This window comes from Cystobacter fuscus DSM 2262, from assembly GCF_000335475.2.
GTDB classification, from domain to species: domain Bacteria; phylum Myxococcota; class Myxococcia; order Myxococcales; family Myxococcaceae; genus Cystobacter; species Cystobacter fuscus.
Genome location: NZ_ANAH02000004.1, coordinates 570111 through 683305, shown reverse-complemented (window position 1 = coordinate 683305; position 113195 = coordinate 570111). Strand labels below are relative to the sequence as shown.

Sequence of the window (113195 nt, the reverse complement as noted above, 5' to 3'; positions counted from 1 at the left end):
TCGCGCCGCGCTGGCTGGACGTGCTCGGGCGCGTGGGCTTCGGCGCCGTCACGGCGCTCTACTGGTGGGTGCTCAACGTGCGCACCGGCGGGCTCACCGGCGCCGTGCTCTACCCGCTCCTGCTCACCGGCGTGGCCCTGGAGGCGAGCCCCCGCTGGCGCAAGCGCGAGGTGCTGCGCAGCATCGTCGCCCTCATCGCGCTCGCCTTCGGCGTCATCATGCTGGTGGCCCACCAGCGCTTCCCCTCCGTCTTCTACGCCGCGCTCTCGCCCCTGCTCGTGCCCATGGGGCTCGTCTTCCTGGCGTGTGGCGTGGGCCTGCTCGCGCCCCCCATCACCCGGCGCTACCCCCGCCTGCCCCGGCTGCTCTTCGCCCTGCTCGCGGTGGACTTCTGTCTGCTCGCCTGGGGCTTTGGCCGCATCGGTTCGGGGCCCGCCGCCAGCATCTACGTCATCCTCACCCTGGCCTGCATCGCCGCCTCCACCGGCTTCCGCCCCCGCGCGCCCCGCACCGTGGGCTTCAAGCTCTTGCGCGGCCTGGCCTTCGCCGGCGTGGTGCCGCTGCTCGCCCTGGGCGGCTTCGCGGCCTGGCTCGCCCAGAACGCCATCGAGCGCCAGGTGCGCGACGACACCCTGCGCGCCGCCGCGGGCGAGGCGGACTTCCTCGTGCGCTACCTCGACGACTCGCGCGAGTCGCTCCAGCTCATGCTGGAAGCGCCCGGCTTCCGCTCCGCCTTCGCCTCGCGCGACCGGCAGCTGCTCGAGCTGTACCTGCGCAACCTCCCCGCCCAGGCGCGCGCCTTCGACGCCGCCATCGCCGTGGACAAGGACGGGCTGGGCATGGCCGCCTCCTACGGCAAGGAGGACCTGGGCACCTTCGCCCACCGCGACTTCTACGCCGGGGTGCTCAGCACCAACGCCCCCTACGTGTCACGCCCCTACGTCAGCCAGCTCGGCCTGCCCCACGTCGCCGTGGCGCTGCCCTTCAAGCAGGACGGCAAGGTGGAGGGCCTGCTCGTGGGTCTGCTCTCCCTGGAGCGCCTGAGCGCCGCGGTCACCCCCGCCGCCCAGCGCTTCCGCGTGCAGGTGCTCGACCGGCGCGGCCTGCTGCTGCTGCGCGACACCCAGGCGGGGGCCCCGCTCTTGAGCGTGGCGCAGCTGCCCGAGGCCCTGCGCCTGCACCTGTCCAACAGCGACGAGGGCGTGGTGGAGACGTTCGGCCAGGACAACCAGCGCATCCTCCTGGCCGCGGACGCGCCCGTGCCCGGCACCGAGTGGAGCGTCGTGGTGGCCCAGGACATGGGCGTGGCCTACCGCGCCATCACCCGCACGAGCGTGGCCTTCATCCTCATGCTCGCGCTCGGCGTGCTGCTCATGCTCGGCCTGTCCCAGTTCGTCGCGCGCGACATCATCCGCCGCCTGGACACCCTGCACTCGGCCACCGCCGCCATCGCCCGCGGGGAGCTCAGCCAGCGCGTGCCCGTGGGCGAGGACGACGAGCTGGGCGAGCTGTGCCGGGGCTTCAACGAGATGGCGCTGCGCACCGAGCTCGCCCAGGGCGAGCTGCGCGAGGCGGTGCGCCTGCGCGAGGAGTTCCTCTCCGTGGCCAGCCACGAGCTGCGCACCCCCCTCACCCCCCTCAAGGGCTTCGCCGCGCTCACGCTCAGCCGCGTGGAGAAGGGCGGCGACTTCCCCGAGCGCGAGCGCACCCTCAAGGCCCTGCGCTCCATGGCCCGGCAGACCGATCGGCTCACCCGCCTGGTGGATGACCTGCTCGACACGTCCCGCATCCAGGCGGGCCGCTTCGAGCTGGAGTGCGCCCCGGTGGACCTGGTGCCGCTGGTGCGCGAGGTCATCGAGCGCTTCGAGCTGCGCGGCACCGAGGGCCTGCGCTTCTTCTTCGACTCACCCGAGGAGCCCGTGGAGGGCGTGTGGGATGGCCCCCGCCTGGAGCAGGTGGTGACCAACCTCTTGTCCAACGCCGTGCGCTACTCCCCCCACGGCGGCACCGTGCGCGCCAGCTTCCACTTCACCCCCGAGTGGGTGGAGCTGCGCGTGCGCGACGAGGGCATCGGCATCCCCCCCGAGAGCCTCGCCCAGCTCTTCCAGCCCTTCGCCCGCGCCTCCAACGCCACCGCGCGCCACTACGGCGGCCTCGGGCTCGGCCTCTTCATCTGCCGTGAAATCGTCCAGCGTCACGGTGGCACCATCTGGGCCGAGAGCCCTGGCGCCCAGCAGGGCAGCTGCTTCCACGTGCGCCTGCCCCGCCAGGTTCCCGCCGCCCTCCCCCTTCCTTCCGCCGCAGCCAGCTAGGAAGTGGCACACGGGAAAAACCCGTTTAGTGTGAGTGGGATGTACAAGTCTGGTGGGCAGGCTATCGTAATTCTTTAGCGAAGCGGTTCACGGCTGATCCTGACCGTGGATACGGCGCCTCTTTCCCATGTCCTTGAAGCCCCAGCCGACCCTCTCCATCTCCGCGCCCCTCGCGGCGCGCCCCCGGCTGACGCTCGAACGGCCGGGGGAAGTGGTGTTCCAGCTCGACACCCAGGGGCGGCTCACGCACCTCACCCCGGTGTGGACGGAGCTCACGGGCTTCTCGCTGGACGAATGCCTCGGGCAGCCCAGCCGGCAGTACGTGCACCCGGCTGATCGCTCGCTCTACGACGATCAGGGCTGTCCGCGGCTGGGCGAGCTGCACGAGGTGCGCAAGCGCGAGCTGCGCTACCTCACCCGCGAGGGCGGCTTCCGCTGGGGCGAGGTGCTCGTACGGCCCGTGCTCGAAGCGGGCTGCGTGGTGGGCCTGAGCGGCACGCTGCACGACATCACCGAGCGGCGCCGGGCCCAGGAGGCGCTGACACGGCGCGAGCGCTACCTCAGCGCGCTCGTGGAAATCCAACAGCGGCTGCTGGGCACGTCCGCCTCGGAGGATCTCTTCACCCGGCTGATGGCCCCGCTGGGCGAGGCCTCGGGTGCCAGCCGCGTCTACACCTTCGAGACGCACCGCAACCCCGACGGCGAGCTGCTCATCAGCCAGCGCGCCGAGTGGTGTGAGCCCAGCGTGAAGAAGGAGCTGGACAACCCGTCCCTGCAGAACGTGCCCTTCGAGAAGGCCATCCCCCGCTGGTACGAGCTGATGTCGCGCGGCCAGGCCATCAGCGGACTGGTGAAGGACTTCCCCGCCGAGGAGCAGGCGCTGCTCAACCCCCAGGGCATCCGCTCGCTCCTGGCGCTGCCCTTGTGGGTGCACGGCACGCTCGCGGGCTTCATCGGCTTCGACAACTGCGAGGAGGAGCGCGAGTGGGACCGGCTGGAGGTGGACCTGCTCTTGGCGGCCACCGGCGCCATCTCGCTCGCCCTGGAGCACCGCCACGCCGAGCGCGCCCTGCGCGAGCGCGAGCAGCGCTTCCGCGCCATGGCGGAGAACTCCTCGGACGTGCTCTACCGCTACCAGCTCGCCGGCACGCGCAGCTTCGCCTTCGTGAGCGGCGTGGTGACACGCAACCTGGGCTTCACCCCCGAGGAGCACTACCGCGACAGCCTCTTGTGGCACCGCCGCGCGCACCCCGAGGACGTGGAGCTGCTCGAGCAACTGCTGTCCGAGCCCCGGCGCATGGCGGACGCCCCCGTGGTGGTGCGCTTCCTCAAGCCGGATGGCAGCACCGTGTGGCTGCAGCACGCGGTGACGCCCGTGCTGGACGGCGCGGGCATGTGCGTGGCGGTGGAGGGCATCGCGCGCGACGTCACCCAGCACCGCCACTTCGAGGAGGCCCTCAAGCACTCCGAGGCGAGCTTCCGCATCCTCCTGGAAGGCGTGCCGGAGCCGGCCGCCATCCAGCGCGACGGGCACATCATCTTCGCCAACATGGCGCTCGTCACCTCGCTGGGCTTCGAGCGCCCCGAGGAGGTGCTCGGCCGGTGTCTGCGCGAGTTCATCAAGGACGACCCCCCTCTGGCCCCGGACGCGCTGGTGACCGGGGAGCGGCGGCTCTTGCGGCGTGACGGCCAGGTGCGCGTGGCGGAGTTCGCCTCGCTGCCGCTGCTCTTCGATGGCAAGCCGGCCGTGGTGTCCATCGCACGGGACGTCACCGAGCAGCGCCAGTTGCAGTCGCGCCTCAACCTCGCCGACCGCATGGCCTCCATGGGCACGCTCGCCGCGGGCATCGCCCACGAAATCAACAACCCGCTCGCCTTCGTCATCTCCAACCTGGGCTTCCTGTCGGACGAGCTGCGCCGCATGCCCTCCTTCGTGCCCGGGGGCGTGGCGTCACGCCCCGAGGTGAGCGAGTGGAGAGGCGTGCTGAGCGAGGCGCGCGAGGGCGCCGAGCGCGTGCGGCAGATCGTCCGCCAGCTCAAGTCCTTCTCCCGGCCCGACGAGGAGCGGGTGGAGGCGGTGGATCTACACGCCGTGCTGGACTCGGCGGTGATGCTGGCGGCCAACGAAATCAAGCACCGCGCGCGGCTGCGGCGCGAGTACGGGCCCATCCCCCGCGTCATGGGCAACGAGGGCCGCCTGTGCCAGGTGTTCCTCAACCTGGTGGTGAACGCGGCGCAGGCCATCGCCGAGGGCGCGGTGGACAAGAACGAGATCGTCCTGCACACGCGCCTGGACCAGGATGGCCGCGTGCTCGTCGAGGTGCGGGACACCGGCAGCGGCATCCCCCGCGAGGTGCTCGGACGCATCTTCGATCCCTTCTTCACGACGAAGCCGGTGGGCGTGGGCACGGGGCTGGGGCTGTCCATCTGCCATGGCATCATCACGGGCCTGGGCGGCGACATCCTCGTGGAGAGCGAGCCCGCACGCGGCACCACCATGCGCGTGGTGTTGCCCGCGGCCGCGGACGGCACGCCCCAGCAGACCCAGTCGATGGCGCCGCCCGTGGCGCCCGTGACCCAGCGTGGCCGGGTGCTCATCGTGGACGACGAGCCCGCGGTGGGCCGCGCCCTCAAGCGCATCCTGCGCGATCACGACGTGGAGCTGGCCACCAGCGGACGCCAGGCCCTGGATCTGCTCCAGCGGGACACGGGCTTCCACGTCATCCTGTGCGACGTGATGATGCCGGACCTCGGGGGCAGGGAGCTCTACGAGGCCATGCAGCACGCGGGCGCGGGAGTCGAGCAGCGGTTCGTCTTCGTCTCCGGCGGCGCCTTCACCCCCGGGGCGCGCGACTTCCTGTCGCGGGTGCCCAACCCCACCCTGGAAAAGCCCTTCGACGAATCCGCCGTCAAGCGCGTGGTGCGCGAGCTGGTGCTCAAGGCCATGCCCTCGAGCCACTGACGGCATCCGCCGGTTGACGGACCTCCTCCGGGTGACCGATGCGGCGCCCGGGGCACCTCGGTCAGGCTGTGCGTACCCCGGTGCTCACCGCCACGAGGTCTCCCCGCATGAACCGAACCCACCTGCTGCTGGCCCTCACCACGCTGCTCGCCCTCGGGGCGCTGGCCGTCGGACCGCCGCCGCCCCCGTCCCTCCAGCCCCCTCCGGTGCGAGCGCCGTCCGGCGGGGTGCTGCCCCCCGTCACGGCCCGCGAGGGCGTGCTCACCCTGGAGGGCAAGCTGTCCGGCGCCTATGTGCGCACCGGGCCGGGCGAGGCCCATGCCCTGTTCACGGTGCGCGCGAACACGCCCCCCACGCATCGGCGCCTGCCCGTGAACCTGGCGCTCGTCATCGACCGCTCGGGCTCCATGAGGGGCCAGAAGCTCGCGGACGCGCGGCGCGCGGCACGCATGCTCGTGGAGCGGCTGGAGCCCGGAGATCGGCTGGCGCTCGTGCACTACGGCTCGGACGTGCGTGTGTATCCCAGTGAGGAGGTGACGCCCCGGTCGCGCGAGCGGATGATCTCCTTCGTGGGCTCCATCGAGGATGAGGGCGCCACGAACCTCAGCGGGGGCCTGGAGGCGGGCGCCGAGGCCCTGCGGCCCCACGTGAAGGACTACCGCGTGAGCCGCATCATCCTCTTGAGCGATGGCGAGCCCACCGAGGGCATCGTGGACGAGGCCCACCTCGGGCGCATGGCGGCCGACTACCAGCGCGAGGGCATCGCGGTGAGCGGACTGGGCGTGGGCGAGCAGTTCAACGAGCGGCTGATGCGGGGCCTGGCCGAGCAGGGCGGCGGCTTCTACGGCTACCTCCAGAACTCGGAGCGGCTGGCGGAGATCCTCGGGCGCGAGCTGGAGCAGGCCACGGGGACGCTCGCGCGCGGGGTGCGGCTGCGGCTGGAGCTGCCCGAGGGCGTGACGTCCGCCGAGGCGCTGGGCGTGGCGGCGATGCCCGAGGCCGGCGCGCTGTCCATCCCCCTGTACGACATGTCCGGAGGCCAGGAGGTGCGCGTGGTGGTGAAGCTGACACTGGCCCTGGAGGCGCCCTCCCCCGCGCGCCCCCTGGTGAGCGCGCGGTTGGACTACAATGACCTGGTGGCGGACAAGCCCGTGCGGATGGGGCTCGAGCTGGGGGCCGCGGTGACCGGGGACGAGGAGCTCGTGCGCACACACATGGACCCGGACGTCGGGCTGGCGGTGACGCGGGCGAACGGGGCGAGCCAGATGCAGGCGGCCGCCGAGGCGATGAAGCAGGGCGACCGCACGCGCGCGCTGGACATGCTCGGCAACGTGCGCCGGCTCTTCGGCGCCTCGTCCTCGGCGCTCGCCGGGGAGATGCGGGAGGTGGAGCAGAGCGAGGCCGCCTACCGCGACGCCCAGGATGAAACTTCCGTGCGACGTGAGGCGTTGAAGCTCCATCGCAAGTCGCTCCAGTCCTTCGGACAGAACAACTCCTACTAGGAAAGACGGGCCATGCCTCTGTTGGTACAACTCGAGGAGCGCGAGGATTTCGAGAAGCGCACGCTGCTCGCCCTGGCGGGGGCGGCCGCCCTCACCCCCGTGTTGGCCTTGACCACCCGCGTGTACCTGCCCGTGAACACGGCCTGGCTGGCGCTGCTGGGCGCGGCCATCGCCAGCACCCGGGGGGGCTGGAAGACCCGGCTGGCCATGGGGGTGGGACTCATGGTGGGGCTGACCGTCATCTGGCAGATCCGTGCTCCGGCGGCCCTGACGCAGTTCTGCATGGGGATGCTCGCGGCCGGCGCGGTGGACATCTGGCGGATGGCGCGGCGCCCCTACCGGGTCCTCGCGGGGGTGGTGGGCGCCGGGGCGCTCGTGCCCCTGGGGATGTACGTGAAGTCCGTGCTGGACGCGCGGCTGTTCTACCCGCGCCCGGGGATGGTGAGCGCCTTGGTGGGCCTGACGGTGGTGGCGCTCTTCTGGAGCGTGGGCCGGCTGGCGGCGTACGTGCGGGTGCACGGCAACCGGGTCGAGGCCCGGGGCGCCGCCCTGGAGGGCCAGTTGACGGGCGAGGCACAGGGCCTGGTCATGCGCACGGTGAAGCTCCACGCGGAGTGCCGGCGGGAGGTGGGACGGATGGCGGCGGGGCCTGGCAGGAAGGAGCTGGTGGGGGTGCTGGACAAGCTCGCCACCGGGGTCTTCACCCTCGCGGAGGAGTACGCGGAGATGTTGGCGCGGCTGCAGGGGGCCCGGGCGGCGGACGTGAGCACCCAGGTCCAGGAGCTGCGGGCCAAGGCGGCCGCGACGACGGACGCGGTGGCGCGACGGCAGTTGGAGCTCGCCGCCTCGTCACTCGGCGAGGAGTTGAACCACCTGGATGTGTTGGATCGCAAGCGCGAGCGGCTGCTGGCGCAGTTGCACGCGCAGGTGGCACTGGTGGAGCGGGCCCGGGTGTCGCTCGTCGGCGCGCGGGGAGGCGACGTGGCCGCGAAGGGCGCCCAGGCGGCGCAGCTCGCGCAACGGCTGGCCGAGCTGGGCCAGGAAGACGCGGGCACGCCCAGGCCCCAGCCGGACTCCAGCCGCGTGGTGAGTTGAAGACCCGTCTGCTCCGGCGCGACGAGCCGGCACCAGCTCTCGGCCACCACGGCCCTCGCTCCAGGGCTCAGGCACCTTGAGTCCTCTCTGGCCGCCGGAACGGCCAGAGCAGGGAGGCCACCCGCATGTAGAGGGACCCCAGGCGCTGGAGGTTCTCGGAGCAGACCTCCGTGGCGAGCCGCAGGGTGCTGCTGGGAGACAGTTCGCCGTTGGAGGCCATGATGGCCCGCATACGCGGCCGCAGTTCCTCCGGAACGGCCTCCACGAGGTCGCGCTTCATGAGATCCTCGTCGTGGGTTTGAGCCCACTCCAGGAGTTGCCGCCGCAGCTCATGGCGCAGCTTCTGCTCGGGGCCGAAGACCTGCAGGCACATCTGGAACAGCTCGGAGCCGGAGCCAGAGTCGAACTCGGACTGCGAGGTGGCGAAGATGGGTGAGGCCGCGGCCCGCCAGAGGAAGTCCCAGGTCTCCGCCGTGTACGCCCTCGCGAAGAGCCCCCGGGCGGTGAGATAGCTCTGCATCGAGTCGTGGAAGAAGCAGACCTGCGCGGGAGTCTGCCCCCCCTTGAGGTTCAGGTCCGCCGGGATGAGTACGCCCGCCTTCAACAACCTCTGGAGTTTCTCCTGCTCCGGCGAGTCCCGATAGCGCAGCAGATGGATGCCATTGGCCCAGTAGGTCCGGAGGCAGAAGTCACCAGCCCAGGACAGCAGCTCCGTGTCCTCCTCACCAGAAACCGTGCTCCGCCGGAGCAGGCCACGAAAGGCCGATTCATACAGCTCGGCGACGCCACACCTGCCCGAGCCACCACCGAACAGGAGCGCCAGCCGGACCAGGATGGGCAGGTAGGTGCCATCCGGCCCCTGACATGCCCGCTTCACCTCGCCGCTCAACGCCCCCTCCTCCTGGCCCGCATAGGCAGAGACGAACCGCGCCAGCACCTGCTCATCCAGACGCCTGGGCTCCGCGCGAAGCCACCGGGGTGACGCCTCGAGGGCCTGCTGGAATCCCAGGTGGCGCCTGGAGGTCAACAAGAGCCGCACCACTTCCCCATATTTCCCCTCGACGAAGCCACGCAGCGCCTCCGCGCTCAGGGCGGACTCGGTGAGCCCGTCCACCACCAGGACGTAATCTCCGCGCAACAGCAAGGCCTCATGGACTTCGCGCGGAAGCGGATTGACCTCCAACGCCTGGAACGCCGCATCCTCCAGGTCCCTGCTCCTCGAATCACAGAGGACGGGGAGCGGGAGCGAGGGATTCTTCTCGAACCCCACCAGCATCAACCGCACCACCTCTCGAAGCAGCGCGCTCTTGCCCCTCCCCCCCGCGGACTCGATCAGCACGCTTCCCCTGTGCCGCGGCTCCGGGTGCGTGAGACAGAGGAAGATCCCTTCCGCCGGCTCCCACGAGTCCGGGAGGCACGAGGCCCGCTGCCCCGTGTCCTCGTGAAGAGGGAAGCTCGTCCCCCCCTCGAGGAAGTCCACCGGCATGGAGACGAATCGCTCGTCGTTGGACTGGCGGCGCGAGGTCTCCAGCTTGCGATGCATGTGCCTGACATAGTCGCCAAAGATGCGCCGGCGCGTGGCCGGGAGTTCCAGGCCCAGGGGCACCAACCACTGGAAGGGCTTGGTGCACGCCAGCAAGCGGAACACCGCCGGCGAGAAGGCTCCCGCCACCAGACAGAGAATCATCTCGGCGCAGAGCACCCCCACCAGAACGGGGAAATGGATTCTCAAGTCACGGGCCACTCCGGACAAGGCAAGCCCGCCCCCTCCCAGGACATTCACCAGCCAGGTGCTGAAGGGCACCCATTGCCGAATCAGACGCGTGCGCGGCAGCAGGACCATGGGCACGACGAAGAAGAGCGTCGCCACCAGGCAGGCGAGCGCCGTGCGAAACCAGCGCTGCTCGAGGAGCGGCGCCGTGAAATGGACGCCATGCACCACCAGCCGGCTGCTCGTGCCCAACTCGTCATGGTACTCGAAGGAAACATCATAGGGATGCTCGCCCAACAAGGGATTGGGCAGATACCAGTTGAGCCGGGGCGGGGGGGCCTCCTCGCGATAGCTCCGGGTCACCTGCGCCACCGGGCTCTCCGGACGGTGGGCGTCCCAGATGGTGACGTCCATGACTCCTCCCGACCTGGCGGCAAGTGACCGGCCCGGCCAGTCCAGGTCGACCCCCTCCTCCACGGCATCCGTGTGGAGGGGGGCCCAGTGCTTGAGCCACCCCTGGATGGAAACCTGTCGATCCCGCCCGACTCGCAGGGCGCCCCCCTTGAGCGCCAGGCCCGCTCCCACGCCAGTGATGGGAACACAAGCAAAGCTCGCGGGCACGGCCTGGATCCAGGCATGCATTCCATCCCCGACGGGGAAGACAAACCACACACGGTAGGACTTCAACACGAAATGGGCCTCGAGGTACCGGTCTTCCGTCAACGAGACGAAATACAGGTTGCCATCCTCATTGGATTGAAGCCACGCCCGCTGACCATTCGACTCCACATCCAAGGAGCGAACTTCCATGCCGCCAAGCAGCGCCGCGGCCCGCACCAGGCCACCTCGCGCTCGCAGATGGAAGACACCGCGCGCCCAGAGCAGGACTTCGTCCCCCGTCCCCAGGGGATGGGTGAGGATCTCCTCGAACCCCTTCTCACTGTCATCCGGCAGGCTCAGCACCCCCTCCTGCCCAGCGAGAATCCTTCCGTCGTCCTCCAGCAGATAGGCGCCGCCCGTGCGAGTCACCAGCCACACCCTCCCGGAGCGGGTCATGCTCACCAGCAGCTTGTTCCCGCTGAAGAGGGGCCCTCGGGGCAACAATCGCCGCCCCTGGATGTCCACGAGGTGGAGGCCTCCGGAGTTCCCGTCCTCGGGGCTCAGGGCCTCCACCACCCACAACCGGTCCCCCTCGGGGCTCGGCACGAGCTGGCGGACTTCCACCCCATCCAGCAGGGGGGCGGGCACCCCGTCCGCAGGAGCGTTCGCGCTCACCGAGTACAGCCTCCTCGCCAGTCTGGAGTCGGTCCGTGAATTGACGTCCGCCATCACCCAGGCCCGTGTCTCGTGCGAGGTGGTCACCACCCTCAGGATCCGCTCCGCGCGCAGGAGCGGTCCCTTGACGGGAGAAGCCGCCCGGGTGTCGATGAAGAAAAGCCGCGCTCCCATCTTGAGCCAGGCCCGCGACCCGTCTCCGACGGGGGTGACCAGCCAATTCTCCACGTCCTCGGTTCTCAGGTCGCCCAACACCCCGAGCGAGATGGAGAACGTGATGTTGCCCCCCGCGTCGACAGTGCCGAGAAACCGCGAACCCGAACGGCTGAACACGAGCCAGAGAAAGGCATGGGGTTCCCAATCCGGATCCAGAGGGAGGTCCGGATGAACATCATGGGGTGACCCGGCGGGCTGTTCCCTCAGGTGCACGATCCGATCGGACTCGAGCACCACGCGTCCGCCAGAAGACTCCTGGGTGATGTCCAACACATACAGCCTCGCCTTCGCCACGGGACTGCCCCTGTCGACCACGTGCGAGAGAACCCACGCCCGTCCCGGCTGGAGGCTCTGGACCAATTCCGACGTCTGGATTCCAGTCTCCAGCAAGGAACCCTGGACGGGAGTGCGAAGTCCCTCCCGGTCGACGACATGGACACCGTCCTCCCCCATCACCCAGGCATGCATGCCATCACCAAAGGGAATGAGGTTCGCCTTGGTACTCGCCACCGGGACCGGCCAGAACGTGCTGCCACTCACGCGGGCCGCCACTTCCCGTGGAGTCCGCGCACACGCGATCAGCCCACAGGCAAACAAGAGGCAGTTGCACACCAAGAACCATGGCCAGCCAACCGTTCCGCCCCCATACACCCGATTCATACCTTCTCCATGCTCCCGCCATGCGGGCCATAGCATTCTCATCCATCGTTGCGGCTCCAAGTCACGATGATCGATGTCCTCGAGCAGACGCAGCCGTGGCACCAGGGTTCCGCGCTGGCGGGTCTTGTGAATCAGCACATGGCTGCGAATACTCATCCATTACCCCTTGCCGCCGAAGCGACGAGGGGCCCGCGCGAATTCTCGCGCCAGCATCACGGGAGGGGGGCGCATGCCACGTGTCACGGGGGTGGTCTGGGTGGTGGTCTTCTTCCTTGCCAATTTCGCGCATGGCGAGGAACAATCCAAGGCGCGGCGGCCCGGGCAGCAATCCGTCAGCCCATCAGACTGCCCCAACCCCAGGTGCTACGTCGTTTTCACCAAGAACCAGCCGGCCCTCCAGGAGCGGCTCTGTGGTCCATTCCCAGCCATGAGCGAGACGCTTCTCTCGCGGAACCAGGAGAAGCGCCCTGGCCCAGGCGTCCCCATCGAGAAGATCGACGCGGATAAACCCAGGCCGCCACCGCCCTCGACGCCGCAACAACCACCGGAACCCCCTCCCCAACCGGAACCACCCCCTCGACCGCAACCGCCCTCCCGACCCCCTCAGCGGCCCTGCCCCTGGCGCTGGTGCCAATCGGAGGGAGACCCGGCGCTCATGCCACTGCCGGACGACATCGAGGTGAAGTCAGACGCGACGCTCATCCTCTTCGAGCGCGAGGAACAGCAAGGCAATCACTGCACCTTCTCCGGGCCCCAGAAGCTCACCCTGAAGAACAGCTGCCCCAAGACCATCCGCTCCATCCAGATCACCTGCGACGAGAGCCCCCGCGGAGCTGGCACCAAGAAGGAGAGCCCCGCCAGAATGCCTGGGCCAAAGGGTGAGCACGACAGGTGAATGATGTCAGAGGGCAGCTGGCGGGCCGCGCGCGCCTATGACTGACACAAGGGTGCGAGGCATGATGCCACCCCAGCGGCAGTGATCGCGTTCACAGGGAACGTATCAACTGGATCACAGCCCCGAGAAGAGCCTCTCCGTAGTCTGTGCTTGTTCACGACGTGAACGGCCTTTCCAAAGGTCTCTACCCCGCAGCGCACAGATGGAGATGCACATGAAGAAGACCCTCTTGTTCAGTGTTGGTATTGCCCTGATGACCACCGCCTGCGGCCCGGCGGACACCACGGAGACCGAGGTGCCCGGCCCCGCGCAGAACCACGGTGCCCTCTATGGCGAGGTGCAGAAGGTGGTCGGTGACACCCCGTGCCCCACGGGCTACTCCATCGCCACCCCCAATGATGCGCTCGCCAACCAGAACACCATCTGCGGCAAGATGGGCACTTGGGACATCGCTCGCCTCTCTGGCAGCGGGGCGATGAAGGGGCCCGGCTATGGCTGCGCCATCACCAGCTACGAAGCGGCGCCCCTGGGAAATACCCTCTGCAAGCTGCCGGGACAGACCAACCTCGTCGAGGTGTTCGGGGACTCGCCTTGTGGCGCTGGCCGGACCCTCCTCACGCCGCAAGAGGCCAGGACCCGGCAGAGCGAGGTCTGCGCGAAGCTCGACATGTGGGACATCGCGCGGCTCGACGGAGGCGGCGCGATGAAGGGCTCCGGCTACGGCTGCGTCATCACCGACCAGGAGACCCAGAAATTGGGCCACGCCCTGTGTAAGTCGCTCAATTGACGCTCAATCACCGGGCGCCGCTGATGCCGTGATGCGCCAGCGGCGCCTGAGTACACTCCGCCGCCTGAACGACCTCGAACCGCAACGGGTCCCTCACGGACCCCAGCGTGCACTCGAGAGGAGTCAGGAGGGCAGAAGCATGCAGGCAGTGTCGAGCAGCATCATGACCGAGCATCCCCTGTCCAACCCGGCCGCGGGCCCGTACGGCATCGTGGGCGGTCCGGATGGAGCACTCTGGTTCACGGAGATCCACTCGGGCCGCATTGGCCGCCTCCGCGTCGACGGCGAGCTGGCCTCCTTCCCACTCCCGACACCCGACGCCGGGCCCTCCCTCATCGTGGCCGGGCCCGACGGCGCGCTCTGGTTCACCGAGTACAAGGCGAACCGCATCGGGCGCATCACGACGGAGGGCGCTGTCACCGAGTACGCGCTGCCCACCCCGAACGCGGGACCCTTCGGCCTCACGGTGGGACCCGACGGCGCGCTCTGGTTCACCGAGTCGACGGCGAACCGGCTCGGCCGCATCACCCTGGACGGGACGGTCACCGAGTTCCCACTCCCCTCACCCGACGTGTTCCCCTCCACCCTCACCACGGGACCGGATGGCGCGCTCTGGTTCACGGAGAACAAGGCGAACCGGATCGGCCGGATGACCACGGAGGGACACGTCACCGAGTACGCACTGCCCACCGCCAACGCCGGACCCGTGGGCATCACGGTGGGGCCGGATGGCGCGCTCTGGTTCGTCGAGATCCTCGTGGACCGGATCGGCCGGATGACGACGGAGGGACACGTCACCGAGTTCCCCCTCCCGCGAGCGGGCGCGCGTCCGCACGCCATCGTCACCGGGTCCGACGGCGCCCTGTGGTTCACGCAGTGGGGCAGCAACCACATCGGCCGGATGACCACGCAGGGAGCCGTCACCGAGTACGCCATCCCCACCCCTCAGGCGGAACCCCACGGCATCACGTCAGGCCCGGACGGCGCCCTGTGGTTCGCGGAGGAAGCGGGCAAGATCGGGCGTCTCGCTCCGGGGTGAGGCGTTCAGAGGGGTTGGGCCGTGACTTCCATCATCTTCTTCACGATCGCGGACCGATCGGCCTGCGATGCGCCCCGCATCTCCCCATCGCCCACCTGGATCGAACTCTCGACGATGAACTTGCAGCGCTCGTAGCGCCGCCGCATGAAGCGCGACAGGAGCACCTCCACCGGCGCGTCCTCCGCGAGCAGCTCCGAGAGCACCACCGCGTCCTCCACGGCCATGCCCGCCCCTTGCGAGAGGTGCGGCGTCGTCGCATGGGCCGCATCCCCGATGAGCACCACCCGCCCCCGGTACCACGGCGCGGGGACGAAGATGACCTCCATGGGCTTGTAGACCACCTGCTTCGGGTCGGTGATCCGCTCTCGCAAGCGGCCGAGGATGCCTCCGAACTCCGCCAGGCGCTCCCTCATGAGCTCCGCGAGCCGGTCCTCCGGCATTCTCGGATTGCCGGGCTCCGCGGACGTCACGAACATGTACATCAGGTCCTTGGAGAGCGGGCAGAGTCCGGCGTTGTGGTTCTTCCCGTAGAAGACCACCAGGTGGTCGATCTCGGGTGGGCGCGGGAAGTTGTGACGGAAGACCGACTGCCCCGTGTAGCGCGGCTTCAGCTCGTTGCCGAAGAGCAGGGTCCGGACCTTGGAGTAGAGCCCGTCGGCGCCCACGACGAGATCGTACCGGCCCCGCGTGCCGTCGGTGAACAGGACGTCCACGCCGTTGGCGTCCTGCTCGAGGTGCTCGACGGTGAGACCCAGGCGGATGCGGGTGCCCTTCTCCTCCGCCGTGGAGCTGAGCACTTTGTGCAGAGCCAGCCGGGAGATGCCCAGGTTGGCCGGGTACTCCGGCCCCGCCGCGCGCGCCCCGGGCAGCATCTGCAGCAGCTCGCCCGCCGACGTGTAGAGGCCCATCCCCTCGTACGCGAATCCCGCGTCGAGGAAGCGGTCCACCAGGCCCAGCTGGGCCATGGCCCGGATGACGTTGCATTGCTGGATGATGCCCACCCCGTAGACGGTCCACTCGTCCTTGACCTCGACGAGGTCGACCTCGATGCCGCGGTTGCGCAGGCCCGAGGCCAACGACAAACCACCAATCCCACCACCGACAATCAATACCTTGTTCACACGAGCCATCGTGGCTGTCTCCTGGACATCAGGGCGTGCGCCCCCCCATGGGTGAAACACGAAGCGACTGGTCGACGGGCGCTACCGTACCACCTGGACGTCGACCTGCCGATGGTGCCGGAAGGTGCTGACCACGGCCGACACGGCCGCGACACACGCACCGAGCCCCAGGGCCATGGTGGGCCCACGGCTCTCGAACGCCCTGAAGCACAGGGCGACCAGGGTGGCTCCACACGTCTGTCCCAAGAGACGGGCCGTCGCCTGCATGCCGCCCGCGCCGCCACTGCGCGCCTTCGGAGCCGAGGAGAGCATCGCGCGGTTGTTCGGCGACTGGAAGAACCCGAAGCCCACGCCACAGAGGGTCATGCCGCAGACGATGGCCCCGCTCGCCACATGCTCGGGCAGGAGCGCGAGCAGCGTCAATCCCGCCGCCATCACCACCGACCCCACGCCGCACAGCAGGGCCGCCGAGAAGCGATCCGCCAACCGCCCCGCGATGGGCGCCATGATGGCCACCGCGACCGGCCAGGGCGTCATCAACAGCCCGGTCTCCACCTGACCGCGTCCCAGGACGTTCTGGAAGTAGAAGGGCAGGGAGACGAAGGCGAGCATCTGCGCCGAGAAGGAGCAGAGGGAAGCCACCACGGAGAAGGCGAAGACGGGGATGCGCAACAGGTCCACCGGCACGAGGGGCGCGGTCCGCGAGAGCTGCCGCCGCACCATCACGCTCCCCGCGGCGAGACCTCCGGCGAGCAGGAGGGCGGCGGGTAGCGCGCCGGTCGTCAGGGTCTCGAGGCCAATGAGCAGCAGCCCGAACGTCAGGGCATTGAGCAGCGCACTCGTCAGATCGAAGGGGAGACCCGAACGCCGGGTGTGCGGCAGGCTCCGGTACGCGATGAGCAGCGCGACGAGGCCCGTCGGCAGGTTGATGGCGAAGAGCCAGGGCCACCCCGAGACCGACAGGATGGCCGAGGCGAGCGTCGGTCCCATCGCGGAGGAGACCGCGACCACCAGGGCGTTGATGCCAATGGCCCGGCCCAGCAGCCGATTCGGGTAGGTGAAGCGGATGAGGGCGCCATTGACACTCATGAGCGCGGCCGCGCCGAAGCCCTGGAGGACTCGTGCGAGCGTCAAGCCCACCAGGGAGCCCGACAGCGAGCAGGCCAGCGAGGCCAACGTGAACACCAGGAGGCCGGCCTGGAAGACCCGGCGGTAGCCCACGATGTCTCCCAGCGAGGAGAACGGGAGCAGCGAGACGACGATGGCGAGCTGGTACGCGTTGACGATCCAGATCGACGCGGCGGGCGAGGCGTTCAGATCCCTCGCGATGGCGGGCAGCGCCACGTTGGCGATCGCACCATCCAGGACGGCCATCGTGATCGCGAGCACGATGGCGGCGATCGCCCAATACCGGCGCGGTGTGGGAAGACCGTCGGAGGCCTCCAATTCAGTCTTCTCGCTGCCATGCATACAGGACTCCGTGCAGAGGGGCTGGGCCGCTCCCCGTCACAGATACCTCGGCGGTGGCGACAAGCGCCAGCGAAGCTCCGTTCAAACCTCTGTTCAGATGGGCTGGGCCGTGACCTCCATCATCTTCTTCACGACCCCGGTCCGGTCGGCGTGGGACGCGCCCTGCATCTCCCAGTCGCCGATCTGGAGCGAGTTCTCCACGATGAATTTGCAGCGCTCGTAGCGCCGCCGCATGAAGCGCGACAGGAGCGCCTCCACCGGTGCGTCCTCCGCGAGCAACTCCGAGAGCACCACCGCGTCCTCCACGGCCATGCCCGCCCCCTGCCCGAGGTGTGGCGTCGTCGCGTGGACCGCATCCCCGATGAGCACCACCCGCCCCCGGTACCACGGCTCGGAGACGAAGATGACCTCCATGGGCTTGTAGACCACCTGCTTCGGGTCGGTGATCTGCTCCCGCAGCCGGCCGACAATGCCACCGAACTCCTTCAGACGCTCCCTCATGAGGTCCGCGAGCCGGTCCTCCGGCATCCACGGGTTGCCAGGCTCCGCGGACGTCACGAACAGGTACATCAGGTCATTGGAGAGCGGGCAGAGCCCGGCGTTGTTCTTCTTCCCATAGAAGGTCGCCAGGTGGTCGATCTCGGGCGAGCGCGGGAAGTTGTGACGGAAGACCGCCTGCCCCGTGAAGCGCGGCTTCAACTCCTTTCCAAGGACCAGGGTGCGCACCTTGGAGAAGAGCCCGTCGGCGCCCACGACGAGGTCGTACCGGCCTCGTGTGCCGTCGGTGAAGGTGACGTCCACGCCGTCGGCGTCCTGCTCGAGGTGCTCGACGGTGACGCCCAGGCGGATGGAGGTGCCCCGCTCCGCGGCCGTGGAGCTGAGCACCTTGTGGAGCGCCAGCCGGGAGATGCCCAGGTTGGCCGGATACTCCGGCCCCGCCGCGCGCACTCCGGGCAGCATCCGCAGCAGCGCACCCTCCGCCGAGTAGAGCCCGACATTCTCGAACGCGAACCCCGCGCCGAGGAAGTGGTCGACCAGACCCAGCTGGGCCATGGCCCGGACGACGTTGCATTGCTGGATGATGCCCACCCCGTAGACGGTCCACTCCTTCTTGACCTCGACGAGCTCGACCTCGAGGCCACGGTTGCGCAGACCCGAGGCCAACGACAAACCACCAATCCCACCACCGACAATCAATACCTTGTTCACTCGGGCCATCTTGGCTGTCTCCTTGGCTCTTCAGGCTTGTGGCGTCTGGAGCACGACATGGACACGGTCGTCGGAATCCAGCAGCACGGATACGCGGGTCAGCGCCTGACCCAAGCAAGGCCCCAGCGTGCAGACGCCGGTGGCGATGTCGAACCGCGCGCCGTGGGCGTGGCAGACGATGCGGCTGCCGTCACGGTTGAGATAGGCATCCTTGCGCCAGGCCATGGCCGTACCGGGCTGGTGCGGACAGTCATCGCGCCAGGCGTGCAGGTCGCGGCCCTGGCGCACCACCAGCACGGAGTCCTGGCCGGATCGCAGCGGATCGAAGCCGCGCGACTGCCCGTCGGGCAGCTCGTCGAGCCGGCACAGGAAGACCCTGCGTTCCATGGCCGGAGGTGTCAGTGTTTGCCGGGTGCACCCGCCGGCGGAGGGCCGACAGGTGCCCATCTGGCCCGGTGCTGGAACAGGAACAACTGCGAGGCGTCCGCGCTCATCGGCACTTCACGCGCCGTCCAGCGCTCGTCGTGCTGGTCCATGTCGGCGTCGTACTCCACATGGCAGCCGAGCGGGCTGTTGAAGTACCAGAACCAGTTGGAGCCGAAGCGGTGCCGGCCCGGGCCCCAGAACGACTGGTAGCCCTTCTCGACGAAGCGGGTGCCGGCCAGCATCACCTCGGTCGGACCGCCGAGGTGGAAGGTGAAGTGCTCGATGCCCTTCATCCGCGGTGGGGTCTGGATCATGAACAGCGTGTGGTGGTCGGCCGTGCCGGCCGGGCGCAGGAACGGGCCCACGCCGGTGAAGCGATCCGTGCAGATGAAGCCGAGGCGCTTGACGTAGAAGGCCTCGGCCTTGGCGGCGTCGGGCACGAAATACACCACGTGCGACAAGGTCCGCGGCCGCACCTCCCGGGACGGATCCACCCCCATCGCGTTCACCGGGCGCTGCGCGGCGGCACCGGGAGCATTGACGGTTTCGCCCGCCAACGACAGCGGCCGCCGCACCGTCACCTGGAAGGCCAACGCGAAGCCCAGGTCGTCCACCGTGTGCAGGCGGCCATGGGCATCGCGGCGCACCTCGCGGTCCCGCCCGAGCTCGGCGGCGATCGCGTCCAGGGTGGCGCTATCGGCCACGCCGTAGACGGTCTCGCGCAGTTGGCTGGCGGTGTCCAGGGAGGGCGGCAGCGTGGGGTCCGCGTGGTGCTTGATGACGATGGACGTGCCATCGAGCGCCTCGAAGCGGCCACCCTGCTCGTTCACATCCACGCCGCGCAGGCCGTAGTCGAGCAGGTATTGGCTACAGGCGGCCACGTCATCCACCCCAAAGACGAGGGCATCGGGTCCGATGATGTTCATGAGGGATTCCTTTTCGAGGGAGGGGGTCAGGCCGTGCGACCGCCCAGGGTTTCAGCGACCCAGTCGGCGATGAAGGCGCCCGCGTTGGCGCTGTTGTCGAAACTGCTGTGCTGCACACCGCCTTCCCGCGCGGTGAACACCTTGAGCTCCCGCTTCGGGCTGTTGATGAGTTGTTCGTAGGTGCGCTCGGCCCACTTGAGAGGGATTTGCGAGTCCTTCTCGCCGTGGGTCACCAGGAAGGGCACCCGGATGCGCTCGAGGATGCCGTCGAGGTGCACGTTCTCGGCGATGCGCATGAAGTCGTCCATGTCCTTCGCGCCCCAGACCCAGCGCACGTGCTCCCAGTAGTGCGGCACCGGGAAGCTGCCTTCCTTCTGCAGCCGCTTCTTCTGCACGTCGCGCCAGTCATGGTTGGCACCCCACACCACGCCCATCGCGAACCGCGGCTCGAAGGCCACCGCCCGCGGGCAGTAGTAGCCACCGAGCGACACGCCCTCGAGGCCGATGCGCCGGGCATCGATGTCGTCCCGGGTCTCCAGCCAGTCGACGACCTTGCTGGCCCAGCGCTCGCTGTCGTACACCGCCTTCAGGTCGTGCAGGCGCAGCGCCTCGCCGGTGCCGGGCTGGTCGATCACCAGCGACGCCACCCCTCGCCGCGCCAGCCAGCGCGGCAGGCCCACGAAGTATTTCATCTCCTTCGTGCTGTCCAAGCCATTCACCTGCACCAGGATGGGCTGTCGGCCACTCACGCCCTCGGCGCGGACGTAGAGGCCCGCGAGGTGCTTGCCTTCATACGGGATCTCCACCCGCTCGCAGTTGACATGCGACAGCGCCATGCCCTTCTTGAAGGTCTCCAGTACGCGGGCGTACAGCGGCGCGCGCTCGGGATTGCCATGGCCCTGCATGCGCTCGGCGGTGAGGTAGTACACCGAGGCGCGCTGAAGCTTGTCACCCGCGGAAATCAACCGGCCCGCGCGCTCGTCGTCCTCCGCCAGCACGCGCAGTTTGTCGCCCATCGCGACCCAGGTCCGCATGAAGGCGCGCGTGCCGTCGGCATCCGGTTGCTCCGAAGCGGCGAGCAGCGGCGCGCACATCTCCTCGATCTCCCCGATGCGCGCGCCCATCTCGATCGCGAGGTCGACCGACAGATTCCAGACATAGTTCTTGGGGAAGTAGCGAAACATGGCGCTCCTGGGCTCCACCGCGATCCTGGGTTCTACTTATGGATCTCCGAGATATCGGGGAAGCCGTATTTTCCAATACGATGTATCGATCCCGTCGATGCATGATGGCGCCATGAGGTTCCAGAACCTGGACTTGAACCTGTTGGTGGCGCTCGACGTCCTGCTCGAGGAGCGGAATGTCTCTCGGGCAGCCGCAAGGGTGCACATGAGCCAGTCCGCCATGAGCGGTGCGCTCGGGAGGCTGCGTGAGTTCTTCGGCGACGAGCTCCTGGTGCAGGTCGGGCGCCAGATGGTTCCGACCCCCCGGGCGGAGAGCCTCGCGCGGAGTGTCCGGGACATCTTGTTGCGCATCCAGTCAGCGGTCGAGGCGAAGCCCAGCTTCGACCCGGCGTCGGCCCGGCGCACGTTCCGGATCGTCACCTCCGATTACGTCACGGAGGTGTTGCTCGCGGACGTGGTGCGCCGGCTCCAGCGCGTGGCGCCGGGAATCTCGCTGGAACTCACGGCCCCGGGCACGGCCATGGGCGAGGCCCTCCAACGGGGAGAACTCGACTTCATCATCACACCCGACACGCACACCCAGGAGCTCCATCCCAAGGAAGCCCTCTTCGAGGAGACCTACTGCTGCGCCATCTGGACGGGCAATACCCGGGTCGGCGACACCCTGTCGCTCGAGCAGTACCTGGAGTTGGGGCATATCGGCGTCACGCTCGGCAAACAGGCGCCATCCGCCGAACAGGGCTTCCTGGAGCGGTTCGGGCACGAGCGCCAGATCGAGGTGACCGTCCCCAGCTTCTGCACCGTGCCCCATCTGCTCGTCGGCACGGACCTGGTCGCGACGATGCATTCCCGCCTGGCCCGGCTCTACGCGCGGCTGCTGCCGCTGCGCATCCTGCCACTGCCGATCGAATTCCCTCCCCTGGTCGAGATGCTCCAGTGGAGCCGCTACTTCGAGGACGACCCCGGGGTGCGCTGGATGCGCGAGCTGTTCCAGACATGTGTGGCCGAGCAGAACTCCAACCCGGGCACCTGAACCCCGCCGGCTCAGGGCGTGGCGGAGACCATCTTCTGGTCGATCGCGCCAAAGACACTGTGGCCGTCGGCGTCGAGGACCTCCATGTGCACGGTGTCACCGAAACGCATGAAGCCGGAGACCGGCTTGCCGTGTGTGATCATCTCCAGGGCCCGGCGCTCGGCGATGCAGGCGGAGCCCACGCTGGAATCGGCGTTGGAGACCGTCCCCGAGCCAATCACCGTTCCGGCTCCCAACCGGCGCGTCGCCGCCGCATGCGCGATGAGCTGGTGGAAGCTGAAGCTCATCTCCCCGCCGTTCGGATGCCCGAACCACGCACCGTTCCAACGCACGCGCAGTGGCAGGTGCACGCGACCTTCCTTCCAGGCACCACCGAGTTCATCGGGCGTGACGGCGACGGGCGCGAAGCTGGACGAGGGCTTGGCCTGGAGGAAGCCGAAGCCCTTCTTCATCTCGATGGGGGTGAAGGCGCGGAGGCTGACGTCATTCACCTGGAGCAACAGCTTGATGTGACCCGGGGCCTGTTCGGCCGTGCAGCCCATGGGCACGTCGTCCACCATGATGGCGAACTCGCCCTCGAAGTCGATGCCGTGGGCTTCGCTCGGAAGCGGGACATCGTCCCGGGGCCCGAGGAAGTCATCCGCCGCGCCCTGGTACATCAAGGGGACGGTCTCGAAGTCCGGGACGGGGGGAATGCCGAAGGCCTTCTCCATGAGCCGGCCATGGTTCAGGAAGGCCGAGCCATCGCACCACTGGTAGGCCCGAGGCAGGGGGGCCGCCGCGGCCGCCGGGTCGAAGTCGAACGCCTGGGGCGCGCTCCCCGCGTTCAGCGCGTCATAGAGCGCTCGCAGGGCGGGCTCGACCTGGGCCCAGTTCTCGATGGCGTCCTGCATCGTCGACACGATGGAACGGGCGTGCACCGCCCGGCGCAGGTCGCGCGAGACGACGACCAGCATCCCGTCCCGGGTTCCATTCTTGAGCGTTCCCAGTTTCATGACGGAGTTGAATAGACCGCCGCCAGGAACCCGGGAAGTCGGTTGTATCGATTCCACCCATCGGTGCCGCCGATGCCTCGTATCGCGAGAACCGCGTTCCCTCGCGCGCTCGAAGTGAGAGATCCTCCGGGCTGGACATGGCTCGGACGTGAGCCATTCGTGGGAAAGGCCAGGACATGAACACCCAGGGGCTGCGCTTCGTCGATCTCTCCGTCACGCTCGAGAACAATGAGTACACGGACCCGCCCACGCTCCTGCCGCACATCGAGTATTCGGATCATGCGGAGGGCGCGAAGGAGATGGCCACGATGTTCCCGGGCCTCAACCCCGACCAGCTGCCGGAGCGTGAGGGGTGGGCGGGCGAGCGGATGAAGCTCATCGCGCACAACGGCACGCACATGGACGCGCCCTGGCACTACGCCTCGACGACGGATGGCGGCAAGCCGGCCTACGGCATCGAGGCGCTGCCACTCGACTGGTGCTTCCGTCCGGGCGTGAAGCTGGACTTCCGCGACAAGCCCAACGGGCATGTGGTCACGGCCGCGGAGGTCGAGGCGGAGCTCGAGCGCATCGGCCACACGCTCCAGCCCCTGGACATCGTGCTCGTGAATACCGCCGCGGCGGTGCTCTACGGCAAGCCCGGCTACCTGGAGGCCGGGTGCGGCATGGGCCGCGAGGCGACGCTCTACCTGCTGGAGCGGGGCGTGCGCGTGGTGGGCACGGACGCCTGGAGCTGGGACGCGCCGTTCAAGTACACGCGGGAACGGTTCGCGAAGACGGGCGACGCGTCTCTCATCTGGGAAGGCCACAAGGCCGGCCGCGACATCGGCTACGGCCAGATGGAGAAGCTCACCAACCTCGACCAGTTGCCGCCCTTCGGCTACACGGTCTCCTGCTTCCCCTACAAGATCAAGAATGGCTCGGCGGGCTTCACGCGCGCCGTCGCCATCTTCAACGCACGGGCTTGAGCAGACTTCAGCTCCCAGCGGGCAAGGTCTTCTCCCGGGCCAGCCGCTCCAACAGGGCCACGCCGTGCTCCAACCCCGGCAGTGCCAAGGCCTCGGCCTGCAAGCGCCGCGCACGCTCGCGGTATGCGCCATCCGCGAGCATCTCCCGCACCTGCTGGCGGATGAGCTGCGGCGTGAGCGTGTCCGGCATCACCACCCGCGCGAGGCCAATCCGCGCGCACGCCTGGGCGTTGATCGGCTGATCCGCCGCGATCGGCATGATGAGGCCCGGCAGCCCCGCGTACAGCGCGCTCATCACGCTGTTGTAGCCCCCGTGCATGATGGCCAGGTCACACCGTGGCAGCAGGAGCGACTGGGGAATGTAGCGCTCCACGTGCACGTGCGCCGGCTGCGGCCCGAGCACCGCTGGATCCAAATCCCGCCCCACCGTGATGATGAGCTCCACCGGCTCCTCCTGAAGCCCCTTGGCGATGGTGCCCAGCAGGTGGATCAGCTTGTTGAACGCCGTGCCCAGCGTCGCGTACACCACCGGCCTCCCACTCAGAGAAGACACCCATCCGGGCAGCCCCTCGGAACCGGACTGGTCGAACACCTCCAGCTTCAGGTAGCGCGTCGTCGGCGGCAGCCGGGGCTCGAAGTAGGACGCGGGCATGAACGACAGGTGCAGGTGACGGAAGGGCTCGCGCAGCTCCGGATCCGGCTTCAGGCCGAACTCCGCGCGCACCGCCTCCAGCCGCGCCATGAAGAACGGCTGATCGGCCCCGCCAATCAAACCGCCTCCGACCTGGATGGAGGCATGCGGAATCCCCAGCTTCTCGCCCACCAGGGCCGCCGCGAGGTCCATGGACTCGCGGACGATCAGATCCGGCCGCCAACGCTCACACAGCGCCGTCAGGTCCGGCAGCTTCCGGCGCGTGAAGCCGTCGACGAACATGCGCGTCATCATCTCCAGCCGCGCGGAGGCATCCGCCCTCATCGCCGCCTCCTGCCGCTTCTGAACCTCCTGGGGATCCGTCCCCACCACCGTCTCGAAGCCGACGCCCGTCGCGAAGGAGCCAAACCCATTGGCCTCCACCACCGGCTGGAACGGCGCGGGCACGGCGAAGGCTACTTCGTGACCAGCTTTCTGGAGCGCCCGCGCCGTGGGCACCAGTGGATGGAAATGACCCGTACCGGAGAGGGACGAGAAGAGCACGCGCATGGAAGGGACACCTCGTGAAAGGAAGGCGCGCATCTAACCCCCTGACACTGACGGTGCACTTCCAGCCCATTGTGGCCGCACTCAGGCTCCGGGTACTTACAGCACGCTCGTTAATAAACCGTAACACAACAACTCTTTCTCAGGCGGCGATAATCTGAGAGCGGAGCCAGTCGTGCTCCGTCTCCCCTCACCGCTTCCGGACGCCGGAGCAGGGATTCCCTCGTGCGCATGACAAAAACCGCTTCCTGGTACACGCCCATCGACCGCCGTTGGCTCTCCAGTGCCATGGCCTTCACCCTGATGGCGTGCGGAGCCACACCCCAGGAAGAAGCAGAGGGGGAGTCCACGCACATCCAGGAGGCGGAGCTGGCCGGCACCACCCGGGTGCGGTTGATGGCCGCCAACATCTCCAGCGGCAACAACCAGAGCTACGACCCGGGCGAGGGCATCCGCATCTTCCAGGGAACGAAGCCCGACGTGGTGATGATCCAGGAGTTCAACTACGGCGACAACTCCACCACCGCCATCCGCTCCTTCGTCAACACCGCCTTCGGCTCGAGCTTCTATTACTACCGCGAGGCCGGCGCGCAGATCCCCAACGGCGTCATCAGCCGCTACCCCATCATCGCCTCGGGCGAGTGGGACGACAACCAGGTGGACAACCGCGACTACGCCTGGGCGCGCATCGACATCCCCGGCCCCAAGGATCTCTGGGTGGTGAGCGTGCACCTGCTCACCGCGAGCAGCACCGTGCGCAACACCGAGGCGGGCAACCTCGTCAACTTCATCAAGGCCAACATCCCCACGGGGGACTTCCTCGCCATCGGCGGCGACTTCAACTCCGACACCCGGAGCGAGCCGTGCTTCTCCACCTTCTCCTCCGTGGTCTCCACCGCGAGCCCCTACCCCGCGGACAAGAATGGCAACGTCAACACCAACGCCAGCCGCGCCAAGCCGTATGACCACGTGCTGGTGAACAGCGCCCTGCGCACCTACCAGACGTCCACCGTCATCGGCACGAGCTCCTTCAGCGCGGGCCTCGTGGTGGACACGCGCGTGTACTCGCCCCTGTCGGACATCTCCCCGGCGCAGAGCGCCGACAGCGGCTCCACCAACATGCAGCACATGGCCATCATCAAGGACTTCCTCGTCCCCTCGGACACCACCACCACGGGCGTCACCGTGCTCTCGCCCAACGGCGGCGAGAGCTGGACGACGGGCAACACGTACGCCATCACCTGGTCGGCCTCGGGCGTGACGAACGTGAAGCTGGAGTACACGCTCAACGGCTCCACCTGGACGACCCTCACCTCCAGCACCCCGGCCTCCGCGGGCAGCTACTCCTGGACGGTGCCCACCACCGCCACCACCACCGCCCGCGTGCGCGTGAGCGATGCCGCGAACTCCACCCTCACCGACTCGAGCGACGCGGCCTTCACCCTCACCTCGTCCGGCGGCGGGGGCGGCTCCGCCCAGGTCCGTATCAACGAGGTGCTCGCCAACGAGGCCGGCTCGGACGTGAACGGCGAGTTCATCGAGCTGGTCAACACCGGCACCGCCGCCGCGGACCTCTCCGGCTGGACGCTCTCGGACGCCACCGGCACGCGCCACACCTTCGCCAGCGGCACGAGCCTCGCCGCGGGCAAGGCCATCGTCGTGTTCGGCGCCGCCGCGGGCATCCCCTCGGGCGTCACCAACGCCGTGGGCGCCTCCACCGCCCAGCTCAACCTGAGCAACAGCGGCGACACCGTGACCCTCAAGAACTCGGCGGGCACGACCTCGGACACCGTCACCTACGGCTCCGCCCTCTCCGGCACGGATGGCGTGTCCTTCAACCGCAACCCGGACGTCACCGGCACCTCGTTCTCGCTGCACACGAGCGTGGCCAGCACCTCCTCGTCCCCGGGCAAGCGCGCCAACGGCACCGCCTTCTGAGCCGCGTCTCCCCCTTCCTCCATGGCAAGGGGGAGACAAAGTGCCTCTCCAGTCGTTTCGGGCACCTGACCCGGATTGATGCGTGGCGAAAACCATCCATCCGGGCTTCTGCTGGCGCGCGCAGCTCCATCCGCCACTACACGGGACGCGCACCCGAGGTGAACCGACCACCGAGGGCTTCTCCCTGCCAGTGGGCTCGGTGCGTGCCCTCGTAGCCGCTCAGGCGGGCTCGGGAGCGGGCGGCGAGTTCAGCAGGCAAACAGACAAAGGACGCGGCTCCCCTCTAGAAACAAAGCGAACCCAGACAGCATCAATCCTCACCACGTGCGTATGGATTAGACCGAGACTCAAGTCTCGACCGCTTGGGATCCCGGATCCAAGGCTGGTCAGCCGCGAACTCACGCGCAAACTCAAAGTCATTCACGGATGAGTAAACGAATCGGGTCGACATGCCAATCTGCCCAGAATTTTCATGGTTTACCATATCACTTGTAAACGGAACCGGAGACACATGAGTATCAAAACGGACCATCTTCGGGTAATGATTCCGGTCATAGCAGTATAGCACCCAATGAGGGGAGACTGGAAAGACAATATAGTCGGAGGGATCACGCTCCTTCTTGAGGAACGTATCAATCACCTGCATATCAACAACCCATCCACGATTGTCGCCAGACTTGAGAAGCACTGGATGATCGGAGGTGCAAAACAGTGTCGGCGAATCGTTGTATCCGAAAATCCAAATCCGCTCATGGATTTCGCGAGCAACTGGGTTTACAATCTCTGCATCCCACATGATATCGGCATGAATCTGCGTCTGCTCTTGCGCGGTCACTGGTAACGGTGGCGCATCCGTCCCACCCGCTGTTATGAATTCAAGAAATTGCAGCAGAAGTGTCCGTGCCTCCAGCGTTCGGAGCATCTGTATAGCAAGGAACAACGAGACGAGTTTCCGATCCTGTTCGGAGATAGGAATCTGAGTGCCGCGCTCTCGCTGCACGAGCCATGAGTCAATAATCGGCGCGACCGCAGATTCGACAGAGCCCAATTGACGCTCAAGCAGACAGGAGTCGTCTCCAATATCCTTTAGCCACTGAAGCTCGCAGAAGCTATTCACAAATGCTGCGTTCTTTGGCGTGCTTGGATAGATTCGCCAATCCGGCTTGTCGAGCACCCACAACTTGCCGTCTGCATTGGTGAACCTGTTCAGATAGAAACGGGGCACATAGTGGTGGGCTTTGGGGCGGCTCATCGACTTATCTTCTCCCAAGCTGACATTCCCTGGCAAGATCGGGCCCCATGCGGGTGATATTAGAGCTGAGAAACAACGCGGGAGCACTGCCGTGACACCTACATCCGGTGCAGGGATCAGAAGAAACCCGCTGGGTGGGTAGATGCGACAATTGTTTCCGGCGGTGCGAAGGGCAGCATCAATGGCCCTACCACATGTGCTGGCCACAACCGAGGTGATCATGGATGCGCCCCACGATTGGGACAGAGTGCTTGAGCTGTATGCCAGGCTTGAGCGGAACGAAGCGATCAGCGTAGATGCGGCTGTGTGCGACCTCTGCCGGCGAGTGGCGCGGGACGTGGCCATCAGCCATGACGACGCGGAACGCGCATTGCTCACCTCCTCCGGAGCGGAAACACTCATACGAGAGATGCGTCGCCGGATTTTCGAGGGAAGTCGGCGGCTATCCCGGGCGCTCGTTGATTCCGCCCGCCGCAAGAAAGCAGGGGATGTGGCCGGAGCGCGAGAGATGCTGGAGGCAGTGTTGGCTATTGAGGTCGTACCCCTCTATCGGGAACAGGCCGAAATCGCACTCGATTACGTGGATGACCCGGAGGATGAGGGCCCTGACATGAGCGGGGGCGGCTGTTGACGGGTGGGCACGCGTCCCGAACTCCGGGGCGGGTATCCACCCATGACAGGGAGGGCAATCGTACGGGGCCTGGGTTGCTTGCTTCCCTGGAGGTGCCATGCGTGCCCGCCCCGCTTCCCGTCTCACCCTCGTCCCCCGCCCCGAAACCCCCGCCGATGCCGCTCGGAGTGATTCCTCCCGGCAACACCTCGCCCCACCGCACCGCGCCACACGCCGCCCCTCCCTACCCGGTGAGGGACTCGGCGCCCTGCTGCGACAGGGCCTGGTGAGCGCGGGCATCGGCGCCCTGAAGAACTCCGGCGAGGCCCTGCGCTGCTTCGGGCTCGGACTGGGTGCCCTCGCCCGGGGCCACCTCCTCCTCGGCGGCGCGCGGTTGAGGCGGGGCATGGCGTGCCTCATGCGGCTCGCGCTCGATGCCCCGCTGAGCGTGGGCGGACGGCTGGTGAGCGGCGTGCAGACGAAGCTCGGCCTGGAGACGCCGGGCTGTCCCCTTGGCGCGCGGCAACTCCTGGAGCTGCGCAAGGTGTTCGGCGGCAGCATCGACTACGGGCGGGTGTGCATCAAGACCGGGCGCCTGGGCCTGCTCGCGCTCCCGCGTCGCCCCTTCGTCCTCGGCTACACCGTGTATGTGCCCTCGGGGGAGCCCCTCTCGTCCACGGGCACGGTGCAGTGGCCTCTCCACCTGCTGGTGCGCGAGCTCACCCGGGTCTGGCAATACCAGCATGGTGGCACGGACTACACCTGCCAGACGTTGGGCGGGCGCTGGTTCGCGAAGAAGGCCGACTGGCGCCAGGCCCTCCGGGAGGGCCGGAGCTGGACGGAGCTGGACCCCGGGCAGCAGCTCCGCTTCCTGCAGGACGCTTACACCCGCTCCTCGTACTTCCGAGTGCCCGGCCATCGCTTCATCGACGACGACTCGGGCGAGGACTACACCGCGCACCTCGAGGCCGCGCTCCACCACATCCGCGCGGGCCAGGGCGCTCCCTGAGCGTCTACTTCTGGGCCCGGGCGCGTCCCGGGCCCCCCGTTCTCGTCGAGGACACGACACCCGTCCGGGCCGGAAGGACACGGCGGGGCGCCTCCTCGTACAGTCCCAGCTCGATGCGCTGCTCGATGTCCTCGCGCATGCGCAGGGCCTCGGAGAGCGCCGCGTCGATCTGCTCGCGCACCTGCACCGAGTGCTCGTCCAGGGCCAGGGCGGGCGCCGGGATGTCCGTCGGCTCCCGTCGCCGGGCGATGCGCCCCGCGGGCGCCTGACGCCGACGCTTGACCGCCGGGCGCTGGGGCGCCGACTCTGCCTTTGCTTCCTTGCGCTTGTTGGCCATATCCGCCTCGACGGGCTGCACACATCCACCCGCCTTCAAGGTGAGGTGGATGGTTCCCGAGGGGAAGTCCCCTCGCTGTGGCTGTCCCGTCCACTGGACAGCCGGGCGGGCGGAGCTCCCAGCCGTGCCCTGCATGTTTCCGGGCCGGGTCCGTCCTGGGGTGTATGTCATCTTCCCCGTTCCCGGCCCCGTCCCCGTGCAGGTGACACGTGCGGGCGCGGCCCTCCTGGGCTAAGGCGTCCCCTGCTCGCCCGCTGGAGCTTCGAGCATCCCCCCGATTCCCGCTCGCGGGAGGAGGAACCGAGTGATGTCGCAACAACCGCTGAAGAAGAAGCGCTGGCCCTACATCCTGGGCGGCGTCGTCCTGTTGCTCGTGGTGGCCGGAGCCATCGCCCTGTGGAGGCTCGACGCCTTCCTGCTCGAGCGCGCCCGCGCCGAGGCCGCCACCTACGCGAAGCAGCTCGGCCGGCCCATCGAGATTGGCGACGTGTCCACCCGCCTGCTGCCCTCCGTGGGCGCCGAGGTGGAGAACGTCGTGGTGGGCGCCGCCGAGGGAGAGCCGGTGCCGCTCCTGGAGATGAAGCGCCTGGAGGTGGCCGTGGCGCTCTGGCCCGCGCTCACCTCGGGGGGCAAGGACATCCAGGTGAAGAACGCCGAGGTGTCCGGCCTCACCCTCAACTACGTGCAACTGCCGGACGGCACCACCAACGTCTCGCGCGTGCAGGACAAGCTCGCCGAGCAGCCTCCGGCCGAGGAGCCCGCCGACGAAGCGCCGACGGACCTGTCCGCCGTGCGGGTGGACCGGGCCGCGATCACCGACGCCACCCTGCGCCTCGTCGACCGGACGGGCGCGCAGCCGCGCGAGCTGGCCATCAACGACCTCGACGTGGAGGTGAAGGACCTGCGCGCGGGCAAGCCCCTGGAGGTGGTGCTCCACGCCGCGGTGCTCACCGACAAGCAGAACTTCCACGTCACCCTGAACGCGGCGCCGCTGCCCCCCTCGCTCATCCCCGTGCCCGAGCGGCTGGTCATCCAGTCCGAGCCCATCGATCTCACGCCGTTGGGACCCTTCCTCGGCCCCGAGGTGGGGCTCCAGGCGGGCTCGCTGCGCGCGGACTGGAAGGCGGAGCTGGGCGCGGCGGTGCCCGGAGGCAACGGCCCCACGTCGCTCCAAGGTGGGCTCCAGGCCCGGGGCCTGCGCTTCGCGGGCGCCGAGGGCGGCAAGGCGCTCGACGTGGTGGTGGACACCGACGTGTCGGGCGACATGAAGGCGGGAGACTTGTCGCTCAAGAAGCTGCTGCTGGAGCTCGGCCCGGCGCGCCTCACCGGCAAGGGCGAGGTGAAGGGCCTGCTCTCGGAGGCGCCGTCCATGAAGGACTTCGAGCTGGTGGGAGAGAACCTCGATCCCGAGCTGCTCGCCGAGTACTACCCGCCGCTGCGCAAGTCCCTGGCCAACCAGGTGGCGGGCCCCGTGGGCCTGGTGGTGAAGGCGGAGGGGACGCAGCAGGAGCAGGCGCTCAACGTGGACGTGGACCTGACGCCGGTGCGGCTGCGCATCCCCGAGCAGCTCTCCAAGGAGAAGGGCGGCCCCATGCGGCTGACGGCCCGGGTGACGGGCGCCGCGGCCAGCGGGGGCGCGCTGCGCTTCGAGGCGAAGACGGACCTCGGGGGCGTGGACATGCGTCCGGGCGGCCTGCTCAACAAGCGTCCGGGGCAGACCTTCACCGTGGACACCGCGGGCACCTACCAGCCCGAGAGTGGCAAGTCGCCCCTCAAGGTGGACCTGGGCCGGCTCAACGTGGCGCTGCTCGACACCACCCTGACGGGCAAGGCGTCGGTGGCGATGGCGGGCGAGGGCGCGAAGCAGACGACGACGTTCTCCCTGTCCATGAAGAGCCCGCGCATCAACGCGGACGAGCTGATGGTGGAGGACGAGCCGGAGAGCGAGGGCAAGGCGCCCACCGAGGAGCCCCCGTCGGATCCCCAGCGCTTCAAGGGCATGAGCGGCGACGTGCACCTGGAGATCGGCGCGCTGCGGATGAGCGACATGGACTTCTCCAACATGCTCGTGGACGTGAAGATGAAGGATGACCTCATCACCGTGGAGCGCTTCACCACGGGGGTGTACGGCGGCACGGTGTCGGCGAGTGGCAGCTCGGTGCGGATGGGGCCTCCGGCGGCAGAGCGGCCCTTCGAGCTGAAGGCGGAGGTGAAGGGCATGGACATGGCGGAGGCGCTCGCCTCGCGCGTGCCCAAGAAGGTGCTGGGCGGCAAGTTCGACGGCCAGATGAACCTGCAGGGCGTGGGCTACGAGACCGAGAGCCTCAAGGAGCGGCTCGCGGGCGCCATCGAGGGCAACCTCGCGGGCGGCGTGTTCTTCGGCGCGGACCTGCCCGCGGTGGTGTCCGGACCGCTCGTCAAGGCGCTGCCCTTCGCGGGCAAGGCGCTGAGCAGCGAGGGCGTGACGCAGCTCGCCGAGCAACTGCCCTTCGGCGTGAAGATCCAGAACGGCGTGGCGCAGCTGTCCAAGCCCATCACCTGGACGCGGCCCGAGGCGGCGATGAGCTTCGATGGCGGCATCCGGCTGGATGGCACGCTGGACCTGGCGGGCTCGGTGAACCTCCAGCCGTCACTGGTGCAGAAGCTGACGCTCGGCAAGGTGACGCCTCCCGAGGCCCTGCCGGTGGCGATGAAGCTCACGGGCAAGGCGTGGAGCCCCGAGGTGACGGGGCTGGACGTGATGCCGGCCGTCACGACCCTGGCGAAGCTGGCGGCGGCGGGCGCGGCCACCAGTCTGCTCGGAGACAAGGGCAAGCAGGTGGGCCAGATCATCACCGGCGGCACGGACGCGGCGAAGGAGGCCGCGCGCGCCGAGGCGGAGAAGCGCAAGCAGGAGCTGGAGGAGAAGGCCCGCCAGGAAGCGGAGGCCGCGCGCAAGAAGGCCGAGGAGAAAGCGAAGGACAAGCTCAAGGGCATCTTCAAGCGCTGAGCCGCTCGGGCCTCAGGAGCGGCCGGAAGCGGGGACCGGAAGGGGTGCCAGCCGTCGAGGCCCCCACCGGTCCCGGTCATGGGGAGCACGCAGGTCCACCCGGGGCCCCAGCGGAACGATCCGCGTGGGGTTCACCGCGTCCTGGCTCCAGTAGTAGTGCACCTTGATGTGCTCCAGGTCCGTCGTCTCCGCGAAGCCCCGCGTCTGGTACAGATCGAGCAGGTAGTTCCAGAGGTTCGGGAAGTCCTGGAGACGTGACAGGTTGCACTTGAAGTGCGCGTAGTAGACGAGGTCGAAGCGCACGAGCGTCGTGTACAGACACACGTCCGCCTCGGTGAGCACGTCTCCGCAGAGGTAGCGCTGCCGGGACAACACCTGCTCCCAGCCCTCCAGCGCGGTGAACAGCTCGCGGCAGGCCTTCTCATAGGCATCCTGGCTCTTGGCGAAGCCCGCCCGGTACACACCGTTGTTCACCGGCTCGTAGAGCGCGGTGATCGTCTCGTCCACCCGCTCGCGCAGGGCCTCGGGCCAGAGCGTCACGGGTTCGCGGGCGAGCGCATGGAACTCGGTGTCGAGCATCCGCAGCACCTCGCGCGACTCGTTGTTGACGATCGTCCGCTCGCGCGTGTCCCAGAGCACCGGCACCGTCACGCGGCCCGTGTAGTGGGGATCCGCGCGCTGGTAGATTTCCCGCAGGTAGCGCGCCCCATGGAGCCGGTCCTGGTCCGAGCCGGGATAGCCCTCGAAGCTCCAGCCGTCCTCGCCCATGCGCGGGTCCACCACCGTGACGCCCACCGCCTCCTCCAGCCCCTTCACGGCGCGGATGATGAGCGTGCGCGAGGCCCAGGGACAGGCCGTGGACACATAGAGGTGATAGCGGCCCGGCTCCACCGGGAAGCGCCCCTGCCCGTTCGCGGACACCTGGTCCCGGAAGCGCGTCTTCGGACGCACGAACCGCCCGGCGTCATCCGGGGCGTACCAGTCCTTCTTCCACTCGCCGTCCACCAGCAGTCCCACGCGCACACCTCCAAGGGGGGTGACCCTTCACGGGCCCATCCCGAGGATAGCCGGACGATCCGGGGGCGAGGCCCTCCGCGTGAGCTCTGAAGGCCCGCTCAGTCGTGGAAGCGGGCCGCCACCTGCTTGAGCTTGTCCAGGGACTGGTTCACCTGGCCCACCGCCTCCTTCGCGTCCCGCGTCGACTCGGACACCGCGCTCATCCGGTCCGTCAACGTGGCGATCACCTGGTGGAGCTGCTCGATGCCCACGTTCTGCTGCTTCACCGACGCGACGATCTGCCGGGCCGCCTTGCCGCTCTCGTTCACCACCGTGGTGATTTCCTTCAACCGCTCCGCCGACGTCATCACCTGGGAGATGCCCGCGTCCACCTGCTGGCTGTCCTGCTCCGCGATCGACACCGCGTTGCGGATGGCCTGGTTGATCTCCAGCAGGATCTTCCCGATGCGCTGGGTGCTCTGCAGCGACTGGCCACTGAGCGCCCGCATCTCGCGCGCCACCACCGCGAAGCCCCGCCCCTCCTCGCCCGCGCGCGCCGCCTCGATGGAGGCGTTGAGCGCCAGCACGTTCGACTGGTCCGCCAGGTCGCGCACGCTGCCGATGATCTCCCCCGCGCGCGCCGCCTGCTCCGACAGGTTCGCCACGCTGCGCATCATCTCCTCCACGCGCGTGCTCAGCTGCTGCAACCCCCGCGCGCTGGTCTCGATGGAGCCCCGCCCCAGGGCGCTGAACTGATCCGCCTGCCCCGCCACCTTCAACACCACCTCGGCCCGCCCCGCCGCCTGGCTCGCCGTCTGGGCGATCTGCCGCGTCATCCCCTCCACCTCGGCCAGGGAGTTGGACAGATGGCCCAGGAACGTCACCTGCCGCTGGCTCGCCTCGGTGAGCCGCCCGGCCGCCCACGTCAGCTCGTCCACGGTGCCCCGCAGCGTCACCGGCACCGTGCGCAGCCGCGTCACCAGCGCCTCGATGCCCCGCGCCAGCTCGCCGAGCTCGTCCCGCGAGTTCACGTCGATGCGCTGGGACAGGTCCCCCTCGGTCGCGATGCGCGTGGTCACCGCCGTCAGGCGCGTGAGCGGCCCCACTACCCCGCGCGCCAGCCAGACCGACAGCCCTCCGAGCACCAGCACGCACAGCAGCCCCAGACTGAGCACCCAGCCCTGGCGCCAGCGGTGCAACAGGGCCACCTCCTCCAGCGAGCGCTCCAGCCCCGCCTGGGCCCAATCCCCCGCGCCGCGCAGCACCTGGAGCAGCGCCGCGTGGCGCTCCAGCACCAGGTCCATCTCCCCGGGCCCGGCGCGCTGGGACACCTCCCAGAACGCCTCGAAGGCCTCGCGCATCATCCGCAACCGCCCCGGCTCCATCACCGGATTGTCCTGCACGCGCGCCAGCTCCCGCTCGAACTCCGCCGCCAGTTGCAGCATCGCCGCCCGGCGCGCCGCGTCTCCCGCGGGGGACTGGTCGCGCAGGTGCCAGCGCAACAGGGACGCCAGCGAGTCGAACTGCCGCATCGAGGCGATCGCGGGCGAGTAGCCGTGGATGATGCGCGCGTTCAGCCGGTACACGTCCCGCCCCACCAACAAAACGATCGCCAGGATGAGCAGGAGAAAGAGCGTGGCCACCATGGGCAGGACGGAAGCCTTCTGCTTGAACGTCATCCGTTCCCCCTCGTGCTCGACATGGAGTGCGGACGGACGCTCCGAACCGAGGGCGTACGACGCCTGGGCATGAGACCCCTTTCTTGGCGGGCCAGGGTGGCCGCGTCCCGAAGGATACCGGATGCCCACGCCTGGAAAAGCCCCCTCCCCGGACGGCCGTACGCCCTTGCCTGCCCTCTCATGCGGTTGTTCGCGCATCGCCACGCCGAGTCGGCTAGGACGTGGAGCATGGCCGAGACGAAATCGCCCGCTCCCTCCCACAAGGGGCCCCTGGAAGTCCGCGTGCGCCGCATCCACCGCCGTGACCTCAACCGGGCCTGGGAGTTCCTCAAGCTCGTCTTCCGGGACGTCAACCGGGAGACGGTGGAATACCAGCGGCCCCGCTCCAAGCGCCGCTTCCTCGAGGTGTACTCCTCCGAGTGGATCGAACAGCTCGTCTACGAGGTGGGCGGGGAGATCGTCGGTTACTCCGAGTGCGCCTTCGAGGCCTCGGGGGACGACAACTGGGTCAACCCGCGCTGGTTCGAGAAGCGGGGCATGCGGCCCCTCTTCGTCGAGGAGCTCGCCGTGCACCCGGACTACCAGGGCCGGGGCGTGGGCAGCTTCATCCTCGAGCAGCTCCAGCACCTGGCGCGCACCCGGGGTTGCACCCACCTGGTGCTGGAAGTCGCGGAGAACAACGAGTCCGCGCTCACCTGGTACCGCACGCGCAACTTCACCAAGCTGGATGCCGCCATCTTCCTCGCCCAGAAGGTGCCCGGCGAGCCGGATCTGCTGCCCCCGCGCCGCATCAAGCCCCGTCCCACCAAGCCCGTCGAGGGCACCCCCAACGCCGGCCCCATGCCCCAGGAGGGCGGCGCCCCCACCCTCACCTCCGGCCGCAAGGCACGCATGGTGCGCGCGGTTTCCGGGGGAAGCCGGAAAAAAGCGGCCTCCAAGGGAGCACCCAAGCCAGCGGACGACTAGCCGGCACGTCAGGGCCCACCCCATGAGCCGGGTTCCCTGCCCGAATGGCGGTGTCATCGGGTAGCCTCCAAGCCCCCCGTGCCACACTGGTCGTGAAAATCCCCATGACGATGTCGCCCGAGCTGGCCGCCCATCTCCCCGAGTGGCTGCGACGGAGAATGTCCGCTCGACCGCCCGCTCCGCTGACCCCCGAGGCGAAGCCCCTGCCCTGTGCCTTGTTGTTCGCCGACATCTCCGGCTTCACGCCCTTGATGGAGCGGCTGAGCCAGCGCGGCCTGCAAGGGGTGGAGGAGCTGTCGAGGACCATGAACGGGTACTTCGACCAGCTCCTCCGCGAGCTCGCGGCGCATGGAGGAGAGGTGGCGCGCTTCGCGGGAGACGCGGCCCTCGTGCTCTGGCCCGCGGACGACACCTCGCGAGAAGCCCTGGCGGAGGCCACCCGGCGGGCGGCGCGGTGTGGGCTGCACTTGCAGACACTCCTGCACGCCTATCCGGTGAGCGAGGGCCTGACGCTCTCGCTCCGGATGGGGTTGGGCACCGGGCAGATGCACGCCCTCCTCGTGGGGGGCGAGGACCGGTGGGAGTACCTCGTCCTGGGCGCGCCGATGCGGCAGGCCGCCGCGGCGCAGCAGGTCGCCATTCCGGGAGAGCTCGTGGCCTCCCGCACCGCCTGGGAGCACCTGGAGGGGTCCTTCGACGGCGTGGTGCGCTCGTCCGGCAACGTCCGGCTCCTGTCGTGCCGCGCCGCCCCGCCCCCGCGCGCGGCGATTCCCCCCGAGCTCGCCCCCGGAGCGGAGGCGGCCCTGCTGCCCTTCGTCTCGCGCACGCTGCACGCCTTGTTCGAGGTCCCCGACTCCGCCTGGCGCGCGGAGCTGCGGCGTGTCTCCGTGCTCTTCCTCGAGTTGCACGGTCTGGCCGAGCCCTCGTCGCCGGCGCTCCTGGCCCAATTGCAGGCGGTCACGCTCGAGCTCCAGAAGGCCGTGTATGCCTTTGGGGGAAGCATCAATCAATTGCTCGCGGATGACAAAGGCACCGTCCTGCTCGCCGCGTGGGGACTGCCGACGAGCTCCCATGAGGACAACGCGGTGCGGGCCGTCCGGGCCGCCCTGCAAGCCCAGACAGCGCTCGAGCGACTGGGGCTCTCCGCGTCCGTGGGCATCACCACCGGCCACGTCTTCTGTGGAGACCGGGGCGGAGTGTCCCGGCGCGAGTACGCCCTGGCCGGGCGGGTCGTCAACCTGGCGGCCCGGCTGATGCAGGCGGCGCACGGAGGGCTGCTGTGTGACGAGACGACCGCCCGCGAGGCCGGCCCGCGCATCGGGTTCGAGCCCCTCGAGTCCCTGACGCTCAAGGGCGTGGACAAACCGGTGCCGGTGCTACGCCCGGTGAGGGAGCAGCGCCGTCCCGAGCAGCCCGCGGCCATCACCGGCCGCGACACGGAGCGCGCCGTGCTCGACGAGGCCTTGCGACAACTGCCGCTGGGACGCGGAGGACCCGTGGTGCTCGAGGGCGAGGCGGGCATCGGCAAGTCCAGCCTCGTGCGCTACTTCCAGGGCCAGGCCCAGGACCACCACGTGTTCCAGGCGGCCACCGACGCGGTGGAGAGCACCACGCTCTACTACGCCTGGCGCGGCGTCTTCGCCGACCTGCTCGGGTGCGCCCATGCCCCCTCGGCCTCGGCCCGGCGCTCGCTGCTGCTCGAGCGGTTCGCCGGAGATGAACGGCTGCTCTCGCTCGCCCCGTTGCTCAATCCCGTGCTGCGGCTGGATCTCCCCGACACGGAGCTGACCGCTCAGCTCAAGGACGAGGCGCGGGCGGACACCACCCAGGGACTGCTGCTCGAGCTGCTCGAGCGGGAGCTCCACCGCCGCCCGTGCGTGTTCATCCTCGAGGACGTGCATTGGCTCGACTCGGCGTCCTGGGAGTTGACGCGCCGGCTGCTGCGCGAGCACCCCCAGCACCTGCTCCTGCTGACCACCCGCCCGGACCCCGACGACGCCTCCCCCCTCAAGTCCATCCTCCGCATGCCCTCGGCCCGTCACCTGCGGTTGCAGCCGATGCCGGCCCGGGACATCTCCCTGCTCATCTGCTCGCGGCTCGGGGCCACCCGGCTCTCCGCGCCGCTGGAGTCCTTCATCCACGAGCGCGCCGAGGGACACCCGTTCTTCACCGAGGAGCTGGTCTATGTGCTCCGGGACCAGGGCCTGCTGGTCATCGAGGCGGGCGAGTGCCGCTTCTCCGAGTGGGCCATCACCTCGGGTCCCCTCTCGATTCCCTCCACGCTGGAGGGACTCATCACCAGCCGTATCGATCGGCTCAGCCCCACCGAACAGCTCACCATCAAGGCGGCCAGTGTCATCGGCCGGGCGTTCCATCCCGAGACGCTGCGCGACATCCATCCCATCGAGGACGCCCGGGCCTCGCTGGACGCCCAACTCGAGCACCTCGGCCACCTGGACCTGATGGTGCGCCCCCCGGCCCCCCGGGAGGACACGTCGTACCTGTTCAAGCACGTCATCACCCAGCAGGTGGTCTACAACCTGCTGCTGTTCGAGCAGCGGCGCCAGCTCCACGAGGCCGTCGCACGCTGGTACGAGCGGACGTACGCCGACGACCTGTCCGCCTACTACGCGCTGCTCGCCCACCACTGGCTCAACGCGGGCGCCGGGTCCAAGGCCATCGACATGCTGGAGAAGGCGGGGGAACAGGCCTTCCAGACGAACGCCTGCCAGGAAGCGCTGGGGTTCTTCTCCAAGGCGCTCGAGCTGGACGCGCAGAGCGACCTCCCGGTGGAGCCGTTGCGCCGGGCCCGCTGGGAGCGGCAACTCGGTACGGTCCAATCCCGCCTCGGCCACCTGTACGAGGCCCAGGATGCCCTCTGGCGTTCGCTCACCCGGCTGGGCTTCTCCTCGACCACCCCGCGCAACTTCCGGGTGGACGTGCTGCGGGAGGTCCTCCGGCAACTGCTCCACCTGCTGCTGCCTCCCCGCCTGCGCCTGGGCCGCGCACGGGACGAGCCCCGCCTGCTGGAAGCGGCCCTCACCTGCCTCGAGCTGTCGACGCTGTCCTACTGGAGCGGCGAGGAGCAGCGGCTCGCCTATTTCATGCTGCGCTCCATCAACCTGGCCGAGCGCGCTCCCCCCTCGGGGATCCTGGCCCGGGCCTATGCCAGCCTGGTGCTGGCGCTCGGCCATCTCGGGATGCACCGGCTCGCCCGCCACTACCAGAAGTCCGCCGCCGAGCTGAGCGCGCGCCTGACGAATGTCCAGGAGCGCGCCCACGTCCAGCGCGCCATCGCCGCCTACCTGCTCTCCACGGGCCAGTTCGCGCGGGCCGAGGTCGCCCTCGAGCTCTGTCTGTCCGACTTCCGCCAGCTCGGAGACATGAGGCTCGCGGAGGAGGAGATGTTCGAGATCTTCAACCTGAGCTTCCTCCAGGGGCGGCTGGACCCCGCCCTGGCGCTGGCCCACGAGCTGCTGGCGCTGGCACGCCGCCGGGAAGATCGCCAGACGGAGAACTGGGCGCGCGTGGCCCTGAGCCGGATGCTCCTCAAGTTCGGCCGGGAGCGGGAGGTGCTCGAGCTGCTCAAGGGTCATGAGACGCCCCAGGACATCCTCGGTGGCATTCCCCTGCTCGCCGTGCTGGCCCTGGCGAGGCTGCGCGTGGGCCGCCTGGCCGAGGCGCGCGCGGCGGCCGAGCAAGGCGTGGCGCTGCTCTCCCAGCGCTCCAGCAACGCCATCAACGCCGAGGCCTACACCAACATCGTGACCGTGCTGACGACGCTCTGGACCCAGGCGCGGGAGGACGCACCCGAGCGCGCGCACTTCGAGCGGCTGACGAAGCGGGTGTGTGACCGGGTGAGCAAGGTCGGCCACGTCTTCCAGCTGGCCGCCCCCGCCGCCTGGCTGTGCCAGGGCAAGTACCAGCTCGCCCGTTCGCGGCGGCGCGCGGCGCGCAAGGCCTTCGAGAAGGCCCTGCGGATCGCCCGGAAGCTGGGAATGCCTTTCGAGCAGATGGAGGCCCACGATGCGTTGTACCTGCTCGGGGAGGCCGACCGGACGTGGCACCTGGAGCAGGCCCGGAGACTCCAACCCGCCCCCCCCGCGGAGACCATGCGCAAGGGGTGGGTGGCGTAGGCCCGCCCTCAGCTCGCGCGGGAGCGCAGCTTCTCGTGGACGAACATTCCCAGGAACGCTCCCCCTCCGAGCGCCAGGGCGACGGAGAAGAGCACGAGCGTCTCCCACAACGGCTCGCCCCGCCGCAGTCCGTCCAACAGCAGGGCGGTCTCGAACGCGAAGAAGACGAGGTTGACGCTCACCGCGAAGCGCAGCAGCGACTGGTAGCGGCTCGCGGTGCGCGAGGAGAACCACAGCAGGCCATACCCGGCGACGAAGGCATTGAACGTCACGATGGGCACCTCGAAGAGGTGGAAGGCGAGCACGCACCCGAGGGAGCTGCCTCCCACCTCGCACGTCGTCCAGGGCGTGCCGAGGAGGAAGGGGACGTGGGCCACGGCGACGCCGTAGAGCACGATCGCCAGGGTCAGCCAGCCATAGAAGCGCACCCACCCCGCCACGTCCCAGCCCCGGGCGGTCCGGGAGGGTGGCTCCAGGGGCGTGGACGGCCATCGATAGCGGACCTCGTCCTGCCTGGCGACGGAGGGCGCGGGGATGCGCATGATGAGCGGCGTCCCGACGTCCCCGCGCGGCTGGGGCATGGGCAGATGTGACAGGTCGAAGCGCTGGCGCCAGTAGCGGGTGAGGAAGATGTTGTTCGGATCCAACTTCCGCCGACGCTCGAGGAAGTCATCCCACCGGGCGTACTGGCCGCGGAAGAAGGCGGCCCAGTCCGCCAGCTCCTCCTGGCTGCCCACGGGCTGGCCCTTGCCCCAGTGCAGACGGAAGGGGATGCCGTTGTCCCGGAACAGCTTCCAGAACCGGGGATAGAAGACCTCGGCCGGATCGCCCGCGTTCCTCTGGAACCAGTAGAAGTCGATGCGCAGCACGCCGTCGCGCCACACGTCCTTCCCATCGCTGTAGGACATGCTCATCCACGCCGGATTGGGAGGAGCGCCGTAGAGCTCGATGGCGTACGTGCCCGTGCGCCGCAAGGCCTCCTGGGCCGAGGCCGGCTCGTCGAAGTAGTCCTTCAACAGCTTCATGGCCCGCTGGGTGTACGAGAGGGGAATCCACAGCTCCGTGAACGTGGTGGGCAGCAGCGAGCCGATGACCTGGTTGTCCATGGGCAGGCCCCGCCAGCTCCAATCGCGGAAGCACTGGGGCTCGCCCTTGTCCTGACCCTTCTTGCTCGAGTCCAGCGGCATGAACGTGTCGAGCGCCATCCCCATGAGGTTCGGCAATTCCTTGCGCAAGAGCGGGGCCGCGAGCGCGAGCACCTCGATGGCCGCGTCCAGGGCCCCCTCCAACGCCAGGGTGAGGGCCTCGACCAGGGGCTGGCCTACCCGGCCCAGGCACGCGAGGCGTTGGATGAGCTCCTCGTCCACCTGCTCGAAGATGGGCTCCAGCTTGGGACGGGCCGCCCGGAGGTCATCCAGATTGCCCAGCAGGGTGAAGAACAAGCAGACGAAGACCTGGGACAGCTCGGGGTCCCCGCTGAACTCCTGATAACGCACGGGCCGGAAACCCGGCTCCGGCTCGATGCGCTGGGCCTGCCAGACGGCGAGCCGCTCCCCCTTGCGCTGCGGGAACCACTCCAGGCGCGCGTACTCCGTTTGCTCCAGGAACCGCGCCAGCGAGGGACGCTCGGCGCTCCCCTCCCCGAACAAGTCCACCGACGCGTCCGCCACGCGGGTGATGGCCTCCTGGCCGGTGATGTTGAACGTCGGCACGCAGCGCAGGACCACCTTGGAGATGATCCCCAAGAGGCCCATGGACGTGACGGTGGCCTGGAAGTCCTCGGGCGTCCGGTCCCGGTCCACCTCGTACACCTCGCCCCGTCCGTCGATCATCCGCAGGCTCTGGATGTCGTCATAGACGGACCAGCTCAACGAGCCGCCACTGGAGCCCGTGGAGAAGAAGCCGCTCACGGTCTGGTGGGTGATGCCGCCCAGGTCCGACAGCGTCCAGCCCAGCCGCCAGAGATTGAAGAGCAGGCTGTTCTCCTCGGTGGACGTGCCGCTGGGGTCCTCCGGGTCCACTCCCAGGTTCACGCCCGCCTCCACCTCCACGAGCCGCTGCCCGACATTCACCACCCGCATGCTCCGGTAGTTGTTGAGCAGGACATGGATGGCGCCGGAGCCAGACGCGCTCGTCGGGTCGGCCGCGCCGTCCCGGGTGACGAGCGGATCCGCGTAGATGGCGGCGGCGACCGAGTGCGCCGAGCCCCGGACCCGCAATGGCTTGCCCTCGGCGTACGCCTTCTTCACCAGGGCGATCAACGCCTCCTCGCTGGCGGGCCGGTAGAAGCCGTCCGCATCCCTCTCGATGGTGAAGATCTCGCGGCTGACTCGAGTGGTCTTCTTCGCTCCGGACTCTTCCCACTGGCTGATGGCTGCCATGTCTCTCCCCCTCGCTGTGAATGCCCCCCCCGAAAAGGAAGACTAGGGGAAGGCATTAGCCCACGCTGTGATCCGGCTCACTCACTCGCCGTGAACCGTTTCACACATCCGCTGGCCCGAAATGCCTTTGTGAGTCATTGAACATTCGTCTGGCGTCATCGCCGGGAAGCCGTCCTCGCCCCGAGACCCCGGCGCGGGCATAGGATGGGCCGCATGGAGACCGGACCTGTCACGCCCGTGGTGGAGCCCCGCCCGATGCGGGTGCTGGTGGTGGATGACGAGCGCAACATCCGCACCACCCTGCGCGTCTGCCTGGAGGGGCTCGGGTGCGAGGTGCGCGAGGCCGCCACCGCCGACGCCGCGCTCGCCGCGCTCGCCCAGGCGCCCGCGGACCTGGCCTTCGTGGACCTGCGCCTGGGCACCGCGAGTGGCCTGGACTTGCTGCCGCGCCTGCTCGCCGAGTCCCCCACCCTGGACATCGTCCTCATCACCGCCTACGCCACCTTCGACACCGCCGTGGAGGCGGTGCGGCGCGGGGCGCGTGACTACCTGCCCAAGCCCTTCACCCCGGCGCAGATCCGTCACCTGGTGGACAAGACGCGCGCCCACCGCGAGCGGGGCTTCCAACTGGACGCCCTGGCCGAGCAGCTCGCGCAGTCCGTGCCCGAGGCTACCCTGGAGACGGCCTCGCCCCTCATGCACGCCGCGCTCGCGCTCGTCACCCGGGCGGCGGCCTCGGACGCGGCGGTGCTCCTGCGCGGCGAGAGTGGCACCGGCAAGGGCGTGCTCGCGCGCACCCTGCACTCGCTGAGCGCGCGGCGCCGCCGCCCCTTCGTCACCGTCAACTGCCCCACCCTGTCCGAGCAGCTGCTCGCCAGCGAGTTGTTCGGCCACGTGCGCGGCGCCTTCACCGGCGCGGTGAGGGATCAGCCGGGCCGGGTGGAGCAGGCCGAGGGCGGCACGCTCTTCCTCGACGAAGTGGCGGAGATGAGCCCCGCGCTCCAGGCCCAATTGCTGCGCTTCCTCCAGGAGAAGCAGTTCGAGCGCCTGGGCGAGGGGCGCACGCGCCGGGCGGACGTGCGCGTGGTGGCGGCGACCAACCGCGACCTCGAGAAGGACGTGGCCGAGGGGCGCTTCCGCGAGGATCTGCTCTACCGGCTCAATGTCATCGAGGTGAAGCTGCCCGGCCTGCGCGAGCGGCCCGAGGACATCCTGCCGCTGGCCCGGCGCTTCGTGACGTTCTTCGCGCGCGCGGCCCAGCGCGCCGTGCCCGAGCTGTCCCCGGCGACGGAGGCGATGCTGCGCGCCTACGCATGGCCGGGCAACGTGCGCGAGCTGCGCAACGCCGTGGAGCGCGCGCTCATCGTCTGGCCCGCCGGGGTGCTCGAGCCCCAGGCCTTCCCCGAGCGCATCGCGGCGGCCACGGGCTCACACGTCACATTGGGCGGGCCCCACACGCTGGAGGAAGTCGAGCGCGAGCACATCCTCCGGGTGTTGGCGAGCGTGCCCACGCTGGACGAGGCCGCGCGGGTGCTCGGCATCGACGCGTCCACGCTGTGGCGCAAGCGCAAGCGGTACGAGGCCCCACCGGACTAGAACGCCCAGCCCAGACCGACCGACAGGCGCGGCTCCACGCTCCAGCCCTTCAGGACAGGCAAGGAGTCGATGTCGACCTCGGGATTGTCAGTGGTCATCGTCGCGCGATCGTTGAGCGCCGCGAGCCCCAGTCCCACCTGCACGGTCAGGCCCGGAGAGAAGATGGCGGTGTAGCCCACCCGGACGCTGCCTCCGTAGGAGAGTGAGTTCGTGGTGGTTCGCACGGTTTGTTGCGAGCCATTCGACGGGTTCGAGACGCCATAGGCGTTGTACTGGGACAGCGCCACCTCCACATGCGGCCCCACCCAGAATCCCTCGGGAGCGCGGCCCGTGAGATAGAAGTGCACGCCTGGATCGGCGCGCACGTTCCAGTTCAAGGAGGGAGCGACCGCATAGCCCCCTCCCAGGAAAAGGGTCTCGGAGGAGCGCAGGCCGCCGGTCACCGACGCCGCGAGGGCCACATGGGAGCCCACAGCGTGCTCCACGCTCACCCCCTGACCCGACGTCTGCATCTGGAGCAGGTTCACCCCCGCCCCCAATGACTGAGCCATGAGCACGGTGCTCCGCGAGGGCGCTTCGGCCTCGGCCTCGGCCTCGTCCTGGGCGCGTCCCGTCCCCGGCAGCAGTCCCATTCCCACGCTCGCAGCCACGACACTCCACCGCATCCACGTCCGCATCATCCGTCTGTTTCCTTCCAAGTTCCGGCCCTGTGCCGCACGGAAGGGATTGCAGCGCGCGTGCCACGCATCCTCTCCGAGGAAGACGAAGCGGGATGACACTCCCGGTGTGACAGATTGATCCGCTCCGTCCGGGAGGAAGTGGGACAATCTGTCTTCAGCCCTGAATGACCGCGTCTTCTTCCTCGCGAGCCGCGGTGACCTGAGCTACGGGTTGTGGGTCGTGTACCCGCGGCGTCAGCGGCCATGCCCGGATGAATCCCTCATCACGGGCGCCAGCCGCACGTACACCATGCCGCCCAGGGGCGTACGGCCCCCGTAGAGGGCGGCGAGGTTCTCGGGGACGAGGTTCAGCGCGCCGCGCACGCCCACGCCCGCCTTCACGGGGCCCCAGGGATTGAATTGGTAGAGGTAGCCGAGCGCCAGGACGCCCACGTCGAAGGTGTCGTGCTCCAGGATGCCGGACAACGCCAGGTCATGCCCCGTCTTGCGCACGTACTCCACCCGGCCGAAGACGGCGTGGTGGCCGTCCAGGTCCACGTTGCTCTCCAGGAGCGCGGAGTTCGTGGGGGGCTCGTCGCCCTCCACGTTCCGTCCGAAGACGGCCGTGGTGGCCCAGAAGCCGTGCGCGCCCACCGGCGCGTGGTACATGGCCGACGCGGTGAAGCGGTGCACCGGCACGCCCGGATGGAGCGCCTCGGGGCTCGGCAGGTAGCCGTAGGACACCTGGGTGCTCACGCGCGACGTGGGGTTGACGGACAGGCGCGCGGAGAAGGAGTCGGGCAGCCGCAGGTCCAGGTCGTAGCGGAACTCGTCGGGCTCGCGGCCGTTGAACGCGGAGACCTCCAATCTGGCCAGGGGGGTGACGAGGCCCGCCGTGACCACGCCAAAGGAGATGTGGGTCGAGTCCTGCCAGTGGTGGCCCAGGACGGCGAGCGGATCGAAGCGGGCGGAGGCGCGGTGCGGGAAGGCCACGGGCCCCAGCGCCGGCTCGCCCGCGGGGGCCACGTAGAGCATCAGGCCCCAGGTGTCCGAGAAGTAGTGGGTGTAGGACGCGGCCAGTTCCATGAAGAGGTCATGCGGGTGCTGACGGTCATGCAGCGGCTCACCCCGGTAGGACTCGCCGGACTGGAGCAGGAGCGGGTAGCCGCCGTGGGCCCCGGCGGTGAGGGGATCGGGGCTGAGCATCACGCCGAGGACGAGCTGCCCCGAGGGCAGCTCCCGGTTGGCCATGAGCATCAACCAGCCGAGCGCCTCCGGAGCGCTCGCGCCCCGAGGTCCGCCCTGCACGTCGTAGCCGCCGAAGAGCAGGCCCTGGAACATGAGACCCCACCCCGCCACCTGCGCGTGAATCATGGACGGAGGGAAGCGGTCCGGCTGCCACGACGTGCCCGAGCCCCGGCGCATCAGGGGAATGTCCCGGAGGGAGCGGACCTCGGAGTCGTCGGAGCCCATGCCCATGTTCCTCATGGAGGACTCGTGGGCGTGCGCGTCATGCGCCGGGGTGTCGGGCGGAGACATGTCACCGTGCTCGTGCCCGGACATCGGCTCTTGGGCTCGGGCGAACGCGGACAGGAGCAGACAGAGGGCGAGAAGCGGAGCGCGCATGTCCCGGCACTGTTCCGGAAATGCACCTCACAGCTCAAGGGATGACCTCGGGCGCCTGCGCGCTCCTGGACAGAAGCCTACTTTTTCCCCGGGTCGTTGGGTCTCTTCTTCGCCAGCTCGTCGGGCAGTGGGGTTTGAAGGAATCTAAAACCTTGCCCACCTCGCTGGGGGATGACTTGGAATCCCTGGCCAGCGATTCTGACGAGTTCGCCATCCCGGGGCGTGGCACTGGCGAGCCACGCATCCGCTTCTTCTCTCGTTGCGAACGTCTGGGAAACAGTCACGTACTCGGCAGCGGGGGTGTAGAACTTGCGAAAGAACTCGCGGTAATCTTCCAGCTTCTGGTTTTCACGGACGTAAAACAGCGCCACGGCAGCGACGCGGATTGCCTCGTCTTCTGGCGAGCCCTCTGGGTATTTCTCGTTGATGGTGCGCAGTGCGTTCAATATGGAGTCAACGTCAAAGTTTGAATTATATTTCATCGGCATATTCAATCAGGAGGCAGCAGCGGCGACAGGAACCAGGACCAACCAACCCAAAGGGTTTACCGCCAGGGCGAAGGTGACCCCGGCAACAACGACAATCGCGCCAACAGTCATCTCTCCCTTGTGACCATCTATCCACTCAATCGCGCGATCCATGCTGGAGAAATTCAACTTCTTTTCTTTCTCTCCCAGTGCTTGTTCCTGCGCCTTGTCACATTCCGCGAACTGCTCTCGACAGTTCTTTATACACCTTTCGTGATACCAACCGCTCTGCTCTTCGCTGTGTGGCCACGGATAGCGGTTATCCCAGCAGTGTTGCATGCACTCCACGTGCTCTTGTTGGCAATCATGGCCACCAGAGCCGCCGGTCGCGAGCGCGGCGCCCAACCCATCCGCGTTCTTGGAAACGACATAGATTCTGGATTCCGGCCGCTGCACGTGAGCACAGCCAACGCACGCCATGGTTACAACCGTTATCAAGGCAACCAGCTTCATCCGTTATCCTCCTGATTCCGTCCCTACGGTCTCGCGTGGCTGCTCCAGTTCGGCGGTTTGAGCTTGTGCTGTGTGGAAAGAGGTTTGAGTGTTTCCCGCGTGATTTCGGGTTGGCCGATTTGGCCCGCAGACTCAGCTTCACACTGAGTATAACGAAGGGCTCCGCACACATCGCATCCCCCCTTCCTGGCTGTCTGGTGGAGCACATTCCAGCGGCAGCCGATGCTCAGATCTGTCAGCGACACGGCACCGAACACACCAGCACCTCGGGCGCGGAGAGAGGGACCAAGGCGTCCCTCTCAGTCCTACTCGTCCCGCCGCGAGCGCGGAAGCGAGAACCCGAAAGTGCTCCCCCGGCCCACTTCGCTCGTCAATCCCAGCTCGCCCCCGTGCGCCTGAACGATCTCCTGGGCGATGGACAAACCCAGTCCCGCGCTGCCCGTCCCGGCGCCCGGCACCCGGTAGAACTTCTCGAAGACGCGCGTCTGGTGCTCCGGGGCGATGCCCTCGCCCGTGTCCGCCACCTCGAAGCGGATGCGCGCCTCGCCGTCCCGCCGCGCCCGCACCACCACCTCGCCCTCGCGCGGCGTGTGCCTCACCGCGTTGGCCACCAGGTTGGAGAGCACCAATTGCAGACGCTCGGGATCCGCCTCCACCCGCGTGTCCTCCACCTCCGGCTCCGGCGCTTCCCGCAGGCGCACGCCCTTCTCCTCCGCCGCCATCCGATGCGGGGCGAGCGCCATCTCCAATACCTCGCGCGTGGACACGGGCCGCAATTCCAAGACTTCCCGGCCCGATTGCAGCTTGGACAAATCCAACAGGTCATCCACGATGCCCTGCAATCGCTCGCAGTCCTCGCGCGCCGCGTGGAGCAGATCCGCCTGCTTCTCCGTGATGGGGCCCGCCGCCTCCTCCACGCACAGATGGATGGCCATGCGCAGTGACGTGAGCGGCGTGCGGAACTCGTGCGCCACCGTGGCCACCAGATCGTTCTTCAGCTCGTCGAAGCGCCGCAGCCGCGTCACGTCCTGGAGGATGACCGTCGCGCCCACCACGCCACCGCCCTCGCCATACACCGGGCTGCCCCGCGGCAGGAGCCAGCGCGCCCCCTCGGGTGCCTCCAGCCGCACCGCCTCCTCGTAGCCGGTGGGCAGGTACGCGCCCTTGCCGCCCAGCACGTGCGCGCGCACCCGCTCGAGCACCGCGCGCACCTCGGGCCCCACCTGGCCCAGCGTCCCGCCCCCTTCCAAGGACAGACGCAATGACTCCTCCGCCGCGCGGTTGACGTTGAGCACGCCCCCCTCCACGCCAAACACCACCACCAGGTCCGGCAGGCTGTCGATCGCCGCCTGGGCCGATGCCTGCGCCTGGAGCAACTCGCCCAGGGAACTGCGTTGGTAGCGCTGGAGCGCCTCGGCCATGGCGTTGAAGTCCCGCGCGAGCCCGGCGATCTCATCCCCGCCCTCCACCACCGCGCGCGTGCCCAGGTCTCCCTCGCCCAGCCGCCGCACCGCCCCCGACAACACCCCCACCGGCCGCAGCGCCCGCTGGGTGAGCGAGGCCGAGGCCAGCAGTCCTCCCGCGAGCGCGCCCACCACCGCCAGCCCCATGAGCACGTTCACCCGCTGGCTCTGCCGCTGCTGGGCCTCGCTCTTGCGCACCATGGCGTCCTGGTTGAGCGCGAGAATGGCCCGCGCCGCCTCCCTCGCCCCCTGGAAGCCCGGCGCGAGCGTCTCGAAATACACCCCGCGCGCCTCGCCGGGCTCCAGACCGAGGAAGCGCTCGTATTGGCTCCGGTAGCCCGTCCAGGCCTCGCCCAGCCGACGCGTGGCCTCGGCCTCACCGGGCTCGGTGATGTTGCCCTCCTGGATGCGCAGCGTCGTCTCGAGCAGCGCCCGGTGGGCCTCCACCTGCTCCAGGCCCCGTCGCCGCTCGCCCGCCACGACGAAGAGCGCCGCGCTGTCCAGCCGCTCCAGGTGCTCGATGATGTCCTGCATGGCCAGCACGCTGCGGTAGTTGTCCGCGAGGATGTCCTGGCCGGCGCGCCCCAGCTCGCGCAGCGTGTTCACGGCCACCACCCCCACCAGCAACAGGGCGAGCGCCAGGGGCATCTGGGCCAGCAGCAGCTTGTGACGCAGAATCATGGCCGCCGCTCCTCGCGCGGGGGGTGGAAGGACACCACGTGGATGTCGATGCCCTCGCCTTCACGCAACAGCCGCACGTCCGAGGCGAGCCCCAACATGCGCCGCCACCAGGGCTGGCGCGAGCGGCCCACGATGATGTGCCCCACCCCGTGCGAGCGCGCGAAGTCCAGCAGCGCTCCCACGGGGTCTTCCGACTTGAGCCGCACCACCTCCGCGCCCAGCTCCCGCGCCATCTCGATGTTCGTCAGCAGGTGGCGCTGGGCCTCGGCGTCGATGAGGTGCGGGGCCTCGCGCGGCGTCTCCACGTACACGACGAACCAATCCGTGTTCAGCCGGCCCGCCATGCGCGAGCCGCGGCGCAGGAGCGTGGCCGCGTGCGGCGGGTTGCTGCTGAGCGCCACCATCAACCGGCCCCAGCCCCCGGGCTTCGGCGAGTCCTCCCCCGTGCGCGCCCGCGTGCCCGTGGCCCGGTCCAGGCTCTCCGCCACCTCGCGCAGCGCCAGCTCGCGCAACGTGGACAGGTTGTCCTGGCGGAAGAAGCTCTCCAGCGCGCCCGGCACCTTGTCCGCCGCGTAGATCTTCCCCGCCCGGAGCCGCTCGTGCAGGTCCTCCACCGCCAGGTCCAGGTTCACCACCTGGTCCGCGCTCTTGAGGAAGCTGTCCGGGAGCGTCTCGCGCACGCGCACGCCGATGTTGCGCTCGAGCAAGTCATTGAGGCTCTCCAGGTGCTGCACGTTGAAGGCGCCAATGACGTTGATGCCCGCGGCGAGCAGCTCCTCCACGTCCTGATAACGCTTGCGGTGGCGGCACGGGGGCGCGTTGGAGTGCGCCAGCTCGTCCACCACCACCACCTGGGGCTTGCGCGCGAGCACGCGGTCCAGGTCCATCTCCTCCACGGACACGTCGCGGTAGGTGAAGACGGCACGGGGAATGGACTCCAGTCCCTCGATGAGCGCCTGGGTCTCGGCGCGGCCGTGCGTCTCGACGAAGCCGAGCACCACGTCCACGCCCCGCTGACGCAGGGCATGGGCCTCCTCGAGCATGCGGTACGTCTTCCCCACGCCCGCGGCGAAGCCGATGTACAGCTTCAGCCGCCCGCGCCGGCCGCGCTCGACCAGCTCCAGGAAATCTTCCGCGCGCCCACGGGGCATCAAGACCCTCCGGCCAACGTAGCCGTCCCCAGACGGCGATCCAACGCCAGATTGAGCAGGAGCACGTTCACCCGGGGCTCGCCGAGCACGCCCAGCGTCCGCTCCTCGACGAGCGAGTCCACCACGGCCTGGACGCGCTCGGGCTCCACGCGGCGCGCCCTCGCCACCCGGGGCACCTGCCAGTGCACGGCCTCGGGTGACAGGTGGGGATCCAACCCCGAGCCGGACGCCGTGACGAGCTCGGTGGGCACCGGCCCCGGGGCCTCGGGGTTGTCCTGACGCAGGCGCTCGGCGTCGGCCGCGACGCGCTCCCGCAGCTTCTGGGAAGTCGGCCCCAGGTTGCTGCCCGAGGAGGCGGAGGCATCGTACCCGGCGCCCGCCGCGGAGGGACGGGGCTGGAAGTAGCCCGCGCGGGAGAAGCCCTGGGCGAGGAGGGCACTGCCCACCACCTGGCCCCGGTCATCGGTGACGAGCGAGCCCTGGGCCTCGTGGGCGAAGAGCACCTGGGACAGGCCGGTGACAGCCAGGGGGTAGAGCAACCCGGTGAGGGCGAAGGTGACGAGCGTGGCGCGCAGGGCGGACAGCAGGGAGGAGAGCATGGAGGGAGTCCTTTCTCAGGCGAGGCCCACGGCGGTGAGCACCACGTCGATGGCCTTGATACCGATGAAGGGCACGAGCACGCCGCCCACGCCGTAGAGCAGCAGGCTGCGGCGCAGGAGCGCGGCGGCGCCCAGGGGGCGGTAGCGCACGCCCCGGAGCGCGAGCGGGATGAGGGCGATGATGATGAGGGCGTTGAAGATGACGGCCGAGAGGATGGCGCTGTAGGGCGACGTGAGGCCCATGATGTCGAGGGGGCGCATCTCCGGGAAGACGCCGAGGAAGAGCGCGGGGAGGATGGCGAAGTACTTGGCCACGTCGTTGGCGATGGAGAAGGTGGTGAGCGTGCCGCGCGTCATGAGCAGTTGCTTGCCCACCTCCACCACCTCCAGGAGCTTGGTGGGGTTGGAGTCCAGGTCCACCATGTTGCCGGCCTCCTTGGCGGCCTGGGTGCCGGTGTTCATCGCCACGCCCACGTCGGCCTGAGCGAGCGCGGGCGCGTCGTTGGTGCCATCGCCCGTCATCGCCACGAGCTTGCCCTTGGCCTGCTCGGCGCGGATGAGCGCGAGCTTCGCCTCGGGGGTGGCCTCGGCGAGGAAGTCATCCACTCCGGCCTCGCGGGCGATGGCCCCCGCGGTGCGCGGGTTGTCGCCGGTGATCATCACCGTGCGGATGCCCATGGCGCGGAAGCGCTCGAAGCGCTCCTTGATGCCGCCCTTCACCACGTCCTTGAGGTGGATGAGGCCCAACACCCGCACCCCATCCGCCACCGCCAGGGGGGTGCCGCCCGCGTCGCCGATGCGCGCCGCCGTCTCGCGCAGCTCCGGCGGCACGGTGGCCCCCTGGGACTCCACGTACCGGATGACGGCGTCCACCGCGCCCTTGCGGATGGCGCGAGGGTGAGGATCCACGAGGTCGCACCCGCTCATGCGCGTCTGGGCGGAGAACGCCACGAAGGTGGCCTGGTGCGCCTGGAGCTCGCGGGGACGCATCTTGTAGGTGTCCTTCACCAGCACGACGATGGAGCGGCCCTCGGGCGTCTCGTCCGCGAGGCTCGCGAGCTGCGAGGCCTCGGCCAGGTCCTCCATGCGCACGCCCGGCAGGGGGAGCAGCTCCGTGGCCATGCGGTTGCCCAGGGTGATGGTGCCCGTCTTGTCGAGCAGCAGCGTGTCCACGTCTCCCGCCGCCTCCACCGCCCGGCCGCTCATGGCGAGCACGTTCTTGCGCAGGAGCCGGTCCATGCCCGCGATGCCGATGGCCGACAGCAAGCCGCCGATCGTCGTGGGAATGAGACACACGAGCAGCGCCACCACCGCCGTCCCCGACAGCCTCACCCCCGAGTAGAGCGCGAGCGGCACCAGCGACACACACGCGAGCAGGAAGACGACGGTGAGCCCCACCAGGAGGATGTGCAGGGCGATCTCATTGGGCGTCTTCTGCCGCGCCGCGCCCTCCACCAGGCCGATCATCCGATCCAGGAAGGACTCGCCCGGGTTCGCGGTGATGCGCACCACGATGCGGTCGGAGAGCACCTTGGTGCCGCCCGTCACGGACGAGCGGTCTCCACCGGACTCCCGGATGACGGGGGCGGACTCGCCGGTGATGGCGGACTCGTCCACGCTGGCGATGCCCTCCACCACCTCGCCATCCCCGGGGATGAGGTCTCCCGCCTCGCACACCACGCGGTCGTCCTTGCGCAGGTCCGGCGCGGACACCCGCTCCTCGCGTCCATCCACGAGCCTGCGCGCGGGCGTGTCCCGGCGCATCTTGCGCAGGGCACCCGCCTGGGCCTTGCCCCGGCCCTCGGCCACGGCCTCGGCGAAGTTGGCGAAGAGCACGGTGAACCACAGCCAGAGCGTCACCCCCACGGTGAACCACGCGGGCGTGGCGTCGGGCCCCGGGGCCACGAGGTCCTTCACCACCAGCACCGTGGTGAGCACACTGCCCGCCCACACCACGAACATCACGGGGTTGCGGGCCACGTGCCGGGGGTGAAGCTTGCGCAGGCTGTCCAGACTGGCCTGCTTGAGGAGCGCCGGTTCGAGGAGCGAGGACATGTCAGAACGCCTTTCCGGCCCCGGCGAGGAAGTGCTCGACGAGGGGACCGAGGGAGAGAGCGGGGAAGAAGGTGAGCGCGCCCACGATGACGACGACGCTCACCAACAGCCCCGTGAAGAGTCCGCCGTGGGTGGGGAAGGTGCCCGGGCCCGCCGCCACGACCTTCTTGCCCACCATGCCGCCCGCGAGCGCCAGCACCGGGACGATCATCAGGAAGCGCCCGGCGAGCATGGACAGGCCGAGGCTCACGTTCCAGAAGGGCGTGTTGGCGTTGAGGCCGGCGAAGGCACTGCCGTTGTTGGCCGTGCCGCTGGTGAAGGCATACAGCAGCTCGGACAGGCCATGGGGCCCGGCGTTGTTGAGCGAGGACACGCCCTGGGGAAGCACCGCCGCCACCGCGCTCAGACCGAGGATGACGAGCGGGAAGATGAGCACGTACAACATGGCGAGCTTCATCTCGCGCGCCTCGATCTTCTTGCCGAGGTACTCGGGCGTGCGGCCCACCATGAGGCCGGCGATGAAGACGGCGAGCACCACCATGACGAGGATGCCGTAGAGGCCCGCGCCGACGCCGCCGAAGATGACCTCGCCCAACTGCATGTTCACCAGGGGCACCAGCCCCCCGAGCGGCATGAAGCTGTCATGCATGGCGTTGACGGCGCCGCACGAGGCATCCGTGGTGACGGTGGCGAAGAGGGCCGAGGCGGCGATGCCGAAGCGCACCTCCTTGCCCTCGAGGTTGCCGGCGGGAGCCACCTGGGCGGCGGCCACGGCGGGGTTGGACGCGGACTCGGCGGCGTAGGCCACCGTCACCCCCACGAGGAACAGGAAGCTCATTGCCGTGAGGAGCGCCCAGCCCTGGCGCGTGTCCCCAGCCATCCGGCCATAGGTGTGCGTGAGGGCCGCGGGGAGGAGGAAGATGGAGAGCATCTGCACCAGGTTGGTGAGCGGCGTGGGGTTCTCGAAGGGGTGGGCGCTGTTGGCGTTGAAGAAGCCGCCGCCATTGGTGCCGAGCATCTTGATGGCCTCCTGCGAGGCCACCGGCCCGAGCGCCAGCGTCTGCTTCACGCCCTCCAGCGTCGTCAGCTCGCGCGAGGGCGCGAACGTCTGCGGCACGCCCTCGGCCACGAGGAAGAGCGCGTAGACGAGGCACAGCGGCAGGAACACGTAGAGCAGGCCGCGCACCAGATCGACCCAGAAGTTGCCCAACGTTTTGGAGCCCTCGGGACCGGGCCGCCGGGTGAAACCCCGGGCGAGTGCCAGCGCCACACCGAGGCCCGCCGCCGCGGACGTGAAGTTGTGCGTGGCGAGCCCCAGCATCTGGCTGAGGTAGCTCAGCGTGGACTCGCCCGCGTAGGACTGCCAGTTGGTGTTGGTGGTGAAGCTCGCCGCCGTGTTGAAGGCGAGCTCCGGCCCCACCGAGGGAAGGCCCTGGGGATTGAGCGGCAGCACGTGTTGCAGGCGCAGCACCGCGTAGGTGGCGAGCATGCCCACGAGGCTGAAGGACAGGAGCGCCAGCGTGTACTGCCCCCACGTCTGCTCGCGCGCCGGGAAGGCGCCGCACAGCCGCAACAGCAGGCGCTCCACGGGGCCGAGCACCCGGGGAAGGGGTTGCTCGGGTCTCTCGAAGACCCGGAAGAGGTAGGCGCCCACGGGCCGCGTCAACGCGAGCACCAGGGCGAGGAAGAGGAGGATCTGCGACCAACCGAGGAGACTCATGGCTGTCTTTCCTAGAAGCGCTCGGGCCGCAGCAGGGCGTAGACGAGATAGACGGTGAGCAGCACCGCGAGCACGGCACCGGCGACGTAATCGAAGGTCATGGACGATGACTTCCTTTCACGTGCTACCCAGAGCACACGCCGTGCCCGTCTCCCCCCACTCCTCCCGCTCGTGATTCCAGGGGCTTGGGCGCGGCCACATGTCCCCCGGGTTGCACCTTGCACGATGGGCCGCTCGCGGCCGTGCGACTTACACGAGGGGGGCCCGTCCTCTCGCGGCGGGGACTCGACGCGCGTGGTCCGTACGAGCAGCGCGTCCCGCTCGGCGAGCGTGCATCCGTCTGGCAATCGACAAAACCACCCGAGCTCCCCCAGCCGAGCGGCCTCTTCACGTTAGACTTCACTCTGCGTACGACGTGCCCTCCCCCACAAAAGGAGCAGACATGCCCACCTCGCATGAAGTCAAATCCATCGCCGGCAAGTGGACGAACACGCCTTACGAGTTTGGTGGCGGGGATGGCAATGGCATCGACTGCTCCCACTTCGTCTGGGAAGTCCTCAAGGAAGCGGGGTATGCCAATGCCCCCTACACGCAAGCCACGGACATTGCCCGTTCACCCTCCTTTTCCCGCATCAGTCCAAACGAAGTGAGGGAGGGTGACATCGTGCATTTCAGCGGCGGCAGCGATCACATGGGCATCGTGGTCGACGCGAAGGCGGGCACCTTCATCGGCGCGCAGAGCAGCACGGGCGTTGCCCCGGCGAGTTACGTCCGGGACTACTGGTCTGGACGGCGCCCGACGTTCTACCGATACGTGGGCAAGTGAGTGGCTGGGAAGCGGCAGCCGTTCACAGGCGCTCGCAGCCGCGGGCGTAGGCCCACGTGAGCGCGAAGAAACCAACGGTCACCAGCAGCAGGGCGGCATCCATGGGGGGCTCCTAGAAAAACGCGGTGGCTCCGGCCACCACGAGGGTCTGGGTGGAACGTGGCGGAGGGCCGCCAAAGACATCCGCACGGGAACGGTCGTGCCGCGCCTCCAGCTTGAGGACGAGGTGCTCCACGGGCCGCACCTCGAGGGTGAGGGTGCCCTCCACGAGCCGCTGGACGGTGCCGCTGATGAGGCCGCTCCGGTCATCGAACAGCTCGGCGCGAGCGGCCACGGCCACGGGCCCGGCCACCTGGAAACGGCCGTTGAGCGCGGCGGCGTACCAGACGGCGGCGGGCTGGCCGGGGCGCCTCTGGGTCCCCACGTCCGCGGTGGCCGCGAGGCTCAGCACCTCCGTCACCCGCAGAGTGGCCACCAGGTCGCCGAAGAGCCTCAGACCCGCGTCACCGCCCGAGCCCTCCTCGCCGATGAAGGTGTTGAAGGAGGCCGACAGCCGCTCGCCCGCGTAGGCCACCTGCGTGCCCAGGGCCTTGCCACGGTTGTTCTCGCCGATGGTCTGCCAGCCATTGAGCACGTGGAGCTGCGCGCTCCACTCCTTCGAGAACGTCCACGTGCCCTTGAGCCCCGCCTGGTAGTAGGGCGACAGCTCGCCCATCCACGAGCGGGTGTACGTCCAGTTTCCCTGCGAGGGCAGCACCTCCAGGCCGATGTGACTCGGATAGATGCCCGCCTCCAGCGCGAGGGGCCCGTGCACATAGGACACGGACGCCTGCTGGAGCAGCCGCCACACCTCGGGACCGCTGCCGGGGGCCTCGGGCTCGGCGGCGTGCACCACGTCCACCGCGGTGCCCAGGCCCACCAGGACATGGAAGCCCACGGGCGCGGGCTCCAGACTCACCCCCAGACTGGCCAGGTTGAGCGTGAAGGCGTTGTCGCGCAGGGCGGTGGTGCCCGTGCCGGGAAGGAAGTTGGCGCCACCGGCCGGGCGGTTGGAGTTGTAGCCGTAATAGACGTCCGCCCCGCCCTCCACCTTCAGGCGCGAGGCGAGGGACTCGGCCGGAGACTGACCGAGCAGCAGGGACGACAACAGGGGCGCGAGGCAAGAAGGAGCCATGGTGTGCCCCGTCCCAAGAGCACGCGCCGTACCCGGTGCCCTGCCTCCTCCCCCTCGTGATTTCGCGTATTTGGGAGAGGGCCCACCGCTCCCGGGTTGCACCTTGCACGATGGGCCCCTCGCGGGCCGTGCGCCCTACACGAGGGGGCCCGTGAAATCAGAACAGGGACGCGAGGCAGGGAGGAGCCATGCTCAGGGCAATGGCATATCCTCATCGCGGATGCGCAAGGTGTAATGGGTGAGTCCGTAGAGCCGCGAGTCCTTGCGCTCACGGTGCCAGGCTTCGACGCGTATCGGCTCCTGCAGGTAGACCCTGCCGCCGGTATCCACCCGATAGATCGCCAGTGAGGCGAAGGTATCCGTGGGCAAGGGATTCACGCCGAAGTGGCTGTCGGAGAACAGCTCCCTCACCGTACCGCTCGGGACAGACTTCTGCCCGGTCTCACTGTCAAGCTGCGGGCTCGTCTTCCACTCGACGCGCAGCGCATGGCTCGACTGGTTGTCCAGGAAGTAGGTCGCGACCCCCACCTCTTCGTAGACGGTCTGCCGCGGCCCACAGCCAAGGGAGAGGACAACGGGACACCATCGGAGCATCAGGCGGATGTTCATGCCCGCGCCATTCAGCAAGGAGCGAGCCAAGGGCACGCCGAGGGACACGACAGGCCCGCTCGCGGAGGGACGTCGCTAAAAAGCGAGAGAGCCTGACATCGCCACCCTGGCGCCAGGGGTGTCCCCGGCGGCCGCTCAGGTGCTCGTCGCGCGGAGTGCGGCCTGAGCGCCTCGCAGCATCTGCTGGTTCAACGGCTCGAGGAAGTCCAGGACCTGCTTCACGATGCGGGGCTCGGCGGTCTTGGGCGTGCCCGAATCGAAGGGAGGCTGTGGGTCGTACTCCAGCATGAGCTGCGTGCTCTTCGCGGCATCCTCCCCGAGAAGTTGCGCCAGGAGCACCAGCCCGAAATCGATCCCCGCCGTCACCCCTCCGCCGGAGATCCGGTTGCGGTCGACCACGACGCGCGCCTGGACCGCTTCCGCTCCAAACATCGGAAGCAGTTCGTGCACGGCCCAGTGCGACGTGGACTTGTACCCCCGGAGCAGACCCGCCGCCCCCAGGAGGAGCGACCCCGAGCACACGGACGTCACGTATCGGGCTCGTGCCGCCCGGTTCGCGAGGAAGCGGAGAATCTCCGGGTCCTCCATGGCCTGCGGCGTGCCGAACCCACCCGGCACGAACAGGATGTCCAGGTCGTCCGGGCAGTCACCGAAGGTCGTGGTCGGGTTGAGGCTGATCCCCGTGTCGGTGGAAACCGCGTCGAGCGTCTTCCAGAGGAGGTGGGTCTTCCCATGCAGGCCCAGCACGCCCTGGGGACCGGTCAGGTCCAGGAGCGTGAAGTCCGGGTAGAGCAGCATTCCAATCTGGAGCGGCGGCGGTTGTGTCTGATTCATTTCGCTTTCCCTCTTATGGGTCATCGCCGTGCCCGATGTGGAGTCTGGCTTCACAGGCACGAGGATGTTCGTGATTAAGCCTGGGACTTCCCTCCCCCGCGAGTGGCCGAAACGACAACTTCCGACGGATTCTGGCCACGGGAAGAAACGGGGCATGGCCCCACGCTCCGTCCCGAGTCCCTACGTGGTGGGCCTGCTCCCCTTGCTGAGTTGGCGAGGCGAAGTGGGCCAGGGCTGATTTCGCTCATCGGCGTGGGGGAATGGCGGACCTCAAGGCTTCCACCCGTGCCTCTGGAAAGTATGAGACGCGCAGCAGGGTCTCGATGAGACCCAAGATGAGCCGAGCCTCGGCCTCCTCCAGTTCCAGTCCGCGATGCAATACGGCGTTCCCCACCTCCACCACGACCTGAAGCTGCCGCCGAAGGCGGTGGGTGATGAACCCCGCGTCCTTGAGGGCACGGAGTGACTCGCCCGGGTTGCCGCTCTCGCCAAGCAGATCTCGAGCAACCCGCTCGATGAGGGTTCGTGCAGCGGGAGCGATCAGCGTATAGCGGCCCGACCCCATGGAGCCCAGAGCCGCAGTCCACATTGCCGTCACGGAGTCGGGCAGGAGATCGCACCAGTACTGGCCACCGTCGAGAGTCGTCATGGAACACCTCTTCGTCATGCTTGAGATGGCCTGAAGTTATAGGAGGGCGTCACTGCTTCCAATCGTCCCAGAATCTCGCTCAACTTGAGTCCAATTTGGACGAGACTTGAGGTGTCCAGGAGGAGCAACAACCCATGGGGTGGATTCGCGAGCGAATGGAGCAGCTAGAGCCCCCGAGCACCAGCGTTAGCGAGCTGGCACAGCGGGTGCGCAAGGCGCACGCCTGGCCTCGAGGCAAGAAACTCAAGGCGACGTCGCTGGCGACGTACCTGGGGAAGTTCGACGAGGGCCAATCACTGGAGTGGCTCGATCAACATCCCGAGGTGTCCCGCGCCCTCGCTGAAGCCCTGGAAATGGCCCCGGAGGAATTGAACGAACAGTTGGCGGAACTCCAAGCCAACAAGCTCGCCCCCGGCGCGAAGCTCCGGCTCCGCGATGTGCAGACACGACCGTTGGACCTGAGGCATGAGCCGCTACCACCCGGAATTCGGATGGAGGTTCAAGACCCGGCCTTCTGGCCCTTGTGGTGGTACGCGCCCAGTGGCTCGGGACGGACACTGGTGGGTCAGTGGCTCCAAGCACGTGGGCTGGCGGTCTTCATTCAGGCCAGGACATGGGCTGAGGCCGAGCAGCAACTCCCGGCCAATGGCCACCCGGTATTCGTCGAACTGGACTCCGCGGAAGAGGCTCCCGACTGGGAGCAGAGGTGGGAAGAATGGAAGATCTGCGTGGCCACCGAGTCTCTTCCCTCCGCACCGCCAGAGAACCGCCCAGAGGAGGATGAGGAGCGTCTCTTCCGCAAACCACCGCCCAACTGGAGACTCGTGAAGAACGCCAGCGCTCCTGAATGGATTGACGATTTTCTCGAATGGCTCGAGGAGCGTGTCACCGTGAAGAGGTTCGATGCGAGGGCGTTCCGCCAATGGCTCTCCCAGTCCACCATTCTCAACCGCATCGACAACGTCGGCACCGCATTGGGACTGGCGGGGCTCTTCGCAACCTATGGCCGGAAGGATGGCACGGGCCCTCTCGCCAAGACACAAGACCTATCCGAAATGGCGAAGCTCTTCCTGCGCATGCTCATCCAGCATCGCGAGAATGAAGTAGACCTCCCGGTACCCAAGCTCTGGGAGCGGTTGTCATACCTGAGCCACTCCCTGCTCCAAGACGGCTCAGCCCCCTCCCATGAGGCACGTACACTCGATGCATGGCACGCGCTCGTCCGAGTCAGGCCCGACAGGGTTGACCTCGAGTGGCTGGAGACACTCGCGGAAAACGGGTTGAAGGTGGACAAGGCGCACCTCGACAAGGCACGCACCCAACTGCCTGCGGATGCATTCCGAACCGTGAAGGCATTACGCAGCCTCGGACTGCTGCGCGAACGGCAACCCGGGCAGTATGCCTTTCGTCCACCCTGGGTCTTGGAAGCACTGCTCCAACACTCCCTCCTGGAGCTCCTCGGACAAGGGCCCGAGGCATGGGGAGGAGTGCTGCTCCGGCAGGAACACGCCGTCACGGTGTTCAAAGAGCTGTTCGAGCGCTGCCGGAGGAAGGACTTCACCCTCGTGGAGCAGCTACTCGCTCGACCCGCGCCCACCGCTCCCGCCTGGGTCGCGGGACTTGAGGCAGCCTTTCGCGCACTTGGATTCGCCTCACTCCTGGGCGTACAAATCCCCGAAGACCTTCGTTGGAACATCCTGCGACACCAGCGGGCGCTCACCATCCCCACCCATGACGGAATACCTCTGCCAAGAATCACTTACGCCCATAAGTCCGAGCAAGAAGAACCGCTGCTCGATCGCGGGCTCTGGTACACTGCCCTGTTGTCTCTCACCGAGGCACTGCCGCCACGCAGCGAACTCTCGATTGAAGACTGGTGCGCCACGATGTCCGAGCAGACGCGGATCTGGTTGTTGGACATGGCCGCCTGCCGGACTGCTCAAGAGAAGGGCGCCCGTTCCACTGATTGGTGGCTACCCCTCCTGGAACTGGGGGGCCGGCTGATGAACAGGCTTCATCTCTTCAATGACTCAGCCTCCCGGATTCCTGAATTGGCCCAACCTGAGTATCTGCTCAGACGACTCCAGAGCAAGGACTTGACGCTAAGCGAATTGGAAGGATACTTCACTTGGCGCGAACTCGGCATCGTCCTGCCCGATTACGTCCGGCGTCGCGGCCTGGAGTGGGAAAGGCTCGCCCGAAGGATCTGGGATATCTGGCTCAAGGAACGCCATGACAAGCAGCTTCCTCAGTTCCTTGCTCCTGTAGCACCGCACGCGCAACTATTATGGACGACACTGCCCGCAGCCGTCGTCGAAGTCTTCGTCGAAGATAGGCATTACCACTCCATGTTCCGGCAGGAGTCCATGTTTCCCTTCTTCCAGCGCGAACACTGGAATGTCTTTCTCCGAGGCTGGACGGGTTCGGGTGGTATCTCCCGGTCCAAGACAGGCTACTCTCAACTCACCGCGCTCCAGATGATGCCCGAGGAACACGTTCGGCAGGCCATCCGCGCCGGCTATCCCGATGCCTATGATCACTCCAGCCGAAGGCTGCTGTGGCGGCGCTGGCCCGAGGTGCTCTGTGAGGAAGTCGAGCGCCTGTTACAACAAGGGCACTGGGAGACAGCCCTGCACCAGGCATGGGCCGCTCCTGCCCACCTGGTTGCACGCCTGCTGGTGAGTGCTGAGCAGGGGATGGCGCAGTCTTCCGCCCCTCCCCCCCCCATGGTGGCTCGATGGCTCCATGGCCAGATTGCCGAGCGGGTTCCGGGCTGGGACAAGGCGTGGGTGCTCCTGGAACGGCTTATGCCCTCCACGGCCTCCTGAAGGCGGCGCCCGTTCAACCCCTCACGACATCTCAGCCGACCACCCTCCGATAGCAGCTCCGGCACAGGGGCTTGTTCATGGTGGCGGGGAACTCCTTGCCACAGCCATGACAGAACCTATCTTCATAGTCCGCGTTCTCGTACTCAGCCCACTTCTGGAAGTCGTTCCAGCAATATGGCTTTTCTGGGTTGAGTGCAATCCCGGTGGCACACCGGATGCACACCCCTTGCATCGCAACTGGAGCACGAGAGCGTTCCGTCTGCTTGGCGCTCCTGGTGGAATGGGTGTCTCCACCAGCGTTGGTGGCCGCCCGCTTCTTGATGTCTTCGCCAGAGAGGAGGTGTGGCTCGATCTCCTGGCCGATGAACTTCCTCACCAGTGCCACGTCCGCGGGCTCCTGCGACCAAAGCCCCACCTCGATACTGGAGAGGAACGAGGAGGAGAGCAGGTTCAGCGAGGAGATGATGACCTCGGACTCCGACCAGTACAGCTTCGCATGGAGCTTTGGGAGAACACGGATGAGCAGGCCCCGTGCGGTGAGTTCCTCAAGGTACTCACTGTAGGTCCGGACGAGGGCCTGGAAATCGTCATCGAGCCGAAAGATCAGGGTGACGGAGACCTTGTTGTTCAGCGCCGCACGAATGGCTTGACCGATCCGGTCTTCTCTTCCCAACGTGACGTAGGGAGAAACGAGCAACACCTGTTTGCGTGCGTTCTTGATGAGCGAGACGAGCTTGCTGATGGTCTCGTCTGTATTCAGTAGAGTCAGGTTCATATCATCACCATGTTCGAACATCTCCGCTTGCCGGCTCAGGCGCTTGCGCTCCTCCCAGTGCCAAGCATCACTCGGCGCCTCGCACACTAGCTGTAGCGTGAAGTTCTTTCAAAGGGCATGACCCCTCGTTCCGTCCCGAGCCTCCCCCACTCTGGCTCCTCTTGCTGGTGAGCCTCGCCACCGCCTGCGTCGTGCATCGCGGTCCGGTGGGACCCGTCACGGCCTCCTCCATCTCGAAGGGAGATCCCCCCCTACGTGGTGGGCCTGCGTCCCTTGCGCCCCCCGTCCCCCGAAGCCACGGCCGAGGCGAAAGCGCAGCAATCCCCTGGAGGAATCCCTTCTGCCCCAGATGATGAGGGACCGGCCCACCGAGGTGCGCCAGACGCTCGAGGTGCTCGTCGTCCGGAAACCCAAGGACTGGGTGGGCGAGTTGGATAAACAGGCCCTGTGGGCGGCGGCGAAGAACGCCGATGACCATTTGGAGCGCATCCAGAACTGCTAGGCTCACTACCTCCTGGGCGAGGGCCCTCTCGGGCGTGCTCCCTGGCCATGCGGGAGTCCCCGACCGGAACGAGGCGCGGCAACACTTCGAGGCCGCGATCGCCACGTTCCACCAGCCCGCCTACAACCTGACGGACGCACGGCTGGAGCAGCTCGCGCAGCCTGAGGGCACCACGTCCTCCCGGCGGTGACGCCAGCACCCGTCAGAACAACCGGACTCCCGCGGAGAACACGGTGCCGAGGCCCAGGCGGACCCACTGGCGATCCTCCTGGGTGAACGCGTACGAGCCACGGGTGAGGGAGAGCGCGTAGAGGCCAGAGGCGAAGCGGAGCCGGGCCTCGCAGCCCACGAAGAACCGCGACGAGAGGAAGTAGTTGCCGCCCACGGCGAGGCCGAAGGCCAGACCGCGACCCCGCCCCTCGTACCGGAACTCCGGGGCGTCGCGGAGGATGCGCGCCTCCATCACGCCCCCGAGCAGGGCGCCCTGGAGGTCCACCTTGCCCTGGCTCTTGCCCGGCCAGGTGAAGTGGTAGCCCAGGCGGCCGAGGACGTGGACGTCGCGAGTCGACACGCGCTCCAGGGCCAGGACGCCGGAGAGCGAGCACGCGAGCAGACATTGCCGGAGGCCGAGCTGCGCGCCCACGGAGAGCGTTCCAGGGCCGAGCCCGACCACGCCGACTTCCGTGCTGGCACCGGCCTCGAAGGAGGGAGGGATGAACGAGAGTCCCCCTTCGGCGTGCACATCGAGCTGCCCCGGACGCATCAACCGGGAGGGCTCCTGGGCCAGGGCGCTCGAGGGAGCCACCAGCCAAACCAGCAGCAGCAGGCCGCGCACGGGGAGAAAGGAGAAGGTCATGACCGGGTCCTCGCCCGTGAGCACGGGGCTGGACAAGTCAGGAGCCGTTCAGGATGTTCGCCGTTCGATTTCACACGTGCCACCCCGGGGGGGCCCCAGACGCCATGCATCTGCCCACGTTGGAAACGAAGAGGCTGCGGATCCGCCCATTGCGGATGGAGGACCTGGACGACTGCCATCGGCTCTACGTCGACATCGGCTGGGCGGACCAGGCGGTGGGCGAGGACGAGAACCTGAAGCGGCGCCGCGAGTGGCTGGAGTGGACCGTGCGCAACTACGAGCAGCTCGCGCGGCTGTACCAACCCCCCTATGGAGAGCGCGCGGTCGAGCTCGAGGAGAGCGGCCAGTTCGTGGGACTGGTGGGCCTCGTGCCGTTGCTGGCCCCCTTCGGCCAGTTGCCCTCGTTTGGGAGAGTGGAAGGCGCGCGCTTCTCCGCGGAGGTCGGGCTGTTCTGGGCAACGGCACCAGCCTGGCAGCGGCGGGGATACGCCACGGAAGCGGCTCGCGCGCTGGTGGCCCATGCCTTCGACCACTTGAAGTTGGGCCGGATCCTGGCGGGGACCCAGCGGGACAACACCGCCTCGCTCGACGTGATGCGCCGGCTGGGGATGCGCATCGAGGAGAATCCGTTTCCCGAGCCCCCCTGGTTCGAGGTCACCGGCATCCTGGAAGCGGCTTCCTGGTAGGGTCGCGGGCGCAGCCGTCCCCCTCTCTTGGGAGAGTCCCCATGTCCGACCTGAATACCCGGTTCCAGGAAGCGCAAGTCCAGGTGAAGACGCTGACGAAGCGTCCCGACAACGACACCCTGCTCCAGCTCTACTCCCTCTTCAAGCAGGCCACGGAGGGCGAGGTGAAGGGGTCGCGTCCGGGCATGATGGACTTCACCGGCCGCGCTAAGTACGACGCCTGGGCCAAGCTCAAGGGCATCGCGCCCGACACGGCCAAGCAGCGCTATGTGGAGCTGGTGAATCGCCTGTTGGGGAAGTGAGGCGCGCCACTCGTTCTCGCCAGCGCAGGTCCGCCCCAGCAAGGCCCCCATTCCGCCTATAGTCAGCCGACGCATGAACACGTTCGAGTGCCGGAGCTGCAAGAACCAGTTCCAGAACAGGGCGCCCATCTGCCCCTCCGGCGCGAGTCACACCGTGGTGCTGCGCAGGGCAGCCCAGCCGCAGATCCTGCCGGCGCGCAACAACCTCGCGGCGAATACGCCGACGGTGAAGACGGAGGGCCCGGCTGCTGACGCGCCTCTCGGACCAGGAGATTGGACGGAGCGCGATCGTGAGAATTGCACCCAACGCTGGAAGGACGCCTGCCTCTACAACCTGAGGGCGAACAACTTCCGTCGCTACACCCGCATCATCGAGCGCCGGGACTTCTACAGCTGGTTCTACAGATACTCCGTCGATCAAGGATTGAAGACACGATGGGCGCTCGCCGCGTCCATCGTTGCGACGGGTGCGTATGAGGTCGCCATCATGAGCCCGGGTCTCGAGGACCTGGGGCGTATGGCCGATACCGTCAGCAACGATCTCCAGGCGATGATGCGCGAGGGCAATCAGGTCATCTTCGACAACGTTTTTCCCAAGCTTCGCACGCTTCTGAACCTCCGCGGGATGACTGAGCAAGCGGCCCGCGATTGGGACATGGGAACCCTCTCCGAGGAGCAGACGCTCATCCAGCCGCTCTACCAGGGGGTCTCCCAGGCGACGCGCACCCAGCTCAATCGGATTGCCCGCTTGCAGGGGCTACCTGGCGCCGTTGCGAACTTCTCGCCCAGCGCCGAAGTGGATGACGCTCCTCCGTACGTCCGGGGTGGTCGCGTCCCGGCATTCGCGGGTACCGCGCTCACCTCCATCGATGAACGCTGGCACTACGGGATGGTTCTGGCCAACATGTTCACCCCCGGTGGTACGGGCTACAACCCCGCCATCCACAGGCGCCCCGCGCCCCCGGCTGGCTATCTGAATGGCGCTGAGCTCGCCCGGGTGCGCATCCGTCCCCACCTCCACCGGCTCGACGCCGCGCTCGATGGTGGCGCTTTTGGCGCGACGTGGCTCTCACGGGAGGTGGAGGCCATCCTGAAGCGGTTGACGCCCGCCGAGCAGGCCGAGATCCTCCGGGACCGGCGGCCCGACGGAGGGGGCCGTTATTCGGTGCGCCTCCGCATCCTCAATCGCCGCACCATGTGCTCGGTTCTGGCCACCTGGCGCAGCAATCTCGAGGCCCAGATGCGCTTCCTGAGCGCGCACATCGGCGGGGAGAACAACGGACCGTGGTACGAGATGGAGTACAGCGACATCGCTCCCATCATCCGCCCCTTCAGCCAGGCCGAAAAGAACCGGCTCCATACCCCGGAGTGGCAGCGGCTCTTCACCCTCGTCTGTGACAACAGGACCATTGCCAGCGCCGCGCGGGACCTGGGTCTCCCGGAGCCCCTCCGGACGCAGTGGATCTCCCAGGAGAGGCGCCTCTGGCCTTGAATGGAATGAGTCCCCAGGACGACGCTCGAAGACGGCCTGGATGGAGGACAGGACTGGCCGTCCTCGTGCTGCTGGTGCTCGCGGCGCTCCCCGTCCTCCTGTACCGGATGGGAGCCTTTCTTCCTCACACGATGGGGCAGAGTGACATGGATTGGGCGCGAGAAGTCGAGCGGGAGAACAGTACGGGGCATGAGTCGGCCGAGGGGGTCATCGCGACCGGCAATGGTTTCTCCGTGGTCGGTTACACCAACTCCCGGCAGCCCGGGGTCAACCAGGCCTGGGTGCTCCGGTTCGACAAGGCTCCGCCCCCCCGGTGGCAGCGAACCTATGCGGGCAATGGAAAGCTCGGGACCTCGGGCCATGCCATTTCCTCCATGCCGGGAGGAGGGCTCATCGTCGTCGGAGCCGAGCGTGTGCCCGGGGGTGGATTCCAGGGATGGCTCCTCGCGCTCTCCCCGGAGGGGGACGTCCTCTGGGAGCGAACCCCGGGTCATGAGGGCGTGAATGGGCTCAATGCCGTCTCTGTGCTCGAGGACGGTTCCATCGTCGCGGGGGGAGCCCAGGAGCGAGAGGGCTGGGTGGTGCGGATGAACTCGCGGGGCGAGCTGCTCTGGGAGGTGAAGCTTCCCCAGCTCGAGCACGTCACCGCCCTGGTGGCGCTCCCGGCCCAGCGCGTCGCCGTCCTGGGGACGGCGGAAACCTCGACCGTTGGACCAGGGATTTCGAGGCTCTTCGTGCTGGAGTCCGATGGCCGGGCCACCCGGGAGACGCGTTTGCCTGCCGAGGGGCAGGGGGAACTGAACGCGCTCGCCCTGCTCCCGGATGGAGGATTCGCCGTCACTGGCCGTCTGCTCCGTCCTGGTGCGATGGATCCGAGCGTCTGGGTGGCCCGTCTGGCTCCACGAGGCGAGACCCTCTGGGAGTATGTCTCGGAGGCAACCGAGGTGGGGTCGGGCCATGCCGTCACCGCCCTTGCCGACGGGGGCTTCGCCGTGGCGGGCTACTCCTGGAAGGAGCTGCTGGTCGACCGGGAAGCCAGGGTCTGGCGCTTCTCCGCCGACGGAAACCTGCTCTGGCAACAGGCCCATGGAGGCGCCAAGGACGACTCGGGCTCCGGCATCGCCCGGCTGGCGGACGGGAGCCTGGTGGTCGTGGGAACGACGATGTCCAAGGGGGCGGGCAAGACGGACCTGTGGACCTTCGGGCTGTCCCCCGAGGGCCAGCTTCTCTGGGAGGAGACGTTCGGGGCCCCCTGACCTTGAAGTGCGTATGGGACCCGCATGCACTCCAGTCCCGACCTGGATCGCAATAGGGTTCGGGAAAACAGGGCCTACGCGCCAACGCCATCCACGTCACCTTCTACGGGTGACCAACCTGCCTGTCCCAGTCATACAACTTCTCGAGCAGCACCGCCGTGCACGCACCGGACACGTACTTGAAGGACACCGGCTCGAGCGCCAGGAGACGCTCGCGTTGGAATGCCGGATCGGCCACCACGTCCCGGTGTTTCAAGTCACCCGCGAGGGACAGGGCATGGGGCAGCTGTCGGAGGATGGCCTCGATGCTGTCTTCCCGGGTCGCCCGGGCCATGCGTTTCGCGGCCAACTCCAGACGCGTGAACACCGAGCCTTCTTCCCCCGGGCACCACGCCTCCATGGCCCAATCGCAGGAGGCCCTCATCAACTCCTCCAAGGTGAGCACCTCCTCGAGGCTCTTGAAGAGGTAGCGCGCGGACTGGAGCGGCTCCCAGAAGCGCAGCATCCCAGGCGAAGCGCCGTGCGCTCCGCGCTCACCGGGCCCATGGGCGAGATCGCGAAGTACAGCGCCCCCAGGCCGTCTCCTGGCAGAACGCCTCGTACGCGTCCCGCGCGGGGAACACATCGCGCCAGCTCAAGGCCTCGTACAGTCCGCCCAGCACATCCGCCAGCATGTACAGCCGCCACACCGGACGCTCGTGCTGGAAGTCCGCCAGCTCGTGCACCACCACCACTTCTCCGGGAGGCACTTCCAGCATCTGCTCTGGAGCCGGAAAGCCACCGCCCCGCCGGTACTGCTCGCCACACCGCGTCCCCTCCTGGCGCACCCCCTGACGAACCGCGGGGTAGCTGCCATGGAGGAACGGCGGCATTCGAAGTTGCCTGTTCGGACCGAGGCTCCTTCCCACGACCCGTCCACACATGTCCCACCTCATTTTCTCATAAATCAGGACTACCCATGTTGTACGGAAAATCTTATAAAGGCGTCAAATTGCAGTTGGGGTGTACGGAAGCAGCGGCGCCGGGGTGGGGTGTGGAGTCCCCGGCGCGCTCGGTCAGGCCATGGCGCTCCTGGGGACTCGAGCCCCCAGGGACGCTCGTGATTTCGCGCGGTTACGGGTGGCCTCCCCGTTGCTCTGTCCCCGGCCAGGAGGAACGACCGATGCGAATCGACAGCGCGGGATGGACGCACGTGGGCCGCCGCGCCCACAACGAGGATGCCTGGACGAGCCGGGCCGACCTGGGCCTGTTCGTCGTGGCCGATGGGATGGGCGGGTACGCGGGCGGCGAGGTGGCCAGCCGCTGCGTGGTGGACACCTTCTCGGGCCTGTGCGAGCGCCTCGTGCGGGATCCCGAGGCCACCTGGCCCCACTGCCGTCAGCCCCAGCTCAGCCAGGAGGAGGATCTGCTCCTCAACTGCACGCGGCTCGCCCAGCGCGCCGTGCGCTCCCGCCGCCAGGGGCCCCTGCACCAGATGGGCTCCACCGTGGTGGCGCTCGCCCTCGGGACCCGTGGCGCGGCCGTGGCGCACGTGGGAGACAGCCGCCTCTACCGGCTGCGCGAGGGTCGCCTGGAAGTCCTCACGCGTGACCACTCCATTCTCGAGGAGATGCGACAGGCGGGCGTCAAGACGGCCTCCCGCGCGGACAGCCCGTATGGCCACCTCATCACCCGCGCGCTGGGCACCGACAGAGCGGAGCCCACCGTGCGCCGGCTCGACGTCCAGGCGGGGGACGTGTACCTGCTGTGCTCGGATGGGCTCTATGAGCCGCTCGGGCCGGAGCGGCTGGCGGACCGCCTGGGTGAGGGCGACACGGAGGGACTCGCCGAGCGGCTGGTGGAGGAGGCCTACGCCCTGGGCGGCCGGGACAACATCACCGCGGTGCTCGTCTCCGTGCGGGAGTGAGTCCGCCTGGGACGACTCGGGCTCCCGGGCGGCAATTCCAGACTGTCACCGGGGGCCCCGCACCACGGACAATGTGTCACACCGGGGGAGCGTGGACAGAGGCATGCCCACGGGGTTTGCTTGGCATGGCGCTTGGGAGCCACGGAACGCCCATGACGCTCTTCGACGTCACGTTCATCTTCTGCACCCTCACGGGAACGGTCATCGGCGCCAGGCTCGGCGCGTCGTATGGGGAGACGATCCTGCCAGGACTTCTCGTCGGAGCAGGGTTGGGTGCCGTGGCGGGAGTCGCCGCCTACGCGCTGCTGGTGTCGTGCCTCATCGGACTGGTTCGATTCATCGAATGGTGGCGCCCTCCCCGTCCTCCGTGCCGCCAGGGCCGGTGCGGGCCCAATGACTACGAGTTTCTGGCGGGACGCGAGGACCTGTCCGAGGCGGACAAGCAATTGATGCAACGGAGGAGCCAGGAGCACCTCGGTTTCCCGTATCGCTGCCGCTGCGGAGACAGATACATCCCGAACAACGACCACAGCCAGTGGCTGGAGGTGGCTCCCGACGGGACGTTGCGTCCCTACCGGTACCACAAGCCCTTCGGCCGCAAGTGGTTGCCCGCGTGAGGGCTTCTTCCTACTCGGGCTCCTCGGACAAGAGGCCGTGGCGGCGGGCCAGGGCGCGCAGGTGTTTGCGATCCACTCCCGCCTGTCGCGCCGCCTCCGAGAGGTTGCCCCCCACGCGCGCCAGCACGTCCCGCAGGTAGTGCCGCTCGAAGGACTCCACCACCGCCTGCTTCGCCTCGGCGAAGGGCAGGTCCGTGCGCAACGTCAGCTCCGCCCCCGTCCCCTGGGGCTGGAGCGACAGCCGCAACTGCTCGAAGCTCCCCGCCCCGCGCGAGAGCACCAGCGAGCGCTCCAACACGTTGCGCAGCTCCCGCACGTTGCCGGGCCAGTCGTGCCCGGACAGCAGTTCCAGGCCCGGGCCTCGCACCGCGCCCGGCTCGAAGCCCCGGCGGCGCAGCAGCTCCGCCACCAGCAGGGCCAGGTCCTCGCGGCGCTGGCGCAGCGCGGGCAGGGTCAGCGTCACCACCGCCAGCCGGTAGTAGAGGTCCGAGCGGAACGTGCCCTCGGCCACCGCCAGCGACAGGTCCACCCGCGAGGCCGCCACCACGCGAACGTCCACGGCCTGCTCGGCGTCCCCGCCCACCGGGCGCACCCGGCGCTCCTCCAGCACGCGCAACAGCCGCGCCTGCACCGCTGGGGAGATGCCCGCCAGCTCGTCCAGGAAGAGCGTGCCCCCACGCGCCCGCGCGAAGGCACCCGCCCGCGCCGCCAGCGCGCCCGTGAAGGCGCCCTTCACGTGGCCGAACAGCTCGCTCTCCACCAGCCCCTCCGGCAGCGCGCCACAGTCCACCGCCACGAAGGGCCCCTTGCGCCGCGCGCTCGCCTCGTGGAGCGCCCGCGCCACGCCCTCCTTGCCCGTCCCCGTCTCGCCCTGCACCAGCACCGTCGTGTCCGTGGGCGCCACGTGCTCGAGCACCGCGAACAGCTCGCGCATCGCCAGGCTCTCGCCCACCAGCTCCCCGAAGCGCCGCGCCTGGCTGGGGCTCACCTCCCACGGCTGCCCTCGCGCCTGGATGCGCACGAAGCTGCGCCCCAACTTGAAGGTCGCCCCCACGCGCACCCGCGCCTCGCCCAGCCGCGAGCCCTCGTAGCGCGTGCCGTTGCGACTGCCCAGGTCCCTCACCCCGAAGCCCGTCTCCTCGGCCCACACCTCCAGGTGCTCGCCCGACACGCGCGGATCGCTCAGCCGCAACGCGCACCCCTCGCGCGTGCCCACCCGCACCGGCTCGCTCCCGAGCGCCACCGCGCGTCCGGCATCCGGCCCGTCGATGACGACGAGCTGGCAGCGCCGCGGCACGGGGCCACCGGGGCTGTCCTGCTGGGTGGAGAGGGCGGTGTCGGACACGGGGCCGCGCTAGTCTAGGCCGGGTGAGGGAGCTGCCGCGACAGTTGGGGCCCTACCGCCTCGTGCGCCGGCTGGGCGCGGGCGGCATGGCCGAGGTGTTCCTCGCCCTGGCCTTCGGCGCCAGCGGCTTCGAGAAGCGCGTGGTGCTCAAGGTGCTCCGCCCCGAGCACGTGGGCAACGCCACCTACGAGCGGATGTTCCTCGAGGAGGGCCGGCTGGGCGCGCGGCTGAGCCACCGCAACCTCGTGGGCGTGCACGACCTGGGCTTCGCCGAGGGCGTCTACTACGTGCGGCTGGACTACGTGGAGGGCGCGGACCTGGCGAGCCTCCTCGGGCGCTCGCTCCCCGGGGAGGCGCTGGCGCTCTTCGTGGCGGACGAGCTCGCCCTGGGGCTCGCCGCGGTGCACGGGCTGGAGGACGAGGCGGGCCGGCCGCTGGGGCTCGTGCACCGGGACGTGACGCCCTCCAACGTGCTGGTGTCCCGGCTGGGCGAGGTGAAGCTGGCGGACTTCGGCATCGCCAAGGCCACGCTGCTGCGCGACCAGACGCGCGCCGGGGTGCGCAAGGGCACCTACGCCTATATGTCCCCGGAGCAGGTGCGGGGCCGCGCGCTGGGGCCCGCGAGCGATCTCTTCTCGCTGGGCATCACCCTGCACGAGCTGCTCACCGGGCGCCGGCCCTTCGATGGGGACACGCCGCTGGAGACGATGGAGCGCATCCGCGAGGCCCGGGTGGGTCCGCTGTCGGACGTGGCCGAGGACGTGCGGCCAGTGCTCCGGGCGTGTCTGGCGCGTGCGCCCGAGGATCGGGTGGCCTCGGCCGAGGCGTTGCGGCGGATGCTCTCCCCGCTGCGGCGCGCGCGGCCCGAGGGGGGGCCTTCCGAGCTGGCCCGCTGGGTGCGCGAGGGCCTGGGGCAGGGGCCCACGGGCGGCGCTCCCGACGAGACGGTCCTGGAGGAGACGTGAGCTCCGCCGGGGAACGCGCCGCCGCCGTCAGTCGCCGCGGATCTCCAGGTACACGTGGCCCCCCGTCGTCACCGCCCGGCTGGTCACCTCGAGGGCGTAGACGCGTCCGGCCTCCAGCGGATGGGTGAGCGTGGCGCAGTCGGAGCTGGACGTGCCCTCCGCGCTGCCCCTGGCGAGCAGGACCGTGCCCGACTCATCGAAGAGCGCGAGTCCGGTCGTCTTGCCCTCGCACCGTGACACCTGGAAGGTGTGCGACCGGTCGGGCCGAGAGGCCACCACCTTCAGCCACTTCGAGGGCTCGTCCACGTAGGAGAAGAAGGCGTGCTGGCAGCCGTTGTCGGCGTGAACCGTCTTCGCCTTGGAGAGCTCGGTGCTGGAGAAACCCGTTGCCTCGCACTCGAGCGTGGCGAGCAGCGGCTTCAGGGTCTCGATGTCGATCACGTCACGGCCCGACCCACAGGAGGAGTTGTCCTCGCGGGCCATGGCTTCGCGCTCCTGGCCCGCCGCATCCACGACCACGAGGGAGTACTCCGTGATGTCCGTCCAGCAGTCGTCCGCGCTTGGGATGAGCTTCAGACCGGAGAGCGCCGCGAGCTGCTCGCCCGTCAGCACCTCGCGACGCCCCACCCACTCGAAAGTGCCTCCAAAAAAGCCGAAGGCATGGAGGGAGATCCGTTGGTCATCGGGACGCCAGAAGACCCGAGCGGGTAGGTCCTTGGGGGGAGGCTCCGGGTCTGGCGAGCACGCGCTCACGAGGGAAACGAGGGCAACGGCTCCCATCACCTTGCATGGACGAAGCATTGGCATGACCGGGCATTTTGCAAAGCGCGAGCCTCCCTCCCCCGCCCCTCTGCATCCAAGGCCCGGCTCCCGGACGAGGGCCCCGCGGGCCTCGGAATTCCGAGGGGCCGTGACCGCGTCTTCAGCATTTCCAAGGGCAGCGTCCGTGACGGCCCCAGGTGGGTGCGCCAGCGAACGCTCGCGGTGAAGAAGGAGGTGACTTCGTCCGGCGAGCGCTGTAACGCGCGGCGCCATGCGTCATGCCCCGCCTCCTGGAACCGCGCTGGAAGCCCCGGAGCCCCCGGCTCGCGCCCGGCCCTCGTGGCTCGTGGACGCGGGCTGTCTGGCGCTCCTGCTCGTGACGAGCTGGAAGCTGCTCCATGGGCTGGAGCGCGGCGTGGATCTCTCCATGTGGGACGAGGCGGACTACCTGCGCCGGGGGCTGACGCTGTCCTGGTCCCACCTGCCGGCCGCGGAATGGGGGCCGCTGTACTCCCTCTGGTACACCGCCCTGTCGCGCCTCTGGCCGGAGCCGGTCGCGCTCCACTCCGCCAACTTCCAGGTGCTCTGCGTCCTCACCTCCGTGGGCGCCTACGTCTTCATGCGGAGGATGGGCGCGCGGCCGCTGCTCGCGCTGCTGGGCACCGCCGTCTACCTGCTGTCCGCGGCACCGCACGTCCTGCCCCGGCCGACGCTGCTCGCCCTGCTCGTGCTGGAGCTCGCGCTCGTGGTGGCCTCCTTCCTCGAGTCCTGGGAGGAGTTCTGGGCCGTCATCGCGGGCGGGCTGCTCGTGGCCTCGTTCGCGCGCCCGGAGTTCTTCCTGGCCTTCCTGCTCGCCTCGGCCCTCTGCCTCGGGTGGCTCGTGCGCGCGGCCGTGCGCGAGCGCCACACCGGACGCGGGCGGCGGGCAGCCGTGGCCGCCGGGTTCGCCCTCGGCGTGGTGCTGCTGCTCCAGGGGCTCGGCAACCCCTTCGGGGACACGAAGAACCGCCGCTTCTATGCCTTCTGCCAGCACTTCGCCTACCAGCACGTGCGGCACAACCCCGGCCCGGTGGATCCCTGGAATCAGTGCCCACAGGTGATCCGCTCCGTCTTCGGAGAGGTGGACAGCGTGGGGGCCGCCCTGCGCGCCAACCCCGAGGCCTTCCTCTGGCACGTGGGCATCAACGTGAAGGCCTTCGCCGACGCCTCGCTCGCGCTCTTCACCCCGGGCCCGGGCGGCCTCTCCGTCACCTGGGGGCCGTGGGACCCGGCACGGGCGGAGCGGGTGCTGCTGCTCGCGGCCCTGGGCGCGTTGGGGGCGGGCCTGCTCTGGCGATGGCGGCGGTGGCGCGCCGCGCTGGCCGAGCCACGACTCCAGCGAATGCTCTGGGTGCTGGCCGTCGTGGAGGTGCCCACCCTGCTGTCCGCGCTGCTGCTCATGCCGCGCAAGCACTACCTCATCATCCAGGGAGTGTTCGTCCTCGCCCTGTTGATGCTGCTCGGCTCCCAGGTGGACGCGGCGGCACCGCGCCGCGTGCGGGGGGCCGTGGGCGGGCTGCTGGCGCTCGGCCTCGCGCTCCTCACCCCCAACCTCGCCGAGCGCCTGTCCACGGGAGCGGGCGGCACCCCGTCGCGGCGGATCCACCTTCAGCGGGTGCGTGCCATCGAAGCGCTCGGGCTGGTGGAGCGGCTGCCTCCGGGCGAGCGGCTGCCACTGCTGGAGGCCGAGGGCGGCTACGATGCCTACCTCGGGCCTCGCTCCTACTACCCGGTGCTGCACTACACCCCCGGGGTGTCGTTCGAGGGGCTGCTACGCGAACACAAGGTGGCGGCGATCCTCCTGACCGATGCGCTGCGCCGGCATCCGCGCTTCCAGGACGACCCCCTCTTCCACTCCTTCGAGGCGAACCCCGAGGACTTCGGCTTCACCCTCTTGCCCCTGAGCGCGAGCGGCGAGGCCCTGGCCCTGCGCTCGCCTGGACACGTGGAGCCAAGCCGCGCCGGGTTGGAGCGGCGCTGACGCCGTTCACTTTCCTGGGACGGCGGGGAAGAGGAAGGCTCCTCCAGGCAGGATGACGGTCTTCACTGGATTTCCCAGTGTCGATGAGCCTCTCGGGTTCGCGAGTGGGTTCGTCCTCCTGGAAAGAGAGCCTCGCCTTGTTCAGCGTGAGTGTTTTCCGAATGAAGCACGGACTGCGCCTGCTGCTCCTGTCGGGAGCCCTGAGCGTGTCGGCCTGCGGCCCCGCCGAGACGGCGCTTCCCCTGGAGGAAGGCGCGGAGGGCGCCGGTGAGTCGCCCCTGGCCACCAAGGCCCCCTTCGAGCTGAACAACGCGCTGCTTCCCTTCGACATGCCGGCCCGGGCGGACCTCGCCACCAGCGAGTACAAGGTCTTCGCGCACTGGCACAACTTCCCGCTGCGCAGCTATGGCTCCAGCTCGGGCCAGTACTACGACAACTACACCAACTGGCTCAAACCCACGGGTACCTATGCGTCCATCGGGGGCTGGTTGCGCGACAGGCCCGTCCCCCTCCTCGCCGTTCCCGCGGTGGAAACGGATTACGGCAAGCGGGACATGAAGACGGACATCCAGACGGCCGCCGCCGTCGGCGTGGATGGCTTCCTCTTCAACCTCTGGTTCCGGCCCACCGACAACCGCTGGAAATGGCTGACGGACCTCTTCAACGCGGCCGACGAGTTCAACACCGAGAACCCGAGCGCGCCCTTCCACGTCATTCCCAACATCGACAGTCACATCCTGTCGACGGGCAGCGGTGCCAACGAGCCGCGCCTGCGCGCCGATGACCTCGCGACCTTCAAGAACCGTGCGTCGTGGCGGAAGCTCAACGGCAAGTTCGTCGTGGGCAGCTTCCGGCCCGAGGCCCTGCCCGCCTCCTGGTACCAGGCGTTCTTCGACCAGCTCAAGACCGTGCATGGCATGGACGCGGTGCTGTGGGGAACCCTGCTCGACCCCTCGGAAGCCAACCGCAACGCGCTCAAGCCCTTCATGGTCGGAGCCACCTTCTCGCGCTGGGACAACCTGCCCTACACCTCCACTCCCCTCAACGGCATCACCACCCTGAAGACCTGGGGCGACCAGAACGGCGTCCCCTACTCTCCACCCGTCAGCCACACGGACAACCGCCCCACCGGCTCCATCACCACCGAGACCACGGGCTTCACCACCCAGTACAAGACCTGGAAGGCGGCGATCGACTCGGGCGTGAAGATGGTGCAGATCCTCACCTGGAATGACCACTACGAAGGTCACGCCCTGCGGCCCAACTCCGCCGTGCAGTACGCGTTCTACGATTTGACGGCCTACTACGCGACCTGGTTCAAGACCCGCAAGCAGCCGACCCTCGTGCGCGATGTCCTCTATTACTCGCACCGCATGCACCTGAGCGGCGAGCCCTACGACACGACGAAGCAGCCCAAGCCCACCGCCTCGAAGAATGGCGTGCCGCTCGTGGACCGGGTCTTCGTGCTGGGCATGCTCAAGTCGAGCGGGAGCGTGCGGATCACCTCGGGCGGCACGGCCTACACCGCCGACCTCGCCGCCGGCCCACAGTTCTTCGACGCACCCCTGGCCGTGAACAACCAGCCGTCCTTCCAGTTGAGCAGGAATGGCACGACGGTCCTCCAGCTCACGAGCGCCTTCCGCACGCGCTCGCCCATCGTCTGGCAGGACCTGCTCTACCGCGCGGGCAGCTCGTCCCGCCCGGCGGTCTCGGGCGTGCAGAACAACCTGCCCCAGGATCGTCTCCCGTAGGGCCGCGCCTCGAGGCGGCCCGTCAACCGGTACGGGCCACCCGCTCCTCGCGTCCAGGCAGGGCGCTCTCGAGCCAGGTGACGGCGGCGCGCAAGGGCTCCCGGCTCCGGATGTGCTCGCCCGTGACGCGGGCCCGCTCCCGCATCGGCCCGTCACTGGCGAGCGCGCGGAGTCCCTCGGCGAGCCGCTCCACCGTCAGCGCCCGCTTGGGAAGGGGCTTCGGGCCCAGGCCGCGCTGGTGGACGTGGTGGGCGAACATGAACTGGTCGAACGCGTGGGGCACCACGAGTTGGGGAATGCCCGCGCGCGCCGACGCCGCGGTGGTCCCCGCCCCGCCATGGTGCACCGCGCCCGCCAGCCGCGGGAAGAGCAGCCCATGCGACACGGGGCCCAGCACCCGCACGGAGGGACCGAGCGCCTCGCCCTCCCCGAGCCCCGCCCACCCCGCGGACAAGAGCAGCCGGACCCCGGCCTTGTTCGCGGCCTCGAGCACCCGCCGCGTGGTGCTCGCGGGGTCGTCGTCCGGCATGCTCCCGAAGCCCACGTAGAGGGGCGGGGGCCCGGCGCTCAGGAACGCCTCGACCTCGGGCGGCAGCGGCCGATCGTCCGGCAGCGCGAAGGAGCCCACCTGGGGCACCTGGGCGAGGTCGGGCGGCGCGGGCATGAGCTCCGGATCGCACGCGAGCAGCGTCTTGTCCGGGGGGAAGATGGAGCCGAAGAGATCCTCGTCGCGCGCGAGCCCCCGCCGCGCGCGCTGCGCGTTGTAGGGCGCGTCCATCATCCGGTTGTAGAACCGCCTCGCGGCCTCCCAGAGCAGCCGGTTCAACACGCGTGGGGAGCGGGTGAGCGGCACCATCAACATCGGATGGAACGCGGAGGGAAGGATTTGCGGCGTGTAGCCGATGTAGCGGTAGGGCACTCCGGCCGCGTCCGCGAGCAGGTGCGCCGCCATCGTCGAGCCCCCGCCCACCACCAGGTCCACGCCCCGGAGCCGCGGCTCGATGTGCGCCACCTGCAGCTCGAACTCGCTGGCGATGATGGAATTCAGCGTCCGGACGAAGCCGAGCGGGGAGCGCGTGCGCTCACGGTTCTCGGCGAGCACCTCCCGCACGTCATGGCCACACGGATGGAAGGGGATGCCGAACGCCTCGGCCTCCCCCTGGAAGACGGGAGAGGCGAGCAGCGTCACCGTGTGACCGGCCCGGCGCAGCGCCACCGCGAGCGCGAGCATGGGTTGGAAGTCACCGCGCGAGCCGGAGCCGATCAACAGAGCGTGCATGGGCGCGAGGATACGCCACCCCGCCCCGGGCACGGGTGACTCGTTCCACCCACCAGGCAGGCAGGGGGCGACAAGTGCCCCGGGCACGGGCGGGTGATGCCCGAGATGTCAGCAGGGAGGCAGCTGACCGCGGTGCCTTGCTTGCTGGCAAGCGAAGGTCTGAACACCTTGTAAGGAGAATGGGCCGATTCGCCTCAGCATGGGCGGTGATCTTCACCGTGGCACTCTGGGCGCTCCCCGCCGGGGCGACAGTACTCGAACTGCATCGGCCGCTCGCTCCCCCTCCAACCGTGCCGGATCAGCCCGCCTTCGATGAGCTGCTGTTCTCGCTCGCCGACCCCGAGCGCGCCCTGGCCGGAGGGCTGACCGTGCCCTCGCTCGACCTGGCCATCCGTGCCCGGGCCTGGGGCTTCATCCCGGCGACGCAGTACGAGCAGCGCGCCGCCCTGGACTCGCTCTCCGAGCCCATGAAGAACCTGACGATGTCCGAGCTCCCGGCGGGACGGCAGCTCGTCTCCCTGCTCGCCCTGGGCCCCGATGGAGAGCAGGTGCGCCTGCGCGACCTGGGCCCGAGGCTCAGTGGCCCCGACAGCCTGCTGCAGCGCGGACTCAACTCGACGCTCGGCTTCCTGCGCGTGCCCAAGCCGGTGGCGGTCATCGCCGCGAGCGCGGCGGCGCTCGGGCTGCTCCACCAGTTCGGAACCAGGCCCGCCGACGACCTGGGCGTGCCCATCTCGCTCAGCGGCACCCTGCTCAACAGGCGCCTGCACACCTCCGTCCGTCTGAGTTCCGGGCGCCATTTCCAGAACGCCCGCGCGGACGTCTCGTTGCGATGGAGCCTGCCGGAGATCTCCCTGCACACCTTGCGCCTCGAGCAGCTCGAGCTGGGAGGCGCGGCGGCGCGCACCGCCGAGGGGCTCCTGCTCGACACGCGGTGGGCGAACCTGAGGGGCCGGATGTCCTGGCTCGAGTTCTGCCTGGGCGTGCACTCCAATCAGGCCGATCCGGCCCTGTGGACGGTGCTCGAGACGGGAGTGCGGCGCGAGAACTTCAGCGTCCACACCTTGATCAGCCACCAATGGGAGACGGCGCGCTTGCGCCTCATGGCCACGGCCACGCTGCGCACCGGCCAGGTGATGTCCGGACTCTTCGTCGGCAGCCAGGACCGCGTGAAGCACACCTTCGGACTCATTGGCATGGGCACCTTCTGAACCCATTGGCTACGCTGCCTGAATGGCCAAGGGTTTGCGGAAATGGAGTCAGGTGAAGCGCGGCGTGCGGAACCCGGCTCCCTCGAACGAGCAGCTCGCCGGCGGCGGGCTCCAGCGCCGGGTGGAGGCCCTGCTCGCGCGGATGACGCTCGAGGAGAAGGTGGGACAGCTCGCGCAGTACTCGGTGGGAACGCCCACGGGACCGGGCACCGGCCGCTCCGACTACGAGACGCTGGTGCGCACCGGCGCCGTCGGCTCGATGTTCAACGTGGTGGGCGCCCAGGAGACCAATCGCTACCAACGCATCGCGGTCGAGCAGAGCCGCCTGAAGATTCCGCTGCTGTTCGGCTTCGACGTCATCCACGGCTACCGCACCACGATGCCCATTCCCCTGGGCATGGCGGCGAGCTTCGATCCGGCCCTGGTGGAGCAGGCCATGCACCTAGCCGCCACCGAGGCCGCCGCCGAGGGCATCCGCTGGGTCTTCTCGCCCATGGTGGACATCGCGCGCGACCCGCGCTGGGGCCGCGTCGCCGAGGGCTCGGGGGAGGATCCCTTCCTGGGCGCCGCCATGGCGCGCGCGTACGTCCGGGGCTACCAGGGCCCCTCGCTGTCGGAGTCCACGTCGGTGGCGGCGAGCGTGAAGCACTTCGCCGCCTATGGCGGGGCCGAGGCGGGCCGGGACTACAACACCGTCGACATGTCCGAGGTGAGCCTGCGGCAGACGTACCTGCCGCCCTACCAGGCCGCCATCGAGGCGGGCAGCGCGACCCTGATGAGCGCCTTCAACACGCTCAACGGGGTGCCCGCCACGGCCAACGCCCACCTGCTGACGGACATCCTGCGCGGGGAGTGGGGCTTCAACGGCTTCGTGGTCAGTGATTGGACGGCGGTGGCGGAGCTGAAGAACCACGGCATCGCCCTGGATGGCCCGTCCGCCGCGCTCAAGGCGCTGGGCGCGGGCGTCGACATGGACATGGAATCCCATCTCTACGCGCCGGAGCTGCCCCGGCTGGTGCGCGAGGGGAAGCTGTCCCAGGCGGTGGTGGACGAGGCCGTGCGCCGCGTGTTGCGGGTGAAGTTCGCGCTCGGCCTGTTCGAGCACCCCTACGTGGACGAGAAGGTGGCGGCCTACGTGGCCACCCCGGAGAAGCGCGAGCTGGCCCGGCGCCTGGCGGAGGAGTCCATCGTCCTGCTCGAGAACAAGGGAGGCGTGCTGCCGCTCTCCCCGGGCCGGAAGGTGGCCCTCGTCGGCCCGCTCGCGGACGCGCCCGTCGACATGCTGGGGACGTGGAATGGCAAGGGCGACCCCAGGGACGTGGTGACGCTGCGCGCCGCCCTGGAGCACCGGCTGCGCGGCACCCCGGGGGCCCTGCGCCACGCGCGGGGCACCGACGTCCTCTCGGCGGACAGCTCGGGCTTCGCGGAAGCGGTGGCGGCGGCCCGCGCCTCGGACGTGGTGATCGCCGCCCTGGGCGAGGACACGAACATGAGCGGTGAGGCCGCCTCCCGCACGCGCATCGATCTGCCCGGCAATCAATTGCAACTGCTCGAGGCGCTGGCCGCCACCGGCAAGCCCGTCGTGCTGATTGTCTTCAGTGGCCGCCCGCTGGCCCTCACGGAGCCCCAGCGCCAGGTGGCGGCGCTCGTGCAGGCCTGGCAGCCCGGCATCGAGGCCGGTCCCGCGCTGGCGAACCTGCTGTGGGGCGACGTGGACTTCAGCGCCCGGCTGCCCATCACCTTCCCCCGGAGCCTGGGACAGGTGCCCCTCTATTACAACCACCTCAACACCGGCCGCCCGGCGGGCCAGACGGACCTGACGCGCCCCGCCTCCAACGGGGTGGAGAAGTACGTCTCGCGCTACCTGGACGAGCGCAACACGCCGCTCTACCCCTTCGGCCACGGACTCTCCTACACCTCGTTCGACTTCTCCCCGCCCCAGCCGAGCGCCCCGTCGCTCCAGGCCCGCGCCGTGCGCGAACAGCGGGGGGAGGTGCTGCGCGTGAAGACCCAGGTGCGCAACGCGGGCGCGCGCCCGGGCACGGTGGTGGCGCAGCTCTATCTGCGCATCCTGGGCACGAGCACCGCGCAGCCCGTGCGCCAGCTCGTGGGCTTCCAGCGCGTCACGCTCGCGCCCGGCGAGTCGCGCGAGCTGGAGTTCCCCCTGGGCTTCCAGGAGCTGTCCTTCTTCGATGCTCGCGCGACCCGCGTGGTGGAGCCCGGCACCCGCTATGAGCTCTGGGTGGGAGACAGCTCGGAGGCCACCCGGCACGCGTCCTTCACGATGGAGTGAAGGCGCGCGAATCATTCCTCTTCAATACGACTTGGTCACCTACCCAGGGGCACTACAGAACGTCGAGGGAAAAGCCTCCTCGGAGGGCGCTCGAAGTGACCGAGTAGTACTAAGGCCATATGGACCTTGTGCCTCCTTGGTTCCCGTCCAGCTACCGACGCCTGGGAGGAATGAAGGGATTGCATCGGCCCTTAGGAATAGGAATCTCCGGCGGCACTCCTAGTTCGGCTACGCGCATTCGGACATTCGTGATGTCTAACCTGTGGCACTCGCCAAAACGCGCGCCAGAGTCGCAGGGGCACCACGACCGATGCGGTAACATGGGAACACGAGGATCGGCGTAGTGTCGCAGTGGTTCGGGCAAATGCGCGATGAGAGGAGCGCATTTTTGAGCGAACTCCGCGCGCAACTGGCGAATCTCGCGCTGGTACTCCCGACGTCCCTTGTCTCCATGGGAGTACGCCTCACCGGGGTAGCTTCCTGTGAAGGCATAGATACGTGCCCTATCCAGGTGGAGCACCATTTGCTCGAGGAAACCAATGAGGCCAACCTCGTGGTAGTTGATCTCGTGCCGCTCCGGCATCTGCACGCACAAGGTTCCGTCTAGCCCCACGTGCGCATCCGCGCCCAAATGTACCCCCACGTTATGCTTGACGATGCGCGCGGTGGGATGTGCACTCGGATGCGGGAAGCGTAGCGGGACAAATACCCGCATCCGAAATCGGAAATTCCGCCCACTGGGGCTGGATATGACAATGTGCCCCACCAGCCACGTGCCATCGGGCTTGTGGACAGCACGCCAGCGCGGGTACCGGACGAGGGCCTCATCAATGAGTTCTTCGCGCGTCACTTGACGGGGCACCAAGACTTGGTGGGCTGGACGCCGGTAGTAGGCGCCGACACAACACGAGCGCTCACCGATGGGGAGCCCTCGATCCGCACGCGACCGGTGTACACCTTCGCCGCATCAAGCGCTTCGATAACGTCCATGCAGAGGTGAGCCATGTAGGCATCCTCAACGCCAACAATCGCCTTGAAACGCTCCTGGAGGTCCTTCTCCAACAGCGCCCACAGCTTGGCGTTGATGGCCGTCAGGCCAGCGCCCATCTCATCCTGCAACTGAGAGGCGCGCGCCACGGACTGGCCAAGGGCGAGCAACTCTCGGTCGCCCTTGATACCCACCTGGGTGACAAAGACGCGCCCAGCCGCAGCACCACAGGCCATGCCAAGCTTCGCAAAGCCCGGCAGCACCTCACGGCAAATGGCAAAGGCGTCCTGCAGGGCAGCAGCTGCCTCAATACTCTTGGAGGCGTACCGCCCGCTAGACTTCGCCTCGTAGAAAAGGCCCTGGATGCGATCTCCCTGGTATTGAATGAAGTCGCCGTTGTAGTCGGCCACCACCACGTGGTGCATCTCGCTACGGGCAGCGTGAAATGCGCGCAGCGCCTCGCGCTTCTCGTCATCCGTAGTGAGATTGGCGATGTGTTTGGTGAAGCCGGAGATGTCCCCGTACAAGGTAACTCCCGGCTGGACATCCGCTGTCCTCGCACCGAGGGCTTCAAAATCGAGGGCCACCTCGGGGACGAAGATATCGAAACGATCGATCGGGTTTTCGGCGACGTCGTTCTTCACCATCTTCTTATAGCGCTCCGGCAGCGGCTCGGGACTAGGCAACTTCTCGCGCAGCAAAGCAGCGTTAGCGCCATAGTGGACGCCTGCATTGCCAGTCAGCAACTTGGCAGCATCATTAGCCGGTGCGCCAATGAAAAGCAGCTCGCTGCTGCCTACCCTTCCGTTCATGGTAGCGATGGCGTCCCCGCACTCCAGGCCAGCCTCCAACTCAAAACGATACCCCGTTTCGGCTTCAAGAAGCTTGGTGAGTTCAGTTGCTTGCGAAACGAACTGCGCCGCAGCGGCCAACCGCTTGACGTCAGGCTCCGACACATCCGTCGTATCATACGGCTTGTAGAAGACAGCGTGCAGTCTCCCTCCCTGGAAGTGCACCCGCTGACCGCCATCATAGTCCTCCAGCAGCCAGGACAGGAGCCGCTGGTAGATATGAACGTGGCGCAGCAACTTCTTCAACTTCGCCTTATCCTCTCGCGCCTCTTTGAGCAGCACAAAGAAGTTCACCGGGTCGATGTACAAATGTACGCCCTTGACAATGCGAGCTTGGTTACGCGCCAAGTTGCGCAAATCCATCTCCCGCGACAGGGGCTTCACTTCAAGGTCCTTATACTCCTCGTACGCCTTGAGGATGCGCTCGCGCGCCGCTTTACGATTCCATGCCATATGAATGCATCTCCATCTACGAGTTGGGGGTACCTACTGCGCAACAACGCTACTGGGTGGAGCAATGACTGCGACAACAATCAGCAAGCTCCAGGTGATAAAGGAAATTGCGACGACAGGTGCCGCCTTGCTGAGGAAGTAGAATTTTCTCCTTAAAATCCAAGCGATCTTCAGATTCTCGAAAGCAAGATCTGCCAGACGCTCTCTAGGGCCAGTCCTCATCAGCGCTGCAAGATAGGAATCAGGCGTAACTTGACCGCCGTTTATGGCGTCAATCCACAAAAGCCCACGGGCACCCGCCGGGGCGCGGATGTGTTTCGGACTGCGCGGCAACAACACGAGAAGGCACAGGCCTGTAGAGAGGCTCGTGCTCAGCAGCACTAGGGCACCAAAGACCACCAACACCAGCGCGCTAGAACCCCCATCGCGGATACTCTTGGTAATATCTTGCCCAAGGCTGCTGCCGAGGATGACAAGAACAAGGGCCTGCAGCGCAACAAAGCTGGTGGCCTTCGCATCCGCCACTTTGATCATATCTTGAAGGTTGGCATGGGTATCTTTGGCGAACTCCACCGCATGGTCCCCGATCTCTTTGATTTCCGTCACTTCTCCAACTGGCTCATTGGTCTGCTGGTACTCCGTCATGACAGCCCGGCCCTCCTTCCTTTTCTCTAAGGGACGCGGAGAATCCGGCCCTCATCCGCTTAATGCTGGGCAGGCGAGCGGTTTCCGCATGACCCGGAACCGGTGTGCTACCAACCACCGAGACCCTGGAAAATCTGGCCCTCATCCCTTAATGCTGGGCAGGCGAGCGGTTTCCGCGCGTGCTAGCTCCGCTTCAACTTCGGGCAAGGCCGTTTCTGCATCAACGAGCAGCCCACAAGTGCACAGATATTCACTCAGGGTGACAAAACCTCACCACCCAACCGTGACACAACACCCTACAATCACCCACACGGTTCGCGAAATCCCATGGGCGGCACCCACATGTAGGCTCAAGGCGCATCAAATCCACCAACCGACATCCCAACGAGTGCACCGAGTGAGCCTTCCTGCTCTATGGGAGAAACAAGTGTCCTCGTGCCACATCCAGATTGTCAGAGAGTCCGTATAGAACGATACTCGGCGCGATTACCGTAGTTTCCCGAGTAGCATTCCATCCTTCATCCTAAGCTTGCTGAGTAGGCAGGCAGGTTAAGCAGTTCAGCATAGGTGCTGAAAAAAAGCCGTAAGTCAGCACTATCGATTAGCGGGGTACGCAGCGCGCGCCATGGAACCTGTAGTCGCTGAGCAATTCGAGAGAGAACTTGAGGGCGCTGTCGAGGCCGCTACGGCACGCGCGATCAAGTGGTGCAAAATTTACCCTTGGGTTGGAGGCACGTCAGTAACTGTAAAAGACAGGGCCTTTGAATTTGTTCGAGAGGCACTGACTTTGACCCTGCAAGGCAGGCGTCCTTGGAAAAACAACTCAGTCCCCTTGGCTGGGCATTTGATTGGCACAGTCCAAAGCCTCATCTCAAACGCCATCAGGAGCGCCGACGCTCAAACTCGATCAACCGACGATCCTGCTGCGATAAATGAAGACCGAGTGGATCCGATAAACACTCGGCCTCAAACACCAGAGGGCTTTTACCTATCCAAAGAGGCTTGCGAGCAGATTGAGTCCGATGCCTACGCAGCAGCTGGTGAAGACGAGAACCTTGGGAAATTTATCGAAGCAGTAATCGATGGCCACTACGAAGTTGCCGAGTTAGTCGAAGTCACTGGCATGTCGGCCGACCAAATCTACGCCGCCAAGGAGAAACTCAAGAGGCGGCGTGCAGCCATTCTGAAAAAAGGGAAAAAATAGCCATGAAAACAAAACTCACATCCGCTCAAGAGTTTGTGCAGAGACTAGACGCAGTCGATGCGCAAGCACCTATGGACGATGCGCAGATCAAAGCAACTCTGCGCGAGGCGGGAGTCGCACCTGGAGAGCTCGTTGCTCAAGCACGCGCGCACATAAAAAGTATCCGGAAAAGTCTCGCGGCAGATCGATTGGCGAACGCAGAGGCAGCTCGAAGAGCTGAAGAAGAACGCCTGCTCAATTCCGCAAAAAAATACGTTCATTTCTCTTTAGAAGAAATCAGGGGCAAATTACGGCAACTTGCCGCCAAGCTGGGTAATGAACGGATGGCAGTAGCCCACAAGAATCTTACGAGCGGTTCTTCACGTGAAGAACTAGAAGAACTACTTGCTGAATACGAACATCTCGAAGCAGAGCACACCAATGGCAAAGATTGATGCTGATGTCGCGCGTGGAGAGCGCAAAGCACGCTTTGTGCTGGAACAAGAAGGTTTCTCGCATTTGGCCGATGTCAATATCGAAGATTTCGCTTACCTTCGCGGTGCGCTTGTTCGTAAGTTTCCGCTCAAAGGCTGTGAGGGGCGAATTTCTCGTCGTGGCAATCGCGCCATCATAAGCGTCAGCACGTCTATAGATTATGCCCCCAAACGCCGGTTTGTCATTGCGCACGAACTCGGGCATCTAGAGCTTCACGACCAAGCCAACCAAGCAGAACTCGCGTTCTGTGACGACACAGTCATCAACGAACTATATGATCAAGGCACAGAAAAGGAGGCCAATGCTTTTGCTACTGAGCTTCTGATGCCTAGTGAGGTTTGGGCCAAGCTCGTTGACGTAAAAACACCCTCTCTCGACGTGGCGTTCTCCCTCGCTCAGCAGTTCAAGGTCAGCTACACAGCCGCAGCTATTCGTTTTGCCATGCTCGCGCCGGAGCGCTGTTGTGTCGTATTTGCTCAGAATGGGAAAATAAAATGGGCAGCATCCGGCTCTGATTTTGGTCACTGGATAGAGCGTGGCTCATCATTGCATCCTGCAACCCTGGCAAGCGATTATTTTTTGAAAGGCCATGTGCCACCTAGGCAAGCCGAGGAGGTTGCTGCCAAAGCTTGGCTTTCCTCTCCTCGCGCACGAACTGGCGAGCTATGGGAGCACTGTCGTGTTCTCTCCTCCATTCACGCGACACTTTCTCTGCTGTGGATTCCCGATGGGGCTGAATTCTGAATTCAGTAGCAGCGCGAAGTATTCATCAACTTGAGTGAAATCCAAGCGTGTGCATCTGCATGGACAGGTGACTCTCTCCTGGATGAAATGCCTGCACACCGCAAACTCAAGTTCATCCTCAGTACCGTACCGTCGAACCACGACGCCAACACTTGCCTATAGAGACGCACACATGGTGCTGCACACGTCCTTCAGGATGGAGTGAGTTCGCACAAGGCTGTCTATCCCCGTCTATTGCCCCCAGTGCCCGCGCGCTGGAGCAGGTACGCGCGGGCACAATTCGGGTCCGGGTCAGGGGTTCACGACGCGCCCGAGGAAGAGCACGCTCTTGGTCTCCACGTCCTCGATGAGGAAGAGGAAGGGGCGATCCACGACGAACGGCGGGGGCGCGGAGACCACGACGGCGCCGACCGCGGTGGCGGCGGCCGCCTCGGTCCCCCACTCGCTCACGGAGATGAAGGCCTCGTGCTGCACGCCCGAGATCATCAGCGCCGCCTGCTGGCTGATTCCCGACAGGTCGGCGCCCTCCGTGAAGGCATCCACCATGCCGAGCGCCTCGAGCGACTCATCGAGGGGGAACTCCTGCTTCACCTCGAACCTGGGGAACCCGAGGGCGAGGTGTCTGTCGCTCAGTCCCGCCCGGACGCCCTCGAGGAAGTCCGCCGACAGCCGCGACTCGACCTGTGCGAACCGTCCCTGCTCGGGAACGATGACTAGCATGCGGAAGGCCTTGCCCGCGTACGGAAGCGCGACGGCCTCGAAGCCCTCGCTGTCGAGGAAGGGGACCGTGATCGAAGTACTCATCATCTGGACCTGCCGCGTGCCACCCTCCAGCGTGTGGAACGAGTCCTCGCCGGTCGCATGGAAGGGCTGCTGCCACGCGCCCTTGAAATAGAGCGCGTTGGCGAGCAGCAGGCGCGTGTCGGGCCTCACCAGGTCGGCCGGGAGCAAGTCCTCGATGCGGCCCGCCGTCTGTTCCTCGACCCAGGTGTTGATGTCCTCGCGGATGGACGTGGACCTGGTTTGGAAGTCCACCGCGTACATCCCCGTGCCGTAGTGCTGGGCGAGCACGTCGAGGAAGGGCGGCTCGAACGCGAACCCCCGCTGGCCCCAGGCGGCGTTCACCACGCGAAGCGTGGGCGGTGAGCCTCCGCCCTCCACCTTGGCCTTGGCGTGGGCGTGGAGCGCCAGGTCCAGCGCGTTCACGGCCGGGTGGAGCCGCTCCTGGGGCAGCGTGAAGTGCAGCGCCTGGGCCATCTGCGACTCAGTGTTGCCACGCGCCCCCGCGTACACCATCGCGAGGGCCTGGCTGACGCTGAAGGGCGAGAAGAGCAGGTTCTCCCCCGGCTTGGAGATTCGCCGGTACATCGAGGCGGCGAAGTCGGTGTTGCCGGTGACGAGCGCGGCGAAGTCCTCGGCCGGGACGTCGGGCTTCGTCACCCGTGTCTTGTCCGAGGCGATGCGTTCTCCCGGCGGCTCGTCCGAGGAGCAGCCCGCGAGGCCCAGCGTGGCGATGAGTGAGGGAATCAACCAACGGCGAAGTGAAGTCATGTCTTGTTCCTCCAGCTGTCAGGGATTCACGAGGCGACCGAGGAAGAGCACGCTCTTCGTCTCCACGTCCTCGATGAGGAAGAGGAAGGGACGATCCACGACATACGGCTCGGGCGCGGACTCCCGGACGATGACGACGGCGGTGGCGGCGGCCGCCTCGGTGCCCCGCTCATCCACGGAGAGGAAGGCCTGGTGTTGCGCGGCCGAGATCATCAACTCCTCCTGCCGGCTCACTCCCGACAGGTCGGCGCGCTCCGAGAAGGCGTCCACCATGCCGAGCGCTTCGAGCGACTCGTCGAGGGGGGTGGCCTGCGTCACCTTGAATCTGGGCAACCCGAGGGAGATAGGGCTGCTGCGCAGTCCCGCCCGGATGCTGTCCAGGAAGTCCGCCGACAGCCGTGACTCGACCTGGGCGAACCGGCCCTCGTGGGGAACGATGACGAGCATGCGGAAGGCCTGCCCCTTGTACGGGATGGCGACGGCATCGAAGTCCCCGCCCTTCAGCAAGGGAGCCGTGATCGGGCCGCGCATCATGGAGACCTGCCGCGTGCCGCCGTCCAGCAGGTGGAACGGGGCCTGGCGGGTGTTCGCGAAGGACTCCTGCCACTCCCCCTTGAAATAGAGCGCGTTGGCGAGCACCAGGCGCGTGTCGGGAGTCACCAGGTCGGCCGGGAGCAAGTCCTGGATGCGGCCCAGCGTCTGAGCCTCGACCCAAGCGTTGATGTCCTCGCGGATGGACTTGGGCTTCGTGATGAAGTCCACCGCGTACATCCCCGTGCCGTAGTGCTGGGCGAGCACGTCGAGGAAGGGCGACTCGAACGCGTACCCCTGCTGGCCCCAGGCGGCGTTCACCACGCGCAACGTGGGCGGCGAGCCTCCGCCCTTCACCTTGGCCTTGGCGCGGGCTTGGAGCGCCAGATTCAGCGCGTTCACGGCGGGGTGGAGCCGCTCCTGCGGCAGGGTGAAGTGCAGCGCCTGGGCCATTTGCGACCCGGTGTCGCCACGCGCCCCCGCGTACACCATCGCGAACGCATGACTGATGCTGAAGGGCGAGAAGAGCAGGTTCTCCCCCGGCTTGGAGAGCTGCCGGTACATCGAGGCGGCGAAGTCGGTGTTGCCGGCGACGAGCGCCGCGAAGTCCTCGGCCGGGACATCCGGCTTCGTCACCCGCGCCTTGGCCGAGGCGATGCGCTCTCCCGGCGGCGCGGCCGAGGAGCAGCCCGCGAACCCCAGCGCGACGACGAGTGAGGGAAGCAACCAACGGCGCGGTGAAGTCATGTCTCGTTCCTCCAAGGCGTGTTCGCACGCCAGTGGAGCAAGGAGCGTGCGCGGGGAGGAAATGAGAGACTTCAAGGACTTGGCGGACCGCGGGCGGAGGGAGCCTCGGATTTTCGAGCACAGGATGTTGAGGGAGCCCCCGGGCCGGCCAAGGCCCTGACGGCGAGCGAGGAGCCGCCCGGCACCTGAACGTGCTCAGTCCTCCGACTGGACGTCCTGGGGCGAGAAGCCCCACTCCTCGAGCACCTTCACCTCGTCCTGCGCGCTGCGCGTCTTCTTGAAGCGGGCGCCCGGCACGCCCTTCACCCGGCGCTCGCACGCGGCCCAGGTCGCGTGCCGCTTCACGCTGCGGCCCACCTCGCTCAGATAGGAGTACGCCTTGGCCGAGGAGCCCTCGCGCTGCCGGGGCTTCTCCTCGGGCAGGGAGGTGTCCTCGGGCACCTGGAGCACGTCCACGCCGTAGCCCGACAGCGGGCCCACGTAGAGCCGCACGCTCCGGCCCTTGGAGTAGGCGACGGCGATCTCATCCACCCGCTCGTTGCCCGGCACGCCCGCGTGCCCCCGCACGTAGCGCCACTCCACGGCGGCGGCCTCGGGGGGGAAGGTCTGCTTGCGCTCGGCCAGCAGCGCCATGAGCCGCTTCCAGTAGACGGCGTTGGCCACGTCGCCGCCCTCGGCCGTCTTCCACCCGCGCCGGCTCCACCCGAACGCCCAGCGGGTGATGCCTTGAATCACGTAGGTGGAGTCCGTGTGGATGAGCAGCGGCCCCGGCGTGCGCTCCAGGTGGCGCAGCGCCTTGCCCACCGCCGTCAGTTCCATGCGGTTGTTGGTGGTCTCCGGCTCGTGACCCCCCAGTTCCGTCACCTCGCCCGCGGACGTGACGATGATGGTCCCCCAGCCTCCCGGGCCGGGGTTGCCGGAACAAGCACCATCAGCGAAGACCACGGTGGGACGGCTCTCCATACCGGCACCCTATGCCGCCCGGCCTCCCACCGCCAGGACGGCGACCACCGGCGCGCGGGGGCGTGGTGAAGCGAGACACCATTCTCCGGCCCTCATCGCCCTGAAAACATACGTCACAACAGTGGAAAAGCATTCACATGGAGAAGCATTTGTCTTAAACTCTCCACGGCCGGACTCCGGCCATGACGAAAGGTAATGACATGACCAAGTCGCTCCTGTCTGCTTTTGCGATCGCGTTGCTTGCAATGGGTTGTGGCCAGCCGTCCGAGGAGTTCATCAAGACGGACACACAGACGACGAACAACGAGGTGGCGGTCGAGAGCGGCCAGGAGGAGGGCCGCGTGTCGGCGATGGCGCTGTGTGGTACCGGCCTCTACTGTTCCGCGAGCGCCGCGAATGGCGCCACGGGGTGTCAGCAGTACACGGGTGGACCGACCGTCTACTGCTGCCCGAGCGGCTATGGACTCATCAATGGCTCGTGCGTGCCGCCCTGCGGCACCGGCCTGTTCTGCGGCTGGAACTACGTCTCGGGTTCCAACGTCTGCGTCCAGAATCCGAGCAACACGGCCGCCATCTACTGCTGCCCGTACGGCAAGAGCTACACCAGCACCGGCTGCATCTAGAGCCCGCGGGTAGCCGCGGCACGTCAGCCGAAGCGCTCGCGGAACGCGCGCAGGTTGGGACCGTCCCCGCCCCGCTCGTACACCGCGAACACCACCCGCTCGAAGGCGCCCGGGAGCGCCGCCAGGGCCCGCGCGAAGGCCTCGGAGACCTCCCGGGGGTCATTGCGGAAGACACCGCACCCCCAGGCCCCGAGCACCAACACCCGGTGGCCCTGGTGGGCCGCCACCCGCAGGACATTCAGGGCCCGGGCCTCGAGCACCTCGCGGATGCGGGGGCGCAGGGAGGGGTCGCGCCGCAGGGCCTCGCCCGCGTTGGGCGCGGGCGAGGTGATGAGCGAGACCAGGAAGGGCCGCTCCAGCAACGTGCCCTGCTCGTCCCGGAAGAAGGGCACCTCGGGCGAGTAGATGAGGTGCTCGGTGTAGAGCATCGACGGCTGCCGCCGGTTCTCCGTGTAGTAGTCGGGCTGACGCAGCAGACAGGCGTAGAGCGCCGAGCACCGGGACAAATCCTCTTCCTGGGCCTTGGCCCCGCCGAGAAAGCCCCCGCCGGGATTCTTCGCGGAGGCGAAGTTGAGCGCCAGCACGCGCGTCACGCCCTCCGCCTCGACGAGCCGGCGCGCCGCCTCCCCCGTCTTCTCGGCGGTCACCTCCAGCCGGGGAGCGCTCCCCACCGGCTCGGGCCGCGTCAGCGCTCCGAAGTCCGAGGGCCGGTAGAGCCGCGTGCCCCGCGTGGCCCCCTCCACCTCGTCCCTCACCGACACCTTCCGGCCCGACGGCGCCTCGTACTCCCCCTGCTCCACGATCCGCACCGTCTCGCTCGCGACGTCCACCAGAGACATGACCCGTCCTCCTGTTCCCCTCCGCGCTCCACTCGAGACACGCGAAGCAATGTGTCCCATATACACGAAGGGGGACCCTGGAACCTGACGAGCACACCGGACCGGGCGGCTCCCCGACGTGTGTTCATCTTCTGCATCGCGTTAGAACAGCAAGAAAAGAAAAATATTATTCCATGGAAACTCGGGGTCTCTCCGTGAGATAATCAGGTATTCCATTCTTTTACGGGTGAACCGCATGCAACGACTGAAAGAGCTGATGATGAAGACGGTGGGACTGCCGCTGTGTGCCGTGCTGCTGTGCGCCTCCGGCTGTGCGCCGCCGGCCGTGGCGCCCTGGAGGCGGCCTCGTTGGAAGTAGGCGCGCCGAGCACCGGAACGAACTCCCGGCGCTCGCGGTGAAGCAGGTCCCCCGGGCCCCGAACGACAGGGTGTCCGAGGAGAGGCCGAGCGGCTCGGACATCCTGTCCCCAGGCGGCGCCACGCGGCGCTCCGTCGAGCAGCGGGACGTCGATGGGCCCCGAGCACATGCCTTGCACACGGTGAGAGCGAGAAACCGTGCGGAGGCCTGACACATGAAGAAGGACGCCATCCTGGGCGCGCTGCTGGGGACGGTGGTGGGAGACGCGCTCGGACTGCCGCGCGAGGGATTGTCCCGGCGGCGTGCGTCGCGCATGTTCGGCGGAGCGCCGCTGCGCCACCGCTTCTTCCTCGGCCGAGGCGTGGGCAGTGATGACACGGAACACGCCTGCATGGTGGCGCAGGCGCTGCTCGCCGCGCCCGACTCTCCCGAGCACTTCGCGAGCAACCTCGCCTGGCGGCTGCGGGGCTGGCTGCTCGGCCTGCCCGCTGGGATTGGCTGGGCCACGCTGCGCGCCACGGTGAAGCTGTGGCTCGGCTTTCCGCCCGGCCGCAGCGGGGTGGTGTCCGCGGGCAATGGCCCGGCCATGCGCGCGCCGCTGCTGGGCGTGTGTCTCGCCGAGCACCCGGAGCGGCTGGAGGCGTTCGTCCGGGCCTCGAGCCGGATGACCCACCGGGATGCCCGCGCCGAGCAGGGCGCGCTGGCGGTGGCGCTGGCGGCGGCCCATGGCGCCCGGCGGGGCGGCGTGGACGCGGAGGAGATGATGCGCGAGTGGGCGGCCCGCCTCGACGAGCCCTCGTGGCGCGAGGCGCTCGTCCGGCTGCGCGCGGCCTGGGAGCGGGGCGCGAGCGTGCCGGAGTTCGCCGCGGAGCTGGGGCTCGAGCGAGGGGTGAGCGGCTACGTGATGCACACCGTGCCGGTGGTGCTCTACGCCTGGCTGCGGCACGGCACGGACTTCCCGCGGGCGGTGGAGGAGGTCATCCTGCTCGGCGGCGACAGCGACACCACGGGCGCCATCGTCGGGGCGCTGGCGGGCGCGACCACGGGGGCGGGGAGCATTCCACCCCCGTGGCTCGAGGGTCTCGCCGAGTGGCCCCGCTCGGTGGGGTGGCTGCGGCGGCTCGGGGAGCGGCTCGCGGCCCGGTTCTCGGGGCCGGGGGCACTCACGACGCCGGGTGCCCTGCCCCTCTTCTGGCCGGCGCTCCTGCCGCGCAACCTGCTCGTGCTCGGCCTCGTGCTGGGGCACGGGTTCCGACGGCTGCTGCCTCCCTATTGAGGAGGAGCTACTGCTTGACGAGCTGACCACCCGGCTGGGCCGTCAGCGTGATGTTCTGGCCCCAGGAAGTGGGGAAGGTCGCGGTGGCGTAGACGGAGCCCCCCGCGGTGGTCGTGCGGCAACTCCAGCCACTCCCCGTACAGGCGTTCAACCCCAGACCGTCATTGTGGAAGCTCGACCACGAGTGGACCGTGGACTGCCCCGCGCCGACCGTCGTCGTGGTCATGTTGACGGCGAAGGGGAGTCCATAGGGGGTGGGGCAGGTACAGCTGAACGTGAGCGCCTGCGTGGTGCTGTTCGTGAGCGTCCACTTCGTGGGGTAGCCGAGCAGCTCGCTCTGGGACTCGGAGGGCATCTCCGTCCCGGCCGCCTCTTCCGCCGACATCCCACAGGCGGTGAGCGCGAGTCCCGACAGCAGGCCGATGAGCAGTCCATTCCTTCGCATTCGTCGCAGTCCTTTCGGTATGGGCTCGGGAATTCAAGCCCACCCTCCACTACCAGAAATTCAGGATTTTTTTATTCCAACGACTGCGCGATGAATGTCTTTTCTGCCCGTAAGCAGCCGGACCACAGGTGTCCTCGCGAAGCAGAGTCTCTTTTTATGAGAAACCAGGGACAGAGGCCGAGCCGACTCCCGAGCACCCGGAGACGCGGCCACTCACATCCGTCCAGAAGAAGGCCGACGTCTGTTCCTGTTCTCGCGGGCGGCGCGAGTGAGCGCCTCCAGGGACTTGAGCAGCTTGCGATAGGAGCGCGAGCGTCTGGCCATCGCGGGAGTGAATGGCAGGGCCCCGGTGAAGTCTGGCTGATCCGTCGTCTCCTCGTAGGGACGGCCCAGCAACGGCTTCAGCCGCTTCTTGCAGTCACGAATGGTCTCGATGTCCGAGAGCGGAGTGGGAAGCCGGGCCGCGCGAGGGAGGTGTCCGGCCCGCCGCAGGCTGGCCAGGGCCGCGAGGAACCACACCTCGTACTCCCGATGGGCCACCACCACCTCGATGGGGATGTGCGGCGCGACCTCACGAGCACGCTCGAGGAGTTCGGGACCGAGTCCGCGACGGGATGTCCTGGCGCGCTCCTGACACTCGTCGTCGGAATCGAGTAGGACGAGGATGCCATCGGGCCGCTCCCGCGCCGCCATCTCGACGTAGTACTCGATGCCCAGCTCGTCGTCGGCATCGTGAGGGCATTTGAGCGCCCCGGCGCCCGAAGCACGAATGGCGAGGTCCGGCGTCTCGAACTCGCGGAAGCGGCGGTGTTGGAACCACCGGCGAAGGAGCACGGGGACCGCGGTCTGCTCCCCATGCCCCTCGACGATGGCCAGGATTCGGAGCTTGGGGCGCATCGTCACGGGGCCGTGAAGAAGTCGCCCTCGACCCGATCGGAGCCTTCCGCCGTGAAGAGCGCGTTGGTGCGGAGCAGTTTGCCGACGGACCGGGGCGGCAGGCTCATCTCCCGCGCCCCCGGGCTCAGCGGGAAGATCTGACTGGTGCCCTCGCGCCACTCGACGACCCGGACCCGGTCGGCGGTCACGGCGGGGTGACTCAAGGCCTCGGGACTGTGCGAGGTGAGCAGGACCTGGCAGCGGTTGGTGCTGGCCTCGATGGCATCCAACAGCACCCCGAGCGCGGCGGGGTGAACGGAGTCCTCGATCTCCTCGATGCACACGAGCGCGGGCGAGGGCTTCTGCCGAAGCGCGAGCAGGATGGCCAGACAGCGCAGGGTTCCATCCGACATGTCTCCCACGTCGAAGACGACCCCAGCCGTCTTGCTCTTGTTGTATCGCTGGTGGAAGCGGATGAGCCTGCGACCCGCCGCGGTGTCGGCCCGCACCCGCACGATGCCAGGAGTGATGGCCCCGAGGTGTCTGTTGATCCAGTCGATATCACCCTTGCCGCGCTCGAGGTGATGCAGCACATCACCCGCGTTGCTTCCGCTCCGGCTCAGGATGCTCGCGCCCCCCAAGGGAGGCTCCGCGCGAATGGCCGAAGGCGACAGGCTGTACACGCGAACGCTCGCCTTCAGCGCATCCAACAAGGCCCGGTACAGTGCCTCGTGCTCGGCGGCGAGGGGAAGCGCCAGGGCATCGCGCGACGTCGCACGCGCGCCGCGCGGTAGGCCCCGATCATCGAAGCGCCAGCTTCCCCGCGCGGTGCGCGTGAATCCTTGCTCAGACGAGTCAGCGCGCGCGACCTCCTTCTTGACCTCGAAGCCCAGTCCTCCTCGCGTGGGGGCAATACGAAAGCCGTAGGTCACGAGGGCGCCTTCCTTCAAGGTCCCCGGATGCGCGCCCAATCCCGTACGGGTCCACACCTCGGCGAGGTATCGGGAAGACAATCGCAGGCGAATGGCCACGGACAGCTCTTTGGCGTCGCGCGTCCCCTGATGGAGCAGGGCCTGGATTCCCCCTCGGCGCTCCAGCGCATTCACCAGCGAGTCACTCAGCGCGTCCCGAACGAACTCCAAGGCATCGAGGAGCGTGCTCTTGCCCGCACCATTCCGGCCGACCAGGATCGTCAGGTCGTCGAACCGCAGGCGGGCGTTCTCGAAGGCCCGGTAACCGGAGACCCGAAGTTCCTCGATGTGGACACGCGCGGGGTCACTCATTCTCCCGGGGGTTCTACCATCGGGACACCAGGCCGGAGCGTGGTATCCCACGCTCTCTGTCCGGGAGGCACCTGTCCGCACCCCACCCGCCCGACACGCTCACGGATAGCGCACGGGCGCGGGCGGCTCCGCGGGCAGCGGGATGAACTCCGTCTCCGCGGGGACCGCGGCGAAGCGGCGCTCGCGCCAGTCCGCCTTGGCCTGCTCCAACCGCTCCTTCGAGCTGGAGACGAAGTTCCAGAAGATGTAACGCGGACCGTCCATCGGCTCGCCCCCCAGCACCGCCATGCGCGTCGCGCGGGTGGCTCGCACGACGAACTCGCTGCCCGGACGCAGCACGAGCAGCTCGCCCACGCCGAACTCGGTGCCATCCACCTCCACCGAGCCCTCGGCGAGATAGAGCCCACGCTCCTCGTGCTCGGCCGGGATGACGAAGCGCGCCCCCTTCTGCAGCGCCACGTCCGCGTAGAACATGTCCGAGAAGGTCTTCACCGGCGAGCGCTTGCCATGCAGCGCTCCAGCCAGCACGTGCATGCGCACGCCCTCGCCCTCGAGGAAGGGCATCGTCTCGGCGGGGTGGTGGATGAAGGTGGGCGCCGTCTCCTCATGCGCCTTGGGCAGCGCCACCCACGCCTGGAGCCCGAAGAGCTTGCCGCCCGTGGCGCGCGTCTGCGGTGCCGTGCGCTCGGAGTGCACGATGCCCCGGCCCGCCGTCATCCAGTTCACCGCCCCCGCGTGGATGGACTGCACCGTGCCCAGGCTGTCCCGGTGCAGGATGGAGCCCTCGAAGAGATAGGTGACCGTGGCCAGGCCGATGTGCGGGTGCGGCCGCACGTCCAGCCCCTTGCCCGCCTCGAACAGCGCCGGCCCCATCTGGTCCAGGAAGATGAAGGGCCCCACCATCCGCCGCCTCGCCGAGGGCAGCGCCCGCCGCACCTCGAAGCCATCCCCCAGGTCCTTCGTCGGGGCGACGATCAACGTCTCCAGCGCGGGGTGCGACTTGAGGTCCATCGTGTCTTGGCTGTTCATGATCGGCTCCCTGGAGTCCTCGGACTCGCGAGCGGCGTGCTCCCCGCTGTTCGATGGACACATCCTGGGGCCTGGCGCCCTCCGACACTAGCCGACGCCCACGGGAAGCGCCGTCCCACCCATGGAACAGTTCTTCCAGACCGTTCCCGCTAATCCCCGGCGCCCTCCCCCGCTAGTTTGTCCCGGGTCAACCACCCCACCCCAAGGACGACTTCCCATGGCCATCCAGAGTCAAACCGAGCAGAGCGGCGCGTTCCGCCAGGTCCTCCATGTCGGCGCCCACACCCTCCACGCCGACACCCCCACCACGCCGGGCGGCGAGGCCTCCGCCCCCAGTCCCCATGACTACTTCGATGCCTCACTCGCGTCGTGCAAGGCCCTGACGGCCATGTGGTACGCGAAGAAGTACGGCATGGCGCTCGAGCGCGTGGAGACGCTCGTCGAGCGCGACGACTCGCGCGAGCGCCAGGGCACCTATGTGCTCCACGTGAAGCTCGCCTTCCACGGCGCCCTCTCCCAGGAGGAGAAGCAGAAGCTCCACGACGCCGTCGCGCGCTGCCCCATCCACAAGCTCATGACCTCGACCACCATCGAGGTCGTCACGGCGCCGCTCGACCCGGCCGGCTCCTGAGCGCGAGCGGCGAGAGGCTCGTGGGCGCGTGGACACCCTGCCGGGCGTGCTGGGCGGACAGGTAGGCGTCCTCCGCCCGGACCAACAGCGAGCGGATGGCCCCGGCCGAGGGCGTCTCCAACACCGCCTGACGCAGGTGGGCATCCCGGAGCAGCGCCGCGATGCGGGTGAGCAGGCCCAGGTGCAGGCCCGCGGCCTCCTCCGGCGACACGAGCGTCACCAGCAGCCGCACGGGCCGCCCATCCCGGGCGCCGAAGTCCACGCCCGCCGGGTGCACGGCCACACACACCGTGGTGTGCTTCAGCCGCTCCACCCGGCAGTGGGGAATGGCCACCCCCTCGCCAATCGCCGTGCTGCAGATGCGCTCGCGCACCGCGAGCCGCTCCTCGATGTGGCGCACCGGCGCGTGGGCATGCGCCGAGAGCGTCCGGGCGAGCTCATGCAACACGCCGGGCCGATCCCTCGCCCACAACGCGGGAATGATGCCGCCTTCTGGCAGGTGATCCGTGAATCGCATCGCACAACCCCCCTCACGGCGCGGCGGCGAATCGCTCGCGCCTGGAGAGCGCGCCTCGTACCGCGGACCACGGCGGCCGTCGCCCTCTCTCCGCACATGCTCGAAACGGAGCCGCGCATCGGCAAGCCCCCTGGCGCCAAGAAGCTCGCCTCCCCGGCTCCGGTGTCGGGTGGCGCACCGGAGCGCCTCGGCGAGACCCCTCCCCGGGGGACACTCCGTGCGCCGCCTACCCGACACCCCGTCGGAATGCCCGCGTCAGCGCACGAGGACGAGCCGGCGCACCGGGGCCGGACGCGGGGGCTCGGAATGCTCGAGCTTCTCGCCCAGCTCGCGCACCACCCGCGCGAGCAGCTGGTGATCCTGTCCGCACCACACCTGACGCTCCCCCTCGGCGGTGCGCACCAGCAGCCGGTAGGTGTCCGCGGCGGCCACCACCCGGGCGATGGCGGCGAAGACGAGCAGCGTGGCCACCACCAGCGCGGCCGTCACCCGGAACGAGCCCGGCTGCAACAGCAGTCCCGGCACCAGCAGCGCCGCGCTTCCCCCCACCCCGAGGGGCAGCCACAGCCCCGGGGACTCGCGCCGCGTGCCGAAGCCGCGCAGCTCCTCCAGCCGCCACGAGCGGCCCTCCACCTCCAGCCGCTCGCTGGTGAGCCGCAAGCCCTCGCCCTCCACCAGCACCCGCTCGCCCGGGGGCGTCTGGGAAGGAGGGGGCGAGGAGGAGACCAACCGCAACACGGGCCGTGCCCGCGCGCCCTGCCCGGATTCATGCCGCCTCATCGTGCCTCCCCGCCCCAGCCGCCCGGAGCATTTGACAGGCCCACCTCGCGCAGCAGCCGCTTGAGCGCCTCCAGCGGCGTGCCCAGCGCGTAACAACTCCGGGCGCCCAGGCGCATCGCCAGGCACCGCAACCGCTCGTCCTCGAACGGCAACAGCACGATGACGGGCGCCGCTCCCGACACCTCTCGCAGCACCCCGCGCACGCTGTCCTCGCGCTCCACCAGCGCGAGCACCACGTCCGGACGTGCCCCCCCGCCGTCCTCCTCCAACGGAATGCCCATGTCCCCCAACACGTCGCTCAACAGCGAGCGCAGGGACTCGTCCGCGCCGTGCAACCGCACCGTCCTTGGCAGCACGCCCTCCATCCGCTCACCTCCCGCCCGCCATGACGCGGACGGCCACTGGCATGACGCGACAAGGCAGGACACAAGGCATGGACGCGCGCTCCCCTCGGCACCTGGCTTCAGCAAGCCACATGCCCGGGCCGCGTCTCTCTCGGCGGATGCCCCGCTCCCGCCGGAGCGTGGCAAGGTGCCAGGGTGCCCTGGCGGATTTCCACCCCGCCCCCTTCCCCGCGCGTCCGCCGAGCGGGACGGCGCGCCGCGTCGTTCCACCCCACCGCCCGTGGGTGAAAGACGGGGCCGCGCCCGGGCGTGCACGGGGCGACATGCGCGAGCGGGTGGCTCCCGGTGAGAGGCCCGGCGTGCTTGCCCCACGCCACGCGGATGAGCACGCTCGGAGCCGTGGGACACCGAGCGGAGGAGACCCCACGAGGGGCCACGGGCACCAGGCGCGGCCATTCCACGAGGCGGGGGCCTTCCCGCCTGGGACAGACGCGCCGGGCGCCCCAGGGTCTCGCGCTGCTCACCTTGACCAGCCTGGGCGTGGTGTTCGGAGACCTGGGGACGAGCCCCCTCTACGCGCTCCAGGAGAGCTTCCACGGACCGCACGCGGTGGAGGTGACGTCCGGCAACGTCCTCGGGGTGCTGTCGCTCATCATCTGGTCGCTGCTCGTGGTGGTGTGCGTGAAGTACCTCACGCTCCTGTTGCGCCTGGACAACGAGGGCGAGGGCGGCATCCTCGCGCTGGTGGCGATGCTGCGACCGGCCGGCTCGCGGCGGGGGCGCGCGGTGCTGGTGGGGCTCGGGTTGTTCGGCGCGGCGCTCTTGTATGGGGATGGCGTCATCACCCCGTCCATCTCGGTGCTCTCGGCGGTGGAGGGATTGAAGGTGGCCACGCCCGTCTTCGAGCCCTACGTGGTGCCGCTCACGGTGCTCATCCTCCTGGCGCTCTTCTTCGTGCAGCCCTGGGGCCCGGGGCGGGTGGGGGTGGTGTTCGGGCCCATCGTGGCGCTGTGGTTCCTGAGCATCGGGGCCTTCGGGGCCTGGGGCGTGCTGCGCGCTCCCGCGGTGCTCGCCGCCTTCAATCCCTGGCACGCGGTGCGCTTCTTCCAGGAGTCGGGCTGGCACGGCTTCCGGGTGCTCGGCTCCGTCATCCTGTGCCTCACCGGCGCCGAGGCGCTCTACGCGGACATGGGCAACTTCGGCCGGCGGCCCATCCGGCTCGCGTGGTTCTCGCTCGCCCTGCCCTCGCTCCTGTTGAGCTACCTCTCCCAGGGCGCCTTCCTCCTGCACCACCCCGAGGCCGCCGACGCCCCCTTCTTCCGCTCGCTGCCCGGCCACGCGCTCTACCCCATGGTGGTGCTGGCCACGCTGGCCACGGTGGTGGCGTCCCAGGCGCTCATCAGCGCGGTGTTCTCCCTCACCCACCAGGCGAGCCAACTGGGCTACTGCCCGCGGCTGACCCTGCGCCACACGTCCTCGGTGCAGGAGGGGCAGATCTACCTGCCCGCCATCAACTGGGCGCTGATGACGGCGTGCGTCGCCGTGGTGCTCAACTTCCGCTCCTCCCAGTCGCTCGCCGCGGCCTACGGGCTGGCGGTGTCGGGCACCATGCTCATCACCACGTTCCTCTTCGCCTCGGTGGCCCGGCGGCGCTGGCACTGGCCGCCGTGGGCGCTCGGGCTCGTGGTGGCCGGCTTCCTCCTGGTGGATGTCTCCTTCCTGGGCGCCAATCTGCTCAAGATTTCCGAGGGCGGCTGGCTGCCGCTGGTGATGGCCGCGGTCGTCTTCCTGCTGATGGAGGTGTGGCGGCGGGGGCTGGAGCTGCTGTTCGACAAGCGCGACACGCACGCCGTGGAGTTGGAGAAGCTGCTCCAGGCGCTCTCGCGCAGCCCCCTGCCCCGGGTGCGTGGCACGGCGGTGTTCCTGACTGGCACCAGACACGGCGCGCCGCCGGTGCTCCTGCACCACCTGGAGCACAACCAGGCGATGCACGAGCAGGTGGTGCTGCTCACGGTCGTCACCGAGAACGCGGCGTCGGTGGAGCCCTCCGAGCGCGTGAGCTGGCAGTCCCATGGCCAGGGCATCACGCGGGTGACGGCGCGCTACGGCTTCATGGAGCACCCGGACGTGCCGCGGGTGCTGGAGCAGGCACGCCAGCTCGGACTGGAGGCGCTCGCCGATCCGGTGACCTTCTATATCGGGCGGGTGATGCTGAGCCTGCGGCGCGGCCGGGGGGCGCCGCTGTGGGTCAAGCGGCTGTTCCGGTTGATGCTGCGCAACGCGCCCCCCACCACGGACCACTTCCGGCTGCCCGCCCAGCGGGTGATGGAGCTGGGCGCGCAGGTGGATTTCTAGCGGACGGGCGTCAGCGGCAGATGCCCCAGAGCAGCTGCACGCCCGAGCCGGTGAGGACGGCCAGGTCGTTGAAGCCATCCTTGTCGAAGTCCGACGAGGCCAGGGCACGGATGCCCGCCTCCAGGTTGGTGGCGGACAGGGCCACCTGCGGCGAGAAGCTCCCACCCGGCTGGCCGAGCAGCACGCCCACCTCGTTGCCCAACGAGCCCACCACCAGGTCGGGCACCGTGTCGCGGTTGACGTCCATGAGCAGCAGGCGCGAGGGCGAGCGGACGGTGGGATAGGAGGCCTGGACGAAGAAGGAGCCATCTCCCCGCGCGATGAGCACGAGCACCTGATGGCGGCGCGAATCGGCGACGATCAAATCCGCCTGGGCATCTCCGTCCAGCCGCGCCGCCACGAGTCCGAGCGGCGTGCCACCCGTCTGGGTGAAGCGCTGCGCCGCGAAGGTGCCATCGCTCTGGCCCAGCAGCACGCTCACGGACTCGCACGTCGTGTCCTGCGGCGTCGAGGCGCAGGAGGCCGCGTGGGCGACGGCGAGGTCGGGGCGCCCATCCCCATTGAAGTCCGTGACCACCAGGGCCCGGGGCTCCGGAGACGCGAGGTAGGAAGTCGCCGTCCCCAAGGAACCGTCACCGTTCACCGCGAACACGGAGACCTCCTGGGTGTCCGCCTTGATCACCGCGGCGCGCCGGTTGCCGTTCTCCTCCCACACCTTCAGGTCGCGGAGCAGGGCCGCGGACGGCGAGGAGAGGAGCCGCTCGAAGGTGCCATCACCCCGGCCCCGGTACAGCCCGAGCGTGGAGTTGCCACTGTTGGTGGTGAGCACATCCAGGGAAGAGTTCCCATCGAGCTTCGCGAGCGCCATGGACGTGGGCTGCTCGGCGCGCCACAGGCTGGGCGTCTGGAAGAGCCCCTGGCGGCGGTTGAGCAGCACGGAGATGACCTTGCCGCCGGTGTCCGCCGTGACGAGATCCTCGAAGCCATCGTTCTGCAGGTCTCCCGCCGCCAGGTCCGCCTGCTCTCCGCCGAGCGCATAGCGCACCGGGGGCAGGAAGCCGCAGTTGCCCAGGCAGACGGCGCCGCCATCCGGACAGGAGCCCTGGCACGACGTGGAGCCTCCCGTGCACGAGGGTTTCGCATCGAAGGTGCCTCCATCACTGGCCAGCACGAGGCCGCCATCCGCGTCGGACCCCGTCCCCGGCCCCGGAGTCCCCGGCCCACCCGTTCCCGGAGGGTTGCCGATGGGAGGAGGAGGCCGCGGCTCACCGGGGCACGCCACGAGGAACATACACAACGCGCTCAACAGCGGCACCAGGCGCAGGGTGGGAACGGCGGAGTTTCTCGTCGACGACACGCGGGTGACCTCCGGGAAGGGAAGGGCCCGGAATCTAACCTCTCCACCCGCGCTCGCGCTCGCTGGATGGTGAACAACGTCGATGCCGGGAGTTCCGCTGCGCGCGTCTTGTTTTCACCACACTGCGCCACCACACCGGGCCACGCCAGCCGGGTCCTCGGCGATTGATGGAACAGGGCACGCAAGGAGGAGTTCTGGCCTCGACAACGCCGTACCAGGGGGCCATTTGCTCGACTTCAAGCGTGGTATAACACGCTCTCGCATGTCAAACATCAGGTCCATGTTTATCTTGTTAGTACTTTGCGGATGGGCGGGAACCGCGATGGGTGCCCCAGCCATCCCCCGGCTCGTGGCCGGGCAGGTACTGACGGTAGACTCGATTCGCTCTCAGATCGTGAACACCATCACGAGGGCTCCCTGATATGTCTTCTCAGGAGAAGACCGCCGTTCCCCTGCTGGACGTGCTCATGACCCTCCGTGAGGACATGACAGCTCGCGGCCGGGGACCCTATCAATACATCGGCATGCCCGATGTGGCTCATGTGACAGGATTCATCGTAGGTTACAAAGAATGCCTTCGTAACCTCGAAGTCGAGGTAGGGACGGATGCGTTGTTCAGGGATTGGCTGCGTGACGTCAAGCAGGCGTTGCCCGGCCAGGGTTGGGCGGCGGCCTATCTGGAGGAGTTCCAGGGTGACCAGGACCGGGCCCTCCGCAAGTATCTGGACTTCGTCGCCGAGTTCCGCGCCCTTCCACCTCAATCCCTGGCGGCCCTTCGCTGGCTCTATCAGGGCCCGCATCCCGCACTCCGGACGCCCTCCTGGACGTTCTCGCGCCCGCCCCCGACCACCTTGGATGTCTTGCTGAACATCCGCCAGGAGGTGGGTACGGTGCCGGGGCGGCTGGGAATGTTCATCGGGACCATCGACGTGAGGCGAATGGCGGGCTTCGTGGATGGCTACCGGTTGTGCCTCGCCCTCGCGGGTGCACGGGATGAGGAATATCCTCGCTTCGAGCGTTGGCTCCACGAGGAGAAGTCCCTCCCCGCGGGCCAGGAGTGGCCCCGGCCCTTCCTCCAGGAATGCCAGGGAGATGATGAGCAGGCCATCCACCGGCTGCTTGGGTTCGCGGCGGAGTTCCGCTCCGCGCGGCCCCATTCCTAGACACCTCCGCTAGCCTCCCCGCTCACGCTCCCGGCGATGGATGGTGGACACGTCGATGCCGAGGATCTCCGCCGCGCGCGTCTTGTTGCCGCCACACTGCGCCACCACGTAGGCGATGTACTCGCCTTCCAACTGGCGCAGCGGCACCAGCCGCGTCTGCGCCTGCACGAGCGGGTGCACGTCCACCGTCACTCCGGGCGCGTGCAACTGGAGCGTGGGCAGGTCCACCGTCTCCTTCACGGTGACGACGGCGAGCCGCTCCACGAGGTTCTCCAGCTCGCGCACGTTGCCCGGCCACGGCGCGGCGGCGAGCGCGGCGAGCGCCTCGGGGGTGAAGCCGGTGAGGCGCGCGCGGGGGTTGCGCTCGCGCGACTTCGCGATGAAGTGCTCCACGAGCAAGGGAATGTCCTCGCGCCGCTCGCGCAGGGCCGGCACGCGCAGGGGCACCACGTTGAGCCGGTAGAAGAGATCCTGGCGGAACTTCCCCTCGCGCACGCGCGCTTCCAGCTCCTGGTGCGTGGCGGCCACCACGCGCACGTCCACCTTGCGCGCCGCGTCCGCGCCCACCGCGCGCACCTCGCCATCCTCCAGCACGCGCAACAGCTTCGCCTGGAGCTCGGGCGCCATGTCGCCAATCTCGTCCAGGAAGAGCGTGCCCCCGTCCGCCTCCAGGAAGAGGCCGCGCCGGGGCGTGGTGGCCCCCGTGAAGCTGCCCTTCACGTGGCCGAACAGCTCGCTCTCCAGCAGCGCGTTGGGAATGGCCGTGCAGTTGATGGCCACGAAGGGGCCCGCCTGGCGAGGCCCCTCGAAGTGCAGCGCGCGCGCCACCAGCTCCTTGCCCGAGCCGCTCTCGCCCCGCACCAGCACCGGCGCGTGCGAGTGCGCCACGCGCTCGATGAGCTCGTACAAGGCCCGCAGGGGCGCGCTGCGGCCCACCAGCGCCGCGAACGCCGAGCGGTCCCCCACCGCCTGGCGCAGGGCGCGGTTCTCCTCGCGCAGCCGCCGCTCGGCGATGGCGCGCTGCACGTACAGCAGCACCTCGTCCAGCCGGAAGGGCTTGGTGAAGTAGTGCGCGGCGCCCCGCCGCATGGCCTCCACCGCGTTCTCCACCCCGCCAAAGGCCGTCATGATGAGCACCGGCAGCGTGGGGTCCGCCTCGCGCACGGCCGCCAGCACGTCGAAGCCGTCCACCTGCTCCATGCGCAAATCACACACCACCGCGTCCAGCACGCGCCCGCGCACCGCGGCGAGCGCCTCCCGCCCGCTCGTGGCCACGTCCACCGTGTAGCCCGCGTCCGTGAGGGCATCGGCGAGCAGCCGCGCCATCTCCACGTGGTCATCCACCACCAGCACTCGCCCTTCAGACGGCATGCCGCTCCTCGCTCGGCGGGGGCGTGACGGGCCACCACAACGTCACGCACGTGCCCTGCCCGGGTTCACTCTCCAACTCGATGCGGCCCCCATGGTTGCGGACGATCTGCGCCACCATCGTCAGGCCCAGCCCCGTGCCCTGGCCGCGCTTCTTCGTGGTGAAGAAGGGATCGAACACGCGGTTGAGGCTCTCCGGGGGAATGCCGCACCCATCGTCCCGCACCGTCAGGCGCACCCCGCTCCACGCCCCCGGCGTCCCCGGCGCCTCCACCTGGGCCGCCAGCCGCACCGTGCCCCCGGGCTCGCACGCATCACACGCGTTGAGCACCAGGTTGAGCACCACCTGCTGCAACTGGTCCGGCTCGGCGAGCAGCGGCGGCAGCCCCTCGGGCACCTCCACCTCCAGCCGCACGCGGCGCCGCTCCACCTCGCCGTGCAACAGCTCCTGCGCGCCGTGCAACAGCCCCCCGAGCGCCACGCCCCGCACCGCCACCGGCTGCACCCGCGAGAAGTCCAAGAGCTGGCGGATGGTGCGGCTCACCCGGTCTATCTGCTCGATGATGACCTGGATGCCCGGGGCCTGGGGATGCTGGGCGCCGAGCTTGCCCACCACGTACTCGGCCCGGCCGCGCACCACGCCCAGCGGGGTGCCAATCTCGTGCGCGATGCCCGCGGCGAGGATGCCCACCGTGGCCAGCTTCTCCGCGCGCAACAGCTGCGACTCGAGCGCGTGCACGTCGCTCAGGTCCTCCACCACGAGCAGCACCCGCACCTCGGCGTCGTGCCGCTCCAGGGGCACGGCGTGGATGCGGTACTGGCCCTCGGCGCCGAAGAGCGGCAGGGGCTCGCCATGCAGGCTGAGCACGCGCTCGGTGGCGCACGCCTCCTCGACGAGCGACACGAGCCGGTCCACCACCGCGGCGGGCGCGTCCGGGAAGGACTCGCGGAGGCTCGCGCCCACGGCGGTGGGGGGCAGGCGCTCGCGCAGGGCCTGGTTCACCGCGGTGATGTGCCCGTCGGCCGACAGCGCCAGGACGCCGGTGGGGATGTTGTCGAGGATCTTCTGCGTCTTCTCGTGCAGGTGGGCGAGCTGATCCGCGTGGCGGCGGCTCTCCTGGAGCGCGAGGGCGCGGCGCGAGGCGATGATGACGTAGGCGCCGAAGACGACGAGGAAGAAGGTCACCAGGGAAGCGCCGAGCGCCACGCGCAGGATGACGCCGCGCTCGTGGGCGCGCAGTTCCTCGGTGGAGGCGAACAGGGCCACGCCCCAGAAGGGACCGCCGCGCATGCGCACGGGGGTATAGGCGGCGATGGCGTCCGCCGCGCCCAGGCCCAGGCGAGCCGCCTCGCCCTCGGGCAGCCGCACCGTGCCGCGCTCGCCCGCGCGCAGGCGGCGCAACAGGGCGGCGAAGCCCGGCACCGCGTCCGACGCGAGGTCCACCCGGTTCACCCACTCCAGCAGCGTGGGCGCGCTCGCGCGGATGGGCAGGCCGTGCGTGCCGATGAGCAACAGCCGCACCTCGGGCTGGGTGGTGACGAGCTTGAGGGGGGCGAAGAAGGCCTCGGTGTCCACCAGCACCGCCAGGGCGCCCCCCGGCCCGTCCTCGCCGGGCGCGTACGCCGTGGCGAAGATGCGGTACCAGTCCCCGGGCGCGGCGGCCACGGGCAGAGAGGTGAGTATGTCCCCGGGCGCGCGCGCGAGCGCCTCGCGGGCCTTCTCCGTGAGGGCGGTGCTCACCGCGCCCCGCGTGACGGCCGGCCCCGCGCGCCGGTCCACGATGGTGAAGCGCGACTGCCCCTGGGCGTCCAGCACGACGATGGCCTTGAACTGCCCCACCACCTCCAGGAGCGCGAGCAGCTCGCGCCGGTGCTCGGTGACGGAGCCGGGGCGCGAGAGCAGCTCGCCCGCGAAGCGCAGGTCATCCGCCGCGTCGTCGAGCGCGTCGGACACCTCGCGCGCCGCGGCGTCCACCTGGGCGGTGCGCTCCGCCGCGAACTGCTCCACGAGCGCCGCCCGGTCCCTTCGGATGAGGTGCACCACGCCCACCACCACGCTCGCGAGCGCGATGCACAAGAGGAGCACGGAGACGGCGGCGTTGCGGTTCATGGCGGGGGCCCCGAGTGTGCCAGGAGCCCGGGCGCCGGGCTACGTCGCGGCCGGATGGCAGGACACCTCCAGCGGGAGCCCGAGCGCGGAGAGCTCCGCCAGTTCCCCGGGAGACAGCGAGAAGTGGCAGTCCCCCGTCCAGGCGACCACGAGCGAGAGGGTGGCCTGGGCGGCGCCGAGCGCCCGGAGGCCTGGCAGCGCTTCCTTCAATTCCCGCAGGGGCTCCAGGACGGAGCCGCCGGGGATGAGGTCGTCATCGAGCAACACGAGCAGGGCGCTGCCGTCGGCGAGGGCCTTGCCGGCGTAGCGTCCCGAGGGGGGAACGTCGCCGGGCTCGTTCGCGTCCACGAGCGCGAGCCCGGTGCGCTCGGCGGCGCGGGCGGGAGAGAAGGAGGGGCCCTGGAGGACACAATAGAGGAAGCGCCGGTTCATCCCATGTCCACCACGAAGGCCAGGGGCGTGCCGCGCCGCACGAGCAACAACGCGAGCACCTCGGGGGCCGGGGACCGGGGCACTCCGATCACGCTCCACGGGTCGGTGACGCCGAGCGGATAGAGAGAAGACGCGGGAGGTGGGGCCGGAGCGTACGCCGCGCGGGAGGGAGCGCGCACGCGCGAGACGGCCGGGCGCGCGGGACGTCGGCGCCGGGAGGGACGCTCGGCGCGGTGGACGGCGTCGGCACACCGCGAGCCGACGAGGGACTCCAGCGTGAGACACAGGGCCGCGCACAGCTGACGCAGGGTGGCGGGTCCCGGGGCCAGCGTCCCCCGCTCCAGGCGCCCGTAGGTGGAGGGGGCCAGGCCGATCCGCCGCGCCATCTGCTCCTGGGTGAGCGCCGCGCTCTGGCGGGCGGTGCGCAGCGTTCCCCGAAGCCTCTGGGCCAATCGTTTCCGGACATCGGCGGGCAGGTGACTTGGCATGGTGGCCCGAACCCTACCGACCCTGGACGTCAAGTCAACAGGTCATCCTATTTTGCCGGTCACTTGCCAACTTCCCTCCGTTTCAAGTAGGGCGCTCGCGGCTTCGCCCTCCCCGCACCGTCGGGGAAGACCACCGGGAGTGATCGCGCTCAGGGTCACGGTGAAGGTCCGCGCGGCCTGATGCTGGAGCAGCCTGCCCCGCCTCAGGGGCTCGGGGCGCGCTCCAGATGGTCGAGGATGCGCACCGGGGAGTCGACGATCACCTCCGCGTTGGCGTCCCGCAACGCGGAGAGGGAGTCGAAGCCCCACGACACGGCGATCATCCTCACGCCCACCTGCCGGCACGCCTCCACGTCCCGGCGCTCGTCCCCGACGTAGACGAGCTGCTCGCGAGACAGGCCGCGCCGCTTCATCAGCGCCCGCAGCGGCCGGGCCTTTCCGAAGACGCGGCTGCCACCCTGGATGCCCGCCACCCAGTCCTCCACGCCGTGCCGCCGCAGCACGTCGCGGATGTTCGACTCCTCGTTGGAGGACAGGATGCTCACCCGCAGCCCCCGGGCGCGCAGCTCGCTCAACAGCTCGGGGATGCCCTCGTAGAAGCCGAGCCCGGACAGCTCCTTGCGGTAGTTCTGGAGGAACTCGCCCACCAGCCCGGGCACGTGAAAGGGAGACACCCCCAGGCGCCGGCCCCGCTCGAGCAGCGGCAGGCCGCGCATCTCCTCCAGGTTGCTCGCGGTCAACAGGCTGAAGCCCCGGCGCCGGGCGATCTCGTTGTAGAGCCGGAGGACCAGCGCGCGCGAGTCCACCAGCGTCCCATCGAAATCGAACACGACGTCCGTCACCATCCGCGTCACTCCCATGGCCCGTCCCCTCACGGAACGTAGCCAACCTGACGGCGTGCCGCGTCGATCGTCTCGAGCACGGCGATGGAGCGGGCGAGCGGATGCAATGGCGACTCGGTGAGGCCCTCGGCGATGTGCCGGGCGGCCGCCGTGGCCTGGTAGGCGAGGCCGCCGCTGCCGCTCAAGGCGGAGGAATCACTCCAGCGCAGCCGCTTCTCCCCGGTGGGGGAGGAGAGCGTGAAGCCCCCGGGGGCGATGAAGCGCGACTCCACCTGGAGGCGAGCGAGCGTGCCGCTGATGGCCGCCTCGTTGGGAGTGTCGACGAAGAGCGAGGTGTGCACGAGCGCCTGAGCGCCCGAGTCCGTGGTCAACACGAGCGCGGTCTGCCCATCCACGCCCGTCTTCGCGAGCACGCCCGTCGCGAGCACCCGAGCGGGCGTGCCAAGCACGAAGTGCGCGAACCACAGGGGGTAGACGGCGAGATCGAGCAGGGCCCCGCCGCCGAGCGCGGGACTGAAGATGCGGCCCTCGGGCTCGAAGTCGAAGCGGACGCCGAAGTCCGCCACGACGAGGCGGGGATCGCCGAGCACGCCGTCGCGCAGGAGCCGGTCGATGAGCACGGTCTGAGGGAGGAAGCGCGTCCACATGGCTTCCATGGCGAACACGCCCGCCGCGCGCGCGGCCTGGGCGATCTCCCGGGCCTCGGCGGCGTTGAGCGCGAAGGGCTTCTCCACGAGCACGTGCTTGCCCGCGGCGATGGCGAGCAGGGCCTGCGCCTTGTGCCCGCTGTGGGGCGAGGCCACGTAGACGATGTCGATGTCGGGGTCCGCCACGAGCTGCTCGTAGGAGCCGTGGGCCCGCGCGATGCCATACGTCGCCGCGAAGCTCCGCGCGCGCTCGGGCTCGCGCGAGGCCACGGCGTGCACGCGCTGGTCGGTGTGCTGGTGGAGCGCCCAGACGAAGGCCCCCGCGATCCGGCCGGGCGCGAGCACGCCCCAGCGCAACACGGGCCCTCCGCGCAGGGGAGTGATGTCGGGCTCGGGCAGGGCGGAGGGAAAGGCACTCATGCGTCCGACCCTAGCAGCCGACACGCACCGTGTGGGTGCGCGCGTGGGACTCCATTTCACTCCTGCCCGCTTTACCTTCAGTGAAATAAGTTCAGGCGCATGGTCGCACGTACCGCCGTGGTGGGTAGCACGTCCTTGTTCCGGTTCGAGGTGTCTGGCGGCGCGGCGCCGCTGCGTGTCGTGAGCTTCTCCGGACACGAGCACCTGTCGAACCTCTATGAGTTCCAGCTCGAGCTGGCCTGTGAGGATGCGGCGTTGAGCTTCTCGGACGTGGTGGGCCAGCAGGCCCTGCTGACGATCGAGGGCGAACAGGCGCCTCGCCACGTGCACGGCATCGTCTCGCGCTTCGAGCAGGTGGGGAGCAAGCCGCGCTACACCCTCTACCAGGCCACCCTGGTGCCCCTGGTGTGGCGCCTCCAGCACCGGCGGGACAGCCGCATCTTCCAGGACCTCGCCACCCCGGACATCCTCCAGGAGGTGTTGCGCCGGGCGGGCATCTCCGGTGAGCACTTCGAGCTGCGGCTGAGCAGCACCTATGAGCCCCGCAACTACTGCGTGCAGTACCGCGAGTCCGACTGGGACTTCCTCTGCCGGCTCATGGAGGAGGACGGCATCTTCCACTTCTTCGAGCACCATGAGGACAAGCACGTGCTCGTCATGGGAGATGCCCCGGGGGCCTGCCAACCCATCGTGGGTGGCGAGGCGCTCGTCTTCCGCCACGAGCGCGGGCTCGTCACCGAGGTAGAGCAGATCCTCGGCTTCCGTTTCTCGGAGGAGATCCAATCGGGACGAGTGAGCCTGCGCGACTTCAACTTCAAGAAGCCGAAACTGGCCATGGACGCCAGGCATGAGGCCGGGAAGGACACGGACCTGGAAGTGTATGACTATCCGGGCGAGTACCAGGAGCCAGCGCGGGGCTCCTCAGCGAAGGGGGGAGGCATCGCGAAGCTGCGACTGGAGGAGTTGCAGGCCCGGCGCCAGGTGGGCCAGGGCGAGAGTGATTGCGAGCGGCTGCTCCCGGGCGCCTTCTTCACCCTCTCCGAGCACGCCCGGAGTGACTTCAACACCCGCTATCTGCTGACGGGCGTGGGACACCGGGGCCACCAGCCGCAGGTG

General features: G+C 68.4%; 96 protein-coding genes (2 of these 96 cut by a window edge). 41 read left to right on the top strand and 55 right to left on the bottom strand.

What is annotated here, in order from left to right; translation table 11 throughout:
* From D187_RS07445 to D187_RS07430, 4 genes are all read left to right on the top strand, one after another.
* Nucleotides 1–2312, top strand: partial view of a sensor histidine kinase gene (locus D187_RS07445; protein WP_002628554.1) — the 3' portion only. The gene continues 229 nt to the left of window position 1, outside the view; the window shows 2312 of its 2541 coding nt (coding positions 230–2541); its start codon lies beyond the left edge, outside the window; its stop codon occupies nt 2310–2312.
* Nucleotides 2313–2439: 127 nt separating this feature from the next.
* Nucleotides 2440–5274, top strand: coding sequence for a PAS domain S-box protein (locus D187_RS07440; RefSeq protein WP_002628553.1), 2835 nt, complete (start codon nt 2440–2442; stop codon nt 5272–5274).
* Nucleotides 5275–5381: 107 nt separating this feature from the next.
* Entirely contained in the window at nt 5382–6776 is a 1395-nt protein-coding gene (locus D187_RS07435) for a vWA domain-containing protein (RefSeq protein ID WP_002628552.1), read from the top strand.
* Nucleotides 6777–6788: 12 nt separating this feature from the next.
* Nucleotides 6789–7871, top strand: a complete 1083-nt coding sequence (locus tag D187_RS07430; protein ID WP_002628551.1) for a hypothetical protein — start codon at nt 6789–6791, stop codon at nt 7869–7871.
* Between the two features lie 67 nt (nt 7872–7938).
* Here D187_RS07430 and D187_RS07425 read toward each other — a convergent pair whose 3' ends face one another.
* Nucleotides 7939–11613: a hypothetical protein gene (locus D187_RS07425; protein WP_002628550.1), complete on the bottom strand. Its 3675-nt coding sequence runs from the start codon at nt 11611–11613 to the stop codon at nt 7939–7941.
* Between the two features lie 775 nt (nt 11614–12388).
* Here D187_RS07425 and D187_RS07420 point away from each other — a divergent pair.
* The 3 genes from D187_RS07420 (at nt 12389) to D187_RS07410 (ending at nt 14454) form a co-directional block, all read left to right on the top strand.
* Nucleotides 12389–12628 (top strand): hypothetical protein, encoded by a 240-nt coding sequence (locus D187_RS07420; RefSeq protein WP_002628549.1) that lies wholly within the window; start codon nt 12389–12391, stop codon nt 12626–12628.
* Between the two features lie 214 nt (nt 12629–12842).
* Nucleotides 12843–13415: a hypothetical protein gene (locus D187_RS07415; RefSeq protein ID WP_002628548.1), complete on the top strand. Its 573-nt coding sequence runs from the start codon at nt 12843–12845 to the stop codon at nt 13413–13415.
* Nucleotides 13416–13554: 139 nt separating this feature from the next.
* Nucleotides 13555–14454 carry a Vgb family protein gene (locus tag D187_RS07410; protein ID WP_002628547.1) on the top strand — a complete coding sequence of 300 codons (900 nt, stop codon included), beginning with the start codon at nt 13555–13557 and terminating at the stop codon, nt 14452–14454.
* A gap of 5 nt (nt 14455–14459) precedes the next feature.
* Here D187_RS07410 and D187_RS07405 read toward each other — a convergent pair whose 3' ends face one another.
* The 6 genes from D187_RS07405 to D187_RS07380 all read right to left on the bottom strand — a co-directional run bounded on the left by D187_RS07405 (nt 14460) and on the right by D187_RS07380 (nt 20790).
* Nucleotides 14460–15584 carry an FAD-dependent oxidoreductase gene (locus D187_RS07405; RefSeq protein WP_002628546.1) on the bottom strand — a complete coding sequence of 375 codons (1125 nt, stop codon included), beginning with the start codon at nt 15582–15584 and terminating at the stop codon, nt 14460–14462.
* Between the two features lie 72 nt (nt 15585–15656).
* Nucleotides 15657–17045: an MFS transporter gene (locus D187_RS07400; protein ID WP_002628545.1), complete on the bottom strand. Its 1389-nt coding sequence runs from the start codon at nt 17043–17045 to the stop codon at nt 15657–15659.
* A gap of 93 nt (nt 17046–17138) precedes the next feature.
* Nucleotides 17139–18263, bottom strand: a complete 1125-nt coding sequence (locus D187_RS07395; protein WP_002628544.1) for an FAD-dependent oxidoreductase — start codon at nt 18261–18263, stop codon at nt 17139–17141.
* Between the two features lie 21 nt (nt 18264–18284).
* Entirely contained in the window at nt 18285–18641 is a 357-nt protein-coding gene (locus D187_RS07390) for a Rieske (2Fe-2S) protein (RefSeq protein WP_211241468.1), read from the bottom strand.
* Between the two features lie 11 nt (nt 18642–18652).
* A complete protein-coding gene (locus D187_RS07385) occupies nt 18653–19606 on the bottom strand; it encodes a VOC family protein (protein ID WP_002628542.1) in 954 nt (317 codons plus the stop codon).
* Nucleotides 19607–19632: 26 nt separating this feature from the next.
* Nucleotides 19633–20790, bottom strand: coding sequence for an alpha/beta hydrolase family protein (locus tag D187_RS07380; protein ID WP_002628541.1), 1158 nt, complete (start codon nt 20788–20790; stop codon nt 19633–19635).
* 112 nt (nt 20791–20902) lie between these two features.
* Here D187_RS07380 and D187_RS07375 point away from each other — a divergent pair, with 112 nt between their 5' ends.
* Nucleotides 20903–21823: a LysR family transcriptional regulator gene (locus D187_RS07375; RefSeq protein WP_002628540.1), complete on the top strand. Its 921-nt coding sequence runs from the start codon at nt 20903–20905 to the stop codon at nt 21821–21823.
* A gap of 11 nt (nt 21824–21834) precedes the next feature.
* Here D187_RS07375 and D187_RS07370 read toward each other — a convergent pair whose 3' ends face one another.
* Nucleotides 21835–22818: a fumarylacetoacetate hydrolase family protein gene (locus tag D187_RS07370; RefSeq protein WP_043428620.1), complete on the bottom strand. Its 984-nt coding sequence runs from the start codon at nt 22816–22818 to the stop codon at nt 21835–21837.
* 176 nt (nt 22819–22994) lie between these two features.
* On the opposite strand from D187_RS07370, the gene D187_RS07365 reads away from it, so the two are divergent.
* Complete coding sequence (locus tag D187_RS07365) at nt 22995–23786, top strand: cyclase family protein (protein ID WP_002628538.1); 792 nt, start codon at nt 22995–22997, stop codon at nt 23784–23786.
* 7 nt (nt 23787–23793) lie between these two features.
* On the opposite strand, the gene D187_RS07360 is transcribed toward D187_RS07365, so the two are convergent.
* Entirely contained in the window at nt 23794–24987 is a 1194-nt protein-coding gene (locus D187_RS07360) for a glycosyltransferase (protein WP_002628537.1), read from the bottom strand.
* Between the two features lie 228 nt (nt 24988–25215).
* Between D187_RS07360 and D187_RS07355 the strand changes: the two genes are divergently transcribed.
* Nucleotides 25216–26922: a lamin tail domain-containing protein gene (locus D187_RS07355; protein ID WP_081713601.1), complete on the top strand. Its 1707-nt coding sequence runs from the start codon at nt 25216–25218 to the stop codon at nt 26920–26922.
* A 310-nt stretch (nt 26923–27232) separates the two neighbouring features.
* Here the strand turns inward: D187_RS07355 and D187_RS52025 are convergent, their stop codons facing one another.
* Nucleotides 27233–28174: a DUF4238 domain-containing protein gene (locus D187_RS52025; RefSeq protein WP_076606104.1), complete on the bottom strand. Its 942-nt coding sequence runs from the start codon at nt 28172–28174 to the stop codon at nt 27233–27235.
* Nucleotides 28175–28316: 142 nt separating this feature from the next.
* Here D187_RS52025 and D187_RS07350 point away from each other — a divergent pair, with 142 nt between their 5' ends.
* Together D187_RS07350 and D187_RS07345 are read left to right on the top strand one after the other, a co-directional pair.
* Nucleotides 28317–28805: a DUSAM domain-containing protein gene (locus D187_RS07350; RefSeq protein ID WP_245591630.1), complete on the top strand. Its 489-nt coding sequence runs from the start codon at nt 28317–28319 to the stop codon at nt 28803–28805.
* Nucleotides 28806–28902: 97 nt separating this feature from the next.
* Nucleotides 28903–29793: a hypothetical protein gene (locus tag D187_RS07345; protein ID WP_155893210.1), complete on the top strand. Its 891-nt coding sequence runs from the start codon at nt 28903–28905 to the stop codon at nt 29791–29793.
* A 4-nt stretch (nt 29794–29797) separates the two neighbouring features.
* Here D187_RS07345 and D187_RS07340 read toward each other — a convergent pair whose 3' ends face one another.
* The gene (locus D187_RS07340) at nt 29798–30130 is read right to left on the bottom strand and encodes a hypothetical protein (protein WP_002628532.1); all 333 of its coding nucleotides are present in this window, start codon (nt 30128–30130) and stop codon (nt 29798–29800) included.
* 307 nt (nt 30131–30437) lie between these two features.
* Between D187_RS07340 and D187_RS07335 the strand changes: the two genes are divergently transcribed.
* The gene (locus tag D187_RS07335) at nt 30438–33119 is read left to right on the top strand and encodes an AsmA family protein (protein WP_043428617.1); all 2682 of its coding nucleotides are present in this window, start codon (nt 30438–30440) and stop codon (nt 33117–33119) included.
* A gap of 12 nt (nt 33120–33131) precedes the next feature.
* Here D187_RS07335 and D187_RS07330 read toward each other — a convergent pair whose 3' ends face one another.
* Together D187_RS07330 and D187_RS07325 are read right to left on the bottom strand one after the other, a co-directional pair.
* On the bottom strand, nt 33132–34136 hold the full coding sequence (locus D187_RS07330; RefSeq protein ID WP_002628530.1) for a glutathione S-transferase family protein: 1005 nt from the start codon (nt 34134–34136) through the stop codon (nt 33132–33134).
* A gap of 98 nt (nt 34137–34234) precedes the next feature.
* Nucleotides 34235–35794, bottom strand: coding sequence for a methyl-accepting chemotaxis protein (locus D187_RS07325; protein ID WP_002628529.1), 1560 nt, complete (start codon nt 35792–35794; stop codon nt 34235–34237).
* 228 nt (nt 35795–36022) lie between these two features.
* Here D187_RS07325 and D187_RS07320 point away from each other — a divergent pair, with 228 nt between their 5' ends.
* Nucleotides 36023–36760: a GNAT family N-acetyltransferase gene (locus tag D187_RS07320; protein WP_002628528.1), complete on the top strand. Its 738-nt coding sequence runs from the start codon at nt 36023–36025 to the stop codon at nt 36758–36760.
* A gap of 104 nt (nt 36761–36864) precedes the next feature.
* Nucleotides 36865–40896 (top strand): AAA family ATPase, encoded by a 4032-nt coding sequence (locus tag D187_RS07315; RefSeq protein ID WP_002628527.1) that lies wholly within the window; start codon nt 36865–36867, stop codon nt 40894–40896.
* Nucleotides 40897–40904: 8 nt separating this feature from the next.
* Here the strand turns inward: D187_RS07315 and D187_RS07310 are convergent, their stop codons facing one another.
* Nucleotides 40905–43277 (bottom strand): hypothetical protein, encoded by a 2373-nt coding sequence (locus D187_RS07310; protein ID WP_002628526.1) that lies wholly within the window; start codon nt 43275–43277, stop codon nt 40905–40907.
* Nucleotides 43278–43532: 255 nt separating this feature from the next.
* Here D187_RS07310 and D187_RS07305 point away from each other — a divergent pair, with 255 nt between their 5' ends.
* Nucleotides 43533–44873 carry a sigma-54-dependent transcriptional regulator gene (locus tag D187_RS07305; protein ID WP_043428853.1) on the top strand — a complete coding sequence of 447 codons (1341 nt, stop codon included), beginning with the start codon at nt 43533–43535 and terminating at the stop codon, nt 44871–44873.
* Here D187_RS07305 and D187_RS07300 read toward each other — a convergent pair.
* The 10 genes from D187_RS07300 to kdpF all read right to left on the bottom strand — a co-directional run bounded on the left by D187_RS07300 (nt 44870) and on the right by kdpF (nt 55908).
* Complete coding sequence (locus D187_RS07300; protein WP_002628524.1) at nt 44870–45553, bottom strand: DUF3575 domain-containing protein; 684 nt, start codon at nt 45551–45553, stop codon at nt 44870–44872. The two genes, D187_RS07305 and D187_RS07300, sit on opposite strands and share 4 nt — an antisense overlap.
* A gap of 234 nt (nt 45554–45787) precedes the next feature.
* Nucleotides 45788–47158 carry a hypothetical protein gene (locus D187_RS07295; RefSeq protein WP_002628523.1) on the bottom strand — a complete coding sequence of 457 codons (1371 nt, stop codon included), beginning with the start codon at nt 47156–47158 and terminating at the stop codon, nt 45788–45790.
* 77 nt (nt 47159–47235) lie between these two features.
* Nucleotides 47236–47640, bottom strand: coding sequence for a serpin family protein (locus tag D187_RS07290; RefSeq protein ID WP_043428616.1), 405 nt, complete (start codon nt 47638–47640; stop codon nt 47236–47238).
* Between the two features lie 12 nt (nt 47641–47652).
* Entirely contained in the window at nt 47653–48138 is a 486-nt protein-coding gene (locus tag D187_RS54830) for a hypothetical protein (protein ID WP_076606103.1), read from the bottom strand.
* Between the two features lie 305 nt (nt 48139–48443).
* Nucleotides 48444–50282: a HAMP domain-containing sensor histidine kinase gene (locus D187_RS07285; protein WP_002628520.1), complete on the bottom strand. Its 1839-nt coding sequence runs from the start codon at nt 50280–50282 to the stop codon at nt 48444–48446.
* Complete coding sequence (locus D187_RS07280) at nt 50279–51433, bottom strand: sensor protein KdpD (RefSeq protein ID WP_002628518.1); 1155 nt, start codon at nt 51431–51433, stop codon at nt 50279–50281. Before D187_RS07280 ends, D187_RS07285 begins: the two co-directional genes overlap by 4 nt.
* Complete coding sequence (kdpC, locus tag D187_RS07275; protein ID WP_002628516.1) at nt 51433–52032, bottom strand: potassium-transporting ATPase subunit KdpC; 600 nt, start codon at nt 52030–52032, stop codon at nt 51433–51435. Before kdpC ends, D187_RS07280 begins: the two co-directional genes overlap by 1 nt.
* 15 nt (nt 52033–52047) lie before the next feature.
* Complete coding sequence (gene kdpB, locus D187_RS07270) at nt 52048–54087, bottom strand: potassium-transporting ATPase subunit KdpB (protein WP_002628514.1); 2040 nt, start codon at nt 54085–54087, stop codon at nt 52048–52050.
* Between the two features lies 1 nt (nt 54088).
* Nucleotides 54089–55807 (bottom strand): potassium-transporting ATPase subunit KdpA, encoded by a 1719-nt coding sequence (gene kdpA, locus D187_RS07265; protein ID WP_002628512.1) that lies wholly within the window; start codon nt 55805–55807, stop codon nt 54089–54091.
* A gap of 11 nt (nt 55808–55818) precedes the next feature.
* Complete coding sequence (kdpF, locus tag D187_RS07260; protein ID WP_063724950.1) at nt 55819–55908, bottom strand: K(+)-transporting ATPase subunit F; 90 nt, start codon at nt 55906–55908, stop codon at nt 55819–55821.
* Between the two features lie 341 nt (nt 55909–56249).
* On the opposite strand from kdpF, the gene D187_RS56330 reads away from it, so the two are divergent.
* A complete protein-coding gene (locus D187_RS56330; protein ID WP_002628508.1) occupies nt 56250–56633 on the top strand; it encodes a C40 family peptidase in 384 nt (127 codons plus the stop codon).
* A 112-nt stretch (nt 56634–56745) separates the two neighbouring features.
* On the opposite strand, the gene D187_RS07250 is transcribed toward D187_RS56330, so the two are convergent.
* The 4 genes from D187_RS07250 to D187_RS07235 all read right to left on the bottom strand — a co-directional run bounded on the left by D187_RS07250 (nt 56746) and on the right by D187_RS07235 (nt 59899).
* Nucleotides 56746–57807 carry a porin gene (locus D187_RS07250; protein ID WP_002628506.1) on the bottom strand — a complete coding sequence of 354 codons (1062 nt, stop codon included), beginning with the start codon at nt 57805–57807 and terminating at the stop codon, nt 56746–56748.
* A 192-nt stretch (nt 57808–57999) separates the two neighbouring features.
* A complete protein-coding gene (locus D187_RS07245; RefSeq protein ID WP_043428615.1) occupies nt 58000–58416 on the bottom strand; it encodes a hypothetical protein in 417 nt (138 codons plus the stop codon).
* A gap of 135 nt (nt 58417–58551) precedes the next feature.
* The gene (locus tag D187_RS07240) at nt 58552–59250 is read right to left on the bottom strand and encodes a DJ-1/PfpI family protein (protein ID WP_002628502.1); all 699 of its coding nucleotides are present in this window, start codon (nt 59248–59250) and stop codon (nt 58552–58554) included.
* A gap of 244 nt (nt 59251–59494) precedes the next feature.
* Nucleotides 59495–59899, bottom strand: coding sequence for a DUF4145 domain-containing protein (locus D187_RS07235; RefSeq protein WP_002628500.1), 405 nt, complete (start codon nt 59897–59899; stop codon nt 59495–59497).
* A 134-nt stretch (nt 59900–60033) separates the two neighbouring features.
* Between D187_RS07235 and D187_RS07230 the strand changes: the two genes are divergently transcribed.
* Nucleotides 60034–62727, top strand: coding sequence for a hypothetical protein (locus D187_RS07230; RefSeq protein WP_002628498.1), 2694 nt, complete (start codon nt 60034–60036; stop codon nt 62725–62727).
* A 31-nt stretch (nt 62728–62758) separates the two neighbouring features.
* On the opposite strand, the gene D187_RS07225 is transcribed toward D187_RS07230, so the two are convergent.
* Nucleotides 62759–63523: a phospholipase D-like domain-containing protein gene (locus D187_RS07225; RefSeq protein ID WP_043428849.1), complete on the bottom strand. Its 765-nt coding sequence runs from the start codon at nt 63521–63523 to the stop codon at nt 62759–62761.
* Nucleotides 63524–63851: 328 nt separating this feature from the next.
* Between D187_RS07225 and D187_RS54825 the strand changes: the two genes are divergently transcribed.
* Together D187_RS54825 and D187_RS54820 are read left to right on the top strand one after the other, a co-directional pair.
* Nucleotides 63852–64004, top strand: coding sequence for a hypothetical protein (locus tag D187_RS54825; RefSeq protein WP_002628494.1), 153 nt, complete (start codon nt 63852–63854; stop codon nt 64002–64004).
* A 34-nt stretch (nt 64005–64038) separates the two neighbouring features.
* A complete protein-coding gene (locus tag D187_RS54820; RefSeq protein ID WP_002628492.1) occupies nt 64039–64194 on the top strand; it encodes a hypothetical protein in 156 nt (51 codons plus the stop codon).
* 12 nt (nt 64195–64206) lie between these two features.
* Here D187_RS54820 and D187_RS07220 read toward each other — a convergent pair whose 3' ends face one another.
* Nucleotides 64207–64860 carry a hypothetical protein gene (locus D187_RS07220; protein ID WP_002628491.1) on the bottom strand — a complete coding sequence of 218 codons (654 nt, stop codon included), beginning with the start codon at nt 64858–64860 and terminating at the stop codon, nt 64207–64209.
* A 104-nt stretch (nt 64861–64964) separates the two neighbouring features.
* On the opposite strand from D187_RS07220, the gene D187_RS07215 reads away from it, so the two are divergent.
* The 4 genes from D187_RS07215 to D187_RS07200 all read left to right on the top strand — a co-directional run bounded on the left by D187_RS07215 (nt 64965) and on the right by D187_RS07200 (nt 68596).
* Nucleotides 64965–65546: a GNAT family N-acetyltransferase gene (locus D187_RS07215; protein WP_020917842.1), complete on the top strand. Its 582-nt coding sequence runs from the start codon at nt 64965–64967 to the stop codon at nt 65544–65546.
* A 41-nt stretch (nt 65547–65587) separates the two neighbouring features.
* Complete coding sequence (locus D187_RS07210; protein ID WP_002628486.1) at nt 65588–65848, top strand: acyl-CoA-binding protein; 261 nt, start codon at nt 65588–65590, stop codon at nt 65846–65848.
* A gap of 73 nt (nt 65849–65921) precedes the next feature.
* Nucleotides 65922–67340 (top strand): hypothetical protein, encoded by a 1419-nt coding sequence (locus D187_RS07205; RefSeq protein ID WP_002628484.1) that lies wholly within the window; start codon nt 65922–65924, stop codon nt 67338–67340.
* A gap of 5 nt (nt 67341–67345) precedes the next feature.
* Entirely contained in the window at nt 67346–68596 is a 1251-nt protein-coding gene (locus D187_RS07200; protein WP_076606101.1) for a hypothetical protein, read from the top strand.
* Nucleotides 68597–68699: 103 nt separating this feature from the next.
* On the opposite strand, the gene D187_RS57555 is transcribed toward D187_RS07200, so the two are convergent.
* Together D187_RS57555 and D187_RS57550 are read right to left on the bottom strand one after the other, a co-directional pair.
* Nucleotides 68700–69101 carry a hypothetical protein gene (locus tag D187_RS57555; protein WP_002628481.1) on the bottom strand — a complete coding sequence of 134 codons (402 nt, stop codon included), beginning with the start codon at nt 69099–69101 and terminating at the stop codon, nt 68700–68702.
* Between the two features lie 28 nt (nt 69102–69129).
* Nucleotides 69130–69468 (bottom strand): hypothetical protein, encoded by a 339-nt coding sequence (locus D187_RS57550; protein WP_002628479.1) that lies wholly within the window; start codon nt 69466–69468, stop codon nt 69130–69132.
* A 290-nt stretch (nt 69469–69758) separates the two neighbouring features.
* Between D187_RS57550 and D187_RS07185 the strand changes: the two genes are divergently transcribed.
* Both D187_RS07185 and D187_RS07180 read left to right on the top strand, forming a co-directional pair.
* Nucleotides 69759–70502 (top strand): PP2C family protein-serine/threonine phosphatase, encoded by a 744-nt coding sequence (locus tag D187_RS07185; RefSeq protein WP_002628477.1) that lies wholly within the window; start codon nt 69759–69761, stop codon nt 70500–70502.
* A 152-nt stretch (nt 70503–70654) separates the two neighbouring features.
* Nucleotides 70655–71119, top strand: a complete 465-nt coding sequence (locus D187_RS07180) for a hypothetical protein (protein ID WP_002628475.1) — start codon at nt 70655–70657, stop codon at nt 71117–71119.
* Between the two features lie 10 nt (nt 71120–71129).
* Here D187_RS07180 and D187_RS07175 read toward each other — a convergent pair whose 3' ends face one another.
* Nucleotides 71130–72464 (bottom strand): FHA and sigma-54 interaction domain-containing protein, encoded by a 1335-nt coding sequence (locus tag D187_RS07175; protein WP_002628473.1) that lies wholly within the window; start codon nt 72462–72464, stop codon nt 71130–71132.
* A gap of 44 nt (nt 72465–72508) precedes the next feature.
* Between D187_RS07175 and D187_RS07170 the strand changes: the two genes are divergently transcribed.
* On the top strand, nt 72509–73429 hold the full coding sequence (locus tag D187_RS07170; protein WP_002628470.1) for a serine/threonine-protein kinase: 921 nt from the start codon (nt 72509–72511) through the stop codon (nt 73427–73429).
* Nucleotides 73430–73456: 27 nt separating this feature from the next.
* On the opposite strand, the gene D187_RS07165 is transcribed toward D187_RS07170, so the two are convergent.
* A complete protein-coding gene (locus D187_RS07165) occupies nt 73457–74056 on the bottom strand; it encodes a hypothetical protein (RefSeq protein WP_155893207.1) in 600 nt (199 codons plus the stop codon).
* Between the two features lie 406 nt (nt 74057–74462).
* On the opposite strand from D187_RS07165, the gene D187_RS07160 reads away from it, so the two are divergent.
* Both D187_RS07160 and D187_RS07155 read left to right on the top strand, forming a co-directional pair.
* Nucleotides 74463–76211 carry a hypothetical protein gene (locus D187_RS07160; protein WP_002628464.1) on the top strand — a complete coding sequence of 583 codons (1749 nt, stop codon included), beginning with the start codon at nt 74463–74465 and terminating at the stop codon, nt 76209–76211.
* 161 nt (nt 76212–76372) lie between these two features.
* Nucleotides 76373–77962 carry an endo-1,3-alpha-glucanase family glycosylhydrolase gene (locus tag D187_RS07155; protein ID WP_020917838.1) on the top strand — a complete coding sequence of 530 codons (1590 nt, stop codon included), beginning with the start codon at nt 76373–76375 and terminating at the stop codon, nt 77960–77962.
* A gap of 22 nt (nt 77963–77984) precedes the next feature.
* Here the strand turns inward: D187_RS07155 and D187_RS07150 are convergent, their stop codons facing one another.
* Nucleotides 77985–79241, bottom strand: coding sequence for a glycosyltransferase (locus tag D187_RS07150; RefSeq protein ID WP_155893206.1), 1257 nt, complete (start codon nt 79239–79241; stop codon nt 77985–77987).
* 179 nt (nt 79242–79420) lie between these two features.
* Here D187_RS07150 and D187_RS07145 point away from each other — a divergent pair, with 179 nt between their 5' ends.
* Together D187_RS07145 and D187_RS07140 are read left to right on the top strand one after the other, a co-directional pair.
* A complete protein-coding gene (locus tag D187_RS07145; protein WP_155893205.1) occupies nt 79421–80452 on the top strand; it encodes a hypothetical protein in 1032 nt (343 codons plus the stop codon).
* Between the two features lie 64 nt (nt 80453–80516).
* The gene (locus D187_RS07140; RefSeq protein WP_245591629.1) at nt 80517–82745 is read left to right on the top strand and encodes a glycoside hydrolase family 3 N-terminal domain-containing protein; all 2229 of its coding nucleotides are present in this window, start codon (nt 80517–80519) and stop codon (nt 82743–82745) included.
* A gap of 846 nt (nt 82746–83591) precedes the next feature.
* Here the strand turns inward: D187_RS07140 and D187_RS07130 are convergent.
* Complete coding sequence (locus tag D187_RS07130) at nt 83592–85037, bottom strand: hypothetical protein (RefSeq protein WP_051256238.1); 1446 nt, start codon at nt 85035–85037, stop codon at nt 83592–83594.
* Between the two features lie 33 nt (nt 85038–85070).
* Entirely contained in the window at nt 85071–85682 is a 612-nt protein-coding gene (locus D187_RS07125; protein ID WP_043428609.1) for a Pycsar system effector family protein, read from the bottom strand.
* Nucleotides 85683–86307: 625 nt separating this feature from the next.
* Here D187_RS07125 and D187_RS54815 point away from each other — a divergent pair.
* The 3 genes from D187_RS54815 to D187_RS52010 are packed head-to-tail and all read left to right on the top strand — an operon-like array spanning nt 86308 to nt 88104.
* Nucleotides 86308–86886: a hypothetical protein gene (locus D187_RS54815; protein WP_155893204.1), complete on the top strand. Its 579-nt coding sequence runs from the start codon at nt 86308–86310 to the stop codon at nt 86884–86886.
* A 2-nt stretch (nt 86887–86888) separates the two neighbouring features.
* On the top strand, nt 86889–87320 hold the full coding sequence (locus D187_RS54810; protein ID WP_155893203.1) for a hypothetical protein: 432 nt from the start codon (nt 86889–86891) through the stop codon (nt 87318–87320).
* On the top strand, nt 87271–88104 hold the full coding sequence (locus D187_RS52010; protein ID WP_162159625.1) for an ImmA/IrrE family metallo-endopeptidase: 834 nt from the start codon (nt 87271–87273) through the stop codon (nt 88102–88104). Before D187_RS54810 ends, D187_RS52010 begins: the two co-directional genes overlap by 50 nt.
* A 291-nt stretch (nt 88105–88395) precedes the next feature.
* Here the strand turns inward: D187_RS52010 and D187_RS07115 are convergent, their stop codons facing one another.
* The 3 genes from D187_RS07115 to D187_RS07105 all read right to left on the bottom strand — a co-directional run bounded on the left by D187_RS07115 (nt 88396) and on the right by D187_RS07105 (nt 91896).
* Entirely contained in the window at nt 88396–89655 is a 1260-nt protein-coding gene (locus D187_RS07115; protein WP_002628451.1) for a serpin family protein, read from the bottom strand.
* An 18-nt stretch (nt 89656–89673) separates the two neighbouring features.
* On the bottom strand, nt 89674–90933 hold the full coding sequence (locus D187_RS07110; protein WP_002628450.1) for a serpin family protein: 1260 nt from the start codon (nt 90931–90933) through the stop codon (nt 89674–89676).
* Nucleotides 90934–91128: 195 nt separating this feature from the next.
* Complete coding sequence (locus D187_RS07105) at nt 91129–91896, bottom strand: RNase H family protein (protein WP_043428607.1); 768 nt, start codon at nt 91894–91896, stop codon at nt 91129–91131.
* Between the two features lie 200 nt (nt 91897–92096).
* Here D187_RS07105 and D187_RS07100 point away from each other — a divergent pair, with 200 nt between their 5' ends.
* Complete coding sequence (locus tag D187_RS07100) at nt 92097–92519, top strand: hypothetical protein (protein WP_002628448.1); 423 nt, start codon at nt 92097–92099, stop codon at nt 92517–92519.
* A 23-nt stretch (nt 92520–92542) separates the two neighbouring features.
* On the opposite strand, the gene D187_RS07095 is transcribed toward D187_RS07100, so the two are convergent.
* Nucleotides 92543–93358, bottom strand: a complete 816-nt coding sequence (locus D187_RS07095) for a TIGR02452 family protein (protein ID WP_002628447.1) — start codon at nt 93356–93358, stop codon at nt 92543–92545.
* 235 nt (nt 93359–93593) lie between these two features.
* On the opposite strand from D187_RS07095, the gene D187_RS58675 reads away from it, so the two are divergent.
* On the top strand, nt 93594–93716 hold the full coding sequence (locus D187_RS58675) for a hypothetical protein (RefSeq protein WP_002628446.1): 123 nt from the start codon (nt 93594–93596) through the stop codon (nt 93714–93716).
* Between the two features lie 214 nt (nt 93717–93930).
* Nucleotides 93931–94992, top strand: a complete 1062-nt coding sequence (locus tag D187_RS07090; RefSeq protein ID WP_002628445.1) for an ADP-ribosylglycohydrolase family protein — start codon at nt 93931–93933, stop codon at nt 94990–94992.
* Between the two features lie 7 nt (nt 94993–94999).
* Here D187_RS07090 and D187_RS07085 read toward each other — a convergent pair whose 3' ends face one another.
* The 4 genes from D187_RS07085 to D187_RS07070 form a co-directional block, all read right to left on the bottom strand.
* On the bottom strand, nt 95000–95437 hold the full coding sequence (locus tag D187_RS07085; RefSeq protein WP_002628444.1) for a hypothetical protein: 438 nt from the start codon (nt 95435–95437) through the stop codon (nt 95000–95002).
* A gap of 213 nt (nt 95438–95650) precedes the next feature.
* Nucleotides 95651–96334: a DUF4276 family protein gene (locus D187_RS07080; RefSeq protein WP_020917834.1), complete on the bottom strand. Its 684-nt coding sequence runs from the start codon at nt 96332–96334 to the stop codon at nt 95651–95653.
* Between the two features lie 2 nt (nt 96335–96336).
* Nucleotides 96337–97596 (bottom strand): AAA family ATPase, encoded by a 1260-nt coding sequence (locus D187_RS07075; RefSeq protein ID WP_002628442.1) that lies wholly within the window; start codon nt 97594–97596, stop codon nt 96337–96339.
* Nucleotides 97597–97695: 99 nt separating this feature from the next.
* Nucleotides 97696–98625 (bottom strand): pirin family protein, encoded by a 930-nt coding sequence (locus D187_RS07070; RefSeq protein WP_002628441.1) that lies wholly within the window; start codon nt 98623–98625, stop codon nt 97696–97698.
* Between the two features lie 217 nt (nt 98626–98842).
* Between D187_RS07070 and D187_RS07065 the strand changes: the two genes are divergently transcribed.
* On the top strand, nt 98843–99256 hold the full coding sequence (locus D187_RS07065) for an OsmC family protein (protein ID WP_002628439.1): 414 nt from the start codon (nt 98843–98845) through the stop codon (nt 99254–99256).
* Here the strand turns inward: D187_RS07065 and D187_RS07060 are convergent.
* From D187_RS07060 to D187_RS07050, 3 genes are all read right to left on the bottom strand, one after another.
* On the bottom strand, nt 99225–99773 hold the full coding sequence (locus tag D187_RS07060; RefSeq protein WP_002628438.1) for a PTS sugar transporter subunit IIA: 549 nt from the start codon (nt 99771–99773) through the stop codon (nt 99225–99227). The genes D187_RS07065 and D187_RS07060 overlap by 32 nt on opposite strands.
* 255 nt (nt 99774–100028) lie before the next feature.
* A complete protein-coding gene (locus D187_RS07055) occupies nt 100029–100553 on the bottom strand; it encodes a DUF6232 family protein (protein WP_002628437.1) in 525 nt (174 codons plus the stop codon).
* Entirely contained in the window at nt 100550–100918 is a 369-nt protein-coding gene (locus D187_RS07050) for a hypothetical protein (protein WP_002628436.1), read from the bottom strand. The genes D187_RS07055 and D187_RS07050 overlap by 4 nt, the downstream gene beginning before the upstream one ends.
* Before the next feature lie 360 nt (nt 100919–101278).
* Between D187_RS07050 and D187_RS07045 the strand changes: the two genes are divergently transcribed.
* Nucleotides 101279–103252, top strand: a complete 1974-nt coding sequence (locus D187_RS07045) for a potassium transporter Kup (protein WP_081713594.1) — start codon at nt 101279–101281, stop codon at nt 103250–103252.
* A 10-nt stretch (nt 103253–103262) separates the two neighbouring features.
* On the opposite strand, the gene D187_RS07040 is transcribed toward D187_RS07045, so the two are convergent.
* Nucleotides 103263–104609 (bottom strand): FG-GAP repeat domain-containing protein, encoded by a 1347-nt coding sequence (locus tag D187_RS07040; protein ID WP_002628434.1) that lies wholly within the window; start codon nt 104607–104609, stop codon nt 103263–103265.
* Between the two features lie 611 nt (nt 104610–105220).
* On the opposite strand from D187_RS07040, the gene D187_RS07035 reads away from it, so the two are divergent.
* Nucleotides 105221–105772, top strand: coding sequence for a hypothetical protein (locus tag D187_RS07035; protein WP_245591628.1), 552 nt, complete (start codon nt 105221–105223; stop codon nt 105770–105772).
* Nucleotides 105773–105781: 9 nt separating this feature from the next.
* Here the strand turns inward: D187_RS07035 and D187_RS07030 are convergent, their stop codons facing one another.
* The 6 genes from D187_RS07030 to D187_RS07005 all read right to left on the bottom strand — a co-directional run bounded on the left by D187_RS07030 (nt 105782) and on the right by D187_RS07005 (nt 112079).
* Entirely contained in the window at nt 105782–107143 is a 1362-nt protein-coding gene (locus D187_RS07030; RefSeq protein WP_043428597.1) for a sigma-54-dependent transcriptional regulator, read from the bottom strand.
* Nucleotides 107133–109250, bottom strand: coding sequence for a two-component system sensor histidine kinase NtrB (locus D187_RS07025; protein WP_002628431.1), 2118 nt, complete (start codon nt 109248–109250; stop codon nt 107133–107135). The genes D187_RS07030 and D187_RS07025 overlap by 11 nt, the downstream gene beginning before the upstream one ends.
* Before the next feature lie 39 nt (nt 109251–109289).
* Nucleotides 109290–109682 (bottom strand): hypothetical protein, encoded by a 393-nt coding sequence (locus D187_RS07020; protein WP_002628430.1) that lies wholly within the window; start codon nt 109680–109682, stop codon nt 109290–109292.
* On the bottom strand, nt 109679–110134 hold the full coding sequence (locus tag D187_RS49560) for a helix-turn-helix transcriptional regulator (protein WP_002628429.1): 456 nt from the start codon (nt 110132–110134) through the stop codon (nt 109679–109681). Before D187_RS49560 ends, D187_RS07020 begins: the two co-directional genes overlap by 4 nt.
* 239 nt (nt 110135–110373) lie before the next feature.
* Nucleotides 110374–111030, bottom strand: coding sequence for an HAD family hydrolase (locus tag D187_RS07010; RefSeq protein WP_020917833.1), 657 nt, complete (start codon nt 111028–111030; stop codon nt 110374–110376).
* Nucleotides 111031–111041: 11 nt separating this feature from the next.
* Nucleotides 111042–112079: a Gfo/Idh/MocA family protein gene (locus tag D187_RS07005; RefSeq protein WP_002628427.1), complete on the bottom strand. Its 1038-nt coding sequence runs from the start codon at nt 112077–112079 to the stop codon at nt 111042–111044.
* Nucleotides 112080–112178: 99 nt separating this feature from the next.
* On the opposite strand from D187_RS07005, the gene D187_RS07000 reads away from it, so the two are divergent.
* On the top strand, nt 112179–113195 hold the 5' portion of the coding sequence (locus tag D187_RS07000) for a type VI secretion system Vgr family protein (protein ID WP_051256237.1). The gene runs 1098 nt beyond the window's last position; 1017 of the gene's 2115 nt are visible here — the first part of the coding sequence; it begins with the start codon at nt 112179–112181; its stop codon lies off the right edge, out of view.

What these genes read in the sequence shown, in the direction of transcription:
- D187_RS07400 (WP_002628545.1), bottom strand. Translation starts at nt 17,045, where the DNA reads ATGCATGGCAGCGAGAAGACTGAATTGGAGGCCTCCGACGGTCTTCCC.
- D187_RS07090 (WP_002628445.1), top strand. Translation starts at nt 93,931, where the DNA reads ATGAAGAAGGACGCCATCCTGGGCGCGCTGCTGGGGACGGTGGTGGGA.
- D187_RS07060 (WP_002628438.1), bottom strand. Translation starts at nt 99,773, where the DNA reads ATGCGATTCACGGATCACCTGCCAGAAGGCGGCATCATTCCCGCGTTG.
- D187_RS07305 (WP_043428853.1), top strand. Translation starts at nt 43,533, where the DNA reads ATGCGGGTGCTGGTGGTGGATGACGAGCGCAACATCCGCACCACCCTG.
- D187_RS07370 (WP_043428620.1), bottom strand. Translation starts at nt 22,818, where the DNA reads ATGAAACTGGGAACGCTCAAGAATGGAACCCGGGACGGGATGCTGGTC.
- D187_RS07280 (WP_002628518.1), bottom strand. Translation starts at nt 51,433, where the DNA reads ATGCCCCGTGGGCGCGCGGAAGATTTCCTGGAGCTGGTCGAGCGCGGC.
- D187_RS07210 (WP_002628486.1), top strand. Translation starts at nt 65,588, where the DNA reads ATGTCCGACCTGAATACCCGGTTCCAGGAAGCGCAAGTCCAGGTGAAG.
- D187_RS07245 (WP_043428615.1), bottom strand. Translation starts at nt 58,416, where the DNA reads ATGAACATCCGCCTGATGCTCCGATGGTGTCCCGTTGTCCTCTCCCTT.
- D187_RS07080 (WP_020917834.1), bottom strand. Translation starts at nt 96,334, where the DNA reads ATGCGCCCCAAGCTCCGAATCCTGGCCATCGTCGAGGGGCATGGGGAG.
- D187_RS07240 (WP_002628502.1), bottom strand. Translation starts at nt 59,250, where the DNA reads ATGAATCAGACACAACCGCCGCCGCTCCAGATTGGAATGCTGCTCTAC.
- D187_RS07005 (WP_002628427.1), bottom strand. Translation starts at nt 112,079, where the DNA reads ATGAGTGCCTTTCCCTCCGCCCTGCCCGAGCCCGACATCACTCCCCTG.
- D187_RS07230 (WP_002628498.1), top strand. Translation starts at nt 60,034, where the DNA reads ATGGGGTGGATTCGCGAGCGAATGGAGCAGCTAGAGCCCCCGAGCACC.
- D187_RS07340 (WP_002628532.1), bottom strand. Translation starts at nt 30,130, where the DNA reads ATGGCCAACAAGCGCAAGGAAGCAAAGGCAGAGTCGGCGCCCCAGCGC.
- D187_RS54815 (WP_155893204.1), top strand. Translation starts at nt 86,308, where the DNA reads ATGGAACCTGTAGTCGCTGAGCAATTCGAGAGAGAACTTGAGGGCGCT.
- D187_RS54810 (WP_155893203.1), top strand. Translation starts at nt 86,889, where the DNA reads ATGAAAACAAAACTCACATCCGCTCAAGAGTTTGTGCAGAGACTAGAC.
- D187_RS07150 (WP_155893206.1), bottom strand. Translation starts at nt 79,241, where the DNA reads ATGCACGCTCTGTTGATCGGCTCCGGCTCGCGCGGTGACTTCCAACCC.
- D187_RS07225 (WP_043428849.1), bottom strand. Translation starts at nt 63,523, where the DNA reads ATGTTCGAACATGGTGATGATATGAACCTGACTCTACTGAATACAGAC.
- D187_RS07020 (WP_002628430.1), bottom strand. Translation starts at nt 109,682, where the DNA reads ATGAACCGGCGCTTCCTCTATTGTGTCCTCCAGGGCCCCTCCTTCTCT.
- D187_RS07200 (WP_076606101.1), top strand. Translation starts at nt 67,346, where the DNA reads ATGAGTCCCCAGGACGACGCTCGAAGACGGCCTGGATGGAGGACAGGA.
- D187_RS07115 (WP_002628451.1), bottom strand. Translation starts at nt 89,655, where the DNA reads ATGACTTCACTTCGCCGTTGGTTGATTCCCTCACTCATCGCCACGCTG.
- D187_RS07070 (WP_002628441.1), bottom strand. Translation starts at nt 98,625, where the DNA reads ATGAACAGCCAAGACACGATGGACCTCAAGTCGCACCCCGCGCTGGAG.
- D187_RS57550 (WP_002628479.1), bottom strand. Translation starts at nt 69,468, where the DNA reads ATGCCGCCGTTCCTCCATGGCAGCTACCCCGCGGTTCGTCAGGGGGTG.
- D187_RS07335 (WP_043428617.1), top strand. Translation starts at nt 30,438, where the DNA reads ATGTCGCAACAACCGCTGAAGAAGAAGCGCTGGCCCTACATCCTGGGC.
- D187_RS56330 (WP_002628508.1), top strand. Translation starts at nt 56,250, where the DNA reads ATGCCCACCTCGCATGAAGTCAAATCCATCGCCGGCAAGTGGACGAAC.
- D187_RS07050 (WP_002628436.1), bottom strand. Translation starts at nt 100,918, where the DNA reads ATGGAGGGCGTGCTGCCAAGGACGGTGCGGTTGCACGGCGCGGACGAG.
- D187_RS07405 (WP_002628546.1), bottom strand. Translation starts at nt 15,584, where the DNA reads ATGGCTCGTGTGAACAAGGTATTGATTGTCGGTGGTGGGATTGGTGGT.
- D187_RS07315 (WP_002628527.1), top strand. Translation starts at nt 36,865, where the DNA reads ATGACGATGTCGCCCGAGCTGGCCGCCCATCTCCCCGAGTGGCTGCGA.
- D187_RS07365 (WP_002628538.1), top strand. Translation starts at nt 22,995, where the DNA reads ATGAACACCCAGGGGCTGCGCTTCGTCGATCTCTCCGTCACGCTCGAG.
- D187_RS07285 (WP_002628520.1), bottom strand. Translation starts at nt 50,282, where the DNA reads ATGATTCTGCGTCACAAGCTGCTGCTGGCCCAGATGCCCCTGGCGCTC.
- D187_RS07215 (WP_020917842.1), top strand. Translation starts at nt 64,965, where the DNA reads ATGCATCTGCCCACGTTGGAAACGAAGAGGCTGCGGATCCGCCCATTG.
- D187_RS07295 (WP_002628523.1), bottom strand. Translation starts at nt 47,158, where the DNA reads ATGCGCGCTCCGCTTCTCGCCCTCTGTCTGCTCCTGTCCGCGTTCGCC.
- D187_RS07235 (WP_002628500.1), bottom strand. Translation starts at nt 59,899, where the DNA reads ATGACGACTCTCGACGGTGGCCAGTACTGGTGCGATCTCCTGCCCGAC.
- D187_RS52025 (WP_076606104.1), bottom strand. Translation starts at nt 28,174, where the DNA reads ATGAGCCGCCCCAAAGCCCACCACTATGTGCCCCGTTTCTATCTGAAC.
- D187_RS07095 (WP_002628447.1), bottom strand. Translation starts at nt 93,358, where the DNA reads ATGTCTCTGGTGGACGTCGCGAGCGAGACGGTGCGGATCGTGGAGCAG.
- kdpF (WP_063724950.1), bottom strand. Translation starts at nt 55,908, where the DNA reads ATGACCTTCGATTACGTCGCCGGTGCCGTGCTCGCGGTGCTGCTCACC.
- D187_RS07010 (WP_020917833.1), bottom strand. Translation starts at nt 111,030, where the DNA reads ATGGGAGTGACGCGGATGGTGACGGACGTCGTGTTCGATTTCGATGGG.
- D187_RS07145 (WP_155893205.1), top strand. Translation starts at nt 79,421, where the DNA reads ATGGGCCGATTCGCCTCAGCATGGGCGGTGATCTTCACCGTGGCACTC.
- D187_RS54830 (WP_076606103.1), bottom strand. Translation starts at nt 48,138, where the DNA reads ATGAAGCTGGTTGCCTTGATAACGGTTGTAACCATGGCGTGCGTTGGC.
- D187_RS07065 (WP_002628439.1), top strand. Translation starts at nt 98,843, where the DNA reads ATGGCCATCCAGAGTCAAACCGAGCAGAGCGGCGCGTTCCGCCAGGTC.
- D187_RS07045 (WP_081713594.1), top strand. Translation starts at nt 101,279, where the DNA reads ATGAGCACGCTCGGAGCCGTGGGACACCGAGCGGAGGAGACCCCACGA.
- D187_RS07025 (WP_002628431.1), bottom strand. Translation starts at nt 109,250, where the DNA reads ATGAACCGCAACGCCGCCGTCTCCGTGCTCCTCTTGTGCATCGCGCTC.
- D187_RS07180 (WP_002628475.1), top strand. Translation starts at nt 70,655, where the DNA reads ATGACGCTCTTCGACGTCACGTTCATCTTCTGCACCCTCACGGGAACG.
- D187_RS07105 (WP_043428607.1), bottom strand. Translation starts at nt 91,896, where the DNA reads ATGGAGAGCCGTCCCACCGTGGTCTTCGCTGATGGTGCTTGTTCCGGC.
- D187_RS07185 (WP_002628477.1), top strand. Translation starts at nt 69,759, where the DNA reads ATGCGAATCGACAGCGCGGGATGGACGCACGTGGGCCGCCGCGCCCAC.
- D187_RS07415 (WP_002628548.1), top strand. Translation starts at nt 12,843, where the DNA reads ATGAAGAAGACCCTCTTGTTCAGTGTTGGTATTGCCCTGATGACCACC.
- kdpA (WP_002628512.1), bottom strand. Translation starts at nt 55,807, where the DNA reads ATGAGTCTCCTCGGTTGGTCGCAGATCCTCCTCTTCCTCGCCCTGGTG.
- D187_RS54825 (WP_002628494.1), top strand. Translation starts at nt 63,852, where the DNA reads ATGATGAGGGACCGGCCCACCGAGGTGCGCCAGACGCTCGAGGTGCTC.
- kdpB (WP_002628514.1), bottom strand. Translation starts at nt 54,087, where the DNA reads ATGTCCTCGCTCCTCGAACCGGCGCTCCTCAAGCAGGCCAGTCTGGAC.
- D187_RS07110 (WP_002628450.1), bottom strand. Translation starts at nt 90,933, where the DNA reads ATGACTTCACCGCGCCGTTGGTTGCTTCCCTCACTCGTCGTCGCGCTG.
- D187_RS07100 (WP_002628448.1), top strand. Translation starts at nt 92,097, where the DNA reads ATGACCAAGTCGCTCCTGTCTGCTTTTGCGATCGCGTTGCTTGCAATG.
- D187_RS07155 (WP_020917838.1), top strand. Translation starts at nt 76,373, where the DNA reads ATGAAGCACGGACTGCGCCTGCTGCTCCTGTCGGGAGCCCTGAGCGTG.
- D187_RS07385 (WP_002628542.1), bottom strand. Translation starts at nt 19,606, where the DNA reads ATGAACATCATCGGACCCGATGCCCTCGTCTTTGGGGTGGATGACGTG.
- D187_RS57555 (WP_002628481.1), bottom strand. Translation starts at nt 69,101, where the DNA reads ATGCTGCGCTTCTGGGAGCCGCTCCAGTCCGCGCGCTACCTCTTCAAG.
- D187_RS07160 (WP_002628464.1), top strand. Translation starts at nt 74,463, where the DNA reads ATGCGTCATGCCCCGCCTCCTGGAACCGCGCTGGAAGCCCCGGAGCCC.
- D187_RS07310 (WP_002628526.1), bottom strand. Translation starts at nt 43,277, where the DNA reads ATGGCAGCCATCAGCCAGTGGGAAGAGTCCGGAGCGAAGAAGACCACT.
- D187_RS07300 (WP_002628524.1), bottom strand. Translation starts at nt 45,553, where the DNA reads ATGATGCGGACGTGGATGCGGTGGAGTGTCGTGGCTGCGAGCGTGGGA.
- D187_RS07380 (WP_002628541.1), bottom strand. Translation starts at nt 20,790, where the DNA reads ATGTTTCGCTACTTCCCCAAGAACTATGTCTGGAATCTGTCGGTCGAC.
- D187_RS07085 (WP_002628444.1), bottom strand. Translation starts at nt 95,437, where the DNA reads ATGCGAAGGAATGGACTGCTCATCGGCCTGCTGTCGGGACTCGCGCTC.
- D187_RS07205 (WP_002628484.1), top strand. Translation starts at nt 65,922, where the DNA reads ATGAACACGTTCGAGTGCCGGAGCTGCAAGAACCAGTTCCAGAACAGG.
- D187_RS07360 (WP_002628537.1), bottom strand. Translation starts at nt 24,987, where the DNA reads ATGCGCGTGCTCTTCTCGTCCCTCTCCGGTACGGGTCATTTCCATCCA.
- D187_RS07435 (WP_002628552.1), top strand. Translation starts at nt 5,382, where the DNA reads ATGAACCGAACCCACCTGCTGCTGGCCCTCACCACGCTGCTCGCCCTC.
- kdpC (WP_002628516.1), bottom strand. Translation starts at nt 52,032, where the DNA reads ATGCTCTCCTCCCTGCTGTCCGCCCTGCGCGCCACGCTCGTCACCTTC.
- D187_RS07390 (WP_211241468.1), bottom strand. Translation starts at nt 18,641, where the DNA reads ATGGAACGCAGGGTCTTCCTGTGCCGGCTCGACGAGCTGCCCGACGGG.
- D187_RS07420 (WP_002628549.1), top strand. Translation starts at nt 12,389, where the DNA reads ATGCCACTGCCGGACGACATCGAGGTGAAGTCAGACGCGACGCTCATC.
- D187_RS07220 (WP_002628491.1), bottom strand. Translation starts at nt 64,860, where the DNA reads ATGACCTTCTCCTTTCTCCCCGTGCGCGGCCTGCTGCTGCTGGTTTGG.
- D187_RS07325 (WP_002628529.1), bottom strand. Translation starts at nt 35,794, where the DNA reads ATGACGTTCAAGCAGAAGGCTTCCGTCCTGCCCATGGTGGCCACGCTC.
- D187_RS07320 (WP_002628528.1), top strand. Translation starts at nt 36,023, where the DNA reads ATGGCCGAGACGAAATCGCCCGCTCCCTCCCACAAGGGGCCCCTGGAA.
- D187_RS58675 (WP_002628446.1), top strand. Translation starts at nt 93,594, where the DNA reads ATGCAACGACTGAAAGAGCTGATGATGAAGACGGTGGGACTGCCGCTG.
- D187_RS07375 (WP_002628540.1), top strand. Translation starts at nt 20,903, where the DNA reads ATGAGGTTCCAGAACCTGGACTTGAACCTGTTGGTGGCGCTCGACGTC.
- D187_RS07130 (WP_051256238.1), bottom strand. Translation starts at nt 85,037, where the DNA reads ATGGCATGGAATCGTAAAGCGGCGCGCGAGCGCATCCTCAAGGCGTAC.
- D187_RS07430 (WP_002628551.1), top strand. Translation starts at nt 6,789, where the DNA reads ATGCCTCTGTTGGTACAACTCGAGGAGCGCGAGGATTTCGAGAAGCGC.
- D187_RS07075 (WP_002628442.1), bottom strand. Translation starts at nt 97,596, where the DNA reads ATGAGTGACCCCGCGCGTGTCCACATCGAGGAACTTCGGGTCTCCGGT.
- D187_RS07440 (WP_002628553.1), top strand. Translation starts at nt 2,440, where the DNA reads ATGTCCTTGAAGCCCCAGCCGACCCTCTCCATCTCCGCGCCCCTCGCG.
- D187_RS07345 (WP_155893210.1), top strand. Translation starts at nt 28,903, where the DNA reads ATGCGTGCCCGCCCCGCTTCCCGTCTCACCCTCGTCCCCCGCCCCGAA.
- D187_RS07410 (WP_002628547.1), top strand. Translation starts at nt 13,555, where the DNA reads ATGCAGGCAGTGTCGAGCAGCATCATGACCGAGCATCCCCTGTCCAAC.
- D187_RS07125 (WP_043428609.1), bottom strand. Translation starts at nt 85,682, where the DNA reads ATGACGGAGTACCAGCAGACCAATGAGCCAGTTGGAGAAGTGACGGAA.
- D187_RS07350 (WP_245591630.1), top strand. Translation starts at nt 28,317, where the DNA reads ATGCGACAATTGTTTCCGGCGGTGCGAAGGGCAGCATCAATGGCCCTA.
- D187_RS07290 (WP_043428616.1), bottom strand. Translation starts at nt 47,640, where the DNA reads ATGAAATATAATTCAAACTTTGACGTTGACTCCATATTGAACGCACTG.
- D187_RS07250 (WP_002628506.1), bottom strand. Translation starts at nt 57,807, where the DNA reads ATGGCTCCTTCTTGCCTCGCGCCCCTGTTGTCGTCCCTGCTGCTCGGT.
- D187_RS07055 (WP_002628437.1), bottom strand. Translation starts at nt 100,553, where the DNA reads ATGAGGCGGCATGAATCCGGGCAGGGCGCGCGGGCACGGCCCGTGTTG.
- D187_RS07355 (WP_081713601.1), top strand. Translation starts at nt 25,216, where the DNA reads ATGACAAAAACCGCTTCCTGGTACACGCCCATCGACCGCCGTTGGCTC.
- D187_RS07395 (WP_002628544.1), bottom strand. Translation starts at nt 18,263, where the DNA reads ATGGCCCGAGTGAACAAGGTATTGATTGTCGGTGGTGGGATTGGTGGT.
- D187_RS07030 (WP_043428597.1), bottom strand. Translation starts at nt 107,143, where the DNA reads ATGCCGTCTGAAGGGCGAGTGCTGGTGGTGGATGACCACGTGGAGATG.